The sequence below is a fragment of the Candidatus Thiodictyon syntrophicum genome, assembly GCF_002813775.1.
Lineage (GTDB): Bacteria > Pseudomonadota > Gammaproteobacteria > Chromatiales > Chromatiaceae > Thiodictyon > Thiodictyon syntrophicum.
Window position 1 is genome coordinate 6,587,971 of the sequence record NZ_CP020370.1, and the last position, 113,628, is coordinate 6,701,598.

Here is a 113,628-nt window from a genome sequence, read left to right on the forward strand (position 1 = left end):
ACTGCCCGGCGGTCTGCAACTCGAAGTCCACCCCGTGGCGCTCCAGGAGGCGGTGGAAGTTGGGCAGCTCGGCCAGCACACCGATGGAGCCCAGCACGGCGAAGGGGGCGGCCACGATCCGGTCCGCCACACAGGCCATCAGATAGCCCCCGCTGGCGGCGATCTTGTCCACCGCAACCGTCAGATGCACCCCGCGCGCCCGCAGGCGGGCCAGTTGGGAGGCGGCCAGGCCGTGCTCGTGGACGGTGCCGCCGGCGTTCTCGACCCGCACCAGGACTGCGTCGCCCGCCTTCGCATCAAGCAGGATGGTGGTGACCAGGACGCGCAGCGCGGCCACCTCGGTGGCCCGGATGTCACCGCTGAAGTCGATGACGAACAGCCGCTTGCGCTCCTCCGTCTGGGCCTTCGCGCGCGCCTTCTCGCGTTTGTGCTCGGCCTTGACATAGGCCCGGAAGTCCTTTTTGGTCAGGCAGGTCTCCTTGAGCGCCCGCGCGAGGCTGCGGTAGCGCTCATTGAGATCCAGGATCTCCAGACGCTCGCCGTCGTCAGACCCGCCCCCCGCGTGGCGGGCGCGCATGGCGAAGACCACCGCCAGCACCGTGGCCACCAGCACCGTGAGGGTCTTGGCCAGGAACAGGGCATAGTCGAGCAGCAGGTCCATCATGGGGTCGCCTCCGGGGCAGCCCGGCCATCACACCGCGATGGGGGCACGGATGACCGGGTGGGGCTCGTAGCCCAGAACCGTGAGGTCCTCGAAGCGGTAGTCGAACAGGCTGGGCGGGCGCCGGGCGAGTGCGAGCCGGGGGAGCGGCCGGGGGTTGCGGGCCAGTTGGGCAAAGACGATGTCATCGGTTAAGTGGTTCCGGTAGAGGTGGAGATCGCCGAAGCTGTGCACGAACTCGCCCACCCCCAGGTCACACTGCTGCGCGACCAGGTGGGTGAGGAGCGCATAGCTCGCAATGTTGAAGGGGACGCCGAGAAAGAGGTCGGCGCTGCGTTGATAGAGTTGGCAGGACAGGCACCCATCCGCTACATAGAACTGGAAGAGACAATGGCAGGGGGCGAGCGCCATGCGCCCGGCCGCCGCGTTGACCTGGGGACTGCGGGTCTCGTCCGGCAGGTCCGCCGGGTTCCAGGCGGACACCACCAGGCGGCGGGAGTCCGGGCGGGCGCGGATGGTCGCGATCAACTCCGCAAGCTGATCGATGGTACGCCCGTCCGGGCAGCGCCAACTGCGCCACTGGGCACCGTAGATCGGCCCCAGGTCGCCGGACGGCGCCGCCCACTCGTCCCAGATGCCGACCCCGCGGGCCTTCAGTTCGTTGTTATCGGTGGAACCGGACAGAAACCACAGCAACTCCTCGACCACACTCTTGAAGTGTACGCGCTTGGTGGTCAGCAGCGGAAACCCCGCGCGCAGGTCGAAGCGCACCTGGCGCCCGAACACCGAGCGGGTGCCCACGCCGGTGCGGTCCGGCTTGTCGCTGCCGTGGTCGACCACGTCTTGCAGCAGATCCAGGTATTGGCGCATCGGGGCTCCGGCGGGGGTTCAGGCAGCGGTCATCCGCGTTATCCTGCAAGCTGAGGATCAAGGAGGCAAGATTTGATCGGCCGCAGGTCGGCCTTCCGGCCAACCCGCGGAGAACGGGCTTAGACCGTCGCCGGCCCCAGCAGCAGCGAGTGCCCCTGCATCTGCTTGGGGATCGGCAGTCCCATGAGCTGCAGCACCGTCGGCGCTATGGCGTCCAGGCCGCCGCCGGTGGACAGACGCCACTGGGTCTCGTCGGCGACCAGGCAGGGGACCGGGTAGACGGTGTGCTGGGTATGCGGCTCACCGCTCGCCGGATCGATCATCTCGTCGCAGTTGCCGTGGTCGGCGGTGAGGATGATGGAATAGCCCGCCGCCCGCGCCGCGTCCATGACCCGCCCGGCCTCACGGTCGAGCACCCGCACCGCCTCGATCACCGCCTCGCGTACCGCGGTGTGACCCACCATGTCGCCGTTGGCGAAGTTGACCACGATGAAGGGGAAGTTCCCGCTCGCCAGTGCGGCGATGGTCGTATCGGCCACCGCGGGGGCGCTCATCTCCGGCTGCAGGTCATAGGTGGCGACCTTGGGCGAGGGGATCAGACCGCGCTCCTCACCGGGGAAGGGGTCGCCCCGCCCGCCGTTGAAGAAGAAGGTGACGTGGGCGTATTTCTCAGTCTCGGCGCAGTGGAACTGGGGGATGCCGGCGTCGCTCAAGACCTGGCCCAGGGTGATGCGGGGGATGTCGTGGTCGAAGGCGAAGGGCAGGCCGTAGGTGTCGTCGTATTCCATGATGCAGGTGACCTTCACCCCGGTGACGCCGTTGCGGTGGAAGGGCTTGAAGTCGGGCTGGAAGAAGGCCTCCACCATCTGGCGCGGGCGGTCCTTGCGGAAGTTGAAATGGATGACCTGATCGCCGTCGCGGATCAGCTCGCCGCCGGCGATGATGGTGGGGCGGATGAACTCGTCATCCTCACCCGCCGCGTAGGCCTCATCGATCCCGGCGCGGGCGTCGGCGGCGTGGCGCCCCGCCCCCTCCACCAGACCGCGCCAGGCGATCTCGGTGCGCTCCCAACGCTGGTCGCGGTCCATGGCGTAATAGCGCCCGGTGACGGTGGCGATGGCCCCGTCGGCCGCCGCCAGGGCCTCCTCGACCGGGGCGAGGAAGGCCTTGGCGGAGCGCGGCGGGGTGTCGCGCCCGTCGGTAAAGACGTGGACCATGGGCCGCGCGCCCTCACGTCGGCACAGATCGATCAGGGCCACGAGTTGGTTCACATGGCTGTGCACGCCCCCATCCGAGACCAGTCCCATCAGGTGGACCGGCCGGCCCGCGGCGGCGGCGGCGCGGGCGGCGGCGGTCAGGACCGGGTTCTCGAAGAAGCTGCCGTCGGCGATGGCCGCGTCGATCAGGACGAGATCCTGCTTGACCACACAGCCGGAGCCCAGGCTCATGTGTCCGACCTCCGAGTTGCCCATCTGCCCGTCCGGCAGGCCCACGGCGAGCCCCGAGGCCTGCAGGGCGCAGTGGGGGAAGTGCGAAAAATAGTCATCGAGCTTGGGCGTCTGCGCGATGGCGATGGCGTTGTTGGCCTTGCTCGGGTTGAGGCCGAAGCCGTCGAGGATGATCAGGATCACCGGTCGGCGCGGGGCTTGGGTCATGGGGATGCTCATGGTGTCGCTCGTAGAATGGTTGATCCATCGGTCAGGGTGACCGCCGGTGCGCGGAATTCTCGGCGGCGCGGCCCGCGGGCCGGGCGGGCAGGCGCCGGGGCTTCCAGTTTAGTGGGTTGGGATGGTGCGGTGGCGCAAAGTTTCGCCCCTGCCTTGGGCGACGATATGGGACTGTCGACGGCCGCCTTCCAGCCGTGCCCGGCACCCGCACCTGGGCGGGCGCGCCCGGCGCCGCTCGGCGGCCGGTCGGGACCGCGGGAAACTTGGCCGGTTCTGCCGTAACATGCAGGCCTGATCACGGCGGGGGCGCGGCGGCGGCACGGTCGCGGCCCCGGGCAGGTCCGGTCCGCGGACGACGGCGGCCGGGCAGTGGGCGGCATCACCAAACGAGCCCGGAGCACGGGCATCTGGAGGAGCTATGAAGACTGTTCGCAGCAACACCGATCGTATCATTGCCTTTGTCATGGCCGGCGGCCAGGGGGCGCGACTGCAACCCCTGACGGCGGCGCGCTCCAAGCCCTCGGTGCCCTTCGGCTCGCGCTACCGCATCGTCGACTTCGTCCTCAGCAATCTGGTCAACTCCCAAATCCAGACCATCTATCTGCTGGTCCAGTACAAGTCCCAATCCTTGATCGAGCATGTGCGCAAGGCCTGGACCATCTCACCCCTGCTGCAGAACCAGTACGTGACCGTGGTGCCGCCCCAACAGCGCCACGGCGAGCATTGGTTTCAGGGGACCGCCGATGCCATCCACCAGAACATCAACCTGATCGAGGAGCATCGCCCGGACCTGGTGGTGATCTTCGGCGCCGATCACATCTACCGCATGGACATCCGCCAGATGGTCGACTTCCACCGGGAGAGCGAGGCGGACGTGACCATCGCCGCCCTGCCGGTGCCGCTGAAGGACGCCCAGGACTTCGGGGTCATCGTCGCCGAGGCGAACGGACGCATCCAGGCCTTCGAGGAAAAGTCGCCCAACCCGACCCCCATGGCCGCGGACCCGACCAAGGCCTTTGCCTCCATGGGCAACTATGTTTTCAACACCGAGGTCTTGCTCAAGGCCCTGCGCGATACCAAAGACGCCGGAGAGACCGATTTCGGCCACCATGTGCTGCCGCGCCTGCTGCACACCCACCGGCTGTTCGCCTACGATTTCGCCACCAATGCGATCCCGCGTATCCAGCCCTATGAGGACCCGGTCTATTGGCGCGACCTGGGGACCATCGATGCCTATTTCGAGGCCCATCAGGACGTGCTCGGTCTGGAACCGGTCTTCGATATGTTCAACCCCGAGTGGCCCATCTACTCCAGCAATTACCAGGGCCCGGTCGCGCGCATCCAGGGCGGTGAGATCAGCAACAGCCTGCTCGGGGCGGCCTCGGTAGTCTATGACGGGGCGCGCATCAGCAACTCCATCATCCGGCGCGAGACGGTGATCGAGCAGGACGTGGTGTTGGAGAATTGCGTGGTCATGGATTATTGCCGGGTTTCGCGCGGGACCCGCCTGCGCAACGTCATCGTGGATCGTCACAATCTCATCGCGGCCGGGGAGGCGATCGGCTTCGATCCGGAGAAGGACCGCCTGCGCTTCACCGTCACCCCCGGCGGCGTCACCGTCATCCCGGCCGGGCGCGTGAGCTACTTTGCCCGGGATGTGCACGGCTCCCGCCGTGGGGGGTATGGGGAGTAGGAACAGCGCTCAGCATCGCGCGTTGCCGAGCGCCGTGACTGGGCGTCGGCATGGTAGGTTGGGCTGAGGAACGAAGCCCAACGCGCAGCCTGAGGTTAAGACGCACACGTGTTGGGGTTCGTTTCTGACCCCAACCGACCCTAGGGCTCCCGTAGGGTCCGCTGTGCGGACCACAGACCCCGCCGCTGGCGGCTGGGCCGGGACTATATGAACAAGGTCTGCGCCCCCCTTCGATCCGGCGCGCCTAGCCCCTCCCCCGGGGTGCGATCAGAACCGATGCGGTGACCGAGATCCCGGGTACGTTGTCGTTGTCGTTGTCGTAATCGAATAATCCGACCACGATTACGACAACGACAACGACAACGACCCCCGGTCCGTGAGAACGTCGGGTAGCTGTAGGGTACGCATCGCGTACACAGCTCAGGCGGTCTTGGCAGCTTGGCGGGCACACGATGCGTACCCTACGGCATGTGCGTACACATCAGTTCTGATCGCACCCCCTCCCCCGCTCCGAGTTGACAAATGACCCGCAGTCATTTATATTTCGCATCAAATGACCCTGAGTCAGTTATAGCGCGAGCCACGGGAGTGAGTCGACATGGCCATACGCCAGCGTGCCATCCAGGCCGAAGACAAGCAGGAGCGCCGCGACGCCATCCTTGACGCGGCCGAACAGGTGCTCGCGGATGCGCCCGAGCGCGTCGCGAGCGTCGCCGAGGTCGCCAGCCGCGCGGGGCTGGCGAAGGGGACCGTGTACCTGTATTTCCCGGGCAAGGAGGAACTCCTGCTCGCCGTACACGAGCGCTGGGTCGATGGCTTTTTTCACGACCTGATCGCGCTGGTGGAGTCGGAACCGGGCGTCGATTTCGACGCGGTATTCGCCCTCGCGCGCACCCATCTGATCGATCCGCCGCTGTTCATGCCGCTCGCCGCGCGCTGTTTCGGGCTGATGGCACATAGCCTTGCACCCGCGTCCGTGCTGGCCTTCAAGCAGCGGATGGCAGCGCGCATGGAGCGCGCCGGCACCGGCGTGGAGCGTCATTTTCCCGCGCCGGGCGAGGCACCGGGGCTGGAGCCCGGCCGCGGGGTGGCCATGTTGCGGCGCAGCTACGCGCTGACCCTCGGGCTGTGGCAGATGTCGGCCGCGGTCGGCGGCGGGGCCTGGTGCACCATGGCCGGGCCCCAGTTGCCAGCCGCGTTCGCCTGGCACTACCCCACCGAGTTGGAAGCTGCGCTGCGGGCACTGTGGCGCGGCATGATCGGCAGCGCGGCAAGCGAGGTCACCCCCACATGAACAGTCCACGAGCGAGCCTGCTGAGCGCGCTGATCCTGACGGCCGTGGTCCTTGGCACCAACGGCTGCACCAAACCGGCGCCGGTCGCCGAGGCGGTCCACCCCGTGCTGCTCAGCCAGGTGGTGCCGGGGAGCGGCACCGAGACCGCCGTGTTCGCCGGCGAGGTGAAGCCCCGCTACGAGTCCGATCTCGCCTTTCGCATCGGCGGCAAGATCGTCGCCCGGGCGGTCGATGCCGGGGCACGGGTGCACAAGGGCGCCTTGCTGGCGCGGCTCGATCCCGCGGATGTCGCCCTGCAGGCCGAGTCCGCGCAGGCCCAGGTCGCGGCGGCGCAGGTCGATGCCGAGTTCGCCCGGGCCGAGTTCGACCGCTACGAGAACCTCTTGAAGCAGAACTTCATCAGCGCCTCGGCGCTGGACGCCAAGCGCAATGCTATGAAGGCGAGTCAGGCCAAGCTCGAGCAGGCCCAGGCGAATCTGGCCGTGACCCGGAACCAGGCGACCTATGCCAGGCTGGTCGCGCCACAGGACGGCGTGATCACGGCCGTGAGTGCGGAGGCCGGCCAGGTGGTCGCGGCCGGACAGGTGGTGATGCGCTATGCCCGCGAGGACGAGCGCGAGGTCGAGATCGCGGTCCCGGAGGCGCGGATCGATGAACTCAAGCACGCCGAGCAAATCCGGGTGGTCCTGGTGGCCGACCCCGGGACCGGCTACCGCGGGCAGGTCCGCGAGGTCTCGCCGGCGCTCGATCCGGTCACCCGGACCTTCACCGTGCGCGTCTCCGTCATCGACCCGGCGCCGGCCATGCAATGGGGGATGACCGCGAACGTCCTCCTCACCGGGCCCGCGACCGGCACGGCCAGCCTGCTGCCCGCGACCTCGCTCTACCAGACCAGCGAGGGGCGGCCGGCGATCTGGGTCTACGACCCCACCATCGGCCGGGTCTCGCTGCGTACGGTCGTCATCGCGCAATACCGGGAAGACGGCGTGGTGGTCGCCGCCGGGCTCGCGGCCGGCGAGTGGATCGTCGCCACCGGCGCCAACAAACTCCACGAGGGCCAGCAGGTCCGGCCCTACGAGGAGGCGGGGCGTCCCGCCCCGCCGCCCCGCCCGGTGGCGGCGACGGCGCGCGCGGACTGACCAGGCATGACAACGAAAGCTCCCGGCAACGCCCCGCGCGCCGCCTTCAACCTGTCCGAGTGGGCCCTGCGCCATCGCTCGCTGGTGCTTTATTTCATTGTCATTCTGGCCCTGTCCGGCATCTACGCCTATGGCCAGTTGGGGCAGTCCGAAGACCCGCCGTTCACCTTCAAGGTCATGGTCATCAAGACCAACTGGCCGGGGGCCTCGGCGCGCGAGGTCGAGCAGCAGGTCACCGACCGCATCGAGCATAAGCTGCAGGAACTGCCGCTGCTCTTCGTGCGCAGCTATTCGCGGCCCGGCGAATCGCTGATCTTCGTGTCATTCCAGGACGCGCTGCCCCCCACCGCCATCCCTGACCTCCAGTACCAGGCGCGCAAGAAGGTCGGCGATATCCGCCAGAGCCTGCCGCCCGGCATCCAGGGGCCCTTCTTCAACGACGAGTTCGGCGACACCTATACCAATCTCTACGCCATCACCGGCGAGGGCTACAGCTATCACGACCTCAAGGACTTCGGCGACCGCATCCGGGCCGAGCTGCTGCTGGTGCCGGGGGTATCCAAGGTCGACTTCATCGGTGAGCAGGACGAGAAGATCTATATCGAGCTCGCGAATGCGCGGCTGGCGCTGCTCGGGATCACCCCCGTGCAGATCGCGCAGACCCTCGCGGCGCAGAATGCCGTGACGGCCGCCGGCGCCTTCGAGACCGCGGCCGAGCGCATCTATCTGCGCCCGAGCGGCGCCTTCGACTCGCTGGAGGAGGTCCGCGACATCGCCTTGCGGGTCAACGACCGCCTGTTTCGGCTGGGCGACATCGCGGAGATCCGGCGCGGCTATGTGGACCCGCCGCAACAGCAGATGCGCTGGCAGGGGCGCGCGGCGCTGGGGATCGGCGTCACCATGGCGGCCGGCGGCAACGTGATCGCGCTGGGGCAGGCGCTCGATCGGCAACTCGCCGCGCTGCGGGCCGAACTGCCGCTCGGGATGGAGATCGGACAGGTCGCGAGCATGCCGCGGGCGGTGGAGCAGTCGGTGAGCGAATTCGTCCGCTCACTCGCCGAGGCGGTGCTGATCGTCCTGGCCGTGTCCCTGATCAGTCTGGGCCTGCGCACCGGGCTCGTGGTGGCCCTGTCCATTCCGCTCGTGTTGGCTACGACCTTCCTCTGTATGTGGATGTTCGGCATCGGCCTGCACAAGATCTCGCTCGGCGCCCTGATTCTCTCACTCGGTCTCCTGGTCGACGACGCGATCATCGCCGTCGAGATGATGGCCATCAAGCTGGAGCAGGGGTTCGACCGCTTCAGTGCCGCGAGCTTCGCCTATTCCAGCACCGCCTTCCCGATGCTCTCCGGCACCCTCATCACCGTCGCCGGCTTCCTGCCGATTGCCATGGCCAAGAGCACGACCGGGGAATATACGCGCTCGCTGTTTCAGGTCTCGGCGATCGCGCTCATCGTGTCCTGGTTTGCCGCCGTCATTGTGATCCCGTACCTGGGCTATCGGCTGCTGCCGGATCTGCGCCAACCACGGCGGGCCGCGCTCGCGGCGCGGCTCCTGGCGCGGCTGCGCGGGCGGATGGAGCCGCCCGCGCGGGGCGGTGCCCACGACGATCCCGACCAGGTCTATGACACCCCCTTCTATCGCCGCTTCCGCGCCCTGGTCGCCTGGAGCGTGCTGCACCGCTGGATCGTGATCGGCGCGACGCTGGTCGTCTTCGTCGGCGCCCTGTTCGCCTTCCGGTTCGTCCCCCAGCAGTTCTTTGCCTCCTCGGCGCGCCCCGAGCTGATCGTCGACCTGCGCCTGCCCGAGGGCAGTTCATTCGCCGCCACGCTCAGTGAGGTGCTGCGGATGGAACAGGTCCTCGACGCTGAACCAGGAGTCGCAAGCTACGTCGGCTATGTCGGCGTGGGCAGCCCGCGCTTCTACCTGCCGCTCGATCAGCAGTTGCCGAGCGTCAACTTCGCCCAGTTCGTGCTGGTGGCGCAGGACGTGGCGGAACGCGAACGGCTGCGCGCCCGCCTGGTGAAGGTCTTCGACGAGGACTTCCCCGGCCTGCGCGGGCGGGTGACGCGCCTGGAGAATGGTCCGCCCGTGGGGTTCCCGGTGCAATTTCGGGTCTCCGGCGCCGATCTCACCCGGGTGCGGGCATTTTCCCAGGAGGTTATGGCCCTGGTACGCATCGATCCCCAGATCACCAACGCCCAGTTCGACTCGGACGAGCCGACCAAGGTGATCCGGCTCAAGGTCGACCAGAACCGGGCGCGGGTGCTGGGCTTCTCCTCTCAGGAACTGGCCGCCTTCCTGAGCAGCACCCTCTCCGGACTCACCGTCACCTATGTGCGCGAGGGCGACAAGCAGATCGAGGTGGTGCTGCGCGGTCAGGACGCCGAGCGCGCGCAACTCTCCTCGCTCAAGGACCTGTCACTGCCCACGCGCAATGGGCGGGCGGTCTCCATCACCCAGATCGCGGAGTTGCGTTATGAGCAGGAGGACGGCATCATCTGGCGCCGCGCGCGGCTGCCGACCGTCACGGTGCGCGCCGATGTGCTGGGCCAGGCCCAGGGACCGGACGTCGCCCGGCGCATCGACCGGCAACTCGATGCGCTGCGCGCCCGCCTGCCGCTCGGCTACCGCATCGAGATCGGCGGGGCGGTCGAGGAGTCGGCGCGCGGTCAGAAGTCGATCGGTGCCGGCGTGCCGGTGATGCTGGCGGTGGTACTCACCCTGCTGATGATCCAGCTCCAGAGCTTCTCACGCACCCTGATGGTGCTCCTGACCGCACCGCTCGGGCTGATCGGCGTCACCGCCGGCCTGCTGATGTTCGGACTGCCGTTCGGCTTCGTCGCCATGCTCGGGACCATTGCACTCTCCGGCATCATCATGCGCAACTCCATCATCCTGGTCGACCAGATCGAACAGGACCGGGCGGCCGGCGCATCCCCGCGCGACGCCATCATCGGGGCCACGACCCGGCGTTTCCGCCCCATCGTCCTGACCGCCGCCGCCGCCGTGCTCGGCATGATCCCGCTCGCCCACAGCGCCTTCTTCGGTCCCATGGCGGTCGCCATGATGGGCGGCATCCTGGTCGCCACCGCCCTGACGCTCGGATTTCTGCCGGCCCTTTATGCCGCCTGGTTCCGGGTGCCGCGGGCGGCGGCCGACCCCGCCGCGCACTAGCCATCAGCTCTGATCGCACCCACCAACGGGGACATGGCCCCGGGGCGCCCCCGCGCCTGTATGATGCGCCCTCAGAATCCTTTAACCGGTTGGCAAGTGAGCACATGAAAGCCAGTGAGATCAAGAAGGGAAGCGTCATCGAGGTCGACGGCGCGGTCGTCTATATCACGGAACTCCAGGTCCAGACCGCGTCGTCGCGCAGCGGCAACACGCTCTACAAGGTGCGGGGGCGCAACGTCGTCAACCGCCAGAAGTTTCAGGGCAGTTTCAAGGGCGACGAGCAGGTGCAGACGGTCGACTTCGAGCGGCGCGCCGTGCAGTTCCTGTACCGTGAGAGCGACGGTTGTACCTTCATGGACCGCGACACCTTCGAGCAGCACGGCTTCGACCTGGAGGCCCTGGAGTCCGAACTGCCCTACCTGACCGAGGGCCTGGAGGGGATCTTCGCCCTGGTGGTCGACGGGGTGGCGGTCGGCATCGAGTTGCCCGCCACGGTGATCCTTGAGGTCATGGACTGTGCCCCCGCCATCAAGGGCGCCTCGGCCTCCGCCCGCAACAAGCCGGCGACCCTGAGCACGGGGCTGGTGGTGCAGGTACCCGAGTACCTGGCGGCGGGTGAGGTCATCAAGGTCAATACGGTGTCCGGCGAGTTCATGTCGCGGGCCTGAGACGCGGGCCAGATTGTCGCATCCTTATTGTATTTCTTGGTGTCTTGGCGCGAGCAACTGCCGGATTTGGATGAAGCCTGACACCTGCACCGCCATGCGCCGCCTGATCGCGCAGATCCGGGCAGCGATCCCCTTCGAGGATCCGCGCTCGCGGGCCTGCACTGGTGCCTGCGACGGGTGCTCGCGCAAGCTCCTGGACTTTCTGGAGGGGGAACTGGACGACTGGGAGCGACGACTGGCCGCTGGTGAGAGCCCCAATCTGGGCGAGGTGTCGCGGCTCGCGCGGACCAGCCGGAAGGTTTACGGGGTCTTGGAACGTAACGGTCTGGTTTGATGGACGGTTGGGCTTGCGTTGCTTTGCGGCCCAAGCCCCACCTGCGATCACTCAGCTCGGCGGCGCCGGGAGCCGCAGCCCGCCCGCGGCCAGGGTGTCGGCGATGAAGCCCAGGCGCTGCCAGGCATCGCCAGGGCCTAAGCCCTTGATCGACCGATCGGCCAGGGCGCATTGACGTACCAATGCACGCAGCAGCGTCGGTGACAGGCGGCGCAGGGCGCCCTCGACGGACTCCAGGCGCTGGCGCGGGATGCGGTGCTGCGCCAAGACCTGGGAGGCCGAGCCCTGCTGCGCCTTGGCCCAGGCGGCCTGGGCCAGCATCCGCAGATCCCGCGCCAGGACCCACAGTACCAGGGTCGCCGCGACCCCCTCCGCCCGCAGGACCGCCAGCACCCGCTGCACGCGTGCCCGATCCCCGGCCACCGCCGCGTCGGTCAGGGCGTAGAGGTCGAAGCGGGCGCTGTCCGCCAGGGTCCCCAGCAGGTCCTCCACGGCCAGGGCGCCCGGGTCACGCAGCAATTTGAGCTTTTCGATCTCCTGGACCGCGGCCAGTTGATTGCCCTCGACCCGCTCCGCCAGCAGCTCCGCCACCCCGCGCCCCGGTGCGAATCCGGCCGCCCTAAGGCGCAGACCCAGCCACTGGAGCAGCTCCCGCTCCTTGAGCGGCCACACCTGCACGATGGTGCCGACCGCCTCCACCGCCCGCGCCCACTGGGTCTCCAACTCCTTGCGGTCCAGCCCGGGGGCCGTCATCAACAGCAGGTTGTCGGGGCAGGGCCGCGCGCAGTAGGCGCGCACCGCGGCGCCGCCGTCGCGGCCGAGCTTGGCGGTGCCGATGCGCAGATCGATGAGCTTACGCGCGCAGAACAGCGACATGGCGTCGGCACTGGCCCCCAGGGCGCCCCAGTCGAAGGCGCCGTCCTGGTCCAGGACCTCACGCTCGTCGAAGCCGGCCGTGCGCGCCCGCGCGCGGATCAGGCGGGCGGCCTCACCGAGTTGGTAGGGCTCGTCGCCGCAGATCAGATAGACCGGGGACAGGCCCGCGGCGAGTTGGTCCGGGAGTTGGGTGAAGCGCAGACGCATGTTGCTGGTTCCAGGATGACCGGGGTCGCCGTCGCCAAACCTCAGCGCAGCAGGGTGGTCCGCAACCGCATCAGGATGCGATCGGCGGCATCGACGGCGAACTCCTGGTAGATCTGCGCCTCTTCGAGCTGCTTGCCCAGGACCTCCACGTCCGGGTTGTCGAAGGTCCGCACCAGGTCCAGTTTTTGTTTCGGTATCCGCACCTTGCCGTCGGCCGTCACGGCCTCGTAGGTGACCAGGTAATGCAGCTCATAGGCCAATACCTTGCCGGCGTCATTGGTCGCGACGACGCGCGAGGAGCGTCCCTCCGCCGTGATGCGCAGGATCAGCTTCGCCTTGTCCGGGCTGGAGGCGAGGGGGACGGTCCCGCCGGCGAGCTGCTCCCGGACGGCCAGCATGACCGGCGAGCCGGTCTCGGGTTGGAGGTAGATGGGCGCCAGGTCGGCCGGGATCTCCAGGGCGCCGCGCAGGTGAAAGCCGCAGCCAGCGAGCGCCGCCACGGGCAGCGCCTGGAGCAGGCTGCGCAGTACCGCCCGTCGGCTCTTCAGTGCCCTAATTGACAACAACATTCACCAGTTTGCCGGGGACCACGATCACCTTGCGGACCCGGACCTCGCTGATTTGCGGGGTAACGCAGCGCGCGTCATCGGTACCCGGCACCCCGACCTGGGTATAGCGGCGCACGCAGTCCGCGGCGAGCGCAGCGGCCTCGACGGCGGCGCGGTCCGCGTCGGCCGCGACCGTCACCTTGCCGCGCAGCTTGCCGTTGACCTGCAGGACATACTCGATGCTGTCCTGGCGCAGCGCCGCCTCGTCCACCGCGGGCCAGGGGGCGTCCAGGATATCCGCGCCGAAACCGAGTTCCTGCCACAGGTGGTGGGTGACGTGGGGGGCGATGGGCGCGAGCAGGCGCAGGCAGATGCTGACCCCTTCGCGCAGCACCGCCTGGGCACCGGGGGAGTCATCCAGTCGGTAGAGCGCGTTGACCATCGTCATGCAACCGGAAACCACGGTGTTGTACTGCTGGCGCTCGTAGTCGAAGAGTGACTTCTTGAGCGCGGCCTGGACCTCCCGGCGGGCGGCGGCGGTCGCGCCGTCCAGGTCCGCGGCCAGGTCCGCGACCGCGGGGGCCGCGCCGATCGGTTGCGCCTTGGCGCTCGCGAGGGTCCAGAGGCGCTTCAGGAACCGGTAGGCCCCCTCCACCCCGTCGTCGTTCCACTCCAGTGACTGGTCCGGCGGCGAGGTGAACATGGTGTAGAGACGCACCGTATCGGCCCCGTAACGCGCGATCAGTGACTCCGGGTCCACCCCGTTGTTCTTCGACTTGGACATCTTCTCGATGCCGCCGAAGAGGACCGGCTGCCCGTCGGCCTTGAGCACCGCATGGAGCATCTTGCCCTTGTCGTCGCGGGTGACCTCCACGTCGGCGGGGTTGAACCACTCCTTGCGCCCGTCCGCGCCGCCCCGGTACCAGGTCTCGGCCACCACCATGCCCTGGGTGAGGAGCCGCGTAAAGGGCTCGTCGCAGTCGACCAGGCCCTCGTCGCGCATCAGCTTGTGGAAGAAGCGGGCGTAGAGCAGGTGCAGCACCGCGTGTTCGATACCGCCGACATACTGGTCCACCGGCAGCCAATAGCGCGCGCGCTCATCGAGCATGGCGGTGGTGCAGTCGCTGGAGCAGAAGCGGGCGTAGTACCAGGACGACTCGAAGAAGGTATCGAAGGTATCGGTTTCTCTGAATTCCCCGTTGGGGAGTTCAGAGAATGAAGGCATTCTTTTCAAGGGGGAACCAGAGCCATCGACGACGACGTCCTCCGGCAGAAGGACCGGGAGATTGGTCTCTGGGCGGACGCCGCCGTCGGGGGTGCGGACCACCGGGATGGGGCAGCCCCAGTAGCGTTGGCGGGAGACGCCCCAATCGCGCAGCCGGAAGTTGACACGTTTCTCGCCCTTTCCCCGCTCTTGAAGCCAGGTCGCGATGGCGTCGCAGGCCTGCGCCGAGGTCAGGCCATCGAAGGGACCCGAGTCCCGCAGTACGCCCTTCTCCACGTAGGCGCAGGCCTCGATCCCGCAGGGGCTGCCGTCAGGCGAGTGGATCACCTGGCGCTTGGGGACGCCGTACTTTTCGGCGAACTCCCAGTCCCGCTGGTCGTGGGCCGGCACCGCCATGACGGCGCCCGTGCCGTAGCCCATGAGGACGAAGTTGGCGGCGAAGATCGGCACCGTCTCATTGGTCACGGGATGGATCGCGTTGAGTCCCAGGGGATAACCGCGCTTCTCCATGGTCTCGATCTCGGCCTCCGAGACCCCGCCCCGGCGACACTCCTCAATGAAGGCGGCGAGCCCCGGGTCGGTCTCGGCGGCCCGTCGCGCCAAGGGGTGCTCGGCGGCGACCGCCATATAGGTCACGCCCATGACGGTGTCCGGGCGGGTGGTATAGATCCCCAGGACCTCAGCGGAACCGGCGAGCCCGAACTCCATGTAGACGCCCTCGGAGCGCCCGATCCAGTTGCGCTGCATGGTGCGCACCTGCTCCGGCCAGCCGGTCAGGCCGTCCAAGGCGTCCAGCAACTCCTGGGCATAGTCGGTGATACGCACCGACCACTGCTCGATCTCGCGCTTTTGGACCGGGGCGCCGGAGCGCCAACCGCGGCCGTCGATCACCTGCTCGTTGGCGAGCACCGTCTGATCGATGGGGTCCCAGTTGACCACGGCGGTGGCGCGGTAGGCCAGCCCCTTCGCCATCAGCCGGGTGAACAGCCACTGCTCCCAGCGGTAGTAGTCCGGGTCGCAGGTGGCCAGTTCCCGGTCCCAGTCGTAGCCGAAGCCTAAGCTGCGCAACTGGCCCTTCATGTAGGCGACATTGGAGCGCGTCCACTGCGACGGCGGGATCCCGTTCTTGATCGCCGCGTTCTCCGCCGGCAGGCCGAAGGCGTCCCAGCCCATCGGCTGGAGGACGTTCTTGCCCTGCATCCGCTGGTAGCGGGCGATCACGTCGCCGATGGTGTAGTTGCGCACATGCCCCATGTGCAGCCGCCCGGAGGGGTAGGGGAACATGGCGAGGCAGTAGAACTTCTCCCGGGCGGGGTCCTCCACCGCCTTGAAGCTCTGGTGTTCGTCCCAAAAAGCCTGGGCCGCGGTCTCGATGCCGCGCGGGTCATAGTCGTGTTGCATGGGTTGGATTCGGGTGGACGCACAGGGGATCGGATGGAATCGGAAGAGCGGCGACAGCATACCGCGCCGGGACGGCCAGGGCGACCCGCGCCCGTGTCAGAACCGGCCGGATCTGCTACCTTTTGCAGCAACCCAAGCCCCAGCCCCGAAGCCACCCATGCAGCCGCGCGAGCGCGGGGGACCTCGGCGCAGCCATCCAACGCGTGCGGGTCACGCTGCCGCTGACCGAGACCCAGGCCCGACCTATGCCCGCCACTCCCCTCGATCGCCGCCTCAGCGTCGCCCCCATGCTGGACTGGACTGACCGGCACTGCCGGTATTTCCTGCGGCTGATCACCAGGCGCACCCTGCTCTACACGGAGATGGTCACCACCGGGGCCCTGATCCACGGCGACCTGGACCGGCACCTGCGCTTCGACCCGGCCGAGCACCCGCTGGCACTGCAACTCGGCGGCTCGGACCCGGGCGAACTGGCCCGGTGCGCCGGCCTGGGGCAGGAGTGGGGCTATGACGAGATCAACCTCAACTGCGGCTGTCCCTCCGACCGGGTCCGGCACGGGCGCTTCGGGGCCTGCCTGATGGCCGAGCCGGCCCTGGTGGCGGACTGCGTAGCGGCCATGAAGGCGGCGGTCGCCATCCCGGTGACGGTCAAGTCACGCATCGGGATCGACGAGCGCGACAGCTATGAAGAACTGGCGGCCTTCGTCGCCGCGCTGGCGGGGGCCGGTTGCGACGCGCTCATCGTGCACGCCCGCAAGGCCTGGCTCCAGGGCTTGAGCCCGCGTGAGAACCGTGAGGTGCCGCCCCTGCGCTACGACCTCGTCGCCCGTCTGAAGGCGGACTTCCCGGGGCTGACCATCGCCATCAACGGCGGCGTGCGGACCCTGGACGTCGCCGCGGGCCTGCTCGGCCGGTTGGACGGCGTCATGATCGGGCGCGCCGCCTATGAGGACCCCTGGGTGCTGGCCGGCGCCGACCGCCTGATCTACGGTGAGACGACGCCGCACCCGACCCGCCACCGGGTGCTGGAGGCCTATCTCCCCTATGTGGAGCGCGAACTGGCCGACGGCGTCCCCCTGGGCGCCATGAGCCGGCACATCCTCGGCCTCTTCCACGGCCAGCCCGGGGCGCGTGCCTGGCGCCGCTACATCAGCGAGCGCGCCCATCGCCCCGACGCGGGGCCGCGGGTCCTCACCCGGGCCCTGCCGCCGGAACGGGAGGCGCGCGCCGAGGCGGCGGGTGCCGCTTGAACCGAAGGCCGATAAATGGGATCACGGCTGGCCTGATCCGTGCGTAGGTCACTCCACATCACCCTCGAGCAGATCCTCTGCGGGCAGCAGTCGATGACCCTCGAAGACGGTGAGCACTTCGACGTGATCCTCACGCAGCCGATAGACGACGCGGTAGTTGCCAACGATGATCTCCCGCAGTTCGGCCCCCGGCAATTCGGGCAGTGGGCGGCCGCAGTAGGGCTGGTCGGCGAGGGCTTCCCCCCGCTCGATGATGCGCTCGCCCATGCGCGCCGCGGCCTTGGGGTTGTCCCGAGCGATAAAGTCCTCGATCTCCGCCAGCCGCAGATAGGCTTGGTCCGTCCACCGCACCTTCACGGCTGGTCGACCCCGGAGTCGACGCGGCGCGTCGCCAGACGCCCGCGCAAGGTATCGGCATCCATCAGTCGTCCCCGGTCAGCATCGGCGATACCGGCAGCGATCGACTCGAGGAGCCGCTCCCGGGAGCACAGCCGGTCATACTCCGTGGGCGACAAGAGCACCCCCGCAGGCCGACCATTCTGGGTGATGACCAAGGGTCTTGCGGTCTGGGAGACCTGGCGCAGGAGGCGGGATGCCTGGGTCTTGAACTCGCCGATGGGAATGATGTCCTCGGCGACTGAGAGGTTGGCCATGATCTGAATTCCGGGTCGAATATTGGTCGCAATCCTGACCCGGAACCATGGACAAGTCAACACCGCAAGGGTGGGTTCGGAGCGGGAGGGGTCAAGAACGATGCACCGTATCGTTTCCCGACGTGAGGCAACATTTGCATAAGCCGCCGACAAGGGTATAACTCGACATAAAATGTCAGAGAACGTTCATATTCTCAGTGCAACGGCCGCGGACGCACCGGAGATTACCGCCATGGTTGGTGAGCTGCTCACTGAAATCGTCAGCGCCGGCGGCATCCCGGCATTCAATTTCATCGGTCGCGGGGCTGGACGCGGCTTGAGGTAACGACCCCGCCGCTGCCGCCGTTTGAGAAAACGCTTGCCTTCTACGAGCGTGAGGGCTTCGCCATCGCCGGTGGCCGCAAATTGAAGGTGGTGCTGTAACGCGCCGGTCGCCTTGCGGCCGGAACGACGATCAAGCCCGGCCGGCGCCCCGCGGGTGGCCGCCAGGCCGGATTGGGGTCTGGTTCAGAAGGCGCTGCCGGGCCTCAGGCCCCACTTTTTCAGGATCGCCGCCAGCGGGCAGAAGCCGGTGAAGGCCGACTGGAGCAGGTTGGCGCCGACGAAGGCGGTGAACCAGAGCCAGTGGATGTTGACGTACACTGCCAACAGGAGAGACAGCAGGATGACGCTGCCGGCAAAGGCCAGCACAAAACGCTCGATGGACATGCAAGACCCCGGGATAGACTGCTTGGTGGTTGCACTATATTAACAAGCCCTAATATTCTGCTCAACCCTAACCGCGCACGGACCCCCATGGACGCCGAAGCCTTTCCCCGCCTGATCCAAGGACTGCTCAGATCCGACGCCTGGCCCCCGGCCGCGGGGGCGGCCGCCGCGCCGATCGGGCACATCGAGACCCACATCTCCCACGTCCTTCTCGCCGGCGACTTCGCCTACAAACTCAAGAAGCCGCTGGACCTGGGCTTTCTGGACTTCTCCACCCTGGAGCTGCGCCGCCACTGCTGCGAGGAGGAACTCAGGCTCAATCGCCGCCTCGCCCCCGCACTCTATATCGGCGTGGTGCCGATCACCGGGACCCCGGAGCGGCCCCGAGTCGGCGGCAGCGGTCCGGTGCTCGAATATGCCGTGCAGATGCACCGTTTTCCCCAGGAGGCCCGACTCGATCGCTGCCCCCTGACCCCCGACCTGGTGGACCGGATCGCCACCCGGCTGGCCGCCTTCCATGCCGAGATCCCGTCGGCGGACCCGGCGGGCCCCTTCGGCACCCCCGCCGCCGTCCTCGCCCCCATGCTCGAGAACCTCAGCCAAATCCGCGCCCGGGTCGACACGCCCGACTGTCAGGCCCGGCTGGACCGGTTGCGGGACTGGACCCTGGAGCGTTGGCGCGCCCTGACCCCGGTGATCGAACGGCGGCGCGCGCAGGGCCGGGTGCGCGAGTGTCACGGCGACCTGCACCGTGGCAATATCGCCCTGGTGGACGGGGAGCCCCTGTTCTTCGACGCGCTGGAATTCAACCCGGGGCTGCGCTGGATCGATACCGCCAGCGAGTTGGCCTTTCTGCTCATGGACCTGGACGCGGCCGGGGCCCAGGGCCCGGCGCGGCGCCTGCTCAACCGCTATCTGGAACTGGGCGGCGACCACGATGCGCTCGAGATCCTGGCCTTCTACCAGGTCTACCGCGCCATGGTGCGCGCCAAGGTCCTGGCCATCCGCTTGGGCCAATGCGCCCCCCCGGGGGAGGAGTCCGAGGCGCAACGGCGCAACTGCGAGCGCTACCTGGACCTGGCCGCGACCTATACCCGCCGCCGCCGCCCCCGGCTGCTGCTCATCTGCGGCCTCTCCGGGTCCGGCAAGAGCCGCCTCGCGTGCGCCCTGCGCGAGGTCCTGCCCGTCATCCACCTGCGTTCGGACGCCGAGCGCAAGCGCCTCTTCGGCCTGGCCCCCGAGGCGCGCTCCGAGGTCGGGATCGGGGTCGATACCGGGATCTACTTTCAGCAGGCGACTGAATGGACCTACCAGCGCCTGCACTCCCTGACCGCCGCAATCCTGGCCTGCGGCTACGACGTGCTGGTGGACGCCACCTTCCTGACCCGCGCCCGCCGGGCGGTCTTCGCGGACCTGGCCCGCGCTCAGGGCGCGGGCTTCGCCGTCCTGGCCCTGGTCGCTCCCATGGCGGTCCTGCGCGGGCGGGTCGCGCGCCGGCTCGCCGAGGGCTGCGACGCCTCCGAGGCCTCGGTCGCCGTCCTGGAGCGCCAGGCCGCCGCCTGCGAACGGCTCAGCCGCTTTGAGCGCCGCACGGCCATCACCATCAACAGCACCGACCCGCCGTCCATGGAGCAAATCCTGGGGCGCCTCGCCGCCTTGACCGGGATACCGCTGGGGGAGTGACGAAAACTAACGTCGAAACGCAGCCGGTATCGATGCGGCCATCTGTCGCGCCCTTTCAGGGCTAAGAGTATCTTTCTGCACCACCCAGGGCGTTGCCCTGGGCTGGTATGTGCGACCCCGTTGGGGTCAATCCTCGCGCCCGCACGCGCTAGTCTCACGCGGGGGGATTACCTACCATCGCTGGGGCCGGCCTCGATCATCATTCCGGCCACTTGCTCACCGCGAGGCCGTTGGTCCGCACAGCGGACCCTACGGAGCGCGGGCTTACCGTAGGGTCCGCTGTGCGGACCAATCGCCGCGGGCCGGAGTTACGATCAAGGCCGCTGCGGCCCTCAAGCCCCGAAGGGGCGTGACATACCAGCCCAGGGCAACGCCCTGGGTGGTCTGTTGTTAAGGATCCCAGCCCTGAAAGGGCGTGACATCGGCAGAGCGTAGTAGCTGGCTATGTTTCGACGCTAATCACCAAGCAGAATCAACGCCACCCCCGCCACCATCAGCCCGCCGGCCGGCAGGCGCCGCAGCAGCCCCCGCTCCCTGAACCACAGGACGCCATAAAGGATGCCGAACAGCAGGCTGGTGCGCTTGACCGCGATCATATAGGCCACCTGGACCTGTTGGATGGCCAGGAAGTGGGTATAGGCCGAGATGCCGGTGAGGAGTCCCACCGCCGCCACCGCCAGCGGCCGGGAGGCCAACTTGCGCAGGAGCGCCGGCCGCGGCACGGCAAAGACCAGGATGACCGCCAGGCCCAGCACCCCATAATAGAAGGCCCCAAAGTGCTCCGCCCCCAGGTGACGCATGGCCCCCTTGCCCAAGGTCGAGGTCAGGGCATAGATGACGGCCACCGCGAGCATCAGCCGCGAACCCGGCCCCCGCCAGATCGCCCGCCAGGGCGCCATCCAGGTGCGCCAATCAGTGCGGCGCACCTGGTCGCTGTTGAGCAGCCAGGCCCCGGCGACCACCAGCAGCACCCCGGCGGCGCCCGCCGCCGTGACCCGCTCCCCGAGCAGGACCCAGGCGACGCCCATTCCGAACACCGGGGTAAAGGCGAGATAGGGCAGGGTGAGCGAAAGGGGGTGGTCGCGGATCGCCGCCAGGTACAGCAGGATCGCCAGAATCTCCAAGGGCACCAGCACCGCCAGGGTCCACCAGAACGGCGGCGGCAGGGCGCTCAGCGGCGGCAGCCCCGCAAGCAGCGGCGTCAGCAGCAGCCCGGCCATACCAAAGCGCACCACCGCCAGTTCCGCGGCCGAAAACCCCTGCAACCAGGCCTTGGTCGCCGCGTCCGCGCTCGCCAGGGTGAAGGCGCAGATCAGCGCCAGCGGCAGCCAGTGCATCACCGTGCCCGCGGGAAAAAACCGGATCCTACCGGCGCAACGGGGGCGAAAGACCGCAATGGCTCATCTCGTGTCATCAACAGCTACCGCCGCGAGCCTTGGCGCGGCAAGGCCCCCGGGTTATGGTAAGCGCTCTGTCCGTCAAGGTAGAACCGGCGCCGGAAAGATCGAACCATGTGCAGTATCGCAAATTGGCAACGCACCAGCGCCGCGGCACTGCCGCGCCCGCCGGGCAGCGGCGTGACCCCGTGACACCACCCCTGAACGGCGAGCGGCCGCCCGCCGGGCGCCGGCCGACACGGCGACGCCCCGGTGCGCACCTGCTCGGCGGCTTGGCCCTGGTCGCGACCCTGGCCTGGCTGGGCCAGCGCCAGTTCGCCGCCCCCTGGGCCATGGGCCAGACCGCGGGACGCACCTGCACGGTGGTACGGATACGCGACGGGGACTCCCTGGACCTGCGGTGCGGCGGCGAGACCGTCGAAGTCCGCCTGCACTGCATCGACGCCCCCGAGTGGGAACAGGGCGCCTGGGCCAAGCAATCCCTGCGGCACCTGCGCAGGATCACCCCGCGGCGGGTCCTGCTCGAGAAGGTCGACACCGACCGCTTCGGTCGCACCGTGGCAAACCTCTACGCCACCGGCGCGCAGCCTCGGTTACTCAATCTGGAACAGGTGACGAGCGGTCAGGCCGCGGTTTACCGGCACTATTGCGACGACCCGCGCTTCGAGCGCGCCGAGCAGACGGCCCGGGCGGCGGGCCTGGGGATCTGGTCGCGGCCGGGCGCGCAGCAGACACCCTGGGAATTCCGGCACCGGCAAGGGCGTTGAGCCGAGTGACGTCCGCACACCGCGCGGCCATCGCTGGTCGAACTGAACGTCGCGCAGCGACACTGTGCTGGAGCGCTTCCGTGACCCCACAGACCCAGTCAAGATCCTGATCGTAATCGCCAAGCTGCTGACCTTTGGACGGCGGCCCGGGAGTCTGAGCAGTGACGAAGGGTAAGCCACCGAAAAACATCGCCCGCCGGGCGCTCGGCATCGCCCTGAGCGCGACGCCGATCCTGCTCGCGCTCGCCTGCGCACTCTGGCCGCGGGCACCCTCGCCCGCGCGCGAGGCGGCCGGCTTGGTCTTGACCATCGGCGCCACGCTGCTGGGGCTCTGGAACCTCTATCTGGGCTATGTCCGCCCCTGGCGCTATCGCCGTCGGCATGGCTCGCCCACGGGCTACCACCTGGTCTCGGGCCTGCCGTTGGTCGGCACCCTGTTGCTGGTAGGCGGCTGCGTCATTGCCTTCGGCAGCCCGCTGGTCGGGTGTTGCGGGCTGCTGGCCGCGCTAGTCGACCCCGACGGCCTGCCCTGGATTCCGGTCCATACCTGGGAGGATGGGTCCTTGTGGGACGGGTGAGCCATGCGGCCCGTTCTGGTTAGTAACGAGTCAAGAACAAGCTAAACACAAACACGTTCGTTGTCGTTGTCGTTGTCGTAATCGAGGTTATCGTAGCGCCCCGGATTCTCTCGCACCCCAAAGTGCATCGCTTCTCCGATTTCGATTACGACAACGACAACGACAACGAAAATGGCGCTATAGGCAGTCCCTAATCGAATCGTTTAGCTTATTAGTCAACCGTTCCGAAGCGCCAGCTTGGTAACGCTCAGACGACCTTCACCTCGATCCGCTCCCCGGTCGAGGGATCGGCCAGGTGCACCGCGCAGGCGATGCAGGGGTCGAACGAGTGAATGGTGCGCAGGATCTCCAGCGGCTGTTTGACGTCGGCCAGTTGGTGATTGTCCGCCAGCGCGGCCTCATAGGCGCCGGGCTGGTTGCTGGGGTCGCGGGGGCCGGCGTTCCAGGTCGAGGGGACCACCGCCTGGTAGTTGTCGATGCGCCCGTCCTTAATGACGATCCAGTGGCCCAGGGCGCCGCGCGGGGCCTCCATGAAGCCGGCGCCGCGCGCCTCCCGCGGCCAGGTGGCGGGGTCCCACAGGGTTTCATTGAAGGTCCGGCCGTCGCCTGACTTGATATTGGCGACGAGTGCGTCGTACCAGCCCTGCATGGCGTCGACCACGATCTTGCTCTCCAGGGTGCGGGCGGCGGTGCGGCCCAGGGTGGAGAAGAGTGCGCGCGGTTCGAGCTTGAGCGTCGATAAAGTCGAATCGACCAGCTCCTTGGTCTGGGCATGGCCCTGGGCATAGAGCATGAGAACGCGCGCCAATGGGCCGACCTCGACCGCGTGACCCTTCCAGCGCGGTGCCTTGAGCCAGGTATAGCCGTCGGTGACATCGAGCTGTTGGTAGGGCGGCTTGACGCCGCCGCGACCGTCGTAGTCGAGCCTGGTCTCACCCTGGTATGGGTGAAGGCCGGTGTCCTTGCCGCCCTTATAGTCGTACCAGGCGTGGGAGACGAATTCCTGGATCTGGGTGTCGTCGTGCAGGTCGACCTCATGGATGGTCGTCAGATCACGATCGAGGATGACCCCGCGCGGGAACAGAAAGGTGGCGGGATCGGCACTGCCGGTGGCGGGCAGGTCCCCAAAGCACATGAAGTTGCCGAGCCCCTCGCCGCGCTGGAACCAGTCCGGATAGAAGCCGGCGATGGCGAGCGTATCCGGGACATAAACCTGGTCGACGAACTGGCGCATGGCGGCGATGACGGACTGCACCTCCGCGAGCTTCTTCGCGTTGATGGCCGAGTCTGAATTCAGGTCGATGGGGCAGGCGACACCGCCCACCACGAAGTTGGGGTGGGGGTTCTTGCCGCCGAAGATGGCCTGCAGCCGTGCCGCGTCGCGCTGCCAGGCCAGTGCCTCCAGATAGTGGGCGACGGCCATCAGGTTGGCCTCGGGCGGCAGTTTGTAGGCCGGGTGGCCCCAATAACCGTTGGCGAAGATGCCGAGCTGACCGGACTCCACAAAGCCCTTGAGCCGCTTTTGGGTGTCGGCGAAATAGCCCGGCGAGGATTTGGACCAACCGCTGATGGATTGGGCAAGGGCGGAGGTCGCCTTGGGGTCGGCGCCGAGCGCGCTCACCAGGTCCACCCAATCGAGCGCGTGCAGGTGATAGAAGTGCATGACGTGGTCATGCACATACTGGGCGCCGATCATCAGGTTGCGGATCAATTGGGCGTTGGTCGGCAGGTCGATCTTGAGCGCATCCTCCACCGAGCGCACCGCGGCCAGGCCATGCACCAGGGTGCAGACGCCGCAGATGCGCTGGGCGAAGGCCCAGGCGTCGCGCGGGTCGCGCCCTTGCAGGATGGTCTCGATGCCGCGCACCATGGTGCCCGAGGACCAGGCCTGCGCGATATTCGCGCCGTCCATCTGGGCCTCGATGCGCAGGTGGCCCTCGATGCGGGTGATGGGGTCGACGACGATACGTTCGCTCATGTTGCGCCCTCTGCTTGTTCGGCCGGCTCGCGCTCAACCAGGTGCTCGGCGATCAGCTCGGTGAGACCCACCACCGGGATGTCCATGTTGAAGTGCTCCAGGCCCTCCTCCAATTGGGTCCGGCAGGTGGCGCACATGGTCACCATCCGCTCGGGCTCCACCTCCTCGATCTGGGCCTTCTTCATCTTGAACGCGGCGAGCTTGAGCGGCTCCGCACGCTCATTGGAGCTGACCCCGCCGCCGGCGCCGCAGCACCATTGGAACCTGCCGTGCTCCTTCAACTCGATGAAGTTCTCGGCCACCAGGTCCATCAGGTTGCGCTGCTGCTGGATGACGCCGCTCTTGCGGGCGAGGTTGCAGGGGTCGTGCAGGGACAGCCGGTCAGTCTCCATCCCCTCGGTCTTGATGCGGCCCGCAGCGCGCAGTTGGTCCAGTACCTCGATGATGTGGAAGGCGTGGAATGGGTAGGGCCGGCCGATCAGGTTCGGCCCCTCCCAGCGGATGGCCGTATAGGCATGACCGCACTCGGGACTGATGACGTTCTTTACCCCAAGGGCCACCGCCGCGTCCACCACCCGCTGCACCAGGAGCGCTGCCACGTCCTTGTTGCCGATCTGGATGCCGGCATTGGTCGCCTCGAAGCACTGGGTACTGAGCGTCCAACTGACCCCGGCGTGGTCGAAGATGCGGGTGATGGCCTCCAGGTATTCGGGGAAGTTGATGACCTCCATGGAGGAGAGCATCACCAGATAGTCCACCCCCGCCTGATCCACCGGCACCGTGAGTCCCGTGCTGGTCTCGATATGATTGATCTGGACCTGGAGCGTCTTCCATTGGAGCCCCATGGGGCTGCCGGTCTGCACCGCCCGGACCGAGGCACCGATCAGCCCCTCCGGTGCATGGCCGGAGGCGACCATGCCCTCGCGTGTCTTGCGCACCATGGCCTGGATGTCGTTGCCCACCGGGCACACCAGCGAGCAGCGGCCACACATGGAACAGGAGTCATAGATCAACTCTTCCCATTCGGACAACATCTCGTCCGTGACCTGCTTATTGAGACCCAAGAACCCCTTGAGCCGCCCCAGCAGGGTGAACTCCGCCGCCCAGATGAGGCGCAGGGGCTCGAGCTTCAGGATCGGCGTGTACTTGGGGTCCCCGGTTTCCAGGTAGAAGGGACAGGACTGGGCACAGACCCCGCAATGCACGCAACTTGAGAAGAAGGCGGCCACGGGCCCGTCGATCTCGGCCCGGAAGGCGGCCAGGCCGCGCTCCAGGGTGAAGGGGCTCGATTCCGGGCTGCCAGTTGAACTCGGCGTTGCGCTCATGACTCGACTCCCCGGCGGCCGAAGCTGGCCCCGTTGTACCAGCGCGCGATGAACGCGGTGAAGATGTGGGTGAGCTTGGTGAAGGGCAGGACGATGAGAAAGACCTCGGCGCTCAGGATGTGCAGCCCTAATGCCAGCGGATAGGGGTTGATGATCCGGTTATAGGCGAGATAGCCGGAGAGGACCACCAGAAAGACCAGGGTCCAGACCAGATAGTCCTCAAGGGTGCTGATGCGCCGCTTCACCGGGTGGGTGCGGCGATGCACCAGGGTCGCCACCAGGGCGACCAGGGTCACGGCGGTCACGAGATCCACCACCGGATTGGGCAGCCCCGGCCAGGAGATGCCGAGCAGGCTCTTGATCAATGCGATGTGGGGGATGAAGAACAGCAGGGTGACGATGAAACCCAGATGCCAGAGCCAGCCCACCACCACATTGAAGGGTGCCCGCTTGAAGGTGCCCGGGTCCGGCACGGAGCGGGTGAGAACGGTGCGCAGCCCCGGCAGCCATTGGCCGCCGCGCGCCTCGCTGTAGTTCGGCCGCCGCCCGTTGATCAGGATCTCCAGGAGGCGGGCGGCCATTCCCAGGGCGAAGACGGTGATCGCAAGGTCGAACAGCGGGCCCTTGGTGAGCAGCAGAAAGTCCATCGGGTCGCTCATAGCTTCTGCTCCAGTTCTTCGACGGTGACTGGTTGACGAACGGCCGCCTCCGCCTTGACCCGGCCCCGCGCGCTGGTCGCGACGACACCGCCGACGACGGCGCCGAGCGCGCCGGCCGCGAGCAGATAGTCCTGGGCGGGACCGGTGGGCACCGACAGCGGCACATAGAAGCCCCCGGCGTCCCAGAAGCGGGGTTCGGCGCAGCCGAGACATGGGTGCCCGGCCTCGATCGGCCAACTGGTGCCCGAATTCCAGCGCATGGTGGCGCAGGCGTTGTAGGTGCTGGGGCCCTTGCAGCCGAGCCGGTACAGGCACCAGCCCGCGCGCGCGCCCGCGTCGTCGAAGGTCTCGGCGAACAGGCCCTTGTCATAGAAGGGGCGGCGATAGCAGCGGTCGTGGATCGACTGGCCGAAGAAGGCCAGGGGCCGGTGATATTCATCCAACTCGGGCAGGCGCCCGAAGGTCAGGAAATGGGCGAGGACGCCGGTGATGACCATGGGCACCGGCGGGCAGCCGGAGACATTGACGACGGGTCTGTCCTTCACCAGATCCATGACCGAGACCGCCCCGGTCGGGTTGGGGGCGGCGGCCGGCAGACCGCCGAAGGCCGCGCAGGTGCCGACCGCGATCACCGCCGCGGCGCCCTCCACCGCCTCCATCAGCATGGCATAGTTGCTGACCCCGGCGATGGTGGAATAGCCCGGATTGGCGTCCGGACCCGGGAGCGACCCATCGACGATCAACAGATAGTTGCCGTGGTTATCGCGCATGGCCTGCTCGCGGGCGGCCTCGGCCGCCTCCCCGGCCGCGGCCTGGAGGGTGTGGTGATAGTCGAGCGAGATGAGATCCAGGATCAGGTCCTCGACGGTCGGCGCATGGCTGCGCGTCAGGGACTCGGTGCACCCGGTGCACTCCTGGAAGGACAGCCAGATCACGCTGGGGCGCCGCGCCCGCTCCAGGGCCGCGGCAATGGCCGGGATCATGGCGGGCGGCAGGGCCATCATGGAGGCCGTGGCGGCGCAGAACTTCAGGAAGCCGCGGCGCGAGACGCCGTGCTCGCGCAGGCGCTCGGCCAGGCCCTTCTCAAGCGGATTCTTCTCAAAGACCCTCATGGTCGCTCCTGTAAGGATGTCAGGATAGCGGGTGCGAGCCGCCCGGTGTCGCCGTGCTCAGGCGGGTGTCGAGCGTGGCGACGGCGGTGTCGAGTTCCCGGCACTGGGTGCGCAGGATCGCGGGGATACAGGTCACTTCCAGATGCAGGGCCAGGCGTTGGCCCTCGGCATTGCGGTAATCCACGAGCCAAACCCCGGGGATGGCGGTCTCCTGGACGCTGGTCGGACCCAGGGCCTCGATGGTGGCGAGGACCTCCCCGGTGCCGAGCAGGGCGGTGAGCCAGGCCTCGTCCCCCGCGCCGAACGGCAGCGCGTGCAGATCGATCCGGGTCGCCTCGCCGGTACTGATCAGGCGCTCCAGGGCGTGGCGGACCTCATGCAGGATGGCGAGCGCATTGCCATGACAGGCGTCGCCGTCCGCCGCGACGCGCACTGGGATGCTGGACAACCCGGACATGGCTTGTGCCTCTTGACATGGTTGGTTGATTTCGGATGCCGCGACCCGCGGGGGATAAAACGCCGACCAGTAAAGTTAGCAGTTTAGCAAAGGCCGAAATACTCTGTTGCGCGTGTCGGGCCAGCGTTCCAGTCGCCAGCGAGGAACTGGACAGGATTAACAGGATTTTTCAGGATTAACCGGATAATAACAATGCGATTGTAGTCATCGGCACGTCCCGAAACCTTGTTAATCCTGCGCAATCCTGTTGATCTTGTCTATGTGCGACCATCCGATACGGTTGTCGATGCTTGGTTTGTGGCCCGTGACTGGTCGGTCTCAGGCAAAGCCTCGCAATCCTGGGTGTCCCACACCCCGAGCAGTTCCTGCACCCGAGCCATAGCGACCGGGACCGCCGCGGCCACGGCCGGGGTGAGACCGTCGCCCCAGTCGATAACGGCGGGCTCGATACCGATCAGGGCGCGCCGCTCGGGCAGGCGGCCGGTGAGGCGCACCATGTCCATCAGGTCGGCAAGGCTCACCTCGTGCACGCTCTTGGCGGGCAGGCTCACCTGGCGGTCCATCGCCTCACCCTCGAAAACCCGCACGCTCCCCGGGGCCTCCCCCAGGGCCGCGGCGTCCACCACGATCAGGCGCTCACACTCCTCGATCGGCATCGCCAGCGTAAAGCTCAGGGTCCCGCCATCGAGGAACAGCAGGAGCGCGGCCGGGTCAGTCTCGGACTCGAGGCGCCGCACCACGACAGGTCCCACGGCCTCGTCGGTCATGAGGGTGTTGCCGAGGCCGAGGATCAGGGTTTTCCGGGTCATAGGGTGGTCCACTTTTTTTGTCCTCAATCCGGCAGTTGGTCACGCCAAAGCCGTCACTGCCATTAAGTTGAGGCGCACTCGCCGACCGGGTCGCCTCTACCTGGAGTCCAAGGCTTCAGCCTTGGCGCGCTCCAAGGCTGAAGCCTTGGACTCCAGGCGCTTAGGCTGCGGCGCTTGACTTAACGGCAGTGAGGCGAAGCCGTGCGGAGAATTCGCCGACACCTTGCCCCGAGCGGCCCCAAGGCTTAGCCTGTGTCGATCATCCCAGTTTCGGAGTCCGCCTACCGTGTGTCTCGGCATCCCGATGCAGATCCAATCCATCGACGGCTTCGTCGCCCAGTGCACCGCCAAGGGTGCGCAGCGCGAGGCCAATCTCTTCATGCTCCAGCACGAGCCGCCGGCCGTCGGTGACTATGTGGTCATCCATCTGGGCTACGCCGTGAACCGCATCAGCGAGGAGGACGCCGCGGCCGCCTGGGAGGTCTACGACGAGATGCTGGCCGCCGACGATGCGTCCGCGCTACTGCGTCTGCCCGTGTAGGGTCCGCTGTGCGGACCAAGGACCTCGCAGGACGAAATCACTCTGGTTGCCATCGCGTCTTTCGCGGCGCGACGCCCACATCCAGCATCAACCCAGCGCGAAAAACGCGTTAGCGATGGCATACTGACGCTCCGCCTCGCTCACCTGCGCCACCTCCTCGGACTCCATCATCGCGCAGTTGACCGCCATGCGCGCCTGGACCGCGGCCTTCCAGGCCGGATTCTGGCGCTCGGCCAGTTGCGCCTCGGGGGTCAGGGCCGCGGCGACGGCGGCGGCGACGAAGTGATCGGCCTGGGCCAGCCAATCCGTGTCCTTGCCGCAGTCCGTGTAGGTCCGCGTCGCGTAGCCCTTGGCCGCCCGGTAGGCGTCCTCCAGTTCCCCCGGGGCCGCGTCCGCGCGCAGCGCCGTCTCGATGGCCCGCCTGACGCGCTCGTCGCCCAAAAGCGACGCGACACCTTGGGCGAAGCGGGCGCCGAGCAGCCGCTGCCGCTGCGGGTCGAGCGCCTTGACGGCTTCACGCAGTTCCTGATCGTTCTGAATCTTCGGCATGGTGTGCTCCTCGAACCGGCGGGTGACAGATCGGGCTGGGGGACGGCTGGAGACCGCCCCGGATCGTCTCTTAGTATATCAGCAACTGCCGATGCAACCCGCGTTGACCTGGCCTACAACAGCTTGACCAGTGCCGCCAGGGCGCCGACCTGGGCGAACATGAGCGGGATGAGCCACATCAGCAGGGTGTTGCGGCTGCGTTCGATCGCGGTCGTGACCTCACCGCGTAATTGCTCAATCTCTTTGCGCAGTCGCAGTTCCGTCTCGCGCTGTTCGCCGCGCAACTGCTCGATCTGCAAGCTGAGGTCCGCGCGCACTTGCATGATCTCTTGCTGGAGGCGCAACTCGGTCTCGCGCAACTGCTGGTGGGTTACCAAGTCCGGCAAGTGCGGATAGCGCTCTTCCAGACGCTCGAAGGCGGCGGCGATCAGGCGCGCCCGCGCCCGCTCGTCCGGCGCGCTGGCGAGGGCTTCATAAAGTTCGACTACAGAGCCCATGGGGTTGCTCCCTCCGGGGATACGGGGTTGGTCCGGCTACAGTGTACCCCAGACGTCATGGCCGACACGTCGGAGTCCCGGGTCTTGGCCCTGTACATCCAAGGCTGAAGCCTTGGACTCCGGTCCGAGGCGGCCGGAACGATGATCGAGGCCGGGTTCTATTTGCGCAAGACATAGGTCCCGGGCGCGGCGCAGAGCGGGCTTAGCCCCTTCTCCGGCGCGCCCAGCGCGGGCGGCGGCACCTGCTGCGCGGCCGAATACCGCACCAGCCACGCCTCCCAGACCGGCCACCAGGAGCCGCTCTGCCTGGGCGTCGTCGCCTGCCAGGTGTCGGGATCGACATAGCGATCCGCATCGGTACGCGACGCCACCTGGTAACTGCGTCGGGCATGACCCGGCTCGCTGACGATACCAGCGTTGTGACCGCCGCTGGTGAGCAGAAAGGTGACCTCCTCGGCATCGGCCAGCAGGTTGATCTTATAGACGGAACGCCAGGGGGCGACGTGGTCCTTTTCGGTCGCGACCGCGAAGATCGAGGCCTGGATATCGGTGATGGCGATGGGACGGTCATCGACCCGGTAATGGCCGGTCGCCAGTTCGTTGCGCAGGAAGAGCTGACGCAGGTACTGCGAGTGCATCCGAAACGGCAGCCGGGTCGGATCGGCATTCCAGGCCATCAGGTCGTTCTGCGATTGACGCCGGCCCAGCAGATAGTCATGGATCAGCCGCGACCAGATCAGATCATTGGAGCGCAGCAACTGGAAGGCGCCCGCCATCTGGTCGGCGCCCAGATAGCCTTGCTCCGACATCACGTCTTCGAGAAAGGCGACCTGATTCTCATTGATGAACAACAGCAATTCACCGGCCTCGGTGAAATCGGTCTGGGCCGCGAGCAGGGTGACCGTTTTGAGGCGCTGATCGTTGTCGCGGGCCATGGCCGCGGCGGCGATGGTCAGCAGGGTCCCGCCCAGGCAATAGCCGACGGCGTGGACCGCGGTGCCCGGCCGGATTGCTGAGATCGCATCCAGCGCCGCCATCACCCCCTCGCGCCGGTAATCCGCAAGCCCCAGGTCGCGGTCCTCGGCGCCCGGATTCAGCCAGGAGATGGTGAACACCGTGTGCCCCTGCTCCACCAGATAGCGGATCAGCGAGTTGTGCGGCGACAGATCGAGGATATAGTATTTCATGATCCAGGCGGGCACGATAAGGATCGGCTCGGCATAGACCAGCGGCGTGACCGGCTGGTACTGAATCAACTCGATCAGCGCGTTACGGAAGATGACCTGGCCGGGCGTGACCGCTACATCGCGGCCGACCACAAAGGTGTCGCTCGACGCATCGCGCGGTTCAGCGCCACTGCGGCTTTGCATATCGGCCAGGAAATTAGTCCACCCACGGACCAGATTCTGCCCGCCCTCCGCCATGGTCGCCTTGAGTATCTCGGGATTGGTGAGCGGCGAGTTCGACGGCGAAAACATGTCCAGAATCTGCCGGGTCACGAATGACACGATCGCCTCATTGCGCTCATCGACCCCGCGATTATGGGTGGTGGCGTTGTGCCACCACTGTTGGGTCAGCAGGAACGACTGATAGATCAGGTTATAGGGCCACTGCTGCCAACCCTCACCGGCAAACCGATGGTCCTGGGGCAGGGGTGCGATGCAGGGCGCCGCCGCCTGGCCTTGCAGCGACTGACCCGCATACACCGCCAGCCGAACCAGCTTGCGGACCGCCTTTTCGGTCAACAGCGCCTGCTTACCCGGCGCCAGCCCCAGATGCAGCAGCCAATCGGAATAGGCCATGGCCAGCACCGTCGGGGAGATGCCCCCGGTAGCGCGCGCCAGATTGGCGTTGACCATCCGGTCGATGGTTTCGGGGACCTGACTACCGAGCAACGAGCGCGCAATGGCATCGACCCGATAGGCCGCCGACGCTTGGCCGCCCGCCCCTGCTGCCGCCGCAAGCGCCGGCCCGGCAGGACGCGGTACGTGCACCGCCGTGGGTGGCGGGACGACCGGGGCGCCCGTGCCGGGGTTCGTCGGGCGGGGCTCATTGGGGTCTGGCATGAGGGTACACCTGTGGCTGGCGGACGATACTGTTTCCAGGGGCCACGCGAGAGCAGCAGCACCTGGTGGAGACGCTGATCGGGCTTGAACTGCGACGACACCCCAAGCATAGCGCATCTGGGGTCGGCCTCGGCCGCGGTCCCGCTCAAGGGGCGGACCGGCCCTCGCCGCCGAGGTCCAGGGGTAAAGCGCGCCGCAGGCCTTTGCTCTGCGAGAAGTTGCCACCATTGACCCGGGACATGATAATGATCCAATCTTGCCGCCCTTGGGCGGCCACCACAACCCAACCACACCAACAGGAAAAATAACAGCATGAAGATCGGGGTTTCCCTGGAGACTCGGCCGGGAGAGGCGCGTGTCGCCTCCACGCCTGAGGTGGTAAAGAAGTTCGCGGCCAAGGGCTTCGAGGTGCTCGTCGAACGCGGCGCCGGCGTGCGGGCCGGTTACCCGGACACCGAGTACGAGGCGGCCGGTGCCCGCGTGACGGACCGGGCCGGCGCCTACGACACGGACCTGCTGCTCAAGGTGCGCCGCCCGGACGCCGCGGACGTGGCGGACATGCGCGCGGGTGGGATCTATATCGGGCTCATGGAGGGCTGCGGCGAGGACGAGATGGTCGCCGCCATGCGGGCCAAGGGCATCCGGGTGCTGGCCATGGAGCGGATGCCCCGTACCTCGCGCGCCCAGTCGATGGACGTGCTGTCCTCGCAGGCCAATATCGCCGGTTACCGGGCGGTGATCGAGGCGGCCGCCCGCTATGGGCGCTTCTTCCCGATGATGATGACCTCCGCCGGGTCGGCCAAGCCCGCCCGGCTGGTGGTGCTGGGGGCCGGGGTCGCGGGGCTCCAGGCGATCGCGACCGCCCGCCGGCTGGGGGCCGAGGTCTTCGGCTACGACGTGCGCCCCGAGACCCGCGAGCAGATCCTCTCGCTCGGCGCCAAGCCGATCGACCTGGATCTCGGTGAGACCGGCTCAGGCGAAGGCGGCTACGCCAAGGAACTGTCCGCCGAGGCCAAGGCGCGCCAGCAGGCGGCCCTGGCCGATCAGCTCGCCCGCGCCCATGTCATCATCACCACCGCCCAGATCCCCTGTCGGCCGGCGCCGGTGCTGGTCACGGAGGCGGTTGTCCAGCGCCTGCGCCCGGGCTCGGTGATCGTGGACCTGGCGGCGGGCAGCGGCGGCAACTGCCCCCTGACGGTCCCGGACCAGGTGGTCGAGCGCCATGGGGTCGTGATCGTCGGTCACACCAATTACCCGTCCATGGTCGCCGCCGATGCCAGCGCCTTCTATGCCAAGAACCTGGCCAACCTGATCGAGATCATGGTCGACAAGGGCGACGCCGGACCTGTCCTCAAGGACCTGATGCAGGACGACATCACGGCGGCGATGCTGGGCTAGGGTGTGCCGCGCGCACCGCAATCACCTCGAATCCTCAACCCGACGGCGCGCCAGGCGCGCTCTAAGGAAACCACTGCCATGTCTGAATCCTTGCTCGCACTCTATGTCTTTGTCCTGGCCTGTTTCATCGGCTATTACGTGATCTGGGGCGTCACGCCCTCTCTGCATACGCCGCTGGTGGCCCTGACCAATGCCATCTCCGGTATCGTCGTGGTCGGTGCGCTGCTGGTCGCCGGGTTCGAGCAGGCCGGGACCGGCGCCTCGGTGCTCGGCTTCATCGCCGTGCTGCTCGCCTCCATCAACGTCTTCGGCGGCTTCCTGGTGACCCACCGGATGCTCTCGATGTTCAAGAAGAAGCCCCGGTAGGAGCGCCGCTCCCGACGGTATCCACCGCCCTGTTGCCACCCGGCGCTCACCACTGTAAGGAACATCAATGGAACTTTCGGTCAATACCCAGGCCGTGGCCTATCTGGCCTCCGCCATCCTCTTCATCCTTGCCCTCAAGGGCCTGACCCATCCCGCCACGGCCCGCCGCGGCAATTTCTATGGCATCATCGGCATGGTCATCGCCGTGACCGCCACCCTGTTCGGTCACGAGGTCCAGGCCTATGGCCTGATCGCCGCCGGCGTGGCGATCGGGGCGGTGATCGGTGTCATCCTCGCCATGCGCATCCAGATGACCGCCATGCCGCAATTGGTGGCGGCCCTGCACAGCTTCGTCGGTATGGCGGCGGTGCTGGTGGCTATCGGTACCTTCTTCATTACCGGGCACCCGGGCGCGGTGATGATGGGGGAACTGTCGGCCGGCATCATCATCGGCGCCATCACCTGTACCGGCTCGGTGATCGCCTTCGGCAAGCTCCAGGGCCTGCTGAGTGGCGCACCGGTCAAGTTCGCCGGTCAGCACCTCCTGAACGCACTGCTCGGCATCGCCACCCTCGGGCTGGGCGTCTACTTCGCCATGACCGGGTCCGTGTGGGCGCTCGCCATCATGACACTCTTGGCCTTCGTCATCGGCGTCACCCTGATCATCCCCATCGGCGGAGCCGACATGCCGGTCGTCATCTCCATGCTCAACAGCTATTCCGGCTGGGCGGCGGCGGCCACCGGCTTTACCCTGCATAACAACCTGTTGATCATCGTCGGCGCCCTGGTCGGGTTCTCCGGCGCCATCCTCTCCTACATCATGTGCAAGGCCATGAACCGCTCGATCATCAACGTGGTCTTCGGCGGCTTCGGCTCCGGTGACGAGACCGGCGACCCGAGTGCCGGGGCCCTGGCGGCCAGCCGCGGGGTCAAGTCGTCCTCGGTGGAGGACGCGGTCTATTGGATGGAGGACGCGAACAAGGTCATCATCATCCCCGGCTACGGCATGGCCGTGGCGCAGGCGCAGCACTCCTGCAAGGAACTGATGGAACTGCTGGAGGCGCGCGGGGTCGAGGTCAAGTTCGCCATCCACCCGGTGGCGGGCCGGATGCCCGGTCACATGAACGTGCTGCTGGCGGAGGCCGATATCCCCTATGACCGCGTGCTGGAGATGGACGAGATCAATCCGGAGTTCCCGGGCTGCGATGTGGCCCTGGTGGTGGGCGCCAACGACGTGGTGAACCCGGCCGCCAAGGAGGACAAGACGAGCCCCATCTACGGCATGCCGATCCTGGAGGCGGGCAAGGCGCGGCAGGTCTTCTTCCTCAAACGCTCCATGCGTCCGGGTTATTCCGGGGTGGACAATCTGCTCTTTTATAAGGAGAACACCTCGCTCGTCTTCGGCGACGCCAAGGACACCATCGAGGGCATGGCGAATGCGCTGAAGGGTTCTGCCCATTGAACCGGTACGCGCCGCGCGGTCCGGCGCCGGACCCCGCGGCGCCCCGCTACCTGCTGATCGGTCTCCTGATCGGCGCGGGCTTAGGAGGGGTGGGCGGGTTCTTCGCCTACCCCTTCGTGGCCGCGCGCAACTCGGGTCATACGGCGGTCGCCGCCGTCGACCAGGGCGGGGTCCTCAGGGCCGCCGGGCGCTTCACCCAGGCCGACCCCGCCGACCGTATCCACTACGGCGGCGGGGTCGTATCCGTCTATGACAACCGGGTCGAACTGGGCGAGGACTTCGCGGTGGGGCCCGGACCCAAGTATCACCTCTATCTGGTGCCGCAGCGGGGCATCGACCCGGACACCCGGGTAGAAGAGACGATGTTCGTCGACCTGGGCCCACTCAAGTCATTCAGCGGCGCCCAGACCTACGCGGTACCGGCGGGGGTCGCGGTGGGGGATTACGGCTCGGTCGTGGTGTGGTGCGAACAGTTCAATACGCTCATCTCACCGGCGGAGCTATCCGCCAATCAGTAGGAAAATAGATTTAGCCGCAAATGAACGCAAATGGACGCAAATAATCAGAGGCTTGGCTTTTGCTTCATGTTCGCCGTCCGGGTGATGCCCCCGACGATGCCAACCAACAGACTTATTTGCGCTTATTTGCGTTCATTTGCGGCCAAATAATCTTCTCAGGTTTATTCGCGGCTCTCCCCTCCTAAAGCGACGCCTCGGCGATGCGCGCCTCGGCGTCCTTGTCGCGCTCGATCAGGGCATAGGCGGAGTGGTTGTGGATGGACTCGAAGTTCTCCGACTGCACTACATAGGCCGCCACCCGCTCGTCGGCATTGAGCCGCGTGGCCACGTCCCGCACCATATCCTCGACGAACTTCGGATTGTCATAGGCGTGCTCGGTGACATATTTCTCGTCCGGGCGCTTCAACAGCCCGTAAAGCTGCGATGACGCCTCCCGCTCCACCAGCTCGATCAGTTCCTCGATCCAGATGAAACCCCGGGTACGCACCTGCACCGTCACATGCGAGCGCTGGTTGTGGGCGCCGTAGGCGGCGATCTCCTTGGAGCAGGGGCAGAGACTGGTCACCGGCACCACCACCTTGATGTCCAGGGTCGGGTCCCCGTCATGGATCTCGCCGATGAAGGTCACCTCATAGTCCAGCAGGCTCTCCACGCCGGTCACCGGGGCGCGTTTGTTCACGAAGAAGGGGAAGCGCATCTCGATATGACCGGCCGCGGACTCCAACCGGCGGGACATCTCGCGCAGCATCTCCTTGAACGAGTCCACGCTCAGTTCCCGCTCCTGGCTGTTCAGAATCTGCACGAAGCGTGACATGTGCGTACCCTTGAAATTGTGTGGCAGGTACACGTACATGTTGAAGTTGGCCACCGTGTGCTGCTCCAGCCCACCGCGGTCGCGCACCCGCACCGGGTGGCGGATGTCCTTGATGCCCACCTTGTCGATGGCGATGTGACGGGTATCCGCGCTCCCCTGGACGTCGGCGATGCCCGGCGTCACACAGGCCGTGGCACCACAGGTGGATTCGGTCGCTTGCTGCATTGAGCCTTCCTCGACGGGGCCGTTCGGCCCGGGTTATCCGTCAACTTGGTGTCCGGCACGCGCAAGACAACCGCGAAATCGTCCGCCCGTCCGGCGTGAGCCGTCGCGTCGGACAGATCCGACCAAGACAAACCGGCCATTATCGGGGCTCGACCCGGGCGAGGCAAACCGGCGATGGCAGGCAGGGTGCGATCGAAACTGATGTGGGTTGGCTTGAGCGTCGATTGTAGGATGGGCAAAGCGCAGCGTGCCCATCCTCCAGACCTCGACGCGGCCCGGATGGGCACGCCCGAGCGACGCCACGACAGGTTCGGACCATCGCGCGCGGGCTTTGCCCATCCTACGGCGTTCGCGCGACCACATCAGTCTGGATCGCACCCTGGCAGGCTGGCTGGCACGATGATGAGCGTCGGACGGATCAGGCGCAAGCCTGCGGGTGGAGAGCCAGCGGCCTGAATCATCGTTCCGGCCAGCGGCGCCCGGTGCGCACAGCGGACCCTACGGCGTCCACGCCCGTAGGGTCCGCTGCGCGGACCACCGGCCTCGCGACGAACGAGATGGCCGGGACTATCATCAAGGCACTGTCGGCGCGGCCAAGACCAGCCGAAGTCGCCTGTGCGCTTGACGCAGATCGTGCCACTTCGTTACGTCGCAGCCATGATCCTGAGCTTGCGCGACAAGCACAGTAGTGCGCCATTCCACGCTATCTTGCGACCCGTCGAAGCCCCGAAGGGGCGCGATATACCAGCCCAGGGCAACGCCCTGGGTATGAGGTATAACGAAGCCCAGCCCTGAAAGGGCGTGACATAAGACCTGCGTCCCTATGTCACGCCCTTTCAGGGCTAGACCGATTAAACGACACTGTCCCAGGGCGTTGCCCTGGGCTGGTATGTCCGAGCCCGTTGGGGTCGGTACGCACGCCAAGGTGGACCCGGATACGTGGGGATGAATAGGCGCCGAGCACGGCCGCTTGGGGCACTCCTGGCAGGCTCCGAATCATGCGCCTACGTAGACGGTCGGACTCTGATTTCCGCGCTTCAAATACTGATGCACGGCCTTGCCTCGATACTTGTCGCGAATGGACGCTGGCGCAATATCGCCTTCAAATTCAAAGCGGCCAGCGGTATCACGCGCCGAAAGGTCGCGCGTTTCGTAGTGGAGTGTGCGCGCCGGATACCACTGGTGAACGCCGTACACCTCACGCACCAGCCCGTGAAATACCGAGAAGGCATACCGGACGTTGGTGCGACGCTTGCCGAGTCGCCAGATCCCGCGCGTCGCCTCATACAACTCAAGCGCTGACATGTTCTTGCGATAGAGCTTGTTGACGCGCACCAGGAGGACTGGGGCATCAATATTGACTGGCTGCGCCGCATAGAGTTCGGCCAGATCGTCCAGGTTCATCCGCCCCACCTGTAAGCTTCGCCACCCTCTGACCGCATTCGTAAGCGAGCCCAAACCCAGCACGTCAATAACAGCCGCCTCAACCCGGAAGGCGGTTTCCTCATCCTTGAGGCCATGGGCGAGGATCTCAAGCCGAGGAGGAATGCCGCCCGACTTCAGTTCCGCGATCAGACGGGTCTTGGCCGATTCCTTGACGTCGCCAAAGTGCGCCAAGAGGCGTTCTCCGACGCCCTTGCCGACGTAGAACGGCTCGTCCGTACGTGGATCGACGTAGAGATAGACATAGTGACCGAGTGCTTCCGCCACCCCGGGTGGGAGGTGACTCTCGAAGTTCCAGTCCATGCGAGCCTCTTTCAATAAGACGGCGGCTAAGCCGTTCCGCTCTTTTTAGGATGAACAATACGCGCCGAGCGGGTGCCCGGCGCTCCCAGTTCACCCCACCCACACCCGCGCATTCCGAAACAGCCGCATCCAAGGCCCATCCGGCCCCCAATCATCGGGGTGCCAGGAGTGCTGGACGGTGCGGAAGACCCGCTCCGGGTGGGGCATCATGATGGTGACCCGCCCGTCCAGGCTGGTCAGGCCGGCGATGCCGTCCGGGGAGCCGTTGGGGTTGGCCGGGTAGGCGTGGGCGATGCGTCCGTCGTGCTCCAGGTAGCGCACCGCCACCCCGCCGCGGGCCGCGGCCAGGTGCTCGCCGTCGCGGAACTCGGCCCGGCCCTCGCCGTGGGCGACGGCGATGGGCATCCGGGAACCGGCCATGCCGGCCAGGAGGATCGAGGGGGTCGGCAGGACCTCGACCAGCAGGGTGCGCGCCTCGAACTGCTCGGAGCGGTTGCGCACGAAGCGCGGCCAGTGGCCGGTGCCGGGGATCAGCTCGTGGAGATTGGAGAGCATCTGGCAGCCGTTACACACCCCCAGGGTGAAGGTGTCGGACCGCTCGAAGAAGGCTTGGAACTGGTCGCGCGCCCGGGGGTTATAGAGGATAGTCTTGGCCCAGCCCTCGCCGGCGCCCAGGACATCGCCGTAGGAAAAGCCGCCGCAGGCGGCCAGGCCGCGAAAGCGCGCGAGATCCACCCGCCCGGCAATGATGTCGGAGAGGTGCACGTCCACACACTCGAAGCCGGCGGCGTGGAAGGCGGCGGCCATCTCCAGTTGGCCGTTGACGCCCTGATCGCGCAGGATGGCGATGGGCGGACGGACGCCGCGCGCAAGAAACGGGAAGGCGAGGTCGTCCTCCGGGTCGAAGACCAGGCGCGCGCTCAGACCCGGGGCCTCGCTCTCGATGCGCTCATAGGCCTCGGCGGCACAGTCCGGGTGGTCGCGCAGCCCCTGCATCCGGAAGCTGGTCTCGGACCAGATGGACTGGAGCCCGGCGCGGCTGCCGCAATAGAGCACCTCGCTGTGGCGGCGCAGCCGGATGGCCTCGCCCTCGTCCAGGGTGCCGATGACCGGGCTCAGGTCCTCCAGACCGTGCTGGGCGAGGATCAGGAGCACCTCATCGGTGTCGGCATGACAGACCTGGATCACCGCGCCCAGTTCCTCGCTGAACAGGGCGGCCAGGTCCCCCGGCCCCACCGGTGCCAGGTCCAGGTCCACCCCGCAGCGCCCGGCGAAGGCCATCTCACAGAGGGTCGCGAGCAGTCCGCCGTCCGAACGATCGTGATAGGCCAGCAGCAGTCCCTCGGCGTTGAGTTCCTGAATCGCCCCGAAGAAGCGCTTGAGCAGTTCCGGGTCGTCCAGGTCCGGCACCCCATCGACGGCGGGGTCCCCGAGCTGCCCATAGACCTGGGCCAGGCAGGAGCCGCCCAGGCGGTTCTTCCCCTGCCCCAGGTCGATCAGGATCAGGTCCGTGTCCCCCCGATCGGTGCGCAACTGCGGCGTCAGGGTGGCGCGCACGTCCGTCACCGGGGCGAAGGCGGAGACGATCAGCGACAGGGGCGCGGTCATGGCCAGCGGCGCGCCGTCGGGGTCGGCCCAGACGGTCTTCATGCTCATGGAGTCCTTGCCGACCGGTATCGCGATGCCGAGCGCCGGGCACAGTTCCAGGCCGACGGCGCGCACCGCGTCATAGAGTCGGGCGTCCTCACCCGGATGCCCGACGGCGGCCATCCAGTTGGCGGAGAGCCGGACCTCAGGCAGCCCGGTGATGGCCGCCGCCGCGATGTTGGTGAGCGCCTCCCCCACGGCCATGCGCCCGGCCGCCGGGGCGTCCAGCAGCGCCAGCGGGGTACGCTCCCCGAGCGCCATGGCCTCGCCGGTGAAGCCGCGGTAGTCGCTCGCGGTGACCGCGCAGTCGGCGACCGGCACCTGCCAGGGCCCAACCATCTGGTCGCGCGCCACCAGGCCCGTGATGCTGCGGTCCCCGATGGTGATCAGGAATGACTTGTCCGCGACCGTCGGCAGCGCCAGGACCCGGGCGATTGCCTCGTCCAGGCGGATGGCCTTGAGATCGAGCCGCGTGCGCGGCGGGTTCAGACGCGCCGCCTCGCGATGCATCCGCGGCGGCTTGCCGAACAGGAGCTGCAGCGGCAGGTCGATCGGGTCCTCCCCGAGGCGCGCGTCCGTCATGGACAGGTGGGCCGGTTCGAGCGCCTCCCCGACCACGGCATAGGGGCAGCGCTCGCGTTCACAGATCGCCTGGAAGCTCGCCAACTCCGCGGCGGCGATGGCGAGTACATAGCGCTCCTGGGCCTCGTTGCACCAGATCTCCAGGGGCGTCATGCCCGGCTCGGCGCTCGGCACCCGGCGCAGCTCGAAGCGCCCGCCCCGGCCGCCGTCGTGCACCAGTTCGGGCAGGGCGTTGGACAGCCCCCCGGCGCCCACGTCGTGGATGAAGAGGATCGGATTGGCCTCACCGCGCGCCCAGCAACGGTCGATCACCTCCTGGCAGCGGCGCTCCATCTCCGGGTTGGCGCGCTGCACCGAGGCGAAATCGAGATCAGCGGCGGATGCCCCCGAGGTCATGCTGGAGGCCGCCCCGCCGCCCAGCCCGATCAGCATGGCCGGACCGCCGAGCACCACTAGCGGTGTGCCCGCCGGGAAGGGCCTTTTCGCGACGTGTTCGGCGCGGATGTTGCCGATACCGCCCGCCAGCATGATCGGCTTGTGATAGCCGCGCAGTTCCGGGGCCCCGTCCGGGCCCGGGATGGCCTGTTCATAGGTACGGAAATAGCCGGCCAGGTTGGGCCGCCCGAACTCGTTGTTGAAGGCGGCGGCGCCGATGGGGCCCTCCAGCATGATCTCCAGTGCGGAGCAGATGCGCCCGGGCCGTCCATAATCCCGCTCCCAGGGCTGCTCGCCGCCGGGGATGCGCAGGTTGGAGACCGAGAACCCGGTGAGGCCCGCCTTGGGCTTGGCCCCGAGCCCGGTCGCCCCCTCGTCGCGGATCTCCCCGCCCGCACCGGTCGCCGCCCCCGGGTCCGGGGCGATGGCCGTGGGGTGGTTATGGGTCTCCACCTTCATCAGGATATGGATGGGCTCCTCGTGTTCCCCATAGATGCCGGTCACCGGGTCCGGCAGGAAGCGCCGCCCGTCCCAGCCCTCCATCACCGCGGCATTGTCCCGGTAGGCGGAGAGGACCCCGGCCGGGGCGCGCTCGGTGGTGTTGCGGATCATCTGGAACAGTGTCTGCTCCTGCCGCACCCCGTCGATGGTCCAGTTGGCGTTGAAGACCTTGTGCCGACAGTGCTCCGAGTTCGCCTGGGCGAACATCATCAGCTCCACGTCGGTCGGGTCCCGGTCCAGCGCCAGGAAGCTCGCGGCCAGGTAGTCGATCTCATCATCGGACAGGGCCAGTCCCAGCCCGGCGTTGGCCTGCACCAGTGAGGCCCGGCCGCCGACACGCAGCCCCACCCGGGTGAGCGGCCGGGGCTCGGCATGGTCGAAGAGCCGACCCGCGTCCGCGAGGTCCAACAGGACGCCCTGGGTCATGCGATCGTGCAGCAGGTCCGCCGCCCGGTGCAGGTCCGCCGCGGCCAGGGGGGCGCCGGCATCCAGATACCAGGCGGTGCCCCGCTCCAGGCGACGCACCATGGTCAGGCCGCAATTGCGGGCAATCTCGGTCGCCTTGGAGGACCAGGGCGAGATGGTCCCGGCGCGCGGCACCGTCAGGATCAACTGGCCGACCGGCGCCTGGCCGGGCAGGCTGGGGCCGTAGCGCAGCAGGCGGTCGAGGACGGCCTGTTCGGCCTGGTCCAGGTCCCGCTCCAGATCGGCCAGGTGGACGAACTGGGCAGTGAGCCTCACGTCTTGCCCGAGGGCCGCGGCAAGGCGCCCCTGAAGCTTGCGGAGACGGAAATCGGACAGCGCTGGGGCCCCGCGAAGGACGAGCATGATGGGTTCCCGATCGGTGTGAGGGACGGAGGCAATGGCGACGATGATACCCGAAGCGGACGGCAGCGCAGGAGCATCCGCGACCGGCCGTCACTGCTACCCGGGGCTCGGCAAAGAAATATCTCTCACGGAGACACGAAGAAAGAAACACTTAAGGTGAACTCCGGATCACTTTGCACCCGCGCAACAAACCGGAGGTCGAGGCTTCAGCCGGATGCGGCGCCGCGGCCCGCTAAAGCGTCGGCCTCCGGTCGAGCCTTCAGGGTACGAAGTGCTGCGGAGTTCGCCTTAAGGAGCGGCTCTTCTCCGTGTCTTTGTGTCTCTGTGAGAGCATCTTCTTTGAGCGGATCGATGCCGATATGGGCAAGGGGCTCAGGCCGCGGCGAGCAGGCGCCGCTCGGCGAGCGGATAGAGGCTGAGCGCGCCCGTGTAGGCCGCGGGCGGCTCCAGAACCCAACCGTGGTAAGGCTGGTCGTCGCCCGGACGGGCCCGATAGGGCGGGGCGTCTTTACTCGGGTCGAGGCGCAACAGCGCGGACTCACCGACCACCCGCACGTCGCGCCGCAGCACCGCGGCGGCCGCCCAGTCACGCAGCCGCGGGCCGAGCTCCGGCAGGATCCGGGCGGCATCGGTGTAGTCACCGAGTGCGCCCAGCAACAACAGACGCTTATATTCATTGCCCGGATTGAAACGGCGGGGCCCCGCCGCCGCGGTCCCGGCCAGTTCGTCGCGACCATCCAGGTAGACGAACAGGTCGTGCAGCCCCTGCCAGGTCCCGGGTGCCGCGTGCACCTGCGCCCGCACGGCCGCCTCCGCCGCCCGTCCCAAGTCCTTGAGCAGTTGACGCAGGACCCATTCGCGGTAGACCGCAAAACGCGCCTGACCCACGGATCGCGGGTGGCCCAGGTCGCGCAGCAGGTGCTGGAGATTGCCGCACCAGGCGCGGTTCAAACGCTCCTCCTGGCTGGGCGCGGCCGACGGGGCGCGCCACTCCCGATCCGCGGAGCGCCGCGGCGGCAGTGCCGCCTGGATCTGCTCGACCTGATCCTTCAGCGCCCGCAGCATGGCGAGGCGCCGCTCCGGCTCCATGGCGCGATCACGGATCTGCTCCAGTGCCAGCAGGACCCGGGGCAAGACCACCTGCAGGTCAAGGGGACGCGGCCGTTCCAACCGGGTCGTCATGGCGACCCCCAGTGACGGGAACCAGGACGGTGAAGGCCGCTCGGGGGGGTGAGGCCGGGGCCGACCGGGGGCAGGCGGCCGGGAACTGGGCGCCGAATCGATGTCATGGGTTAGGTCCGTCCGTGTCGCCGCTGGGCGGCGCTTATCGGTCAAGGTCAGGTCGGTGCAGGCCGGTGGTCGGCACAGAGGCCGCCCCGGCGCACTGAGTGTGGGCGTATTGGCGCCAGGTCTCAATGACCATTGTCGGAAAATGCGACGGCGTTCACCCAATCGCCCATTCTATCACTCAAATCAGCCCGCCCGCCCCGGGCCCCGGCGCGGCCGGGTGCGATCAGAACTGATGTGTCAACGCATATTTCGTAGGGTACGCATCGCGTCGCCGCCAAGCTGTCACGACCGCCGGAGCCGGGTACGCGATGCGTGGCCTACAGCTACAGCTACCGGACGTTGTCACGGACCGAGCGTCGTTGTCGTTGTCGTTGTCGTTGTCGTTGTCGAATAATCCGACCACGATTACGACAACGACAACGACAGCGTACCCGGGATCTCGGTCACCACATCAGTTCTGACCGCCCCCCAGGCGCGGCCAAGGCACCCGAGCGGCCAACAGCGCGGCCAGCACCGCGGCATAGATCAGCGGTTCGCGCAGATCCGCCTTCACCAGCCAGAGGAAGTGCAGGACGCCCAGGACCGCGATCAGGTAGACGCTGCGATGGAGCAACTGCCAGCGCCGCCCGAGCCGCCGCACCCAGCCGCGGGTGGAGGTCACCGCGAGCGGCACCAGGAGCACGAAGGCGGCAAAGCCGACCATGATATAGGGCCGCTTGCTGAGGTCCGTGACGATCTCCTCCCAGGCCAGGCCACGGTCCAGCACCAGATAGACCGCGACATGCAGCACCACATAGAAGAAGGCAAAGAGCCCGAGCATCCGGCGAAAGCGCAGCAGCCAGCCGCGCCCCGTCAGCCGCCGCAGCGGCGTCACCGCGAGCGTCACCAGGAGCAGGCGCAGGCCCCAGGCCCCCGTGAAGTGCAGCACCGCCTCCACCGGGTTGGCGCCGAGCCGCCCCGCCGTGATCCGCCAGGCCAGGAGCGCCAGCGGCAGCAGGCACAGGAGGAACACCAGCGGCTTGCCGTAGCGCACCGCGGCGCTCTCCTGGCCGCCCGGCCCCGGCCCCGCCATCAGAAGGACTGCCGCAGGTCCATACCCGCGTACAGACTCGCGACCTGATCCGCATAGCCGTTGAACATCAGCGTCTTGCGCTTGGGCGCGAAGAGCCCGTCGCCGATCATCCGGTGCCGCGCCTGGCTCCAGCGCGGGTGATCGACGTCCGGGTTCACGTTGGCATAGAAGCCGTATTCGTCGGGCTGCATCTGGTTCCAGGTATTCACCGGTTGGGTCGCGGTGAAGCTGATCCGCACGATCGACTTGATGCTCTTGAAGCCGTACTTCCAGGGCACGACCAGGCGCAGCGGCGCCCCGTTCTGATTGGGCAGGACCTGCCCATAGAGACCGGTGGCCAGGATGGTCAGCGGGTGCATGGCCTCGTCGATGCGCAGCCCCTCGCGATAGGGCCACTCCAGCACCGCTCGGCGCTGTCCCGGCATCTGTTTGGGGTCGAGCAGGGTCTCGAAGGCGACATAGCGCGCCTGCGAGGTCGGCTTGAAGCGTTTGAGCAGGTCGCCGAGCGGGAAGCCGACCCAGGGCACCACCATGGCCCAGGCCTCCACACAGCGCAGCCGGTAGATGCGCTCCTCCTGGGTGAAGCCGGTCAGAACATCCTCGATCCCGATCTGTCCGGGTGCCTCGCAGGCCCCGTCCACCACCACCGCCCAGGGGCGGGGCTTGAGCGTATGGGCAGTGGCCGCCGGGTCCTCCTTCTCGGTCCCGAACTCGTAGAAGTTGTTGTAGCCTACGATGTCATCGCGGCTGGTCGGGGGCTCATCGGTGCTCTGCGGGCTCGGGCGCACGTTCGCTATCGGCTCCAAGGCGCCGGCCCCCGTCGGGCTCGCCGCCGGCAGGGGCCGCCCCAGCGTCAGCCCGGCGCCGGTCCCGGCCAGGGCCAGCGCGGCCTTCAGTAACTCCCGGCGCCGCGCCCAGACGGCGGGCGGGGTGATCTCCGAGGGGGGAATCGCAGGCGGTTTCAGGATCGGCATGGGACTGGTCTTCCGGGTCGGTGCGAACGCTAGTCCAGTGAGATGCGGCCACCGGCCGCCGGTTCATCCGCGATGGAATAAAGGTTCGGCACCAGGCCGCGGCACCACCCCGGCGAGACTTCAGCGTCGAGCGCCAGGGCCTCGCCGTAGAGGGCCCGGGCGCGCCCGGGGTCGCCGCCGAGTTGCGCCAGTCGGCCCAGCATCATCGGCAGATGAGGGTCCTTGGGGGCTTCCTCGCGCAGGGCGGCGAGTCGGCGCACCGCCCCCTCCTGGTCGAAGGTCGGCGACGAATCGGCCAGGACCCGGGCCTTGGTCTGCCCGTAGCGCGCCGTCTCGTCGGCGCCATTGAGGGCCAGGGCGGCGCGGTAGGCAGCGAGCGCGTCCTCGTAGCGCCCCGTGTCCCTCGCCGCCTCGGCGAGCTTCAGTTGCCGGGCCGATTCCGGGGCCTCCCGGCCCAGCCGCCAGAAGGCCCCCGCGCCTAATCCCAGGAGCAGGACGGCCGGGGCCAGCCACTGAAGGACCGGCCGCGCACGCCGGGCGGGCCCAGCCGCATTCGGTGCGGGCGCCGGCGCGATGGACGCAACCGCCGCGCCCGGCGAAGGCCCCGCCTTCACCGTCGCCGTCGGCGCGCCACCAGGCTCCGCCCAGGGCGCCAGCGCCACCGCGGCCGGCGGCTCCGGCGGCACCACCCCGGGCTGGTGGGTGAGCAGCCGATAGAGCCCCTCGTAACCCGGGTCGGCGCTCGCCAGGCCGAAGCCGCGCAGCCGAAAGTGTGTGTAGGCCTCGAGCGCGCCCGGCACTGACTCGTCCGGCGCCTCGTCGAGCAGCAGCGACACGAAGCGGGCATTGCCCTTGTCGGCATAGATGGCGTTCAAGATCGCCGCCCCCTCCCAGTAGACGCCGCGACCCACCGCCGCACCGGTGCCGACCGGGTCCTCCACCCGCGCCTTGTAGACCGGGGTACAGATCAGCAGCACCCAGTCCGACCGGTCAGGCCGCAACTGCTCCCGGCACCAGCGCGGCCAGTCGATCAACTCCTGCTGGTGGTACTGGTCCAGTTCGGTGGCGATCCCGTCACGGCGCAGTGCATTGGCCAGCGCGAGGACCCGTGCCGAGTGGGCGGGGTCCTCCTGGGCATAGCTGATGAAGACCCGGAGCCGAGGCGGGGTATCGGTGGTCATGGGTGGTCCGGAGGCGGTTAACCTGGAAGCAGCGATTGGTTCACGCAAAGACGCAAAGACGCAAAGTTTTTCAATGCGATACCTCAGTCGCACGGTTGACCTGCCGGGTCACGGGATCAGTGCCCGCAGCAATTCCCGCCGCTAGATTATTTTTCGATACAACAGAGGCTTGGGAATGCCTGAAAAATAGTTTTTCGTAAACTTTCTGCTGCGAATCAGTATACTGCCGCGCACACCTCAGGTTGCGAGGCAGGTATCGATGAGTGCGCCGTTCTCCCGCAAACACCTCAGCGCCGAAGGGCTGCTGCGCGAAGCGCGGCGGGTGTTTGCCCAAATCCCCGACGAGCCCGGCCATGCGATCCCGCTGGTCGATCACCTGATGTCGGGGCTGGCCCTGTTCGGCCTGAAATACCCCTCCCTGCTGCAGTTCGAGCACGACCGCCAGGAGGTCACGACGCGGGCGAACCTCCGGGCGCTCTACGGGGTCGAACGCGCGCCGTGTGACACGCGCTTTCGCGAACGCCTTGATGCGGTCGCACCGAGCGAGCTGTGTCCGCTCTACAAGGCCCTGTTTAGTCAGCTACAGCGCGGCAAGGGGTTGGAGGGGTTTGAGTACCTCGACGGCCACTACCTGCTCTCGCTCGACGGCACCGGCTACTTCTCCTCGCAGAAGGTACACTGCCCGCAGTGTGCAGAGAAGCATCACCGCGACGGCACCACGACCTACTACCATCAAATGCTCGGGGCGGTGCTGGTGCATCCGGATCACCGGGAGGTCTTTCCGCTGGCGCCCGAGCCGATCCTCAAACCCGACGGAGCGACGAAAAACGATTGTGAGCGCAATGCGGCCAAGCGCCTGCTCAGCGAGCTGCGCCGGGTGCATCCGCACCTTAAGCTGATCGTCGTCGAAGACGGGCTGGCCTCCAACGCGCCGCACATCCGTCATCTGCAAGCACTTGATCTGCGATTTATTCTCGGCGCTAAGCAGGGCGACCATACGTTCCTGTTCGACTGGGTCGAGGCCACCGCGCAGACCGCTGAGGCCACGCTCACCGACCGGCAGGGATTCCGCCACCGCTTCCGTTACCTCAACGGCGCGCCCCTCAACGATGCCAACTTCGACCTCGAGGTGAACTTCCTTGAGTACTGGGAGCACGCCCCCGACGGCACCGTGACCCACTTCGCGTGGGTCACGGACATTCGGATCGAGCCGACCAACCTCATGACCCTGATGCGAGGTGCCCGCGCACGCTGGAAGATCGAGAACGAGACCTTCAACACCCTCAAGAACCAAGGCTACCACTTCGAGCACAACTTCGGTCACGGTCAACAGCACCTCAGCACCGTGCTCATGCACCTGATGATGCTGGCGTTTCTGATCGATCAGATCCAGCAACGCTGCTGCCGACTGTTCCAGACTGCGGTGACGGCCGCCAAGAGCAAGACCCGCTTCTGGCGCAAGCTGCGCACCCGCTTCGACCTGTGCCTGATCCCCGACTGGGAAACCCTCTACCGCTCCATTATTACCCCGCCGTCGCTCCCCCTGGGCGCCGACACCTCGTAGGCGCCGGCCGTGACCGCGGGTGCGCGAAGCGCCGTTCTTGAGGGGGATCGTCAGCCAACCGTTTCAACATCGCCGTGCGTCGGTGAGGGGTTGCTGTGCCTGGCTGTGCGCCCTGCCGCCGCGTGCTCGCCCCGGTTGACCTCGCGGCGGCCGAGCGGGAATTGCTGCAGTGCCCGCAACGTTCTTTACTTCTTTGCGTTCTTGGCGTCTTTGCGTGAGCAATTGCCGATTCTCGCGTTTAGGCACCGTCGGGTCCGCTGCGCGGACCGATGCGCCGGCGGCGCCGAAGGGGGGCGGTCCGCACAGCGGACCCTACGGCCGCCGCCGACCCGTGCGAAAACCGGAGGTCGAGGCTTCAGCCGGATGCGGCGCCGCTGCCCGCTAAAGCGTCGGCCTCCGGTCGCGTCGCCCCGGCGGCCTTGGTCATAATCCCGGCCACCCGGCACCGGCGAGAGCACGGGCGGAGCCCGGGTCGAACGCTGGGAGCGCCGCACCCCAGTGCGGCGCGGCCTCGCAGGCGACCGCGACGCTGCGTGCTGTGGGTAGGCCGCGCCGCACTGGGGTGCGGCGCTCCCAGTGGCCGGAGTGATGGTCAAGGCCGCCCCGACCATCGTCGGTCGCGCCTTCGTGGTATGGAGTTCTTCGGAAATCGCCTTATTCGAGCGTGCCGTCGGCCGGTCCAACCAGATAGTCGAAGCCGCCCTCGCCGCACTTGGTCTGCAACTGCGCGAGGATCTGCCGCACCCGGGAGTCGGACTCGTTGGGGCCGCGCATATAGCAGGGCCGGCCCGCGCGGCCATAGGTGAACTCCTCGGTGCACGCCAGGCTGTCGACCGCGCCGAAGATGCCTTTCGCATTCTCATAGTCGCGATGGGGCGCGAACCCCAGCCCCTCGGCATAGGCGACGGCCCCCTGGATCAGCTTGCGGGCGCAGGCGGGCTCTACGGTGCGGAACGACTGACCGTCCGGCACCTCGGTAAGCCCAGGCCTGATCATGTTCTCGTAGGTCCGTTCATTGGCCACGTTGAACAGGGCGTCCTTGACCCCCAGGCAGAACACATCGACCACAAAGGCGGTGATCGCCATCATGCCGTCCGGCATCCGCCGGACCCAGATAATGGTGCCCAGGCCGGTCTCGAACAGTTGCTCCGGGACCAGGCATTCAAACATCGCAAACTTGGAGTATTGCAGCGCCTTGCGCCCGGCGGCCAGACTGGTCGCGGTGCCCTTGGCGACCAGTTTGCGCTTCTTCTTCTTGTCCTGGAGTTGTTTCTGCCGCTGCCGTTCGTTGACTGCCATTGCTCATGCCTCATGGGTATCTGGAGTCCAAGGCTTGCACCTTGGGGGCGGGGGGTAGGGGGTGGGGGCGGGACGGGGTATTCACCCCGTCCCGAACCTTTATTTCACCGTCGATCCCTCGTAGGAGCCCGCGGGTCGGGGGAAAACGTTCCAGACGGGGCGAATGCCCCGTCCGGCCATTGAATCAACGCTTTAGCCGCTCGCAATCAATGGGTTTCGCTGCGCTCTACCCATCCGGCGGGGCGGCGCGAGGCCATCCGCACGACACGCGGGCTATTGTTTCTTACGCAGCGGCGCGAGGCCCGCCTCCCCCGTCGTCGTGGGTTGGCGCCGCTTGCCGATCGCCTTGCGGTCGCGCTCGCGCTCCTTGACCCGCGGCTTGTCGGCGGCGGGGGCGGCCCTGGACTTGGAGGCGGACTTGCGGGGACCCTTGCGCTTGCCGGGGCCGCTGAAGGCGGCCTTGAGCCCGGGGATGGCGCGCGCCTGGAATTCGAGCCCGAGATAGCGCTCGATGCTCTCCATCAGGTTCCATTCCTTGGGACCGACCAAGGCAATCGCCAGGCCCTTCTCCCCCGCCCGGCCGGTGCGCCCGGTGCGGTGCAGATAGTCGTCCCCGCTGCGGGCCAGCTCGAAATTGACCACCAATTGGACCCCGGGGATGTCGAGCCCCCGCGCCGCCACGTCGGTCGCGATCAGGATGCGCACCTGGCCGCCGTGTACCAGGCCCATGACCCGGTTGCGCTCGCGCTGGTCGAGTTCGCCGTGGAGCACCACGCTGCGCTGGCCCTGGCCCACCAGCAAGGGGCCGAGCGCGATGGCCCGCTCCCGCGTGTTGGTGAAGACCAGGACCTTCTCCGCCGGCTCGTTCTGGAGCAGCCACAGCAGTTGGGCCTGCTTGTGTTCGGTGTCGTCGCTCAGGATCACCTGGTGGGCGATGTCCGGGTGGCCCTCGCGCACCGGGTTGATGACCAGCACCCGGGGGTCGCGCAGCAACTGGTCGGTGATGGCGGCCAGGCCCCGATGGTGCAGGGTGGCGGAGAAGAGCAGCGACTGACGCGCCGGGTTGGTGTGGCCGATGATCGCGAGCACGTCCTCGGCGAAGCCCAGATCGAGCATCCGGTCCGCCTCGTCCAGGACCAAGACCTCAAGGTCGCGCAGGTCCGCGGCACCGCTCTGGATGGACTCCAGCAGCCGGCCCGGGGTCGCCACCAGGATCTCGGGGTTGCGCCGCAGTGCGGCGAGCTGGCGGTCGTGCCGCTCCCCGCCGATGATGACGGCCGCGGTGAGCCGGGTGAGGCTCGCCAGGCGCATGAAATGGATATAGATCTGCCGCGCCAGCTCGCGGGTGGGCACCAGGATCAGGGCGCGGGTGGCGCTGCGCGGCGCACGCACGCTGAGCAGGCGCTGCATGATCGGCAGCAGGAAGGCGGCGGTCTTACCGGACCCCGTGGCGGCGGAGACCAGCAGATCCAGCCCGTCCTGGGCGAGCGGAATGACCTGCGCCTGCACCGGGGTGGGCGTCTCGAAGCCAGCCTTCTCCAGGCCGCGCACGAGCGCCTCCGGGAGCATGAATTGGGAAAATTGTGGGTTCATCGGCGGCACCATACCAGGAAACGGCGGCGGCGGGGGACTGTCGGACGGCGCGGATCGGCTGAAGTGGAGCAGAAAATTGTCCGCAAATGAACGCAAATAAGAAAGGCGCGTGAACGGGGGGCGCGACGAGGGTGCCCACTGTCACCCGACCGTGCCCCGGGCGGGGACCGACCAGTCTCCAATTTCTTTCTTCTTTGCGTTTATTTGCGTTTATTTGCGGACAAATCCTTCTTCTCGACGCAAGGCAGCGACTAGCCTAGCCCAGGGTCCCGAGCCGCTGCCCCAGCCGCACCGCCTGGCCCGGGGCCAGGGCCGGGTCCCAGGCCAGGACCCCCGGGGGAAAGAGCAGGACGATGGTCGAGCCCAGATTGAAGCGGCCCATCTCCTCCCCGCGCCCCAGGTGCACCCGCCGGGACTTGCCCGTGTAGTGCCAGCGTTGGCAGCGCAGCCCGGACAGGGCGGGGGCGACCTCGCCCTCCCAGACCGTCTCGATCCCGCCGACGAAGATCGCCCCCACCAGCACCAGGGCCATGGGGCCCGCATCGGTGCCGAACAGACACAGCACCCGCTCGTTGCGCGCGAAGAGCCCGGGCACCCGCTGCGCCGTCATGCGGTTGACGCTGAACAGTCGGCCCCCAAGATAGGTCATCTCCGCCAGGTCCCCGGCGAGCGGCATGTGGACGCGGTGATAGTCGCGCGGTGACAGATAGATAGTCGCGAAGCGGCCCCCATCGAACAGGTGGTGGGCGTCGGTAGCGCCGCCCAGGAGGTCGCTCACCGAATAGTCGTGGCCCTTGGCCTGGATGATGCGCCCATCGACGATGGTCCCGATCTGGCTGATGGTCCCGTCCGCCGGCGAGAGCACCGCCGCCGGGTCCGGGTCCAGCGGGCGGGCGTCCGGGCGCAGGGCACGGGTGAAGAAGGCGGCGAGGTGCGGGTAGGCGGCAAGATTGGGCTCTGCCGCCAGGCTCAGATCGACGCCCACCAGGCGCGCATAGGTGCGGATCATCCAGCCCTTCAACGGCGCCGCCTCGACCCGCGCGAGCCGGTACATCAGGAGCGAAAGCCCGTGTTGCGGCAGCAGATACTGGAGACCCACGAAGAGGCGCGCGCCCCAACGTGACACCCGGCGTGAGTCCCGGCTCGATTGCGTAGCGTTCATTGCCCCTCCGGCAAACGTGAATTCCAGATGCGGTCAGCCGCCGCTGGTCGGCCAAGGCGCGCGGCGGCCCTGTTCGGTCGAGCCTGGGCCTTATCTGGATCTTACGGACCGCATCCCCGGGCGTCGAGTGCCCCGGACGGCCGACTGGACCCCGGGCCGGACGGGGCTTGCGCCCAATGCCGTTAAGTCAAGCGGTGTTGGCTCCCACGCTCCTGCGTAGCGGGCCGGACGGGGCATTCGCCCCGTCCGCAATGTTATCTCCGAACCCGCGCCCCCATGAGAATTTGCGGCGACGGAATATTAAGGTTCAGGACGGGGTGAATACCCCGTCCCGCGCAAGGTACCCCGTCCCGCGCAAATCTCTTGGCGTCCTTGGCGCCCCGGCGTGACAAATCCGAACCACGAGGTCCTCTCATGAGCGACAACAGCGACAAGATCGACAAGACCGAAGCGCAGTGGCGTGCAGAACTCACGCCCGAGCAGTACCGCGTGGCCCGCGAGCGGGGCACCGAGCCCGCCTTCACCGGCCGCTACTATGACACCAAAGAGCCCGGCCTCTACCGCTGCGGCGCCTGCGGAGCCGAGCTGTTCGACTCGGCGCAAAAATACGACTCCGGCAGCGGCTGGCCCAGCTTCTGGCAACCGGCCAACCCCGCGGCCATCGGCACCGACACCGACAAGACCCACGGGATGCACCGCACCGAGGTCCACTGCAACCGCTGCGGCGCCCACCTGGGCCACGTCTTCCCCGACGGCCCCCGCCCCACCGGGCTGCGCTACTGCATCAACTCGGTGTCGCTGGACTTCGCGCCCAAGGCCACAGGAGCAGGGGCGTCCCGCCCCTGCGAATCAGAGGACACCTGAACCACCCGAGCCCTTGGACTCCAGTTGGAGAAACGCCTGGACAAGCGCAGCGCAGTCCACCAGCGACAGCGCGAGCCGCGGTGGACTGCGCTGCGCTTGTCCACCCTACGGCCTGGGTTTAGGACGTTTCGCCCGCGGGGCGGCTCGCCGGGGATGTACTCGCCGCCGCCCTGGCGGCGCCCGAAATGGCCGTTCGACAGGACCAGGACGGCGACCGCTGCACGGTCCATCCCGATCTCTCGGGCTCATAAAGCCCGGACAAAAAAACGGGGCCAACTGGCCCCGTTTTCACACATCCCTGTGCGCCCTAAGGCGCGTTCTCAGCCTATCAGAAGCTGTGGTTCATGCCGATCGAGAAGCCGCTCCAGTCGGCATCTTCGATCTTGTCCGAGACCTTGGTATAGAGCAGGAAGGCCGCGGTACGCTTGCTGAAGTTGTAGTCGTACCCGATGGCCCAGGAGTTCTTCTGCTTGTTGTTGACCAGGATTTCGCTGGCGAAATACTGCCCGAGCGCGCTCGCCTCGCAGGTGTAGCGGAAGCCAACGCCGTTCGGATCGGCGCAGTTGTCCAGATCGGCACGGCCCCACATGGCCTTGATCATGTTGTTGCCGAAGGCGTAGCCGGCCTGCACCTGGAAGAAGTTGCCGTTCGATTGCGTGGGCGCACCCAGGATGTTCTGACGCTGCTCGTAGATACCCGTCAGGCTGAAGCCGTTCCAGTCCAGCAGCCCCAAGCCGACGCGCACCCTGGTGTCGCTCTTGGCGGTACGGTCCTGGTACAGCACGGCATAGTCGGCGTTCTGGGTCTCCCAGTTGCTCTTGTCCAGGGACTCGTAGGCGACGGACCCGTAGAAGGGGCCGTTCTTGTAGATAGCCGCCAGGGAGTAGGCACCGGTGATGGAATCGGCATTCTGGTCGAGCGCGCCCAGCAGGGTACCGCCATTTTGGGGGGTCATGGCCGCGATAAACTGGAAGCCGTTCCAGTTCGGGGACATATAGGCAACCACGTTGTCGAGCCGCGCGTAGGCGAAGCCGATGGTGGCGTTGTTGTCAGCCAGGGTGTCGTAGAAGAGGTCCAGCTTGCCCGTGGACATCGTCAGCGGGCTGTCGTAACGACCCAACATGAAGGTACCCCAATCGCCCGCCAACCCGACGAAGCTATTGCGGATGTTGACGCCGGAGTTGGTGACCAAGGTCCCACGGTTGCCGTTGGCCAGGACCGTATCGCGGTTGGCATTGGTGATGTCGACACCGATTTCGATCTGGTAGACCGCCTTGAGGCCATTGCCCAGGTCCTCGGAGCCCTTCACACCCAGTTTGTTGGCGGGACCGACGACGGCGGCGTTGCTGGTGTCCATGCCCCAGCCCTTATAGGACCGGCCGCGCTGATAGGCACCGCTGACCGCCGCCGCGTAGGCGAGGTTCTGCAACTGGTTCAATCGCGCCGTCGCATTGTTGTAATACGCTTGGGTGACGTTGCCGATCTGCAGATCGCTCGTCAGCTTCGCATGCTGACCCGCGAAATAGGCGTCCATGCTGTAGGCGCCGGCTTGCGGCGCCACGGTTGCGACCGCCATGTTCTGCGCTGCGGCAAAGTTCGCCTGATAGCTGTTCCAGGCGCCTCCGGCAACCTTATCATAGGCGTCGGCCGCCGCAACACTCGCCTGCGCCGCGGTGGCGCCCTGGGCAAGCCGGGCGTTGTAGGCAGCCACACCGGCCTGGTCGGCCGTTGTGATGACCTGAGCCGGGCTGTAATTGTAGCCGTTGGCCAGGGCGGTCGCGCCGGCAAGCTGGGCCCAGTTCTGGGCATTGAGCGGGTAGGCCGACTTCAAGGAGATCGCCGCAGCCTGGTAATAGGCTGCTTGTGCCTGGGGGTTCAGGAACCGAGTGACCTGCGATCCCTGCGAGGCGGTTGGCATAAAGGCGGTACTGGCGGCGGAGCCGGGCACCGGCTGCCCACGCCAACGGTTGTAGTTCAGCGCATTGTTGGGATCACCGCTGAAGCCAGTGCCGGTACCCATAACAGTCACAGGCCAGCGCTGGGCGGGGTAGGTCCCCAGGGCGCCCAGGGTGTCGTAGTTAGCCGCGCTGCCGTTCTTGAATCTGGCGAAGTCGAACTGCGGGCGCAGGGCTTCCTGACCAGGACGGTGGAAGGTGGCGTTCTGTTCGACGTCGATGTAGTCGAGGGAGACATTGACTTTGCCGTACAGGATGGCCTCGGCCGAGGCGACTGCCGGCACGGCCAGGGCGGCGGCGACCGCCAGGGTGAGAAGGTTCTTGTTCATCATGATCTCCGCTGTTGTGGATTCAGCAACAAGGACTGCATAAAGTTTCACGCAATCGTGCTTTGCGGGTTGAACTATAGACGACCCGGGAGACGCTTGCAACAGTGTCGAGAAAAAAAAGAGACACCGGAGACATGTGTTGCTTTTTTGACGCAACAGCGGGCCGGGCGTCGTTGTCGTTGTCGTTGTCGTGGTCGGATTATTCGACAACGACAACGACAACGACAACGAGAGCGTACCCGGGATCTCGGTCACCACATCAGTTCTGGTCGCACCCGGGCGCCTAGCCGCGCGAGGCCGACAGGGCAGATAAGGTACACGGCGCCGCATCCACCAGCCGCACCACGGAACTGAAAAATAGAACGCAAAGATAGTTTGCAGCCAAACCCGAACGACTGGTTACAACCTTTACGGCACAACCCCTTGGCAGACCGCAAGCCGAAGCGCAAGCCACTGATTCGACTAAATACCCACCTTGGCCCGGCACTTGCTGCGAGCTTTCCTATACCAAGACGCGACCCCCAAGCCGGGCCGCCCACCCCAGGGGAGTAGACGATGCCGACCACCGAGACCTTCTATGAGGTCATGCGGCGCCAGGGGATCACCCGCCGCAGCTTTCTCAAATTTTGCAGCCTCACCGCCACGGCCCTGGGGCTGGGGCCGGCCTACACCGCGCAGCTCGCGCACGCCATGGAGACCAAACCGCGCATCCCGGTGCTGTGGCTCCACGGGCTGGAGTGCACCTGTTGCTCGGAGTCCTTCATCCGCTCGGCCCACCCCCTGGTCAAGGACGTGATCCTGTCCATGATCTCGCTCGACTACGACGACACCATCATGGCCGCCTCCGGGCACCAGGCCGAGGCGATCGTCGCGGAGATCCGGGAAAAGTACAAAGGCAACTATATCCTGGCGGTGGAGGGCAACCCGCCGCTCAACCAGGACGGCATGTCCTGCATCATCGCCGGGCGGCCCTTTCTTGAGCAGTTGAAAGAGGCGGCGGCGGACTGCAAGGCGATCATCTCCTGGGGCTCCTGCGCCTCCTGGGGCTGTGTCCAGGCGGCCCACCCCAACCCGACCCACGCGGTCCCGATCCACCAGGTCATCCATGACAAGCCCATCATCAAGGTCCCGGGTTGTCCGCCGATCGCCGAGGTCATGACCGCGGTCGTGACCTTCATGCTGACCTTCGATCGCATCCCTGAACTGGACCGCCAGGGCCGGCCCAAGATGTTCTACGGCCAGCGGATCCATGACAAGTGCTACCGCCGGGGCCACTTCGACGCTGGCCAGTTTGTCGAGACTTGGGACGACGAGGGCGCACGCCGCGGCTACTGCCTCTATAAGATGGGCTGCAAGGGGCCGACCACCTACAACGCCTGCTCCACTACCCGCTGGAACAACGGTGTCTCCTTCCCCATCCAGTCCGGCCACGGGTGCATCGGCTGCTCCGAGGACGGCTTCTGGGACAAGGGTAGCTTCTACGACCATGTGACCGACACCCGGGTCTTCGGCGTCGAGCTCAACGCGGACCGGGTGGGCTTTGCCGCCGCCGGGACCGTAGGTGCGGCCGTGGTGGCCCACGCGGCGGCGTCCGCCATCAAGCGCATCCGCAAGCCGGCGGAGTTCGGCGATCAGGAGCCTGGGAAGACTCAGGCCGACGCGGGTAACGATCAGACAGGTGAGCGTTCATGAGCATCGAGACCCCCAACGGCTTCACCCTGGACAATGCCGGCACCCGGGTCGTGGTGGACCCGGTGACCCGCATCGAGGGTCACATGCGCTGCGAGGTGAATCTCGACGCGAACAACGTGATCCGCAACGCGGTGTCCACCGGCACCATGTGGCGCGGGCTGGAGGTGATCCTCAAGGGCCGCGACCCGCGCGACGCCTGGGCCTTCACCGAGCGGATCTGCGGTGTCTGCACCGGCACCCATGCCCTGACCAGCGTGCGGGCGGTGGAGGACGCGCTCGGGATCCAGATCCCGGAGAACGCCAACACCATCCGCAACATCATGCAGTTGACGCTCCAGTCGCACGACCACCTGGTGCATTTCTACCACCTGCACGCGCTCGACTGGGTGGACGTGGTCTCGGCGCTCAAGGCCGATCCCAAGGCGACCTCCACCCTCGCCCAGTCCATCTCCAACTGGCCGCAGTCGTCCCCGGGCTGGTTCCGCGACGTGCAAAACCGGCTCAAGCGCTTCGTGGAGTCCGGACAGCTTGGCCCCTTCATGAACGGCTACTGGGGCAACCCGGCCTACCAGTTGCCGCCCGAGGCCAACCTGATGGCGGTCGCCCACTATCTGGAGGCGCTCGACTTCCAGCGCGAGATCGTCAAAATCCACACCGTCTACGGCGGCAAGAACCCCCACCCCAACTGGCTGGTGGGCGGCGTCGCCTGCGCCATCAACCTCGACGACACCGGGGCCGTGGGCGCGGTCAACATGGAGCGGCTGAACCTGGTCTCCTCCATCATCGACCGCACCATCGACTTCATCGACCAGGTCTACGTCCCGGACCTGCTGGCAATCGCGTCCTACTATAAGGAGTGGACCTACGGCGGCGGGCTCTCCAGCCGCTCGGTCATGTCCTACGGCGACATCCCGGAACGGGCCAATGACAACAGCGCCGCCAACCAGCTCCTGCCCCGGGGCGCCATCATCAACGGCAACCTCGACGAGGTCCACGACGTGGACCTGCGCGATCCGGCGCAGGTCCAGGAGTTCGTCGCCCACTCCTGGTACCGCTACCCGGATGAGCGCAAGGGCCTGCACCCCTGGGACGGGGTGACCGAGCCCAACTTCGTCCTGGGTCCGAACACGGTCGGCACCAAGACCAACATCCAGGCCATCGACGAGGGCGCCAAGTACTCCTGGATCAAGGCCCCGCGCTGGCGCGGCCACGCCATGGAGGTCGGCCCCCTGGCGCGCTGGGTGATCGGCTATGCCAAGGGCATCCCGGAGTTCAAGGAGCCGGTAGAGAAGGTCCTGACGGATCTGAATCTCCCGGTCACGGCGCTGTTCTCGACCCTGGGCCGCACCGCCGCCCGCGGTCTGGAGGCCTCCTGGGCGGTACACAAGCTGCGCTATTTCCAGGACAAGCTGGTGGCCAACCTCAAGGCCGGGGACAGCGCTACCGCCAACACCGACAAGTGGGACCCGGACACCTGGCCCAGCGAGGCCAGGGGCGTGGGCACCACCGAGGCCCCGCGCGGGGCGCTCGGGCACTGGATCGTCATCAAGAAGGGGCGGATCGAGAACTATCAGGCCGTGGTCCCCACCACCTGGAACGGCTCGCCGCGGGACCCGGCGGGCAACATCGGCGCCTTCGAGGCGGCCCTGCTGAACACCCCGGTAGCGGTGCCCGATCAGCCGCTGGAGATCCTGCGCACCCTGCACAGCTTCGACCCTTGTCTCGCCTGCTCGACCCATGTCATGAGCCCGGAGGGGGAGGAGCTGACGCGGGTCAAGGTGCGGTAGGCCAAGAAAATTTTGCCGCAAATGAACGCCAATAAACGCAAATGATCATGACCTCGACAGTCCCGGCCGGATTACCTGTCCAGGCATCGCGTTTACCGGCGCCAACGCGAAGGACATTCGCGTTTATTTGCGTTCATTTGCGGCTAATCCTCTTTTCCGGCTCATTGATTCGCCGCGGAGATCTGCACCCATGAGCACCGCCGTCCCCACCGTCAAACGCACCGCGGTCTATGTCTACGAGGCCCCGCTGCGCGCCTGGCATTGGACCAATGCCCTGTCCATCACCATCCTGGCCGTCACCGGGTATCTGATCGCCAACCCCTTGCCGACCCTGCCCGGGGCGGCGAGCGATCATTACCTGATGGGCTATCTGCGCTTCGCCCACTTCGCCGCCGCCTATGTCTTTGCCGTCGGCTTCATCTTCCGGCTCTATTGGGCCATGGTCGGCAACCGCTGGTCGCGCCAACTCTTCGCCCTGCCCTTCTGGCGGCGGCGCTTCTGGAGCGAACTGTGGCACGAGGTGCGCTGGTACGCCTTCCTGGAGCCGGAGCCGCGCAAGTACATCGGCCATAACCCCTTGGCCCACCTGTTCATGGTCGTCATCATCACCGTGGGCGGCATCGTCATGATGTTCACCGGCTTTGCCCTCTATTCGGAGCAGACGGGCTTGGGCAGTTGGCAGGACCGCTGGTTCGGCTGGGTCATCCCCTTCGTCGGCCAGAGTCAGGACGTGCGGATGTGGCACCACTGGGGGATGTGGGTTATCTCGATCTTCGTCATGCTCCACGTCTATACCGCCATCCGCGAAGACATCCTGTCGCGCCAAAGCCTGATCAGTACCATGATCAGCGGGTGGCGGATGTTCAAGGACGACCGCCCATAGGCCGTAGGATGGGTAGAGCACAGCGAAACCCATCATTCACTTTCCCGGTAACCGTTTAGCCCCCCCTGGGTGCTGGGTGCCAAGGAGTCCCGGCGGGTCGCGGCGGCCTTGATCATAAATCCGGCCATCAGCCCTTGCGGCGGCCCGTCGCGGCCGGGAACCGCTCCGACGCCGTAGGAGCGACCCCGGCTGCGACGCGTGCCAGCCGCGGCCGGGCCGCAATTATGATCACGGCCGGTCGCGGCGATCGGTCAGATGGCAGGTAAGGGCAACGGCGGGGCCTGAAGCCCTTGGCGGCGCTGGCGGACTACCTCGGCCAGATACGGCCAGGGCGAGACGGCGCGTTTGCGACAGGTCTCGATGACGCTGGCCAGGTGGGCGAAGGCGCGGGTGCCCTGCGCGGTGCGGGTCCCCATGCCGATGCGGCGGGCGATGACCCAGTGGCGCAGGGCGCGCTCGGCTTCGTTGTTGGTCAACGGCAACTCCGGATGGTCGAGTACCACCCAGAAGGTGTCCCAGTCGTTGAACAACTCGCGCGCCAGCGCGCGCATCTTCTCATGCGGCGCATCGACCTGACGCAGGCACTCGTCGAGCAGGGCGTTGAGCATCCGCGCATGCCGTGCGCGCAACACCCCGACGGGGGGCGGGGCGCCGCGGGCGTCGTAAACGGCGGCCATCACCGTCGCGATGACCGTCAGGATCTCGCTGCCAAAGCGCTGGGCCGCCGGTTCCAAGCCATCTTCCAGCGCCTGGGCCTTGCGGATCAGGTGGGCCAGGCAGCGCAGCCGTTGGTCCAGGTCGCGATAGGCCCAGAAGCCGTCGCTCATCAACCAGCCGTTGAAGGTCTCGCCGAGCACCTGGCGCACGACCTCCACCGAGCGCTTGCCAACGACGAACAGCGTGGCGGTGGCACAGGTGAACACCCACAGCCACCGCAGCCGACCATGCTCCTTCCAACTGGTTTCATCGGCATAGCGCAGTTCGACATTGCGCACCGCCGCGTAGAGTTCCGCCTCGACCACCGGGGCCACCGCCCGTCCGGCTTCGTGAAGGCACTGGTTGATGGTCGCGCTCGACAACTCCAGACCCAGCCAATCGGACAGAAACTCACGGACCCGCGCCCGCGACAACCGCATGCGCTGGCTCAAGGCGCAGATGAAGGACACTAGCAACGGTCCGGCCAAATGCCACTCGGTCAGGGCCACCGTCCACTCGACCTCGCCCGCCGCGCGCCCCGGCTGCGCCTGCGTCCAGTGGCCGCAATCGCAGCAGCATTCAAAATAGATGTGCTTGGTCTGGCGCAGGAGCAGTCCGGTCGCGCCGGCACCGGGCTGGATCAGCTCGATTTCGTAGCGGGCGTTGTGTGCCCGCGCCACATGAGCATCCGTCAACGCCTGGCCGCACCCCGCACAGCAGGTTGGCCGGTGAGGCTGCTCGGCGTCCACCGGCAGGTGCTGGGTGCGGCTGTGCCCCGGGCTGCCCGGGCGCCGACCGGGGGGCTGGCCGGTGACCGTCCGGTGCGAGCCCTGACGGCGCGGCCGGGGCGCCGCCGGCCCCGCCGGCTCAGCGTCGCCGGGGGTGTCTGCCGCAGCGGCCCCGTCCTGCGACCCCGCGGGGACGTCGGGCTGGCCAGCGGGCGTGTCCTGACCGCCCGTGCCCTCCCACGGCAGCCGCGTGCTCGGTGGCCGCGAACTGTTGGAGGGGTTCTGCCCCAGCCGCTCGCGCGCCGCCTTCAGGTCCGCCAGCGCCTTGCCCAACAGCACCCGCGCCTGCGCCGACGTGAGCGTCTGCAGGTAGGCGTCGTCGAATTGTCTGAGGTCGTGATCGCTCAGGTGCATGGCGGGGGCGTGGCGGCGCTGGCGCACTCTCGTATAGAAGCTTGGGCCATAGTTTGCCAGGACCGTCGAGCTTTGTCGCGTAGGCTTATGATCGTCGGCGAGGCATTCATCCGACTCCCGGCCATCCCGCTGGCCGCGCGGTCGCTGGTCCGCACAGCGGACCCTACGGGCGCGCAGCCTCCCCGTAGGGTCCGCTGTGCGGACCGGGCGTGGCTGGCCGAAACTACGTCACGCCGTCCGCGAGGGGGCTAAGAACAGGGGGGGCTAAACGGTTACCTTTCCCGCGGGACCGACGCGTTCGCAAGCTGCCAGTCTCCAATCCAGTCTTCACCGCACTGGTTACAGACCAGGGCCGGCACATGGCGCACCACGACGACACCGAACCCGAGGTCAGCGGTAAAGGTGGTCAGCCCCTGGGTTCGGGTGCCGCCACACAGTGGGCATACGGGGTTCATCCGCGAAACCCAAGAGACACGAAAAGAAAACACCCGTTGGGATCAATGTGAGTCACCCACCTGGTAGCCAACGCCCCAGGATCGCAGTAAGTTGCGGCAACCGGTATCGAAGGCTTCCTGAAAATCGATCATGCCATTGCTGTGCCCCCAGAATATTGGTTTCGCTGTACCAGACAGGAATGCCATGGCGGCGCAATTCGGCTGTCAGGCTGGCTGCGAAGTCGCGATCGACGCTCGAATGCGACAGGAATACCTCTTTTGGAATCATGCTGTTGAAGACCAAGCGAGATGCGCTAAGCAGCTTCTTTGAGCAATTGCGAGATCTCTCTGAGCCCTTTTTCGTCGCGCTCCGGGTCCGCCAGGTAGATCGTGTTGAGTCGTGAAAAAACCCACGGAATCTCTTCTCGGGGGACCTCGTCAGGAGAGCCGGCAATAACGGCAATCAGCTTGTTCTTGTCAACGGCGTAGGCCATTACCGCCGGTAGGTCGTGCGATAAGGCGCCGCTCCCGCGGGCGCGGGAGCGGCGTCCGGCTAGCCGAAGTCGTAGCGGATGATCTCCTGCACCCGGCGGCAGATCTCGCGGCCGTAGTCGGTCCATTCGCCCTGGCCCCAGTAGCGGAAGCAACTGGTTTGGGAGGCCATCAGGTGGAACAGGGCGTTGCGGTAGTGGGGGTCGTCGGTGGCGACGCCGGCCTTAAGGACCTTTTCATAGAAGAGGGCGCTCGCCTCTTCCATGGGGCCGAGCACGTTGTCATAGCCCTGGACCCAGGAGAGGTTGCTGGTCCAACTGCCGCCTTCCATGTGGAAGCGGCCGTCTTCCTGCTTCAGTTTGGCAATCACCTTGGCCAGGACCTCGGGGCCGTCGCCGGGCTTCATGCGCGCCCAGATGCGGTCGTGGAAGAGGGGCTGGACGGCGGGGAAGTCGGTCTCCTCGAGCCCCATGCCGAAATGCAGATGCTCCAGGTATTCGCTGGCGTTCATCATGGGCACATCGGTGTGGCTGGCAGTGCGTGCCACTTCCATGAACTTGCCGGGGAACTCGTTCATCATGACGCCGCCGTTCTCGCCGTCGGCGATCTGGGTGACGAGCGGCGGGATCGAGTGGCCGGCCAGCTCGACCCGTTGGAGCCCTTGGGCCTCGTACCAGGGCTGCATCTGGGCGACCAGCTTGGTATCGGACCCCTGGGTCTTGATGATGGCGGTGATGCTGGCGGTCTCGCCCCGGGAGTTGGTGCAGACCAGCCGGTGGGGGATGTGGGGACGCTCCAGGTTGCGGCCGTTGCTGACCTGCTGGACCGTGTGTTCCTGAATCAATACCCATTGGAAGCCGCAGTCGACCAGGGTCTTGACGAATGAATAGGCGAGATCCGGGTGGTTGGGCAGGGCCATCTCCGAGGGGGAGAAGCCGCGCACCCGCTCCAGGGCCTCCCAGCCGAAGATGGCGGCGAAGTGGTGCTGGAAGGCGCGTACATGCAGCCGGAAGTCCTGCTCCGGGGTGGAGGGCGCGACCGCGTGGCCCCAGGGCATGCCCAGCCATTCGACGGTCCAACTGTAGTCCGGGTTGCAGGTGATGTTCTTGAGCGCGTCGATGACGTGGTGTTCGCCCATCTTGCGCAGGCCGTGGAGCAGGGTGCCGGAGTATTCCAGCATGACGCGGGGGGACTTGCCCTCGCCGACCAGTTGGGGAATGAACTCGCCCATTCGCCGGTAGCACCAGATGAAGGCCGGGGCGTTGTAGTTGTCGCCGATCCCCTGGTTCTCCATCATGTATTGCAGGTTGCTGATCAGGGCCGCGGTGTGCAGGTCGCCGCCGCCCGCCGGGATCAGGGGCTGGTGCTGATGCAGCGCGATGGCGGCGGCGGCCCTGATGTTCGCGAGATCCAGGCCCCCGCGCGGGGCGTACAGCGGCTTGGCCCGGCCGGCGGCGACGACCTCGGCGACCTTGGCCTCCTGGCCGCTGATGTTGGGCACTTCCCCCATATATTCAGGCAATGGATTCAACAAGGTAATCTCCTGTGGGTGACCCCGAAGCGATGGGGCGCGGTGAACGGGTGAAGCGGTGCTTGGCAGGTTGCGCGCCGCTGGTGGTAAGTAAGGATTCAAAAGCAAGCTAAACACAACATAATCGTTGTCGTTGTCGTTGTCGTTGTCGTAATCGTAATCGGAGAAGCCATGCAATTTGGCGTGCGAGAGAATCCGAGGCGCTACGATAACCTCGATTACGACAACGACAACGACAACGACTCTATTTATCGTCAGTCTGTCGCAACGCTGCTTGGGGCTCTGGTGCGGCTTCTGCAACCGGGACTGAACTTGACTCAGCGACGGCGATGTCCACCGCCGCCGCGGGTTCGGGAGTCGACTCGGGTGTTGGGTCCGGCGTCACTGTGGCATCGTCCTCCGCCACGGCCGGCGGCACCTCGAGGTCGATCCGCGCCAGGGTGTCCCGGACGGCCGCGAGGTCCTCGTCGGCCCGCGGCACCCAGTCCTCGCCCCAGTAAAGGTTGCAACTGGTCTCGGCGCGCAGCAGGTGCCACAGGGCCTCGTCGAGGGCCGCCACCCGCGGACCCTCCGTGATCCCCTGTTCCCCGTTGAACCAGCGGGCGTCGTGGATGACCTTGCTGGTGCGCGCGTAGGCGGCGAGGGTGTCCTGTTGCGCCTGGGAGCCGGTCCACTGGGTGAAGTCCCGGCCGTGGTGCCAGCCGGTGTTCCAGGCCCCGGTGCGGACCCTGACCTCACCGTGGACGCCGTGGACGTTGAGGTAATCGGAGATGAAGGTGGGGGAGATGCCGGCGGTGCCGGCCCGCACCCGCGCGAGCAGCGGCAGGTAGAAGGCGGTCCAGAAATTGGCCCCTTCGGTCACGTTGCGGAACCAGCCCCCGTTCTCGCCGTCGGTACAGGTGGTCACGAGCGGCGGGAAGTCGCACCACTTGGTCCGCTCGGCCACCTCGGCGAGGAACCAGTCCAGTTCCATGCCGGACTCCTGGGCGTCCGAGAGGTCCCGGTCGCGGACGATGACGGTGATGCTGTCGTCCCCATAGCGCGCCAGGTGCGGGCGGTAGCGCAACTCCTGCCAGCTCATGTCGGTCACCGGCTCGACGTGTTCGCTGTCCACCAGCACATAGCGGTAGCCGCAGGCGCGCAGCAGCGGGATCAATTCCATCGAGAAGCCCATCTCCGGGGGCCAGAATCCCTGAAAGCGCGGGCGCCACAGGAGGTGATGGGCGATGCCGAGCCAGCGGTTGAGGTGCTCCTTGCGGTCGGCTTCGGGGATCAGGGGCAGGACCGGGTGGTAATAGCCGGTCCCCAGGACCTCGAACAGGTCCTGGTTCTGGAAGTGCCAGAGGAGCGCCCCGCAGTCCACGATGCCGTAGACCTGTTCCTGGAAGGCGGCGTCCGAGAGGGTCTCCAGCAGGGTGCCGGAGAGCGACAGATGGACCCGGGCCAGCGCCTCATGGCCCCACAGCACGCGCGGGATGCGGTCCATGGCGAACAGGATCTCCTTGGCCTCCCAATGCTGGTGCTCCAGCAGGTGCTGGAGGTTACCGGGCGGCTGGTGGAGATTGAGCACGAGCGCATGGTGGGCAATCATCGAAGGACCCCGGGAGGCTTGAGTTGGGCCGCAAGGATAGCAAAGCGGGCGGGTGACACACAGGGAAAAGCCGACCGGACTCGCCCCGCCCGGTCCCGCGGGGGTCGCCGGCCAGTTCCGACCAAAACGACAGGAGATTGGCCTTTAGGCCAAAAGTTTGTGTATTCTACGGACCTGGCGGCGAATAGCTTGAATCAATCCCTACCGATCCCGCCCCCGCAGGGGTCTTGATCGGCCACCACCGGCGGTCACGCCAAGCAACTTCAAAGAGGCGAGCGACATGGCTGACAACAAGAGTGTAACCAAGAAGACGGCGGTCAAGCCGTCCGCCCCTCCCGATCCGAGACCCGCCGCCGCCCCCGTCACCAAGAAGACCGTGGCAAAGAAGGCGGTCGCGGAGTCCGTCAATCCGGCCCCATCGGCGCCCGCGCACCAGAGTGCCCATCCGGCCGCGCCGACGATGACCAAGGCCGCCGCCGCCGCTGCTGCCGCCAAGGCCACGACGGCCCTGGACCAACCGGCCGCGGCGCCGGCACCGGTGAAGGCCGCCAAGAAGGAGGTGGCGAAGACGGGGGGGCCCGCGAAGGCCCCCGCCGCCAAGCCCAATCCGCAGCCGCCGCTCGAAGAAAAGCCGGTGAGTCTCCAGCACCTGGCCCAAGTGACGCCGGAGCAGCGCCAGGACATGGTCCGGGAGGCCGCCTACTACAAGGCCGAGAAGCGCGACTTCACCGGCGGAAGCGACGCCCAGGACTGGGCCGACGCCGAGCGCGAGATCGACGAGTTGCTGGCCAAGGCGCGGGAGATCTTCGGCGGCTGATCCTTATCAGGAGAGGAGCGGGGGCGTCCCGCCCCCGTGCCCCCGGCGGCGCGGTGGAACCCCGGGCCGGGAGCGGCGTGCTCTCGTCGCTCGTTCCCACGCGCGAACAGGGGAATGCAGTGCGGGCGCTCCGCGTCCGGTCTTGGCATTGACCGGTAGCCGGTCCCGCACCCGTTTGCCGATGCGTTTGGGGGGTTTTCAGTACACAAGCGGCCTGGGGCGGCTCACCCGCCGGGGGATCTGGGGGCCGTCATCATCCGCTTGCCCGGCGCTGAGGGTCTCGCACAGCGAAGCAGTCTGGGTCCACCCGTTGAACGCACAGTGGGGGCCGGACAGGGGCAGAAAGATCTCCGGCCCCAGCGGCGGCAGGCCCAGCAGGTTCAGTGTCACGGCATCCAGCACACCATCGGTTTTCCGCAGGCCGTTGCGCAGTTGGAAGCTGTTCAGCGCCGTGATCGTCGTCTTGTCCGCCTTGCCGGCGAAGGCGATGGTCTTGTATTCGACATGGGTCCGGCGCTTCTTGTCCCGCCGGACCACTTTCTGGGTCGGCGCCGTCAGTAGCCCCTGCGCGGCCAGCGCGGTCTGCACCGCGGCAATCTGGGGCGCCGCCCACCGCTGCGGCCCGGCCGGCATTTTGCGGATGCGGGTAAGGTCAGGGGCCGCGGCGCGGGAGGCCAACTGGCCGGACTGCAATTGGTCATAATGGCTGAGTCGCTGGTCATAGATCTCCAGCGCAATCCGCTCGGCCGGCATCAGCAGGTTCCGATGCGCCGGATCATCCGGCTCGGCCTTGCCGGCCTGCTTGCGGAAATCGTGCAGGGCCTTCTGCACCTGGGGGTGGCTGGTGCTGACCTCCTGCAGGTTTGGGGGCAAGACCCGCAGGTGCTGCAACGCCGCGCGCGCCGACGGCGGCAGCGTAGCCAGCGGTTGGTCCTCACCCTGGCTCACCAGGGCGGCGAGGCGCTGCCGATACTGCCGTGTTTCGTCGGCGCCCAGTGGACCCGTAACCAGCGCCTCGGGTAGCACGACGGTGCGGCCGTTGTCATGGCGAAACTCCGTCGGCTCCGACACCTGCTGCGGATTGAAGGCCCGCTCCGGCAGATCGCCCCCCTTGAGCCCGAACCCGACCCCATACTTGGCCCGCACCAGCGCCGGTTGGTCTTTGGCGCGAACGCGCCGTGCCAGATTCTCCAGGAACCCGGCCCAGGTATAGGGCTGGGCCTGCCCTTTGCCGTCGCGATAGAACATCCCCAGGTTACCCGTCACCGTCGCAGAGTTGGCGGGCAGGCCCCACTGCGACGAGACCGGCGGCGGTGTCGGCGGGAGTTGCGGAAACGCCGGCGCGGGTTCGGCGGCGAAGGCACGCATGGCCCGCAGGGCGGCCTCGGCCCTCATCATGGCCGCGGCGCTGTCGCTTGCCGCCGGGTCCGGTCTGGTTTGACTCCAGGTCAAGGGATCGACCCTGATCATCGGGTCGGGCAATACCCTGGGGGCACGGGTTGGATCGGCCTGCCGCCTGGGGGTGCGGGCGTCCCGCCCGCCCATCCGGGAACCGGCGGGCGAAAGACCCGCGCGCCCAGGGATGAGGACCGCGCGGGTCCTGGTCGTAGACCTGGCCAAGGTCGACGCGCCCGGCGGCGCTGCCGAAGGCGCAATCCGGGACCCAAACGCGGGTTCCGCGGCCGCCGGGGGCAGGGTCAGTCGTGCGGCCTCGGCCCTCATCGTTGCCAACAGGTCGTCCGGCGCCAACAAGTCCGGCTGTTCCTCCAGGGTGGGCGTCGGCACCTCGACCGGCTTGACACACAGGGTATCGCGCGCCGCTCCCCGGGCCAGTGCCAGCACCCGTCGGCCCTGTCCGGCGCCGAGAAAGTGGTAGAGATAGTCCTCTTCCGGGGTGGTCGCGCCGGTGTCGAGGCTCAGATAGTGTTTGGCAAAGGCCAGCACGGCGAAGTTGTGACGCAGGAGCTGGAGTTCCTCATCCTCCGCTCCCCGCTTGCCGTCCGCCGTTTCCGCGATGATGCCGCGCACCTGTGCGTCCGCGAAGGGACCATCCCCCAGGTCCATGCGTTCACGGCCCGTCAGCGCATCGGCCTCGCTCGCGGCCAGCAGTTGCGCCCCGAATTTCTTGATGATGCCGTGGAAGGTTGCGGGCAGGAACTGCCAGACCCCGGTCGCCGACCCCAGACTGCCGTTCTTGAGGGTGGGGCGGACGTGGTCGTTCCAGGTATAGGCGCTTTCCATCTCCCCGGTGGCGATGGCCTGCCCGAGACTGGCCTGCGCGCGCTCGGCGACATCCAGCAGAATGAGCAACTGGCGGGGTGACACGTCCTGCGCCCGGTCATAATTGCGCGACTGGCGCTCCGACAGGGCGCGATAGTCCGCCAGCGCGATCTGCGCCGGACTCCCGTTCGCCGCATCCACGGCGGAGGGCGCCGACGGTTCGGCCGCCGAGGCTGATGACAGCGCGAGTGCGGCAGCAGCCACCGGGCCGCGGAACCTTTGGTGTCTTATCGGAGTGTACCTAACATTACTAAACTATATCAGCGCTTTGCAGTATAAGCCCGCCAGCGAAGAAAACAAGTCACGGCGCTCTTGACGTGCTTCAGGCGACACCTTAAGAAGGGGCGCACAGGGGCACTGCCATTAGGTCAAGGCGCACTCGCCGACCGCGTCGCCTCTGCCTGGAGTCCAAGGCTTCAGCCTTGGCGCGTTCCAAGGCTGAAGCCTTGGACTCCAGGCTGGTGCATCGCACGGTTGCCTGACGGAAAATACGGCCACCTTGTCCCGGTCTCCCCGAGGCCGTCGTCGTCCAGTCCCAACCCCGACCGCCGCCCAGGAGCGCCGCCATGCACCCCATCGTGGACCCATCACACTTGGACCCCTTCATGATCTCGCTCGGCTTCGCGGGCGAGGTCACGGCCCCGGGGGAGGCGCGGATGCGGGTGCAACTGCGCCCCGAGCACCTGAACAACTGGGGCTCGGCCCACGGCGGCCTGCTGTTTACCCTGGCAGACGCGGCCTTTGCGCTGGCCTCCAACTCGCACGGGCCGCTGGCCGTCTCCCTGAGCGCACACATGGAATATTTCAAGCCGACCCGGGTAGGCGACACGGTGGAGGCGGTGGCGCGGGAGGTCAGCCTGACCCGGCGCACCGGGGTCTATCAGGTCGAGGTGCTCTGCGCCGGGGTCTTGGTCGGGCTCTTTACCGGGACCGTGTACCGCAAGGGGTGAGTCGCTCGGCCCTGACGGGGGTGCGATCAGAACTGATGTGGTGACCGAGATCCCGGGGATGCCGTCGTTGTCGTTGTCGTTGTCGTAATCGAACAGTCCGACCACGAGCACGACAACGACAACGACAACGACGCCCGGTCCGCGGGAACGTCCGGTTGCTGTAGGGTAGGCATCGCGTACCCGGCTCCGGCGGTCGCCGCAGTTGGGCGAGTACGCGATGCGTACCCTACGATGCGTGCGTTGATACATCAGTTCTGATCGCACCCTCCCCACGGCGTCCATGCACACGAAGTGATGGTGGTGTTCGGCTCGCATTACCTTAAGAACTCGTTGGAGTTTGCCCGCCGCGTCACAAATCCGAAAAAATATTCGCTTTAACTGCGCCAGGTCTAAAAAACGACCGATAAACCTGAGTTATCCTGCCGCCCGGCGGCCCCGCGTGGGCCAAACATCATCTTGGTGCAGAAATACAACAGGGGGGCTGGCGTGGCTGGACATTCCGCGGTGGGTTGGGTCGATATCGTCGTCATCGTCGGCTACTTGCTGACCACCGGCTATCTGGGCTGGCTGGGTTATCGGGGGACGCGCACGGCGGCGGACTTTCTGGTCGGGGGGCGCAGTGCCCACCCGCTCATCATGGCGGTCTCCTACGGGGCGACCTTCATCTCCACCGCGGCCATCGTGGGCTTCGGCGGGGTCGCCGGCATGTTCGGCATGAGCCTGCTGTGGCTCACCTTTCTCAATATCGGGGTGGGCATCCTCCTGGCCTTCACCGTGCTCGGGGAGCCGACCCGGCGCCTGGGGCACCACCTGGGCGCCCACACCTTCCCGGAACTGTTGGGGGCGCGCTATCAGAGCAAGGGCATCCAGGTCCTGGCCGGGCTCCTGATCTTCATCTTCATGCCGCTCTACGCGGCAGCGGTGATGACCGGCGGCGCGGTCTTTGCCGCGACCGAGTTCGGGGTGGACTTCGAGGTGGCGCTCCTGGTTTTCGCCTTGATCACCGCCGCCTACGTGATCCCGGGCGGGCTCAAGGCGGTGATGTATACCGACACCTTCCAGGGTATCGTGATGATCGTGGCCATGATCTACCTGCTCTGGTTCACCTACGCCTCCCTGGGCGGGGTGAGCGAGGCGCATCAGTACTTAACCGGCATGGCCGACCTGGTCCCGGCGCCCCTGCAGGCCATGGGCCATCAGGGCTGGACCACCATGCCCAAGTTCGGCTGGGGTGCGCCGGACTATGACCTGTGGTGGACCGTGATCACGGCCATCATCCTGGGGGTCGGCATCGGCGTCCTGGCCCAGCCCCAGTTGGCCGTGCGCTTCATGACGGTGCGCAGCCGCCGGGAACTGGATCGGGCGGTGCCGATCGGTGCCGTCTTCATCCTCCTGATGACCGGCACGCCGTTTGCTGTCGGCAGCCTGTCCAACGCCTGGTTCGCCCAGCACGGGCCCATCCTCAAGGGCCAGGTGGTAAAAGAGATCGACCCCGCCAAGTCCCACGCCCTGGTCGGCCTGATGAAGGAGTCCAGCCCGGGTCGCTGGGAGCCGGTCATCAACCCCAAGACCAAGCAGCCGGCGATGGCGCCCATGGTGGTGTCCGGGCATGAGAGCGCCCAGGACGCCCAGGGCGCGCCCCTGGACCTGGTCAGCGGGCGCGCGCCTTCGGTGGTCTATGCCAAGGGTGAGGTCGACCAGATCATCCCGGCCTTCATCACTACGGCCTTACCGCGCTGGTTCGGGCTGGTCTTCTTCCTGTGTCTGCTGGCGGCGGCCATGAGTACCCTGTCGAGCCAGTTCCACACCATCGGCACCGCCGCCGGGCGTGACCTCTATGAGCGTATTACCGGCCGGCACGGCAGCGAGCCGAGCGTGCTGGTGATGCGTATCGCCATCATGCTCGGGCTCCTGATGTCCGTCACCATCAGCTACAACGTGCGCGAGGAATACGTGATCGCCCGCTTCACCGCGATCTTCTTCGGGCTCTGTGCCGCGACCTTCCTGCCGGCCTTCGTCGGCGGGCTCTATTCGCGGCGGGTGACCCGCGTCGGGGCCCTGGCCTCGATGATCGTCGGGCTGGGGGTCTCGCTCTTCTGGCTGTTGCTGGTCAAGTCCAAGGAGGCCGCGGCCATCGGGCTGGTGCAGCAGGTTACCGGGGGCAAGACCAGCATCCTCATCGACTATCCCAATTGGCCGATGGTCGATCCGGTCGTCGTGGCCCTGCCGCTGGCGCTCCTGACGCTGATCCTGGTCAGCGCCTTCACCAAGCCGGCGGACGCCGGACACCTGGACCGGTGCTTTCCCCGCACGCCGGACCTTTGACCCTGAATCGGTATAGATCTGTCAATGAACGCGAATCTGACCTGGATCGATAGCATCGTCATTCTCGGCTACCTGCTAGCCACCGGCTATCTGGGTTGGCTGGGGTACCGGGGGACGCGCACGGCGGCCGATTTTCTGGTCGGCGGGCGCAGTGCCCACCCGGTGGTGATGGCCGTCTCCTACGGGGCGACCTTCATCTCGACCGCGGCCATCGTGGGCTTCGGCGGGGTCGCCGGGATGTTCGGCATGAGCCTGCTGTGGCTCACCTTCGTCAACATCCTGGTCGGGATCCTGCTGGCCTTCACCCTGCTGGGTGAGCCGACGCGGCGCCTGGGCCACCACCTGGGCGCCCATACCTTCCCCGAGCTGCTCGGCGCCCGTTATCAGAGCAAGGGCGTCCAGGTCTTCGCCGGGGCCCTGATCTTCCTCTTCATGCCGCTGTATTCGGCGGCGGTGATGACCGGGGGGACGGTCTTCGTCGTCGCCCAGTTCGGGGTGGACTTCGAGGTGGCACTGCTGCTCTTCGCCCTGATCACCGCCGCCTATGTGATACCCGGGGGGCTCAAGGCGGTGATGTATACCGACACCTTTCAGGGCCTGGTCATGATCCTGGCCATGGTGTATCTGCTGTGGTTCACCTATTCCAGCCTGGGCGGGGTCACACCGGCCCATCAGTATCTCACCGACATGGCCGACCTGGTGCCGCCGACGCTCAAGGCCATGGGGCACCAGGGCTGGACCGCCATGCCCGTGTTCGGCTGGGGTGCGCCGGGCTATGACCTGTGGTGGACGGTGATCACGGCCATCATCCTGGGGGTGGGCATCGGCGTCCTGGCGCAACCCCAGTTGGTGGTCCGCTTCATGACCGTGCGCAGCCGTCGGGAACTGGACCGCGCCGTCCCCATCGGTGCCGTCTTCATCCTGCTGATGGTCGGGACACCCTATCTGGTGGGCAGCCTGTCCAATGCCTGGTTCGCCCAGCATGGACCCCTGCTCAAGGGCCAGGTAGTCACGCAGATCGACGCCGCCAAGGGCCATGCCCTGGTGGGGCTCATGAAGGAGTCGAGCCCCGGCCGCTGGGAGCCGGTCATCAATCCCAAGACCAGCAAACCGACCGTGGCGCCCATGGTCGTCGCCAGGCGAGAGGCGGCGCAGGACGCGGCGGGCCTGCCCCTGGAACTGGTCAGCGGGCGTTCGCCCGCCGTGGTCTATGCCAAGGGCGAGCCGGACCGGATCATCCCGACCTTCATCACCACCGCCCTGCCGCGCTGGTTCGGGCTGGTCTTCTTCCTGTGCCTGCTGGCGGCGGCCATGAGTACCCTGTCGAGCCAGTTCCACACCATCGGCACCGCCGTCGGGCGCGACCTCTATGAGCGACTGACCGGTAAGCCGGGGCGGGAGCCGAGCGTGCTGGTGATGCGCATCGCCATCGTGATCGGGCTCCTGATGTCCGTCACCATCAGCTACAACGTGCGCGAGGAATACGTGATTGCCCGCTTCACGGCCATCTTCTTCGGCCTGTGCGCCGCCACCTTCCTGCCCGCCTACGTCGGCGGGCTCTTCTGGCGGCGGGCGACCCGCGCTGGGGCCCTGGCCTCGATGACGGTCGGCCTCAGCGTCTCGCTCTCATGGCTGCTGCTGATCAAGGCCAAGGAGGCGAGTGCCATCGGCCTGGTGCAGTGGGTCACGGGCGGCAAGACCAGCCTGCTGGCCGACTATCCCAATTGGCCGGTGGTCGACCCGATCATCATCGCGCTGCCGCTCGCGATCCTGACCCTGGTCCTGGTCAGCGTCCTGACGAGACCGGCGGATACGCGGCACCTGAATCTGTGCTTTCCCAAGACTTAAAGCGTGCAGAGCCCGCACCGCAGTGGGGTGCGGTGCTCCCAGTCAATCCACCCGAACGCAATCGGAGACAACAATGCTCGGTATCCCAGACCCCATGGTCCTGGCCGCCTTTCTGGGCTGTATCGCGGTGGCCGCGATCAGCGTCATCTATGGCTTGGTGCGGCGTAATGCCGCGGTCGATGAGGTGACCCGCGAGGATCGCGCCTGGGCCATCGAAGAGAAGAAGGTGGAAGATGAACTGTAACCACTTCCGCAGCGCCGCGGCGGTCCTGTCCCTGGCGTTGGGCGCACTTGGCACCCTGGCTTCCCAAAGCGCGGCGGCCGATCAGACCTACGGCAAATTCAGCTTCGGTGCGGACACCCGCCTGCGCGAGGAGTACATCGGCAACCTCGGGCTCAACGAGATGACCCTGACGCCCAGGGGCGCCTCTACCGGGCTCGCGAACCCCACTGCGAACCGCGTCTTTCAGCGCTATCGGTTCCGCGGGTGGGGCCAATGGGCCCCCAGCGAGCACTTCGCGCTGGCCGCCCGCCTGATGTGGGAGGGCCGTCACTATACCCTGCCCCCGAAGAGCGCCTTCACCCCGGCGTCCTTTCCGCCGGGGATCGCATTCGAGCCCTGGTATGTCGGCGGGGTCCTGTTCGATGTCCTGACGCTCGATTTCAAGAAGATCGCCAACACCGGCCTGTCACTTAAGGTCGGCCGCCAGGATGTCATCCTGGGCGACGGCTGGCTGGTCTTGGACGGCACCCCCATCGACGGCTCGCGTACCATCTATATGGACGCCGCCCGCGCCACCTGGGCGGTGGACTCGCTCAAGACCACCTTCGACCTGATCTACATCAACAATCCCGCCAATACGGATAACTTCCCCAAGCCCTTGAACGGCGATATCGAGGACCAGACCGAGCAATACGAGCAGGGCACCATCCTCTATGCCCGCAACAAGTCGCTGATCAAGGACACGAATCTCGACCTGTACGCCATCTACAAGGGCAACCGGCCGAATTACACCCCCCGCAACATGCGCGTGAACAACGGCTATCCCTTCTCCTCCCCGCCGGACGACGGACAGGTCTATGCCGTGGGTCTGCGCATCAACTCCAAGCTCTCGCCACACTGGAACCTGAGGGCCGAGGCCGCGGGTGAGTGGGGTGCCAACCGGGTCAATTTCGACGCCGTCAATCAGGACATCTCCGCCTTAGGCTTCAACGGCCGCCTGACCTACGCCTTCAACGACAAGCTGGCCAACCGCGTGCACGTCGACCTGGAGTACCTCTCCGGCGACGACCCGAACACCAAGAACAACGAGGCCTTCGACCCACTCTGGGGGCGCTGGCCCCAGTGGAGCGAGTTGATGATCTACCAGTGGCCCCTGGACAGCCGGGTCGGCCAGGCCACCAACCTGATCCGCGCCAACCTGGGCTGGATCGCCAAGGTCCACCCGACCACCGAGGTCCTGCTCGACTACCACGCCCTGTGGGCCGACCAGCAGAGCGTGCGCACCCTGAGCCAGTTCTACAACATCAGCCACGACGGCAACTTCCGCGGCCATCTCTTCACCGGGTGGGTCAAGACCAAGTTCAACAAGAACCTCTCCGGCCACCTGGTCGCCGAGTACCTGGCCCCGGGCGACTTCTACGCCGTCAACCGTCAGGACGGCTCCTACTTCCTGCGGGCGGAGATCGTCTTGGCGTTCTGAGTACCTCCGGCGGTGACCGCTGCGGCCGCTGCCCCACCCGATCGGCACCCAGTGGCGTGGTTGAGAAAATCAACCACGCCAAGCCCTTAGTCAGATACTCGTCAAAGCGGGTCAGCACCCGCGCCTGATAGTCTAAATCGCGCAGCGGCATGGCGGGCTAAGTCTCCGTATCGCCGAGAAAAGCGGCCACATGCTCCAGCAGGGCCGTCACCTCGGCGACGGCGGCCGGGCGGTCGAGCACTTCGTCCGCAGGGCAATCGCATCACGCTACACTAATATTCGGAGAATCTGATACACGTGTTTTTGGCTTGGCATCCGGTGCTTCAAAAAGCAGCTTCGTCAAGTAGCGTTCATCCCAACCGGCCTTCAAGCGTTTGTTCTTGATGCCGAGCTTGGTGTTGTCGTTCTTCAGCCGCGTCAGCGCGATGTGGCGCAGTACGGCCAGGTTCTCGCGGGCGCCCGGTTCGCGCACGCGGCAGTCATCCTCGCGGAAGGCCACATCGAGACTCCAATGCAGATCGTTCTCCACGCCCCAGTGATCACGCACGGCACGGGCGAAGCGGGCCACGTCGGTGGCGATACTGCCGATGTAGAAGCGAGTTTCGCGGGTGATCTTGCCAGCGACTTCGCGCTGCGACTCGACCATGCCGATCATGTTCATGCCCTTCCACAGGGCGCTGCGCGGTACGCCGGAGAGATCACCCAAGGTCCGGTAGCGGCGGGTCTCCACCCGTCCATGGCCATGCTCGTGGGTTTCGTGCATCTGCGTGTCGACCCCCGCGTAATCCCGCGCGTCGGCATCGATAAACGCCTCCTCGACTTCGGTGGCCAGCGTGCCCTGGTTGCCCTTGAGCGCCAGCACGTAGTCGGCCCCCTGCTCGATGATCTGCTCGGCGATCTTGGTCTGACAGCCCATTGCATCAATGGTGACGATGCAGCCTTGGAGACGCAGCAACGCCAGCAACTGCGGGATCGCCGTGATCTCGTTGGACTTCGCGTCGGTGGCGACTTGCCCAAGGACGACGCGGTTGGCCGTCGCCCACGCGCTGACCACGTGCAGCGCGGCCAGACCCTTGGCCCGATCGTGGGAGCGGCGCAGCGTCTTGCCGTCGATGGCGATGATCTCGCCGGGGATCACTTCACGAATCGACGCCACCCAAGCGCGAAAGCACGTCTCGAATGCTTCCGGCGCCAGCAACCCGAACACCCGCCCGAACGTGTCGTGGGCCGGGATGCCCTTGGGCAACTCCAGAAACTGCGCAAACCACGGCCGTTTCGTGCGTCCGAACTGCGCGATGGCCACCCAGCCGTCCGCGCCGCAGAGCGTTGCCGCAATGGCGATGACGATCATGTCGATCAGGTTGTGGTGGCGCTTGATCGGGCAGCGCGGGTCTTCCAGCGCGGAAAAATGCCCGGCCAGCGACCGATCCAGGGTTGTTTCGCACATCGTCGCCACTCCACAAGACAGAAAAGTCAGTGGATTGTCACGTGATCCTCGTGTTTCGTCTAACAGTAATTGCTAATTATCTGATGCGATTGCCCTGACTTCGTCCGCGTCTGGATCGCCTTCCTCGTAGCGGGCCTGGAGAGATCCCGCCTCGCCAGCCGCAACATAGAGGCCGCGTGCTCAGTCTGTGCCATACAGCACCCGACCTTCGCGCAACGCCCGCGCAACCACGTGGTTCAACGACCCGCGCCAACGCTCCGCCTCGGCGCGGGTGTACAGCAGCAGGTCCTTGGACACCGGCATATCGCCGAGCGCCTGATACAGGCGCGCCGCCTCCCCTATCCGGCTGCGGCCCAGGCCGAAGGGCTCGCGCTCGATGATGAGCAGGTCCACATCGGAACCCACGCCGGCCTCGCCGCGGGCCCGCGAGCCGAACAGGATAATGGCCTCCGGGTCGGCCTCGCGAACGATGATGTCAACCATCTGGCGCAGAACCTCGGCCTCGTTGAACTCGGGCTCTGCCGGTAACGGCAACGGCGCAGCGGCGGCGTGTGGTGTGCTCATTGGGGCCTCTCCACGCGGTACAGGGCGAAAGGTAAGGGCGCAAAGGCCACCTCGCAGGGGAGTTTGGCATCCTCCAAGACCCGCTGGGAGACGAACCGGGCCGGGGCATAGACCAGGTGCGGCTTGTCCGGCTTGGCCTCGGCGATGGCCTTGGCGCGCGAGAGTGTCAGGGCCGCGTCACGGGACTTGAGGAGATGGTCTTGCGCGTCCGCGCCGGGCACGGGCGCGCTGCGCTCGTCCCCTCACTGGGTGTCGGTCAGTTCCAGCCGCCGCTCTACGCGGTTCATGCGCCGCTTCAAATCGTCAACGTCGGACTTGCTCGCGTAGACCGCCGCAGTCAGCCCTGCCAGTTGTTGGCCCACGGCGGATAACTGCACGCTGTTGCCGGTGACCTCCCGCTTGAGGTCCGCAAGGTCCGACCGGATCGCGCGCAGATGCTCAAGAACCAGGCTTTCAATTTCCGCGGTCATGGCGTCCTCCCCTTGTGCAATTGGTGGCGGCGCGGGCCTGCCGCTGCGTGGACCGACGAACGGGCGTACCAGCCCCGAACAGGGCCTGACGGGTGCGGTTGGTTACCCCCAGCGTTACCCCGGCGGGGCTTTCGGACAGTCAAAAAGATCGGCGCTGCGCCTGACCACTTGTTTTTATTGGAGCCGGCACACGGATTCGAACCGTGGACCTGCTGATTACAAATCAGCTGCTCTACCAACTGAGCTACGCCGGCGGGTGACAGGGACCCGCGCCGGGAGTGGGTCCCGGAGTAGGCAGGTCTGGGGGGCAGTTTACCGCGATCGGCTAGCCAGGCGAAGGGGATTGAAGTATGCCCTTCCCGGGCGGGGACTCCTGCCTGGCACCTGGGGGTTCACCGACAAGCAATGGAGCTTTACCTACTGCGTGAGTAAGGTCGTCAGGGTGGGCTGCGGTATCCAGACGGCCTCCGCCTTCACGCCCACCTTCTCCAGTTTGGATCGGTCTCGGTGGTGCCGCCTTGATCATTGGTCCGGCCGCCGACCCTCGCGGCGCAATGCGCCTCACACAGGCGATGCGGACCCGCCCGGCCGAGCGGGGGCGGGACGCGACACGTATCAACGCACTAATGCACCAAGTCCGCAGCGATCCGCGCGAAGGCGGTGCTGGTGACTTCGCGCAAGCCCCGATCCTCGCGGACGATGAAGTAGGCGGCGAGTCCCTGGGACTCGGCCAGGGCCAGCCCCCGCTCCTCCCCCATGACGATCAGGGCCGTCGCCAGGCCGTCGGCGCGTCGGGCGCTGTCCCCGCCGCCTGGGGCCACGACACTCACCGAGGCGAGGCGCTGCTCGACCGGGTTCCCGGTCCGGGGGTCGATGTGGTGTGAGTAACGCTTGCCCGCCGCCTTGAAGAAGTTGCGGTAGTCGCCGGAGGTGGAGACGGCACTGTCGGTGAGCGGCAGGATGCGCTGCACCGCGCGGTCACTCGGGTCCGGCACCTCGATGGCGATCCCCCAGGCAAGACGCTTGGCATTGTTGCCGCGCACCCGCATGGTGCCCGCGACCGCCGCCATATAGTCGGTCGCCCCGAGTGATTCCAGATAGGCGGCCATCCGATCCGCCCCCTCGCCCTCCCCCAGGGCCGAGACGTCGATATAGATATCGCCGCGCTGTCTGCGGATGGCGGGCGGGTCGGCGCGCAGCTCGAGCTTGTCGTAACCCACGCGCTCACGGGCCGCCGCGATCGCTTCCGCGCTGGGAACCGCGTCCGCTTTGGGCTGGGGTCCGAAGCCCCAGAGGTTGATCAGCGGACCCACGGTGATGTCGAAGGCCCCGTCGGACAGTCGGCTGAGACGCTGGCCCTCGGCGAGGACTGCATAGAGTTCGCTCGAGATCGGCACCCAGTCGGTGCTGGGGTTGCGGTTCAGGCGGGACAGCTCGGACTGCGGGTCATAGGTCGAGATCGCGTCGATCACGCCCTTCAACACCAACTCCACCCCGGCCTGCAGGGTCTGTGCGTCGAGACCGGCCGGCGGCCGGGCCACCTTGACCGCATAGTAGGTCCCCATGGTGGGACCCGTGACCTCGACCTGGGGGTCGGTCGGCGCGCCGCAGGCGGCCAGCAGGGCGCCGACGGCCAGGGCCAGCCAACCGACAAACCTGCGGCGAGACCATGTCGTCTGTGCCCCTCGGAGGTACGGCGAAACCTGGTCGACAGCCCCCGCAATATCGCCGATTACACGATAATGAAGCATGTTCACAAGTGATTAGGAATTAGACAGGATCAACAGGATTTTGCAGGATTAACAGGATAAATAAAGCTGGATATCCAGCACAGGCGATATCCTGTAAATCCTGAGAAATCCTGTTAATCCTGTCCATTTCCCAAGCTCACGGTGATGCGCGAATGGTATCGGGCTTTGGGCTTTGCGGCACTAAGGCCGCGCATCCACGCCCGGGCCTTCCTTGGGCGGCGGCAGCAGGTCCGCGCGGCTGATCCCCAGCAATACCACCGAGCTGCTCGCCACATAGATGGACGAGTAGGTGCCGGTGACGATGCCGACGAGGAAGGCCAGCGCAAACCCATGAATGACCTGGCCGCCCAGGAAGAACAGGGCAAGCACCGCCAACATGGTGACGCCGTGGGTGATGATGGTCCGCGACAGGGTCTCGTTGATGGACAGGTCGACCACATCGATGACCGTGCCCTTGCGCACCTTGCGGAAGTTCTCCCGAATCCGGTCGTAGATCACGACCGTGTCATTGAGCGAATAGCCGATGATCGCCAGCACCGCGGCCAAGGCGGTCAGGTCGAACTCGATGTGGAAGATGGAGAAGACGGCCAGTACCACGATGACGTCATGGACTGTGGCGATGACCGCACCCACCGCAAAGCGCCATTCAAAGCGGATGGCCACATAGATCAGGATGCCGATCAGGGTGTAGAGGATGGCGAGCCCCCCTTGCTCGACCAACTCCCCGCCGACCTGCGAGCCGACGAACTCGACCCGGCGCAGTTGCACCTTGCCCACCTCGGGGTCGGTGCTGAGCGCGGCGATGACCCGGTCGCCCAGCGTGGAACCGGTGCCCTCGGCGACCGGGGGCAGCCGGATCAGGACCTCGCGGGTACTGCCGAAGTGCTGTACGCCGGCCTCCTTGAAACCGCCCTCGGCGAGTGCCGAGCGCACCTGGACCAGGTTCGCGGGCTGCGCGTAGCCGACCTCGACCACGGTACCGCCGGTGAAGTCGAGCCCGAAGTTGAACCCGAGAAAGATGAACGAGGCGATACCGATCAGGTTTATCAGCGAGGACAGCCAGATGGCCGGCCAGCGGATATACATGAAATCGATATTGGTGCGCTTGAAGAGTTCCATGACTCGGCTCCCGGTTAGTCAGGCAGGTTCAGATAGGCAGGCTGGTGAGGCGCCGGTGGCCGTACATCAGATTGACGATGGCGCGGCTGCCGATCACGGCGGTGAACATGGAGGTCAGGATGCCGAAGAAGAGCGTGATCGCGAATCCCTTGACCGGCCCGGTACCGAAGCTGAACAGCACCACGGCCGCGATCATGGTCGTGACGTTGGAGTCGATGATGGTCGCCATGGCCTTGTCATAGCCGGTATAGATCGCCGCCTGGACCGAGTTGCCGTTGCGCAACTCCTCGCGGATACGTTCATAGATCAGCACGTTGGCGTCCACCGCCATGCCCACGGTAAGCAGGATACCGGCGATGCCGGGGAGCGTCAGGGTCGCCTGAATGGCCGACAGGATGGCGACCAGCAGGACCACGTTGGCGAGCAGCACCAGGTTGGCGATCATCCCAAACACCCGGTAATAGACGCCCATGAAGGCGCACACCAGTAGGAAGCCGACCACTACCGAGCGCACCCCCTTGTCGATATTGTCCTGACCCAGGCTCGGGCCCACGGTGCGCTCCTCGACGATCTGGATGGGGGCGGCGAGTGCCCCGGAGCGCAGCAGCAGGGCGAGATTGTGGGCCTCGTCGGCACTGTCCAGCCCGGTGGTCTGGAAGCGCCGCCCGAAGGGCTCGCGAATGGTGGCGACGCTGATCACCTCCTCCACCTTCTCGGTACGCTTCACCGGCTTGCCGTCCACCTGCTTGGTGGTGGTGCGGTTCTCGATGAAGACCACGGCCATGGGCTTGCCCACGTTCTCGGTGGTCATCTCGCGCATCCGCCGGCCGCCCGGTGCGTCCAGACTCACGCTGACCATCGGGGTGCCGCTCTGCGAGTCGAAGCCCGAGGAGGCATCCGTGATCTGGTCGCCGGTGGCGATCACCCGGCGCTTGAGCAGCACCGGCTGACCCTCGCGGGTCTTGTAGAGCCGACTGCCCACCGCCGCCCGGCCGGCCTCCGCGTCGGCGGCACTGTGTTCGGTATCCACCAGCCGGTATTCCAGGGTGGCCGTGGCCCCCAGGATCTCCTTGAGGCGGCCCGGGTCCTGGGCGCCGGGCAGTTGCACCACGATCCGCCGGTCCCCCTGGCGGGCGATGATGGGTTCTGCTACGCCGAGGGCGTTGACGCGGTTGCGCAGGGTGGTGATGTTCTGCTGGAGCGCGAAGTCCTGTATCTGCTTCTGCTGGGCCGGGGTCTGGGACACCGTCACCAGGAATTCACCGTCTTGCTCCAGGGTCTGCATCTTCAGATCCCGGAACTCCTTGGCGATGACCTTCTCTCCGGCGTCCCGCGACGCGACCTCCGCGAACTTGACCACGACGCGCCCCTTCTCGCGGCCGACTGTGACATAGCGCACCTTGGCGTCACGCAATTGGGTGCGGATGTCCTCCACATAGCGCTCCAGCGACTGGTCCAGGGCGGCGTCCATGTCCACGTCGATCAGCACATAGATGCCACCGCGCAGGTCCAGCCCCAGATTCATCGGCCGCAGGCCCAGCGCGCGCACCCAGCGGGGCAGGTCGGCGGACAGGGTCAGGGCGCTGCGGTAGCGGTCGGAGAGGGTGTTCTCGATCGCCTCCTCGGCGTGCAACTGGTCCCCGGAACTGGCGAACCGCAGCAGGAGTTTGCCGCCGGCCAGGGTATCGATGCGCTTGACCGGGACCTGGGCGGCCTCCAGGGCGGCGCGGATCTCCCCGGCCGTGGCCTCGGTCACATGGCCCCCACGGACGGCCGCGACCTCGATGGAGGGGTCCTGAGAGAAGATGTTCGGCAAGGCCAGCACCAGGCCGGTCAGGACGATGCCCAGGATCAGCAGGTTTTTCCACAGGGGATATTGGTTCATCGCACTTCCAATCGCTCAGGCGGCAGACAGGGTCGCGGGGAGTCGGGGGGCGGCCACCGGCGGCCCCGACCTGAAATCAGGGGATCGACCCGCTCAGAGGTCCTTCAGGGAACCCTTGGGCAGCACGGCATCGACGGCCGCACGGCGAACCTTGACCTGGGTGCCCTCGGCGATCTCCACCAGCACGAAGTTGTCGCCCAAGTCGGTGACACGCCCGGCGATACCGCCCAGGGTGAGCACCTCGTCACCCTTGGTCAGCCCGTCGACCATCCGCTTGTGCTCCTTCTGGCGCTTGGACTGGGGGCGGATCAGCAGGAAATAGAAGACGACCGCGAACAGCACCAAGGGCAGCAGGGTGAACAAGGGGTCCGACATGGACCCGGCGCCGGCGGCCGCGGCCTGGGCGTTTGCATCGGAAATCAAGAAGCTCATGGGGGTTTCCTGGTGGTTACCGGATGTTTGTAAGAGGCCGGGCCGGCACGCGACCGGCCGCAACCCGGGCAAAAACAGCCCCGCATTATAGCGCACTCACCCCGGGGCCGCTGCTCGCGGCGCACGCAGGTCCCGAAACTCGGCGATAAACCCCTCGAGCGTCCCCGCCGCGATGGCGTCGCGCAGCCCCCGCATCAGGGCCTGATAATAGTGCAAGTTATGAATGGTATTGAGCCGGGCGCCCAGGATTTCGTGACATTTATCCAAGTGATAGAGATAGGCACGGCTGTAGTTGCGGCAGGTGGTGCAGTCGCAGCGGGGGTCGAGCGGGCCCTCGTCGGTGCGGTGGACGGCGTTGCGGATCTTGACCGTGCCCTGGTGGGTGAAGAGCCAGCCGTTGCGGGCATGGCGGGTCGGCATGACGCAATCGAACATGTCGATGCCGCGGCAGACCGCGGCCACGATGTCCTCGGGGGTGCCGACCCCCATCAGGTAACGGGGTCGATCCGCCGGCAACCGATCCGCCAGGAAATCCAGCACCCGCAGCCGGTCCGCCTCCGGCTCGCCCACCGAGAGCCCGCCGATCGCGTAGCCGTCGAAGCCGATCTCCACGAGCCCGGCGAGCGAGCGCTCGCGCAGCGACTCGTGCATCCCGCCCTGGACGATGCCGAACAGGGCCGCGGGGTTGTCGGCGTGCGCCGCGCGCGAGCGGGCGGCCCAGCGCAGCGACAGTTCCATGGAGGCGCCGGCCGTGTCGAAATCGGCCGGGTAGGGCGTGCACTCGTCGAAGATCATGACGATATCCGAGCCCAGGGCGCGCTGAACGGCCATGGACTCCTCCGGCCCCAGGAACACCGGGCTGCCGTCCACCGGGGAGCGGAAGCGCACCCCCGCCTCGGTGATCTTGCGCAGTTCACCCAGGCTGAAGACCTGGAAACCGCCGGAGTCGGTGAGGATCGGCCCCTCCCAATGCATGAAGCGGTGCAGGTCCCCGCAGCGGCGGATCACCTCCACCCCGGGGCGCAGCATCAGATGAAAGGTGTTGCCCAGCACGATCTGCGCCCCCAGGGCGATCAGCTCCTCCGGGGTCATGGCCTTCACCGTGCCGTAGGTGCCGACCGGCATGAAGGCGGGGGTCTCCACCACTCCGCGCGGGAAGGACAGGCGGGCGCGGCGGGCCAGATCCTGAGTGGCGAGCAGGTCAAATTCCATTGTGTTTCTTCGCCTTCATTTGCGGACTCATGCCCTCTTTAGGAACCAATGCGTCGTGATCAGCGTCGTGCCTGAGCAACCGCGCCCAGGCTCGGAATGCGCCGCCAGAGCCCGAAGGGGCCTGACATACCAGCCCAGGGCAACGCCCTGGGTGGTGCGCGAGAGAGTGTCCAGCCCTGAAAGGGCGTGACATAAGGCCGCCCCGCCGAGTGCTCGGCTCACCTTAAGCGTCATCCGCGGACGGCCTACCGCCTCCCGAGATGTCGAGCCAAGCGGCGAGTTGGTGCAAATCGGTAATGGTCAGGGTCGGCGGGGCCAGGTCGTCCGGCCAAGTGCGCCCCAGGCGGTTGATCCAGATCGCCTCGATCCCGATGCAGCGCGCCGCCTCCACGTCCAGGTAGGGCTCGTCACCGACGTGCAGGCACTCCCCGGGGCCGGTACCGGTAAGACGCAGGGCGAGATCGAAGACGATCGGGTCCGGCTTGGCCGCCCCGGCCCGGGCGGCGGTGATGTGGTGGTGGAAGAGACCGGCGAGCGGGGTGAGTTCCGGGTCCGCGTTGCCGTTGGTGATGGACACCAACTGGTAGTCCGCCGCCAGGCGCCGCAGCACCGGCGCCGCGTCCGGGAAGGGCTCGATGCGGTTGCGGTGCGCCATGAAGACCGCCAGGGCCTGCTCGCCCAACCGCCCCGCCAGGTCCGGCGGGTAGCCCAGCCCCTCCAGCAGGGACACGATCGACAACTGCCGGGCCAAACCCAGATCGTGGGCGATCCCCGGGCGCTCCGCCATCAGCCGGGAGCGGTGCTCGCGCAGTGACTGGCGGTCATGGAGCGCGGCCAGGCGCGGCGCGTGCCGGGCGAGCCAGTCCAGCAACGCCTCCTCGGCGGCGCGGATCACCGGCTCGCAGGGCCAGACGGTGTCGTCGAGATCCAGGGTAATCAGACGAAAGCGGGGTTGGAGCATCGGATGGAATCGCGCGGTGGGGGCGCCCATTGTGCCAGTCGGCGGCGGGGTGCGGCCAGCCGTCGGTTGAATTCGGTGCGCCGCACCGGCACCTGACGCTCAACTGCAAGACAACGAGGACACGACGATGGCGAGCGAGACCGCAACCCTGGGCGGCGGCTGTTTCTGGTGCGTCGAGGCCGCCTTTCTGGATCTCAAGGGCGTCACCGCGGTCGTCTCCGGCTACGCCGGCGGACCCCAGCCCAACCCCACCTATAAGCAGGTCTGCACCGGCAGCACCGGCCACGCGGAGGTCGTCCAGGTGACCTTCGACAACGCAGCGATCGACTACCGGACCATCCTGGAGGTCTTCTTCACCGTCCACGACCCCACCACGCTCAACGCCCAAGGGGCCGACGTGGGGACCCAATACCGCTCCGTCATCTATTGGCACACGGATGCGCAGCGCGAGACCGCCCTCGCGGTCATTGCCCAACTGACCCGCGACGGCGTCTGGCCCAATCCGATCGTCACCGAGGTCGCCCCGCTCCCGACCTTCTATCCGGCCGAGGACTATCACCAGGACTATTACCGCCGCAACCCCTACCAGGGGTATTGCCAGGCGGTCATCTCACCCAAGCTTGGCAAGCTGCGGCAGAAACATCGGGAATTGCTGGTGGCCTGAAGCCCCAGGAGTCCAAGGCTTCAGCCTTGGCGGGGCTCGGAGATGGATCGGGTGCTGTCCCGGTTCTCCCGCAGCGAGGCAAGAAACCCAGGCAGTGCCGCAGCCCCGTTCGGCAGGATCGTCTTACACGGTTGCGGGACCCTGTAGCTGCGTCACAGCAGCGGGCCGCGAGACGAGCAAGGAACGACGATCTCACGCATACTTGCCCCTATGTTCCTCGTAAAGGAGATGACGCCATGATCAAACACGCCAGACTGGAGGCCAGGGTTACCCCGGAAACGCACACCCTACTGAAACGGGCGGCCGAGATTCAAGGGCAGACGGTCTCCGACTTCGTCGTCGCGGCGGCCCGTGAGGCGGCGATGCAGGCGATCGAGCGGGAGGAGATCATCCAACTCTCCGCGGAAGGTCAGCGGCGTTTCGCCGCCGCGCTGATCGAGCCGCCGCCCCTTGCGCCGGCACTGGAACGTGCCATCGTGCGGCATGCCGACCTGGTGGGTCCGCTTGAGTAAGCCGCCGGTCTGCATCGAGCCGCTGGGTCGTCAGGATCGCAGCGGCTTTGATTGCGGTGCCAAGCCGCTCGATCTGTATTTCCGTACCCAAGTCTCCCAAGATATCCGCCGCCGCCTCACAGCATGTTATGTGGCCATCGCGCAGGACAGCGGCCGGGTCGCCGGCTTCTATACCCTTTCCGCCGGCCAGGTCCCGCTCCCCAGTCTGCCTCCCGACTTGCGGAAAAAGCTGCCGCGTTATCCCGCCGTCCCGGTCGTGCGGCTGGGGCGTTTGGCGGTGGACAGAGACTTCACCGGGCGCGGATTCGGCGCCGCACTCCTTGTCGATGCCATCAAGCGGGTCTTGAGTTCCGACATTGCAGCCTTCGCGATCCTGGTCGACGCCAAGGATGCACCGGCTTGTGCCTTCTATCGACATCACGGGTTCATCGACCTGGTCGAACCAGACAGCACCCTGGTCATGCCGCTGGCGGGGGTCGCGCGGCGACTTGACCTTTCCTTGGGCTAAACGGCGGCGTCAGTTCCGTTCATGGACCTGGGGCACCTCCGGCGAGACAAGATGCTCAATTAAATTATTTTCCGACGCCGGACTTAATCGAGCCGGAGAGTAAGCCGGGTTCTCATCGCGGGTTAGACAGACGTTGGTGTTCTCTGTTGCCGCCTGGTTTCCCGGCGGTGCCACAATATCTCTGCCATACAACGATTCGTTCCCGGCTCCTCGCAGAACCGGACTTGGAGTGTTACACCATCCGGCTCCCAGTTTGAGTCTTCCACCAAGGGATGGGATATAGGTCATGTAGAATCCTGGCTTTGGGGAACAGGGGGCGGATGTACGCAGTAAAATGCTTCCATGTCAGCGACCGACGCTGGCTGCGCCGATTGAGCCATTTGAACAACAGGCCCGCGGCCGCGTAAAGATAGGCCCCCAGACCTCGGCTATTACCGCTGACGCCATAGTACTGAATGTGACCGCGCGTATGCCGGACAAAGAATGCCAGCATGGCCTTGCCGCCTTCCGCGCGTAAACGCCGCAGATGCTCATTCAGCAACTTGAGCTTTTTGTGCATCCGTTTGGCATCGGTTTTGCGCCCGACCACGAAACGCCCCCGCCGACTCCGCCCAACGTAGTGGGTAAAGCCGAGGAAGCTGAAGGTCCGTTCTCCGTGTGGCCTGACAACGGCTTCGCCCAGGCACTGGCTACCGAAGCGCAACAGCGCGGTCTTGGTCGGCTCGATTTCCAAGTCGAACTCGGCGAGCCGTTCGGTCATCGCCCCGAGGAAGGCCCGAGCGTCGGCTTCTTGCTCGAAACAGGCGACGTAGTCGTCCGCGTAGCGGATCAGGTAGGCGTTGCCCGCGCAGTTCACTGCAAACCGTTTCTCGAACCAGAGGTCGAGCACATAGTGCAGGTAGATGTTGCTCAGCACGGGCGAGACCAGCCCCCCCTGTGGGGCGCCTGCATCACTCGCCGTAAACGCCCCGTCTTCCATGATGCCGGCCTTCAGAAAGCGCCGCACGATCCGCAGGAAGTTGGGATCGGCGATGCGATGTTCCAGGAAGCGCATTAAGTGGGTGTGCGAGAGGTGGTCGAAGAAGCCTTTGATATCGGCCTCAACCACCCACTGCGTTCGCCCGTTGGTGATGACGTCCGCCATCCGCCGCAGCGCATCGTGCGCGCTGCGCTCCGGGCGAAAGCCATACGAGCAGTCGCAGAACTCGGGTTCCCAGATCGCCTGCAAGATTTGGCTGAGCCGATCTTGGACCAGGCGGTCCTCGAAGCTCGGCACCCCGAGCGGGCGATACCGCCCGTCCCCCTTAGGGATGTAGGTGCGCCGTACTGGCAGTGGCTGGTAGCCCAGTTGGCGTATCCGTGCCGACAGGTCCGTCAGTCGCGCCCCCACGTCCTGTGCGTAGTCGTCTTTCCTTATCCCATCGACTCCAGGCGCCTTGCGTCCGTCTTGTCGCCCGAAGCTCGCGCTCAGTCCCGCGGGGTCAAACAGCAACCCCATCAGGGAGGTGAACCGCGTGTGCGGTTCTTCGAGCGCCATCAGTGTGAAACGCTCAAGTTTGGTTGTCACGGTCAGAATCCTCTCGGCGTAGGGCCGTGTATCACTCTTGCGTTATCTCAAACCGCTACCCCTTCGCTCCGCCCGCATTACCGGGAATCAACGCTACTATAGATAGCTCCGACTTCCGCGCACCGCCGCCCGCGTCCTCGCTGTTTAGACTTGTTCGCGGGTGCCCGCCTCCGGCGAGCCGATACTCGGATCTCCTCGGTTACCGCGTACTCTCAATGTCAGGCTCGACATGGCCTAGGACCCCGGGGAGTACCCGTATCGCTGGCCGTGGCGCAATACGGATTGTTGCCTGCGAGCGGGCCAAAACCCTCGGCACTCTCCGACCAAAATTTTCGGGGCTCAACACCTTCAAGGTCGGCTCCACCCGTTACCTTTACACCTCGCCTGCTTTCGTGCCTACACATCGACACGCCCGTTACCGTGCGTGCCGCAAGGCTCGATACTGGGCTCGCGGCTCACGATTACCCAGGTGGGATTTGCACCCACTAGATTACGCGACATTGCCAAGCCGCACTGGCCCCCTTTCGCCGCTTGTAGTAAGCTGTCCGTCTGTCGCTTCGACCATCGCAGGCATGACAGCGTGCTGATTTATCTCGACATCTGCTGCTTCAACCGGCCCTTCGACCAGCAGACTCAAACGCTGGTGCGGTTGCAGACGGAGGCAAAATTGGCGGTGCAGCGCGGCGTGCGGGACGGTCAACTGGAACTCGCGTGGTCGGCTGTGCTGGACCTGGAAAATGCCGGCAACCCCGACGCCGAGCGGGCCGGGGCAATCGCGCTCTGGCGCGATCTTGCGGGGGTCGATGTTCCCACGACCCCGGAGGTCGAAGCCCTTGCCGAAGCCATCGCCGCACGCGGCGTTAAGGCGATGGACGCACTGCATGTGGCGAGCGCTATCAAGTCTGGCGCGACTTGGCTGTTGACAACTGATCTAAAGCTGATCCGCAAGATGCAAGGCGACGATCGCATCGTCGTTGCGGATCCGATCGACTTTATCCGACACTGGCGAGAGGATAACGATGAAAACCGAGTCTGAGCTGAAACTGGCCGGGGTCCGGGCGCTGATCGCCGCGCTCGGCCCGGTGGATGCCGAACGCTTTATCGCAGCCATGCATCGGGAACCATTCGATTACACCCGCTGGAGAGGCGACCAATGGCAGGATGCGACCGTCGCTGGGCTGGCGGAGCAGGCGCGGGCGCTGCGGGCGCGGGTCGCGACACCGGACTGAGGTTCGTTCGGTGTCCGCGCCCGGAACTCGCTATAATGGACAGACTTCCTGTCCAATTCACCCCGGGCTCGCCATGATCGAAACCACCTACAGCCAGGCGCGCGAGCAACTGAAGACGCTGATGGATCGCGCGGTCGACGACCGCGAGGTGATTGTGGTCCGACGCCGCAGCGGCGATGCCGTCGCCATCATCGCGGCCGACGAGTTGGAGAGCCTGACGGAGACGGCGCACCTGCTGCGCTCGCCGAGGAATGCCGAGCGCCTGCTCGCCGCGCTGGCCAGTGCCCGCCAGGGCGCAGGCGAGCCCATGTCGGTCGAGGCGCTCGCTCAGACGGTGGGCCTTGAAGACTGAGCCGCCGCGGCTCGCCGTCTTTCAGCCGGGTTTCATCGAGGATTTGCACTACTGGGTCGCCACAGACCGCCGCACGGCAAAGCGCCTGCTTGAGCTGGTGCAGGCCGCGTTACGAGAGCCCTTCGCGGGTATCGGCAAACCGGAGCCGCTGAACAATCTGGGCGGGGATGTCTGGTCGCGCCGCATCACCGCGGAGCACCGCTGCGCCTACCTGGTCAAGCATGACCGCGTCGAGTTTCTTCAAGGGCGATTCCACTACTGACGGCCTGGGAGCGGCGAGTTGAGAGATAAGGGGCCTAGCTCTATTAAATTCGGGCCGAATCAAAGTCGCCTGCGTCCGATGGATTTAATTGAGCTTGGCAGCTTTTCGTGCGCACCTTTTCGTGCTAGTCACCCGCACGGTGTAGATTTGAAATGCTCCGCAGTTGCCGAAAAGGCAGAAAACTCTTCGCCTTACGGGCTGTTAGGAGCGCCGCAACTGCCGAATCTAGGCTAACGCGTTCCGGCATGGCGCAGTAACTGCGCCATCGCTTCGCTACCAGACTGCTCTGCCATCATCAGCGCTGTGGTGCCGTCACTAGTTTCCGCGTTCACGTCGGCCTTTGCGGCGAGCAGCGCCTGCACGACTGTCAGGTCATCGTTACGCACTGCCGCCAGCCGCGCGATATCCAGGTCGTAGTACCTACGCGCTGCTGCTAAACCCCGCCTAGCATGGGATGCGTAGTTTTTCCTCTTCCGGATCGAGGCTCGTTCGGGTCCAAAGCCGGTCGGCGATCGCAAACGGCTCGAGGTTGATCGTCTTCGCAAAGTCGCGCACGCGCGTGATCAGTTCCTCGGCGGTGGCGTGACAGTGATGATAGGTGACATCCTCGCGCAACCAGCGCCACAGGGCTTCGACCGGCATGAAATCAGGGCTATAACTGGGTAGCGGCAGCAGCGTGATGGCCAGTTCCGCGGCCAGCGCCACCACGGCGCCAGCGCGGTGATAAGACGCCCCATCCCAGCTCAGGACGATCTCGCGGGTCGGCTCGCATTCACGCAGCCGGTGCAAGACCGTCAGCGTGTGATCGGTGTTGCCGCGGGGGAAATCCCAGATCGCCACCTGGCCGTGGTTGTAGAAATACAGGCCGTAGAAGCTCACCTTGGCCGACAGGCCAGGGGTGTGGGAGCCGACCCACAGACGCTCCCCGACCGGCGCCCAGCCATACCCCAGATCGGCTTCTTGATGGATGTGGGCTTCATCCACATAGACGATTAACGGCGGTTCGTCCTTCAGGGTGCGTGCCAACAGCGCTTGCAGTTGCACGACGAAAGCCTCGCGCGCGGCGGTCGTGGCACGGTTGAGCAGCGCCTTGGCCTTTTTCCAGGAAAATCCGAGGCGTTTGAGCGCCTGGCGGAGCGTTTCCCGACTGATTTGATGCCCAAACTGCGTCCCGATCCACGTCACCAGTCGCTTGAGGGTCCAGCGCGGCGGCGCCGTGTGTTGATCAAGCGCGCGGCTTGGTGCCAGTCGCCCGGTCTCCAGGTCCTTGTCCACCGTGGGCGCGGCGGCGGCGGCGAGCCCCGCCCGGAGCAGCGCGTCAAGCGCCTGCTCTTTCACCTGGCAAAAAAAGGGGGTGAGACCACCCGTGTGTTGAAAGACCAGCCCTTCGGGACCGGCGTCGTTATACCAGTGCACCCAACGCATCAGCGTTTGCGCATGGTGCGTCGTGCCCCGCGCAACTGCCGTGATGCCATGTCCCTGCTGGGTCAGTTCGTACAAGGCCAGGAACCGTTCACGGGTGCGCGCATGGGCCGCCATCAACGCTTCAACCCGCAGGTCCTCAGGGGTTTGATTCCACTTGGCGAGATCCAATTTCAGCATACACTTAACGCCTGGCTTTGTAGGTGGCCTCACCGCCTGACGAAATTCCGGGTGCGGGGCTCAACCTTAGCACAAAAACTACACGTTCCGCTCTGGACGCGGTTTAGTACTAGCGCCGTTGCCCCATTATTGGCTCTTGCGTTCACATCAGCATCTGCGGCGAGCAGCGCACGTACCGCCTCCGGGTGGCCATTTTCCGCTGCCAACATTAGCGCCGTTGCACCATTATTCGCCTTTGCATTCACCCCAGCTTGCGCGGCGAGCAGCGCCCGTAGCGCGTCCGCGTTGCCAGTTTCCGCCGCCAGCATCAGAGCCGTTGCACCATTATTGGCTCTTGCGTTCACGTCAGCATCTGCGGCGAGCAGGGCATGTGCCGCCTCCGGGTGGCCATTTTCCGCTGCCAGCATTAGCGCCGTTGCACCATTATTGGCCTTTGCGTTCACCGCAGCTTGCGCGGCGAGCAGCGCCCGTAGCGCGTCCGCGTTGCCACTTTCCGCCGCCAGCATCAGAGCCGTTGCACCACTGTTCGCCTTGGCGTTCACGTCAGCTTGCGCGGCCAGCAGCGCCTGAACTGTTTCCAGGTGACCGCTTTTAGCAGCAAACATCAATGATGTGACGCCCCCCATCGTCTCGTTGACCATCGTCGCGTTTACATCGGCGGCCGCGGTGATTAGCGCATGCACGACTCCCACGTGGCGATTCTGGGCGGCCATCATCAATGCTGTTCCACCATTATTGGTACGCGCGTTTACTTCGGCCCTCGCAGCGAGCAGTGCCGATACCGCATCCAAGCTGCCTTCCTGCGAAGCCATCATCAACGCTGTTCCGCCATTCTTGGCGTGTGCGTTCACTTCGGCCTTCGCGGCGATCAGCGCCTTTACCACCGCTAGGTGGCCTTTCTGAGCCGCCAACATTAGAGCTGTCGCGCCATTATTGGCGCTGGTATTCACGTCGGCCTGTGCCGCGAGCAGCTCCCATACCGTCTCCAGGTGGCCTTCGTGGGAAGCCAGCATTAACGCTGCGACGCCATTAGTCGTTTGGACGTTCACCAGAGCCTTTGCGGCAAGCAGTGCCCGTATCGTATTCAGGTTGCCTTTCTGCGCCGCCACCATCAACGCTGTGAAGCCAAGCGTCGTCTGGACGTTCACCGCGGCTTTCGCGGCGAGTAGCGAACGAACTGCTTCGAGGAGGTCATTTTGCGCCGCCAACATCAACGCTGTTAATCCGTTATTGGCCTCAGCGTTCACATCGGCCTTCGCGGCGAGTAGCGTACGCACCGTCTCCAGATGGCCGTTGCCCACAGCCAACATCAGTGCGGTGATGCCGTCGTCCGTTTTGGCGTTCACCGCAGCCTTCGCGGAGAGCAATGTTTGCACCGTCTCCAAGTAACCATTCTGCGCCGCCAGCATCAGTGGGGTGATACCGTCGTCCATCTTGGTGTTCACCGCAGCCTTCGCGGCGAGTAGCGCTTTCACCGCAGCGGCGTTGCCACTCTCCGCCGCCAGCAGCAACGCCGTGACGCCAGCGGGCGTCGTCATTTCAACTCCGGCTCTCGCGTTGAGCAGAGCCTGTACGACTTCTAGACGGCCATTCTGCGCCGACAGCATTAGCGCTGTCCCATCGTCATTCGCCATCCTAGCGTTGACGTCGGCCTTCGCGGCGAGCAGTGCTTGTACTGTCTCCAGTTGGCCATTCTGCGCTGCGAGCATCAGAGCAGTGATCTCGTTGTCTGTCTTGGCGTTCGCCTCAGCCTTCGCTGTGAGTAGCGCCTTTAGCGTCGCCAGGTGGCCATTCTGCGCCGCTAGCATCACCGCGGTGACACCTTGGTCCGTCTTGGCGTTCACCTCAGCCTTGGCGGCGATTAGCTCTATTACCGCCTCGAGGTGTCCATTCTTCGACGCTAGCATTAGTGCCGTCACGCCGTCGTAAGTCTTTGCATTCACCTCGGCCTTCGCAGCCAGCAGCTTGTTCACCGCTTCTCGGTTGCCTTCTTGCGCCGCTAGCATCAACGGCGTGATGCCGCTGTCAGTCTCGAATTTCGCGACTACATCGGCCTCCGCAACGAATACTATCTCGATCCGTGGAAGATTACCGTCGAAATCTGCTTCCAAGACGAGTTCCTCTTCTGGCGCGCTGGACGCTATACTTGGCAAAGTGCAAACCAGAAGCGCCGACATTGCAATAATTAGCAGGGATTTCGCAAAAAATGTCACCGTCGTTCTCCTGGTCGTTGATGGTGTTCGTTTGGGTGAGTTCCGGGGACAATGTAACTAATTCGTGGGATAAGGGGCCGGATAAGGCGGACAAGGGCGGATAAGGGGCCAGGCTCGAATGGCACTGACTTAAGCTGCGGCATCGACAAATCAGCGACTTACAGGCGAATCGACAAGCAGTCGCTTGAGTGGAAATGGCATTTTCAGGGCTGCTTCCTGGTTCCTGCCTGGTCCGCAACGGTTTTTCGCTCTCTTTATCACATCGTAACCGATTGTTTATGCGATGCTTGTGACTAAGTCAGTGCCATTCGGGCCAGGCTCAATTAATTCTTGAGGGCGAAAGAGAATTTAATCGCGCCTGGTCCATTATCTTCTTTCACAACCTCTCAGACCACTTGCTCGCTCAGTCGAGCACCTGCGCAATGCTGTCCGCCGTCAGGATGCGCTCCGACCAGATCCGCAGGTCGTCGCTGCCGGAGGTCTCCACCCGGCCGCGACAGCGCTGCGCGACGTCCGCGCCGAACCTTTTCTCGATCAGCCACAGGAGCAATGCGGCCTCGCCTTGCCGGACCCCCTGCTGAACCCCCTGCTGGCGCCCCCGCTGGAGCCCCCGCCGAAGGCCCTTCTTGATTCCCGCACGTTCGACAGTCGTGATATAGGGCATCTGCTTGCTCGTCTCAAAGTCGTAGAGGTCTTTGCGAAAGGCGGCCTCGGCCTCCGCGGGTAGCCGGATCATCCAGTCGATGACCCGAAACAGCTCCAGGACCGTGCCGCGGTCGTAGCCGCGATCATACATCAGCCGGATCAAGCCGATGGTTGTAGACGAACATGCGCTGGGCGTTGCGCCGCCTCCGGCTCGCCCTGCACCTCCACATGCACCAGGACCCAAGCGGGACTGCCGTCGCGGCGCGCGACCGCGACCAGCTTGTCCGCGTAGCGCCGGCCGGTCTCGGCATCGCGCACGATGCGCTGCAGCTCCTTGTCCAGAAAGCTATGCCCGCGCGTCCAGTCGATCTCGGCATGGATGTGCGGGAACAAGAGCGCCAGGAAGTCGGGGAAATAGCGCTCCAGCGCCTCCTTCCAGGGGCTGTCGTGGTCGCTGGATGCTGCGGCCTGGTTGCGGTCGGTCATCGGCGGCTCGGGGTCCGATCTGTCTGGGCGGCAGTCTAGCAGTCTGTCGGACTTAACCCGAGAGAAACAGGGAACGTACCACCAAAAGCCGCCCGACGGTCCTCCCCCAGTTCCATCGCTCGCTCAAGCCACGCCGCCAAATACTTCCTCCAAGCTCCCGCACTCCAGCACCCGATCCGCCCAAGCCTCAAGCTCGGCCTCGTCGGCTTGCTCCAGGCGTTGCTCGACCCACGCGGGGAGCGGACCGAAGCGGCGGTTCAGCATCCGACGTAAGAATTTGGTCTCCCCTTTCTGCACGCCTTGCGCCATCCATTGCTCGGTCCAGGTCATGACTCGCTCGGCTAGCATGTCGTTGATCTCCTGCAATTCATTAAGGTTCGGGATCTCAATCCCGGGCAGCCGGGCCGGGAGCAGCACGCGCTTGAGCCAGACGACGAAGGCGCGGCGTAAGCCGTCGTTCTCTGGTCCGGCCAGCCATTCGACCAGACAACCGACGACCCGTTGGATATTCTCGGGGGCGCGGGCGTTCTCCAGCCGGAACAGGGCGGCGGCGGCATTGGGCAGACGCGCCAAGTCGGCCTCGCGGTAGCGGCGCTCTTCCAGCAGAAGATAGCGCATCTGGGGCTGCCAGCGCACCAGTTGCGGGGGCAGGCTGGGGTCGAGCATATCCGCCAGGTCGGTCTTGGCGGTCCAGGGATCGGAACCGTTGTAGATAACCACGGGCAACACGGGCGGCAGTGGATCGCCGGGGCCGATTTCGCCGGACTTGAGCAGGTCCTCGTAGAGCAGACCGATGTAGGTCAGGAGCCGCACGGCCATGGCGCGGTCGACCGTGCACGAAGGCGCGGGTCAGGTCGGCGACCATCTTGCGATGGGAGATCGGGAGCTTGTAGGAGGCATCGTGCATAAGACGCTGGCGCCGCATCACCCGACCAACTCCCGCAGGACCTCCGGGTGGCGCTCAGCCACCTTGAACAAGGTCTTGGCGGCCCCGCTGGGTTGGCGCCGACCCTGTTCCCACTCTTGGAGGGTGCGCACTGAAACCCCCAGCAAGGAGGCAAATTGGGATTGCGACAGGCCGACAGTCCGGCGTGCGGTGCAGGCCGGCGAGTACACCACGGTGCCCAGGCCAGCCTTCATCTGGCGGACGGACGCCAGCAGCTTTTCCCCCAATTCCTCGCCCGTCATCGCTTGCTAGTCATTTTCCAGTGTCTCCGCAATGGCCTTGAGCAGGTGCGCCGGGATGTTGCCGCGCACTGCTTTGGCGTAGATTACCAACAGGTAAATTACGCCGTGGTTCAGCCGGTTGAAATAAATCACCCGCACCTCGCCGCGTTTGCCCAGACCGGCGCGCGCCCAGCGCACCTTGCGGCAGCCCCCAGACCCGGGGACCACCGCTCCAGCGAGCGGGTAGTCTGCGATCCAGGCGCAGAATGCTCCGCGTTCATCTTCTGACCACAGGTCGTGCGCGTCCGCTGTGAAGATTGGCGTCTCGATGACGGCGTGCATGACGTTTAGCATACGACATTGACGTATAACCGCCAAGTACGCCCGGATGGCAATGCTCGGGCCTTTGGTAAAAGCGTGTACCGGTAGGGTGCGCCGCGCGCACCGGGGCGCTCGCCCAGGCGCAGGACGTTTCGTTCAACCGAAACCTTGGAAGGTGCGCACGGCGCACCCTACGCCAATGGTCTGACGACTTGCGCGGCGCAGTACTAGGGTGCCGCCCTTTCGCTGGCCGCCGCTGCCATCGACGGTTTTCGACGCTTTGGCAAGGCGCCGCGGGTCGTCGTCCCGGCAACAAACCCGTTGCGGGCGCCTATCTGGTGGCACCCGCTCGGTGTATCGGCGGCGGCAGGCTACCCGGGACCTGGGAACTGCGCCCCGGTGATGCCGCGCAGTCACTCAGCGCGCCTTGAGTGGCCTTGCGGGCGGGACCGCTATGGTCTATATGTTAAGTGGGTTCCGCCTTCCTTGCTTATGCGTCTGGCGGGACTGCCGCGCCATGGTCGCAAGAATTCTCCCGTGGCCAATAGCGACAACGCCATCGCCGATCAGATTATCTGCGGTTCTGTACCGGGGTCCCGCCAATGTCAAAATCATTCCTTGTTCATTACATAGACGGCAAGTGTAGAGATACAATATTTGAAGATGTCTCCGCCGGTGGCGGTGGTCTCTCCATTTCTGCGTCTGTTGGAGTAAGTGGCGTCAATCGCCCGGAGGATGTAACAACAATTCAGAAGGCGGTTAACCAGGTCCCAACGACCAGTGGCGGCCCACTGACACCGCTGGTGCTTGACGGCATTTGCGGCAGCAAGACGAAAAAGGCAATTCAGGATTTTCAACTCAAGCACTTTGGCTGGAAGGGTGCCGATGGGCGGGTCGACCCGGGGCAGCAGACCATTCTGAAGCTGCAGGAGTTTCAGTCGGGTGGCGGCGTCCTGGAAGCGCCCGGGCAAGGGGGCCAAGGGCGTCTCAGCGCAAATCCCGGCGGCAGCGATCTGGACAGCAATCCTTATGTACTGATGCTGATGCATGACCGGGTGGCGGAGGCCTACAATTGGGTATTGTCGGCGAAAAGAACATTGAACGCTGCCCAAGACCTGCTGGCTGGGAACCTGACGATAACCAGCGATTGGTCACAGCCGCAGCTCGATTTGGTGAAGAAATATTTTCACCTCAAGGATGAGCCGAGAGCTCATGCCCGGGATATCATCAGGCGGATTTATAGAATCTTCAGCACGATGGAGATGGCGATCGGGCATCGTTCTGCAATTGGCGGAATGAGTTTTGGTGGCGGCGGTTGTCTCTGGCCTGACCCGACTGTAAACAATGTCGCAGGAGGCAAGCTTTTTGCTTACACATTTTATGGCGGATGGAGCCGGCGTAACGAGCGGACGGGGTTGCCGCGGATGTCAAAAGAAGATAACTATCAAGGGCCTAATCTTCGTGAGGACACGATTTTCATTGCGACCAATAATTTCGGGGGTCGCTCGCAAGAAATGTATGCGACGACGCTGGTGCATGAGCTGGCGCATTTTGTCGGTCCCGACCTGTATAGCCTGACTATTAACCATATCTCCCATCCCCGACGCCGCGCTGGGCCTCCATCGCCAGCACGAAGTCGGCCGCGCGCTGGAGTCCGATCCAGAGGGTTTGCGGGCCGGGGAAACCGTCGGACTTGCGGTTGAGGAAGCCGCCGAGGCCGGCGATCATGCGCACCATTCGATCCAGCGTGGGTGGGGTGTCGGGCGGGGGCTTGCGCTCGGTGACGATGTAGACGGCGTGCCACTCGGCGGTCTCGAAGACCACGTCGCAAGGCATGTCGGGGCATTCACGTCCGAGCATCGTGAGGAACAGTACTCGCCAGGCGACGATCATGTAGCAGGCGAGCGCCGGTTCCAGACGTTCGCGTTTTTCCAGTTGCAGCTTCTCGATCCGGCAGCCGCTCTTCAGGATGCGGAAATAGACCTCGATTTGCCACCGGCACAGGTACCATTGCAGCTTCTCCAGGGCCTGCGCGGGGGTATCCACGGGCAGGTTGGTGAGCAACAGCCACACCACCGGCTCCTCGCCCGTCGGCGGCGCCGGCTCGCTGGCCAGGAGCGCGGTGATTTCCACCGCGGGCAGGGTGCGATCGGGGCGGCGCGGGGCCGGGAGCGTGATCCGCACAGCCCGCAGTTCTTGATGGACCGTGCGGGCCGTGCACCCATGGCTGGCGGGTCGCTCGAAGGTGGTTGCGGCCAGCACCGGCGCTTCGGCCACCTGTTGACGCAGGGTCTTGCCATCGGCCAGTACCCGGTCGTGCTGGCCGCGGACCAGCCAGTCGGCGGCGGTGTCGGGACAGGGGGCCTCGACAAACAGGTCATAGATGTCGGCCTCACGGTCGGCCACATAGGTCAGGCGGGTGTTCGGAAGTTGCTCGGCCAGTTCGTCGATCTGCCGGTAACCGTCCACCCAGCGCACACTTTCCTTCTCTTCCAGGGCGCGCTTGGGATCTTTGTCCTGCCCCAGGCTGCCGGGCTCACGGACCCACCGGTGGACATTGAGCAGCCCGAGGCACAGCCGCTCGGGAGTCACCGCCAACGTCGGATGCAGATACAGGCCCTGGCGGGTCTCCAGGTTGAGCGGCCCCAGGCCCTGCATGGAAGGTCTGCCGGTATAGTCGAGCTCGCTGGTGTCCTCGATACATAGCACCCGCGGGTGCGCGCCCATCCGCGCGACGGTGCAGGCGATGTGCGGGGCGAGTACGGCCTCGGCGGTGACCGCATCATGGTCGAACAGGCGATAGGCCGCGCGGGTTTCGCGCCAGCCACCGCAGGCGGCGGGAATGCTCACCGTGGGTTTCTCCCCGAGCTTGGCCAACACCCGGCGCGCGCGCCGGTTCAGACGTTGATCGCCCAAGTCGATGCCGTCGAGCTCGGCGGCCAGGGCGCTCATGCGACCCCCAGCAGGGCGCGGAAATCCGCCGCCAGCGGATAGACATAGAGCGCCTTGCGCGGCAGCGCCGCCTGGTGGGTGCGGTCGCATTTGCCGCGCCCCGCGGTCTCGCCAAGATAGCGCCAGTTGGCCGCGCGGTAGCAGGTACCACGAAACCGGGGCGTCTCCACAAAGGTCTCCAACAGGACCGGGCGCTCGCCATAGCGCGCGGCGAAGTCCTCGCCGACCCGCGCGGCGGCCAGTGCCAAGACCTTGGAGGCGAGGTTCTTCACCTGCACCCAGGGCAGGATGAGAAAGCGGGCGTTGTTGAGCACGCGTCCCAGATGGGCCTCACGGGCGGGGCGCTCCCAGCCGATCCAGCGGTCGCGCGCCGCGACCTTCCAGGCCGCCGCCCCGAAGCCGAGCGCACCCAAGAGCCCGTGATCCGACTGGATCAGATAGCGCAGTTGCGCACCGGGCAGCGGCGTGTAGCCCAGGTAGTGCCAGCGCTCGATCAGCCCGTTCCACAGCCGCGAGGCGCTCCGATCGGCGACCGGCGCCAGGCGCAGACCGCTCAGTTGCCCGACCGATCCCGCCAGCGGCTGCTCGCTCGGCCAGGCACTCGGTTGCTTCACCAGGCCGCGACCGTTACCGTTGCCGTTGCGCGCCGCCGGCAGTTCGATCAGCCCCGCACGGTGCAGGCGCAGCAGTCCCACCCGGCAACTCATCAGCTTCGGGCGGCCCAGGGTGTCATGCCACCCCAGCGCCGCACAGACCCGTCGCGCCACCTCGGCGCGCAACGGCGGGGCGGCGGCGTCGATGGCCCGCCGAATCGTCTCCAGGTCCGCCGCACTCAGCGGCCGTCCGCACAGCTTGCCAACACGTGCCTCGGTCATCTACCTTTGCCCCATCGCTCGCGATGGGAACGAATTTCACCAGCTTTGCTGCTCTGTGTCCAGCACCGGCGCCGCGCGCCGGCCAGCCGAGATGTGGGTAATAGTCAGCTGTATAGCCCCGATAGAATCGGTGACCATGGCTATCGCGCCGAGTTGCGGTTTAATCAGCTGACCGAGTACTTGGCGGTTCGCAATGCCGAGAGTTATGCCTATTTTGCGGGAGAGGCGAACCTCAGGCGAGAACCCCGGTAGTTGCGGCAGTTCGTCCGGGGCCAAGCCGCCGGCTTGAGTGCATGCGGCCAACTTGGGGGACGGCAAGGTCTTCGATAGAGCGCCGACCCGTGCGGGGCTGGCGTATAACCCGATGCGTCCCCTCGGCCCTGGTCTCTGGCTGCGTCCGCCAAGGCTGAAGCCTTGGACTCCAGGAAAGAGGCCGCGCATCCCTGCGCGGCTGGTTCCGCCTAGACCCGCAGCAACAACCGCGCCGGCTCCTCCAGTGATTCCTTGATGGTCACCAGAAACTGCACCGCATCACGCCCGTCGATGATGCGATGATCGTAGGTGAGCGCCAGATACATCATGGGCGCGATGACGACCTGCCCCTTCTCGGCGATCGGCCGCTCCTGGGTCTTGTGCATCCCCAGGATGGCACTCTGGGGCGGGTTGAGGATAGGGGTGGACAGCAGTGAACCGAAGATGCCGCCGTTGGTGATGGAGAAGGTGCCGCCGGTCAGGTCCTCGAAGCTCAATGACCCGTCCTTGGCCTTGCGCCCGAAGTCGGTGATGCCCTGCTCGATGTCGGCCATGCTGAGCTGGTCGCAGTTGCGCAGGATCGGCACCACCAGGCCGCGCGGGGAGGACACGGCGATGCCGATGTCGTAGTAGCCGTGGTAGAGGATGTCGTTGCCGTCGACCGAGGCGTTGAGGACCGGGAAGCGCTGCAGGGCCTCGACGGCGGCCTTGACGAAGAAGGACATGAAGCCCAAGCGCACCCCGTGGGCCTTCTCGAACTGGTCCTTGTAGCGGTTGCGCAGTTCGATGACGGACGTCAGGTTCACCTCGTTGAAGGTGGTGAGCATGGCGGCGTTGGCTTGCGCCTGGAGCAGCCGCTCGGCCACCCGTGCGCGCAGCCGGGTCATGGGCACGCGCTGCTCGGGGCGGCCGGCCTCGCCGCTCAGGCCCGGGGCGCTGAGGGCGGGGGTCGGGACGGTGTCGGGGTCGCGCTCCGGCACGGCCTGGTCACGGTCGTCCAGGAAGGCGACGACGTCGGCCTTCTGGACCCGACCGTCCCGGCCGCTGCCGGCGATCTGGGCCGGGTCCAGGTTCATCTCCTTGACCAGGCGGCGGGCGGCGGGGGCCAGCACGTCGTCGGCCTTGGGGGCGGCGCCGACCTCGCCGCCGGTCGCCGTGGGTGTCGGCGCGGCGGGCGCGATGGCAGTCGCGGCGGCGACCGCGGCGACCGCGGCGGCATCGGTCTCGATGACCGCCAGCACGGTGGCGGCGGTGACCAGGGTGCCGACCGGAGCCGCGATGGGGCCGAGCACGCCGTCGGCCGGGGCCGGGACCTCCAGCACCACCTTGTCGGTCTCCAGGTCGACCAGGTTCTCGTTTTTCTTGACCGCCTGCCCCGGTTCCTTGTGCCAGGCCAGGACGGTGGCGTCGGCGACGGACTCGGGGAGGGCGGGGACTCTGACTTCACTACTCATTTGGTGGGGGATCCTGCGCTTCAAGCTCGGGTTGGAAGGCCGGCCAAGGCCTCGTCGATCAGGCGGTCGAACTGCTGTTCATGGGCGGCGTGGTGGCCCACGGCGGGCGCGGCGGAGGCGGGGCGACCCACATACCGGGGCCAGCGCCCCTCCGGCAGCAGTTCATGGAGACGGTGTTTGAGTTGGTCCCAGGCGCCCTGGTTCTTGGCCTCCTCCTGGCACCAGACGGTTTCGGCGGCGACCGGATAGGTGGCCAGGGCGGCGGTGAACTGCTCCTTGGGGAAGGGATAGAGTTGTTCGATGCGGATCAGGGCGCAGTGGGTTAAGGCCCGCGCGCGCCGCGCCTCCAGGAGGTCATAGTAGACCTTGCCGGCGCAGAAGATCACCCGCGTCACCCCGGCCGGGTCGATGGCCTCGGTTTCCGGGATCAGGGTCCGGAACTGGCCGGTGACGAGTTCGTCCAGGCCGGAAACTGCCAGGCGATGCCGCAGCAGGCTCTTGGGTGTCATGACGATCAGCGGCTTGCGGTAGTCACGGACCATCTGGCGGCGCAGCAGGTGGAACATCTGGGCCGGGGTGGTGGGGACGCAGACCTGGATGTTGTGTTCCGCGCAGAGTTGGAGATAGCGCTCCAGCCGGGCGGATGAGTGCTCCGCCCCCTGCCCCTCCAGGCCGTGGGGCAGCAGCATGGTCAGGCCGCAGGCGAGCCCCCACTTGGTCCCGGCGGAGGTGATGAACTGGTCGATGACTACTTGGGCGCCGTTGGCGAAGTCGCCGAACTGGGCCTCCCACAGGGTGAGTCCGTGGGGCTCGGCGGTGGCGAAGCCGTACTCGAAGCCCAGCACCGCCTCCTCGGAGAGGATGGAATCGATGGCGATGAAAGCGCCCTGGTGGGGTCCGATGTGCTGGAGCGGGGTGTAGGACTCGCCGCTCGCCTGGTCGTGGACCTTGGCGTGGCGATGCACGAAGGTCCCGCGCCCGCAGTCCTGACCGGACAGGCGCACCGGCGTCCCGGCGTCGAGCAGGGTGGCGTAGGCCAGGTTCTCGGCCATGCCCCAGTTGAGCCGTTGCTCCCCGGCGGCCATCTTGGCGCGCTCCTCCCACAGCTTCGCCACCCGCGGGTGCAACTCGAAGCCCGGCGGCACCCGCAGCATCACCTGCGCCAGGGCCTGGAGCTTGGGCAGCGGCACCCCGGTGTCGATGGCCTGGTCCCAGTCCTCGCTCTGGCAGTCCGACCAGTTGACCCGATAGGCATTGTCGAGGCCGCACAGCACCGGCCGGGCCACCACCACGCCCTGCTCGATGGAGCGACGATAGTCCTCCACCAGGGCCGCGGACTCCTCCCGGGACATCACGGAGGCGGCGGCGAGTCGCTCCGCATAGAGGGCCCGGGCGGTGGGGCGGGCGGCGATCTTGCGGTACATCATGGGCTGGGTCACGGCCGGTTCGTCGGCCTCGTTGTGACCCAGGCGGCGGTAGCAGAGCAGGTCGATGACGATGTCCTTGTGGAACTCGTTGCGGTAGTCGAGCGCCATGCGGGTGACGAAGATCACTGCCTCCGGGTCGTCCCCGTTGACATGGAAGACCGGGGCCTGCACCAGCTTGGCGATATCCGTGCAGTAGGGGCTGGAGCGGGCGTCCAGCGGGTGGCTGGTGGTGAAGCCGATCTGGTTGTTGATGATGATGTGCACGGTCCCGCCGGTGGAGTAACTGCGAGTCTGGGACAGTTGCAGGGTCTCCATCACCACGCCCTGGCCGGCGAAGGCGGCGTCGCCGTGGATCAGCACCGGCAACACCTGGTCGCCGGTCTGGTCATGGCGGCGGCGTTGGCGGGCGCGCACCGAGCCCTCGATCACCGGGTTGATGATCTCCAGGTGCGAGGGGTTGAAGCCGAGCGCCAGGTGCACGGCCCCGCCGGGGGTGTCCACGTCGGTGGAGAAGCCCAGGTGATATTTCACGTCGCCCGCCATCTTGTGCGCGTCCATCGGCATCCGCCCCTCGAACTCGTCGAACATGGCCTGGGGCGGCTTGCCGAAGATGTTGGTCAGCACATTGAGCCGGCCGCGGTGGGCCATGCCGATCACGACCTCCTTTTGGCCCTTGCGCCCGGCGCGCTGGATCAACTCGTCCAGGAGCGGGATCAGGGCCTCCCCGCCTTCGAGCGAGAAGCGCTTCTGGCCGACATAGCGCTGGTGCAGGTATTTCTCGATCCCCTCGGCGGCGGTCAGCAGGAAGAGGATCCAGCGCCGGTCGGCGGTCTCCAGTTCCGGGGTCGCCCGGTAGGTCTCCAGGCGCTTCTGAATCCAGCGCTTTTCCGTGGTGCTGGTGATATACATGTACTCGGAGCCGACCGGCCCGCAGTAGATGCGCTGCACCAGGGCGATGATCTCGCGCAGCTTCATGCGGTCCGGGGCGCAGAGGGAGCCGGTGTAGAAGACCAGATCCAGGTCCTCGCCGCCCAGGTGGTGATACTCTGGGTCCAGGTCCTGGATGCGGGGCTTCGCGCGCAGATTGATGGGGTCGGTGTCGGCTACCTGGTGACCGCGGCTGCGGTAGGCGTTGATCAGGCGCAGGACCGCCGCCTGCTTCTCGGCGGCCGCCGGCTCCAGGTGCGTGGTGGTCGGCCGGTGCGCCCGCACGCGGCTCTCCTGGGCCAGGCGTACGAAGTTCTCGCGCACCGGGCCGTGGGCGATCTCGGCCGGGATCGGGGTCGGGGCCGGGCGGGCGCCTGGCCGGGCGGCACCCGCGAAGGACTGCGCCTCGTTGGCCGCCGCCTGGCGCATCGCGTCGAAGCGGACCCGCCAGGCGCGGTCCACCGCCTCGGGGTCGCGCAGATAGCGCTCGTAGAGGTCTTCGATGAAGGCCGCGTTGCCCCCATACAGGGCACCGGAGGAACGGAACAATTCAAGGATTGCGCTCATACTGGGTGGCGATCGGCCCGGTTGCTGGTCTTGAGGATCGGATATCCGTGGTTTATAGCACAGGCCATCTTGGCGTCGCTTGAGTTGTTTGGCGCGCCCCGAAACACGACAATGGCCCGGCATCTTGCCCGGCACCGGGCCCCGCAGCGGCAGCACTCGCAACACGAAAGAACATGGTTAATCCGGAGTCCGTGGTCAACCAGGAGCGTCAGCGCCATCGGGTTCGTCTGGCGCGGCTGGAGGCGGATATTGCCTATTTTCAGGCCCGCCTGGAGATGATCGGGGAGCCGACGAGCACCAATCAGATCGCCCAGCGCAAGGTCTTCAAACTCCTGCACAAATTTACCGGTGGCAAGGTCCTGCAGGCCAAGCGCGAATACTCGGAGTTGGCCTGAGTGTGCACCCTTATCATCCTGCGGCGCCCGGGTCACCCCTGGCCGGTCCTGATCGCCGCCAATCGCGACGAACTGGGCCGGCGCGCCGCGGTGCCGCCCGCCCGGCACTGGCCCGACCGCCCGGGGGTGGTTGCCGGCCTGGATGTCGCGGCCGGCGGAAGTTGGCTCGGCCTCAACGACGACGGCCTGGTCGCCGCCGTCATGAACCGCACCGGCACCCTGGGGCCCGCGGCTGGCAAGCGCAGCCGCGGTGAGTTGGTGCTGGAGGCCCTGGACCACGCGGAGGCCGACGCGGCCGCCGGGGCCCTGGCCGATCTGAATCCGGCCGCCTACCGGCCATTCAACCTGGTGCTGGCCGACCCCGGCCGCGCCTATTGGGTGCGCCACGACGGCGCGGGGCCCATCCGTGTCCACCCCATCCCGCCCGGCCTGCATCTCTTGAGCGCCACCGAACTGGATGACCCCGAGCACCCGCGCATTGCCCTGCATCGCCCGCGCTTTCTCGCCGCCGCGCTCCCGCGGCCGGAGTCCGGCGACTGGGCCGCCTGGCGCGCGCTGCTCGCCGACCCCGACTATCCCGAGTCCCTGGGACCGGAGGCGGCCATGGTGCAGGAGCGTCCGGACGGGTTCGGCACCCGCTCCAGCGCCCTGATCGCGCTGCCGGCCTATCCGCGCCGCAACGCCCCGCCGCGCTGGCTCCACGCCGAGGGCCGACCGGATCGCACGCCGTTCTTGCCTGTCACGCTGGAGGATGCGCAGTGGCGAGGCTTGGCCGCGGAGTGAGGACCCAGCGGCCAAGCACCCAGCGCCGAAGCCCGTGCGTGCCGGTTTCAAATAGACAGGATTAAAAGGATTTACAGGATGTATCGTCGATGCACATCGCGCCCTAGGTAATCCTGTTAATCCTGCAAAATCCTGTTAATCCTGTCTAATTTTTTGGCTCTCGCTCGACCGTCAGACCGGTATGGGGAATTGCGCCCAGTGGGACCGGCCCCGGGCGTCACTCCAACCGGTAGCGGTCCTTCATGTCCAGATAGACCAGATTGGAGACGGCGCGGATGGCGTTGCTGCGCCGGGTGATCCAGGTCGCGTAGTTCTTGGCGCTGTCGGGCCGCTCGATGATGCCGACGAAGACATAGGGGACACGCTGGCCGCGCAGGTTGCGCGCCTCGATGATGCCCATGTCGCCGCACAACTGGGAGGTGGAGCCGGTCTTGTCATAGACCCGCACCGAGTCCGGCATGGCATCGACCCCGTGGCAGATACGGTCGCGGTTGGGCAGGCCCATCAGGTACTTCAGTTCCTCGCTGTAGGGGAGGCGACCCTGCCAGAGCGAGATCAGGAAGCGGGTATAGTCGTTGGCGGAGGCGAGGTTGCGGAAGGTTCGGCCGTTGGCGGGGATCTTCTCGACCACGCGGGTCTGCTGAAAAACCGTGGGGGCGTTGCTCTTGAGGACGACCTCGACGTCGCGCGGCCCGCGCCCGGACGAGTGGGTGCTCACCAGGTCGATAAGACGGTTGGTGGCGCCGTTGTTGCTGTGCTGGATCGAGCGCGCCATGGTCGCGCGCACGTCCTCGGTATAGCGCACCCGCCTCGGTGCGTTCTTGGCCTCGAAGAAATAGGCCTGGGCAACGAAGGGCTTGATCATGCTCGCCGCCTGCCGCGGCGCGTCCTCGTTGATCGCGACCAGCTTTTTGCCCGTGGTGAAATCGTAGACCGACCAGGCGGTGCGCTCGTTCGCCCCGATCAGACCGCCGGCCTTCATCCGGCCCAGCAGTTCGGCGACCTGGCGCTGAAGGCCGGAACTGGCGGCGTAGTCGGCCCGGGCGAAGCTTGGTGCCCCACACAGCGCTCCGGCCGCGGTGGCGACCAGGGCCGCGAGAAATCCTCGTCGATTGAGAAAAAACTGCTGATTGAACAGGTTCGGATGATCGCTGTCAGGCGTTTGCTCGTACATCCTCGATGCTCCCCCAAAGTGGTCGAAAACGCCGCCGCAGTGCCGACGGGCCGGGTCAGCGATCGGCACGGGAATCCGCGGCCGCTGCAAGGCGCCCGTCGCGCGGCGGCAATCGCTTCAAAGCATAGGCGGATGTCCTGCTGATAGCAAGGACACCGGATGCAAGAAATGCATTACAAGTCAGAGGTATCTAGCGGCTACTTCAAGCAGCGCCGCAGGCCGCGGAGGACCGCTTTACTGCCGCAGCAAATAGCCGGCGGCCGCGGCCAGGACACCGATCAGGGCCGCCCCCAGGATCGCGAGGTAGACGAAGGTCAGGCTGGCGCGGACCTGCCGCAGCGTCTGCTCGGCAATCCGCCGGGCGCGCACGACGGCGCCCTCCGCGACCTCGCTCGCCTCGCGCCTGGCCACCTCTCTGGCCTTGGCGGCGATGGCGGCGTCGAGCCCGGCCAGGCGCTCTTCGGCCCGGTCCCCGGTGGCCGTACCCTGGGCCGTGGCTTCACGCAGGTATTGATCGACCAGACCCAGGACCTGGGCGCGCTCCACCTCGACCTCGACCCTGACCAGATCGGGCAGGGCCTCCTGCACCAGATGGTCGGCGACGGCGCGGAGCTCGGGGCTGAGACGCCCGGTGTGCGTCTGCACGTCGGCCTCGCGCTCAGCGGCCAAGCGTGCCTCCAGCCCTTCCAGCAGTTCGGCAAGCCGCGACTCGATGAGTTGCCGGGAGGCGGCCAGCAGGCGTTCGGAGAGGCCAATCTCCAGGTCCCGCAGCAGCGGCTCGATCAGCCCGACCACCCGCGACTCGATGCGTTCGTCGATGAGTCCGCCCGCCGCCTTCTCGATCAGTCGCGCCAGTTCCGGGTCCTGGTCCGAGGCGGGTGTGGGAACGCGCGCGAGGACGGGCGGACGCGTCGGCACGGGGTCCTGGCCGGGCGGGGATGGGTACCGGTCGCTCCCGGTGCGCAGCCGCTCGAGCAGGTCCGGGAGTTTCTCCTGGGCCGCCGACTTCGGTAGAATCGCCACCGCACCCCGTCGGCGGGCCGCCGCGGCAAAGTCGGCGTCCTCATGGGAGGTGCACATGACCACCGGGATCGCCGCGGTACGGGGGTCCGCGCGGATGACCTCGAGCGCCTCGAAGCCGTTGAGCCCGGGCATCATGTGATCCATCAGGATGGCGTCCGGCAGCTCGCCCCTCAGCAGTTCGAAGGCGGCCTCCGCGGAGGCCGCGGTTTCGACCTCCACGCCACAGCGTTGAAGCTGGAGGCGCAAGGCGTAGCGGGCGGACTTCGAATCATCGACCAACAGAATTTTCATTGGATCCCTGGCTGGCAAGTGAGGCTCGGCGGCGGCGAGACCGGCCCGCAAAATGCCCGGGAGTGTAAAGAAGGCCGGAGCAAAGCGCCATGTCAGAGGGTCCCGTCGACTTCGAGATGCTCGCCGACGCGCCACAGGTCGCCGCCCGGGCGGCGGATGTTATCCTGTCGGCCGCGGAGCTTGCCATCCGCGGGCACGGGCGTTTCCACCTGGTGCTGGCGGGCGGGCGCACGCCGCTCGCCGCCTACGCACGACTCGTCGGCGCGGCGGCCGACTGGTCCCGCTGGCATATCTTCTTCGGCGACGAGCGCTGCCTGCCGGCCGCTGATCCGGGTCGCAACAGTCTGGCCGCCGCGCAGTGCTTTCTGGACCGGGTGCCGATCCCGGCAGAGAATGTGCATCTGATCCCGGCCGAGCGCGGCTCCACGGCCGCGGCCGCGGCCTATCAGGCGATCCTGGAGCCGCGGCTCCCGTTTGATCTGGTCCTGCTCGGCATGGGGGAGGACGGACATACCGCCAGCCTCTTCCCCGGCCATGCGGTCCCCTCAGGCCCCTTGGTCATCCCGGTCGCAGACGCGCCCAAGCCCCCGCCGCGGCGGGTCTCGTTGACGCCGCGGGCATTGGCCGCCACCCGCGCACTGCTGATCCTGGTGACGGGGGCGGACAAGGCCCCGGCCCTGGCCGCCTGGCGCGCCGGCGCCGAGCTTCCGGTGGCGCGGGTCGCGGCCCTGGGCAGGGCCCGGGTCCTGGTCGATCGTGACGCGCTCGGCACCGCCACCCCCGCTGTGCCCATACCAAACCCCTGACTGCTGTTGGTCTACCAAGATGAAAAGAGTGCAGTGATGAATCTCAACGCCGCAATCCCCCTCGCCCTGCACGAACTGGCCAGCACCGTTTGGGTCGGCGGCATGTTCTTCGCCATCTTCGCCGTCCGGCCCACCCTGAAAGGCGTGGCGGACCCGGCACAGCGCGTCAGGTTGGCCATCGGGATCTTCCGGCGCTTCTTCCCCTGGGTCTGGGTCGCGATCGCGACCCTCTGGGTCAGCGGCTTGTGGATCGCCGTCGCCGCCTACGGCAAGCAGGTCGGCCTGCATGTGCACATCATGATGGGCATCGCGCTCGTCATGACCCTGATCTTCGCCTGGATCTTCGCCTTCCCCCATCGCCAGATGATTCGCATCGCCGACGGTTACGAGAACTGGGGCTGGGCCGCGGCCAAGCTCAGTGTCGTGCGTAAATTGATGGCCGTGAACCTGGCACTCGGCATGCTCAACGTGGTCGTGGGCGCCGTCGGACCGGCGCTGGAACCGGCGGTCCGAGCCCTGTTCAAGGGCTGAAAGACTACGCCGATCATTCCATCGTGTTGACCGGCGCCGCCGACCGGGCTTGGACGGACAGCGACACCGGAGCCGCGACATGACCGCCACCATCCTGCTGGTCGAAGACGACCTGTCCATCGCCGAGAACGTGATCCTGGCCCTGGCCCGCGACGGCCTTGACTGCCGACACGTCGCCCTCGCCGGGGAGGGCCTGGCACAGTTGCGGGCCGGCGGCCTGGACCTGGTCATCCTGGACGTGGGGCTGCCGGACGGCAACGGGTTCGACCTGTGCCGGACGCTGCGCGGGTTCTCGGACCTCCCCGTCATCTTCCTCACCGCCCGCACCGACGAGATCGACCGCGTGGTCGGCCTGGAGATCGGCGCCGACGACTATGTGCCGAAGCCCTTCAGCCCCCGCGAGCTCGCCGCCCGGGTGAAGAGCATCCTGCGCCGCAGCCGCCGGTCTGCCGACCCGCCGCCACCCGCACCCTGCGCGCCGCCGCCGCGTCTGATCGCGGTCGACGAGGAACGGGCGCTCATCTGCTGTCGCGGCGTGCCGCTGGAGCTGAGCCGCGCCGAGTATCTGATGCTCAAGACCCTGGCGGCCCGACCGGAGCGGGTCTTCAGCCGCGGCGAACTGATGGACGCGGCGGGGCTCGCCGAGGCCAGCCTGGCGCGGTCGGTCGACACCCACATCAAGGCCCTGCGCGCCAAGCTGGCCCTGCTTGCGCCGGACCTGGAGCCCATTCGCACCCATCGTGGTCTGGGCTACAGCCTGATTCGGGAGGCCCCGATGCGAGAAGGGATCGGCGACGGGACCGGAGATGCAGGTTGAACTTCTTCGTCCGGTTCTTCGCCGGCTATGTCATCGTGACGGCCGTGGCCGTATTGCTGGCGATGAAGCTGTTCACCGATGAACTGGTGCCCGGCGTGCGCCAGTCAGTGGAGGAGACCCTGGTGCAGACCGCAAACCTCCTGGCCGAGTTGGCCGGCCGGGACATGGCGGGCGACCGCCTCGACACGGCGGGCATCGACGCCATCGCCGGCGCCTACCGGCAGCGCCGCTTTCAGGCCCGTATCTACGGGGTCCTGAAGGAGGACCCGAACCTGCGGATCTATGTCACCGATGCCACTGGACTGGTGGTCTTCGACAGTTCCGGCGCAGACCTGGGGCGGGACTACTCGCGTTGGCAGGACGTGGCCCGCACCCTGAGGGGCGAGTACGGCGCCCGCACCACCCGGCAGGACCCGGCCGACGAGGTCAGCTCCGTCATGTATGTGGCCGCACCGATCGCGCGCGACGGGCGGCTGGTGGGCGTCCTGTCGGTGGGCAAGCCGGCCCGTTCCTTCCAGAGCTTCATCGACCTGGCCGGGTCGCAGGCCTGGGAGTCCGCGCTCTGGCTGTTCCTGCTGGCGCTGCTGCTGGCGCTCGGCTTTTCCTACTGGATGACCCGCGACCTGCGGCGTCTGGTGGGCTATGCGAACGAGGTGGCCGAGGGCCGGCGCGACCGCATCCCCATCGTGGGGCGCAGCGAGCTGCGCCGCCTGGCCCAGGCCCTGGAGCGCCTGCGCTGCGAACTGGACGGCAAGGCCCATGTCGAGAAGGTCTCCCAACTGCTCGCCCACGAACTCAAGAGCCCCATCGCCGGCATCCGGGGTGCGGTCGAATTGCTGGCGGACGAGACCGACCCGGCCCGCCGCAGCCGACTGGAAACCAACATCGCGGCCGAGACCGAGCGCCTGCGCCGCATCGTCGAGGGCGTACTCGACCTGGCGCGGGCCGAGAGTCGGGGCCGCCTGGAGGAGGTGGAGGAGGTCGCCCTGGGGGATCTGGTCCAGGAGGTGCTGGCGGCCCGCGCCCACTGGCTGGCCGCCAAGTCGCTGGCCATCGACGCCGGGCTGGCCCAGGTGCGGGTCCGGGGCAGCCGCTTCCTGTTGCGTCAGGCACTCGGCAACCTGCTGGACAACGCCATCGACTTCAGCCCCGCCGGGGGACGCATCGCCATCGTGCTCGACGGCGATGGCGAGCGGGCCTGCGTGCGCGTCCGCGACCAG

Annotated in this window: 100 protein-coding genes, 1 tRNA gene and 2 pseudogenes (2 of these 103 cut by a window edge); 40 read left to right on the plus strand and 63 right to left on the minus strand. The window is 66.5% G+C overall.

Translation table 11 applies throughout. From position 1 onward, the window contains the following. From sohB to gpmI, 3 genes are all read right to left on the minus strand, one after another. Positions 1 to 664: the 5' portion of a protease SohB gene (sohB, locus tag THSYN_RS28200; RefSeq protein ID WP_100922055.1), read on the minus strand. 365 nt of this gene lie to the left of the window's left edge; 664 of the gene's 1,029 nt are visible here — the first part of the coding sequence; it begins with the start codon at positions 662 to 664; the stop codon falls past the left edge of the window. Between the two features lie 27 nt (positions 665 to 691). Further along, positions 692 to 1,531: a thymidylate synthase gene (locus THSYN_RS28205; RefSeq protein WP_100922056.1), complete on the minus strand. Its 840-nt coding sequence runs from the start codon at positions 1,529 to 1,531 to the stop codon at positions 692 to 694. A gap of 119 nt (positions 1,532 to 1,650) precedes the next feature. Then, positions 1,651 to 3,198: a 2,3-bisphosphoglycerate-independent phosphoglycerate mutase gene (gpmI, locus tag THSYN_RS28210; RefSeq protein ID WP_172965351.1), complete on the minus strand. Its 1,548-nt coding sequence runs from the start codon at positions 3,196 to 3,198 to the stop codon at positions 1,651 to 1,653. A gap of 418 nt (positions 3,199 to 3,616) precedes the next feature. On the opposite strand from gpmI, the gene THSYN_RS28215 reads away from it, so the two are divergent. The 6 genes from THSYN_RS28215 (at position 3,617) to THSYN_RS28240 (ending at position 11,503) form a co-directional block, all read left to right on the plus strand. After that, entirely contained in the window at positions 3,617 to 4,891 is a 1,275-nt protein-coding gene (locus THSYN_RS28215) for a glucose-1-phosphate adenylyltransferase (protein ID WP_100922058.1), read from the plus strand. Positions 4,892 to 5,489: 598 nt separating this feature from the next. Continuing rightward, positions 5,490 to 6,185, plus strand: coding sequence for a TetR/AcrR family transcriptional regulator (locus THSYN_RS28220; RefSeq protein ID WP_100922059.1), 696 nt, complete (start codon positions 5,490 to 5,492; stop codon positions 6,183 to 6,185). After that, positions 6,182 to 7,324, plus strand: coding sequence for an efflux RND transporter periplasmic adaptor subunit (locus THSYN_RS28225; protein WP_100922060.1), 1,143 nt, complete (start codon positions 6,182 to 6,184; stop codon positions 7,322 to 7,324). The genes THSYN_RS28220 and THSYN_RS28225 overlap by 4 nt, the downstream gene beginning before the upstream one ends. Before the next feature lie 6 nt (positions 7,325 to 7,330). Beyond that, positions 7,331 to 10,501, plus strand: a complete 3,171-nt coding sequence (locus THSYN_RS28230) for an efflux RND transporter permease subunit (protein ID WP_100922061.1) — start codon at positions 7,331 to 7,333, stop codon at positions 10,499 to 10,501. Between the two features lie 104 nt (positions 10,502 to 10,605). After that, complete coding sequence (efpL, locus tag THSYN_RS28235; protein WP_100922062.1) at positions 10,606 to 11,169, plus strand: elongation factor P-like protein EfpL; 564 nt, start codon at positions 10,606 to 10,608, stop codon at positions 11,167 to 11,169. A 70-nt stretch (positions 11,170 to 11,239) separates the two neighbouring features. Then, positions 11,240 to 11,503 carry a hypothetical protein gene (locus THSYN_RS28240; protein WP_100922063.1) on the plus strand — a complete coding sequence of 88 codons (264 nt, stop codon included), beginning with the start codon at positions 11,240 to 11,242 and terminating at the stop codon, positions 11,501 to 11,503. A 51-nt stretch (positions 11,504 to 11,554) separates the two neighbouring features. On the opposite strand, the gene holA is transcribed toward THSYN_RS28240, so the two are convergent. From holA to leuS, 3 genes are read right to left on the minus strand one after another with little or no spacing between them, the layout of a single operon-like run. Continuing rightward, positions 11,555 to 12,586 carry a DNA polymerase III subunit delta gene (holA, locus tag THSYN_RS28245; RefSeq protein ID WP_100922064.1) on the minus strand — a complete coding sequence of 344 codons (1,032 nt, stop codon included), beginning with the start codon at positions 12,584 to 12,586 and terminating at the stop codon, positions 11,555 to 11,557. Positions 12,587 to 12,627: 41 nt separating this feature from the next. Next, positions 12,628 to 13,155 (minus strand): LPS-assembly lipoprotein LptE, encoded by a 528-nt coding sequence (locus THSYN_RS28250; protein WP_100922065.1) that lies wholly within the window; start codon positions 13,153 to 13,155, stop codon positions 12,628 to 12,630. Next, positions 13,139 to 15,760: a leucine--tRNA ligase gene (gene leuS, locus THSYN_RS28255; RefSeq protein WP_100922066.1), complete on the minus strand. Its 2,622-nt coding sequence runs from the start codon at positions 15,758 to 15,760 to the stop codon at positions 13,139 to 13,141. Before leuS ends, THSYN_RS28250 begins: the two co-directional genes overlap by 17 nt. Before the next feature lie 245 nt (positions 15,761 to 16,005). On the opposite strand from leuS, the gene dusA reads away from it, so the two are divergent. Then, the gene (gene dusA, locus THSYN_RS28260) at positions 16,006 to 17,010 is read left to right on the plus strand and encodes a tRNA dihydrouridine(20/20a) synthase DusA (protein ID WP_100922641.1); all 1,005 of its coding nucleotides are present in this window, start codon (positions 16,006 to 16,008) and stop codon (positions 17,008 to 17,010) included. A 48-nt stretch (positions 17,011 to 17,058) separates the two neighbouring features. Here dusA and THSYN_RS28265 read toward each other — a convergent pair whose 3' ends face one another. The 3 genes from THSYN_RS28265 to THSYN_RS28280 form a co-directional block, all read right to left on the minus strand. Beyond that, a complete protein-coding gene (locus THSYN_RS28265) occupies positions 17,059 to 17,367 on the minus strand; it encodes a type II toxin-antitoxin system RelE/ParE family toxin (protein ID WP_100922067.1) in 309 nt (102 codons plus the stop codon). Continuing rightward, complete coding sequence (locus THSYN_RS28270) at positions 17,364 to 17,663, minus strand: type II toxin-antitoxin system Phd/YefM family antitoxin (protein WP_100922068.1); 300 nt, start codon at positions 17,661 to 17,663, stop codon at positions 17,364 to 17,366. Before THSYN_RS28270 ends, THSYN_RS28265 begins: the two co-directional genes overlap by 4 nt. Before the next feature lie 507 nt (positions 17,664 to 18,170). Continuing rightward, complete coding sequence (locus tag THSYN_RS28280) at positions 18,171 to 18,371, minus strand: YgaP family membrane protein (protein ID WP_100922069.1); 201 nt, start codon at positions 18,369 to 18,371, stop codon at positions 18,171 to 18,173. Positions 18,372 to 18,458: 87 nt separating this feature from the next. Between THSYN_RS28280 and THSYN_RS28285 the strand changes: the two genes are divergently transcribed. After that, positions 18,459 to 20,054: a bifunctional aminoglycoside phosphotransferase/ATP-binding protein gene (locus THSYN_RS28285; RefSeq protein ID WP_100922070.1), complete on the plus strand. Its 1,596-nt coding sequence runs from the start codon at positions 18,459 to 18,461 to the stop codon at positions 20,052 to 20,054. A 455-nt stretch (positions 20,055 to 20,509) separates the two neighbouring features. Here the strand turns inward: THSYN_RS28285 and THSYN_RS28290 are convergent, their stop codons facing one another. After that, positions 20,510 to 21,391 (minus strand): DMT family transporter, encoded by an 882-nt coding sequence (locus THSYN_RS28290; protein ID WP_100922071.1) that lies wholly within the window; start codon positions 21,389 to 21,391, stop codon positions 20,510 to 20,512. A gap of 248 nt (positions 21,392 to 21,639) precedes the next feature. On the opposite strand from THSYN_RS28290, the gene THSYN_RS28295 reads away from it, so the two are divergent. After that, positions 21,640 to 22,218, plus strand: a complete 579-nt coding sequence (locus THSYN_RS28295; RefSeq protein ID WP_236848732.1) for a thermonuclease family protein — start codon at positions 21,640 to 21,642, stop codon at positions 22,216 to 22,218. A 161-nt stretch (positions 22,219 to 22,379) separates the two neighbouring features. Next, a complete protein-coding gene (locus tag THSYN_RS28300; RefSeq protein ID WP_100922072.1) occupies positions 22,380 to 22,796 on the plus strand; it encodes a hypothetical protein in 417 nt (138 codons plus the stop codon). A gap of 247 nt (positions 22,797 to 23,043) precedes the next feature. On the opposite strand, the gene THSYN_RS28305 is transcribed toward THSYN_RS28300, so the two are convergent. From THSYN_RS28305 to THSYN_RS28330, 6 genes are all read right to left on the minus strand, one after another. Continuing rightward, entirely contained in the window at positions 23,044 to 24,774 is a 1,731-nt protein-coding gene (locus THSYN_RS28305) for a nickel-dependent hydrogenase large subunit (RefSeq protein ID WP_100922073.1), read from the minus strand. Next, positions 24,771 to 26,099, minus strand: a complete 1,329-nt coding sequence (locus tag THSYN_RS28310; RefSeq protein WP_100922074.1) for a (Fe-S)-binding protein — start codon at positions 26,097 to 26,099, stop codon at positions 24,771 to 24,773. Before THSYN_RS28310 ends, THSYN_RS28305 begins: the two co-directional genes overlap by 4 nt. Beyond that, entirely contained in the window at positions 26,096 to 26,758 is a 663-nt protein-coding gene (locus THSYN_RS28315; protein WP_100922075.1) for a hypothetical protein, read from the minus strand. Before THSYN_RS28315 ends, THSYN_RS28310 begins: the two co-directional genes overlap by 4 nt. Further along, complete coding sequence (locus THSYN_RS28320) at positions 26,755 to 27,870, minus strand: hydrogenase small subunit (RefSeq protein WP_100922076.1); 1,116 nt, start codon at positions 27,868 to 27,870, stop codon at positions 26,755 to 26,757. Before THSYN_RS28320 ends, THSYN_RS28315 begins: the two co-directional genes overlap by 4 nt. 19 nt (positions 27,871 to 27,889) lie before the next feature. After that, positions 27,890 to 28,327 carry a hydrogenase expression/formation C-terminal domain-containing protein gene (locus THSYN_RS28325; RefSeq protein WP_100922077.1) on the minus strand — a complete coding sequence of 146 codons (438 nt, stop codon included), beginning with the start codon at positions 28,325 to 28,327 and terminating at the stop codon, positions 27,890 to 27,892. A 257-nt stretch (positions 28,328 to 28,584) separates the two neighbouring features. Next, entirely contained in the window at positions 28,585 to 29,136 is a 552-nt protein-coding gene (locus THSYN_RS28330) for a HyaD/HybD family hydrogenase maturation endopeptidase (RefSeq protein ID WP_100922078.1), read from the minus strand. 286 nt (positions 29,137 to 29,422) lie between these two features. On the opposite strand from THSYN_RS28330, the gene THSYN_RS28335 reads away from it, so the two are divergent. Next, positions 29,423 to 29,677 carry a HypC/HybG/HupF family hydrogenase formation chaperone gene (locus THSYN_RS28335; protein WP_100922079.1) on the plus strand — a complete coding sequence of 85 codons (255 nt, stop codon included), beginning with the start codon at positions 29,423 to 29,425 and terminating at the stop codon, positions 29,675 to 29,677. 87 nt (positions 29,678 to 29,764) lie between these two features. Here the strand turns inward: THSYN_RS28335 and THSYN_RS28340 are convergent, their stop codons facing one another. The 3 genes from THSYN_RS28340 to THSYN_RS28350 form a co-directional block, all read right to left on the minus strand. Further along, the gene (locus tag THSYN_RS28340) at positions 29,765 to 30,226 is read right to left on the minus strand and encodes a hypothetical protein (RefSeq protein WP_100922080.1); all 462 of its coding nucleotides are present in this window, start codon (positions 30,224 to 30,226) and stop codon (positions 29,765 to 29,767) included. 113 nt (positions 30,227 to 30,339) lie between these two features. Continuing rightward, on the minus strand, positions 30,340 to 30,723 hold the full coding sequence (locus THSYN_RS28345) for a DUF1640 domain-containing protein (RefSeq protein ID WP_100922081.1): 384 nt from the start codon (positions 30,721 to 30,723) through the stop codon (positions 30,340 to 30,342). A gap of 158 nt (positions 30,724 to 30,881) precedes the next feature. Beyond that, positions 30,882 to 32,789, minus strand: a complete 1,908-nt coding sequence (locus THSYN_RS28350) for a PHA/PHB synthase family protein (RefSeq protein WP_100922082.1) — start codon at positions 32,787 to 32,789, stop codon at positions 30,882 to 30,884. A gap of 312 nt (positions 32,790 to 33,101) precedes the next feature. Between THSYN_RS28350 and THSYN_RS28355 the strand changes: the two genes are divergently transcribed. From THSYN_RS28355 to THSYN_RS28370, 4 genes are all read left to right on the plus strand, one after another. Continuing rightward, positions 33,102 to 34,187, plus strand: a complete 1,086-nt coding sequence (locus tag THSYN_RS28355; RefSeq protein ID WP_100922083.1) for a Re/Si-specific NAD(P)(+) transhydrogenase subunit alpha — start codon at positions 33,102 to 33,104, stop codon at positions 34,185 to 34,187. A gap of 78 nt (positions 34,188 to 34,265) precedes the next feature. After that, positions 34,266 to 34,553 carry a proton-translocating transhydrogenase family protein gene (locus tag THSYN_RS28360; protein WP_100922084.1) on the plus strand — a complete coding sequence of 96 codons (288 nt, stop codon included), beginning with the start codon at positions 34,266 to 34,268 and terminating at the stop codon, positions 34,551 to 34,553. 67 nt (positions 34,554 to 34,620) lie between these two features. Then, the gene (locus THSYN_RS28365) at positions 34,621 to 36,015 is read left to right on the plus strand and encodes an NAD(P)(+) transhydrogenase (Re/Si-specific) subunit beta (protein ID WP_100922085.1); all 1,395 of its coding nucleotides are present in this window, start codon (positions 34,621 to 34,623) and stop codon (positions 36,013 to 36,015) included. Beyond that, on the plus strand, positions 36,012 to 36,533 hold the full coding sequence (locus THSYN_RS28370; protein WP_100922086.1) for a DM13 domain-containing protein: 522 nt from the start codon (positions 36,012 to 36,014) through the stop codon (positions 36,531 to 36,533). The genes THSYN_RS28365 and THSYN_RS28370 overlap by 4 nt, the downstream gene beginning before the upstream one ends. A gap of 181 nt (positions 36,534 to 36,714) precedes the next feature. Here the strand turns inward: THSYN_RS28370 and folE2 are convergent, their stop codons facing one another. From folE2 to THSYN_RS28405, 7 genes are all read right to left on the minus strand, one after another. Further along, complete coding sequence (gene folE2, locus THSYN_RS28375; protein WP_100922087.1) at positions 36,715 to 37,572, minus strand: GTP cyclohydrolase FolE2; 858 nt, start codon at positions 37,570 to 37,572, stop codon at positions 36,715 to 36,717. Positions 37,573 to 38,568: 996 nt separating this feature from the next. After that, positions 38,569 to 39,318, minus strand: a complete 750-nt coding sequence (locus THSYN_RS28380; RefSeq protein ID WP_100922088.1) for an LEM-3-like GIY-YIG domain-containing protein — start codon at positions 39,316 to 39,318, stop codon at positions 38,569 to 38,571. A gap of 90 nt (positions 39,319 to 39,408) precedes the next feature. After that, complete coding sequence (gene purL, locus THSYN_RS28385; protein ID WP_100922089.1) at positions 39,409 to 43,311, minus strand: phosphoribosylformylglycinamidine synthase; 3,903 nt, start codon at positions 43,309 to 43,311, stop codon at positions 39,409 to 39,411. A gap of 372 nt (positions 43,312 to 43,683) precedes the next feature. Beyond that, the gene (locus tag THSYN_RS28390) at positions 43,684 to 44,493 is read right to left on the minus strand and encodes a hypothetical protein (protein WP_157817991.1); all 810 of its coding nucleotides are present in this window, start codon (positions 44,491 to 44,493) and stop codon (positions 43,684 to 43,686) included. 559 nt (positions 44,494 to 45,052) lie between these two features. Then, positions 45,053 to 45,673, minus strand: a complete 621-nt coding sequence (locus THSYN_RS28395) for a protein-methionine-sulfoxide reductase heme-binding subunit MsrQ (protein ID WP_100922091.1) — start codon at positions 45,671 to 45,673, stop codon at positions 45,053 to 45,055. Continuing rightward, positions 45,673 to 46,647: a protein-methionine-sulfoxide reductase catalytic subunit MsrP gene (gene msrP / locus THSYN_RS28400; RefSeq protein WP_100922092.1), complete on the minus strand. Its 975-nt coding sequence runs from the start codon at positions 46,645 to 46,647 to the stop codon at positions 45,673 to 45,675. The genes THSYN_RS28395 and msrP overlap by 1 nt, the downstream gene beginning before the upstream one ends. 29 nt (positions 46,648 to 46,676) lie before the next feature. After that, the gene (locus THSYN_RS28405; RefSeq protein WP_100922093.1) at positions 46,677 to 47,828 is read right to left on the minus strand and encodes an SEFIR domain-containing protein; all 1,152 of its coding nucleotides are present in this window, start codon (positions 47,826 to 47,828) and stop codon (positions 46,677 to 46,679) included. 259 nt (positions 47,829 to 48,087) lie between these two features. Here THSYN_RS28405 and THSYN_RS28410 point away from each other — a divergent pair, with 259 nt between their 5' ends. Further along, on the plus strand, positions 48,088 to 49,392 hold the full coding sequence (locus tag THSYN_RS28410; protein ID WP_100919380.1) for a transposase: 1,305 nt from the start codon (positions 48,088 to 48,090) through the stop codon (positions 49,390 to 49,392). A gap of 654 nt (positions 49,393 to 50,046) precedes the next feature. On the opposite strand, the gene THSYN_RS28415 is transcribed toward THSYN_RS28410, so the two are convergent. The 3 genes from THSYN_RS28415 to asd form a co-directional block, all read right to left on the minus strand. Next, positions 50,047 to 50,691 carry a hypothetical protein gene (locus THSYN_RS28415; protein WP_100922094.1) on the minus strand — a complete coding sequence of 215 codons (645 nt, stop codon included), beginning with the start codon at positions 50,689 to 50,691 and terminating at the stop codon, positions 50,047 to 50,049. Between the two features lie 273 nt (positions 50,692 to 50,964). Further along, positions 50,965 to 52,284, minus strand: a complete 1,320-nt coding sequence (locus tag THSYN_RS28420) for a DEAD/DEAH box helicase (RefSeq protein WP_100922095.1) — start codon at positions 52,282 to 52,284, stop codon at positions 50,965 to 50,967. Positions 52,285 to 52,540: 256 nt separating this feature from the next. After that, complete coding sequence (asd, locus tag THSYN_RS28425) at positions 52,541 to 53,446, minus strand: archaetidylserine decarboxylase (RefSeq protein ID WP_100922096.1); 906 nt, start codon at positions 53,444 to 53,446, stop codon at positions 52,541 to 52,543. Between the two features lie 414 nt (positions 53,447 to 53,860). On the opposite strand from asd, the gene msrB reads away from it, so the two are divergent. Beyond that, positions 53,861 to 54,310, plus strand: a complete 450-nt coding sequence (msrB, locus tag THSYN_RS28430; protein WP_100922097.1) for a peptide-methionine (R)-S-oxide reductase MsrB — start codon at positions 53,861 to 53,863, stop codon at positions 54,308 to 54,310. Between the two features lie 328 nt (positions 54,311 to 54,638). Here the strand turns inward: msrB and THSYN_RS28435 are convergent, their stop codons facing one another. Continuing rightward, positions 54,639 to 56,849 carry a porin gene (locus THSYN_RS28435; protein WP_236848733.1) on the minus strand — a complete coding sequence of 737 codons (2,211 nt, stop codon included), beginning with the start codon at positions 56,847 to 56,849 and terminating at the stop codon, positions 54,639 to 54,641. Between the two features lie 300 nt (positions 56,850 to 57,149). Between THSYN_RS28435 and THSYN_RS28445 the strand changes: the two genes are divergently transcribed. The 3 genes from THSYN_RS28445 (at position 57,150) to cybH (ending at position 60,956) form a co-directional block, all read left to right on the plus strand. Further along, complete coding sequence (locus tag THSYN_RS28445) at positions 57,150 to 58,286, plus strand: hydrogenase small subunit (RefSeq protein WP_100922098.1); 1,137 nt, start codon at positions 57,150 to 57,152, stop codon at positions 58,284 to 58,286. Continuing rightward, entirely contained in the window at positions 58,283 to 60,073 is a 1,791-nt protein-coding gene (locus THSYN_RS28450; RefSeq protein ID WP_100922099.1) for a nickel-dependent hydrogenase large subunit, read from the plus strand. The genes THSYN_RS28445 and THSYN_RS28450 overlap by 4 nt, the downstream gene beginning before the upstream one ends. 190 nt (positions 60,074 to 60,263) lie before the next feature. Beyond that, positions 60,264 to 60,956 (plus strand): Ni/Fe-hydrogenase, b-type cytochrome subunit, encoded by a 693-nt coding sequence (cybH, locus tag THSYN_RS28455; RefSeq protein ID WP_100922100.1) that lies wholly within the window; start codon positions 60,264 to 60,266, stop codon positions 60,954 to 60,956. A 251-nt stretch (positions 60,957 to 61,207) separates the two neighbouring features. Here the strand turns inward: cybH and tnpC are convergent, their stop codons facing one another. The 6 genes from tnpC to THSYN_RS28485 form a co-directional block, all read right to left on the minus strand. After that, entirely contained in the window at positions 61,208 to 62,794 is a 1,587-nt protein-coding gene (gene tnpC / locus THSYN_RS28460) for an IS66 family transposase (protein ID WP_100918359.1), read from the minus strand. A 272-nt stretch (positions 62,795 to 63,066) separates the two neighbouring features. Beyond that, positions 63,067 to 63,249: a type II toxin-antitoxin system MqsA family antitoxin gene (locus THSYN_RS37525; protein WP_100922101.1), complete on the minus strand. Its 183-nt coding sequence runs from the start codon at positions 63,247 to 63,249 to the stop codon at positions 63,067 to 63,069. Positions 63,250 to 63,301: 52 nt separating this feature from the next. Then, positions 63,302 to 63,517, minus strand: a complete 216-nt coding sequence (locus THSYN_RS28470; protein ID WP_157817992.1) for a toll/interleukin-1 receptor domain-containing protein — start codon at positions 63,515 to 63,517, stop codon at positions 63,302 to 63,304. Between the two features lie 25 nt (positions 63,518 to 63,542). Then, a complete protein-coding gene (locus tag THSYN_RS28475) occupies positions 63,543 to 63,722 on the minus strand; it encodes a hypothetical protein (RefSeq protein WP_100922102.1) in 180 nt (59 codons plus the stop codon). Positions 63,723 to 63,781: 59 nt separating this feature from the next. Then, complete coding sequence (locus THSYN_RS28480) at positions 63,782 to 65,251, minus strand: polysaccharide deacetylase family protein (protein WP_100922103.1); 1,470 nt, start codon at positions 65,249 to 65,251, stop codon at positions 63,782 to 63,784. Positions 65,252 to 65,495: 244 nt separating this feature from the next. Beyond that, the gene (locus tag THSYN_RS28485) at positions 65,496 to 66,842 is read right to left on the minus strand and encodes a polysaccharide deacetylase family protein (protein ID WP_100922104.1); all 1,347 of its coding nucleotides are present in this window, start codon (positions 66,840 to 66,842) and stop codon (positions 65,496 to 65,498) included. 280 nt (positions 66,843 to 67,122) lie between these two features. Between THSYN_RS28485 and THSYN_RS36355 the strand changes: the two genes are divergently transcribed. Next, the gene (locus tag THSYN_RS36355) at positions 67,123 to 67,659 is read left to right on the plus strand and encodes a DUF2934 domain-containing protein (RefSeq protein ID WP_100922105.1); all 537 of its coding nucleotides are present in this window, start codon (positions 67,123 to 67,125) and stop codon (positions 67,657 to 67,659) included. Between the two features lie 198 nt (positions 67,660 to 67,857). Here the strand turns inward: THSYN_RS36355 and THSYN_RS36360 are convergent, their stop codons facing one another. Continuing rightward, the gene (locus tag THSYN_RS36360; protein ID WP_236848734.1) at positions 67,858 to 70,080 is read right to left on the minus strand and encodes a peptidoglycan-binding protein; all 2,223 of its coding nucleotides are present in this window, start codon (positions 70,078 to 70,080) and stop codon (positions 67,858 to 67,860) included. 425 nt (positions 70,081 to 70,505) lie between these two features. On the opposite strand from THSYN_RS36360, the gene THSYN_RS28500 reads away from it, so the two are divergent. The 5 genes from THSYN_RS28500 (at position 70,506) to THSYN_RS28515 (ending at position 76,765) form a co-directional block, all read left to right on the plus strand. Continuing rightward, positions 70,506 to 70,889, plus strand: coding sequence for a hotdog fold thioesterase (locus THSYN_RS28500; protein WP_100922106.1), 384 nt, complete (start codon positions 70,506 to 70,508; stop codon positions 70,887 to 70,889). A gap of 486 nt (positions 70,890 to 71,375) precedes the next feature. Further along, positions 71,376 to 73,214: a sodium:solute symporter family protein gene (locus THSYN_RS28505; RefSeq protein WP_100922107.1), complete on the plus strand. Its 1,839-nt coding sequence runs from the start codon at positions 71,376 to 71,378 to the stop codon at positions 73,212 to 73,214. Positions 73,215 to 73,238: 24 nt separating this feature from the next. Then, on the plus strand, positions 73,239 to 75,062 hold the full coding sequence (locus tag THSYN_RS28510; RefSeq protein ID WP_418219899.1) for a sodium:solute symporter family protein: 1,824 nt from the start codon (positions 73,239 to 73,241) through the stop codon (positions 75,060 to 75,062). A 73-nt stretch (positions 75,063 to 75,135) separates the two neighbouring features. Beyond that, positions 75,136 to 75,306: a symporter small accessory protein gene (locus THSYN_RS35040; RefSeq protein ID WP_172965352.1), complete on the plus strand. Its 171-nt coding sequence runs from the start codon at positions 75,136 to 75,138 to the stop codon at positions 75,304 to 75,306. Then, complete coding sequence (locus THSYN_RS28515) at positions 75,296 to 76,765, plus strand: alginate export family protein (protein ID WP_172965353.1); 1,470 nt, start codon at positions 75,296 to 75,298, stop codon at positions 76,763 to 76,765. Before THSYN_RS35040 ends, THSYN_RS28515 begins: the two co-directional genes overlap by 11 nt. A gap of 262 nt (positions 76,766 to 77,027) precedes the next feature. On the opposite strand, the gene THSYN_RS28520 is transcribed toward THSYN_RS28515, so the two are convergent. The 11 genes from THSYN_RS28520 to THSYN_RS28570 form a co-directional block, all read right to left on the minus strand. Then, positions 77,028 to 78,212, minus strand: a complete 1,185-nt coding sequence (locus THSYN_RS28520) for an ISAs1 family transposase (protein ID WP_100917659.1) — start codon at positions 78,210 to 78,212, stop codon at positions 77,028 to 77,030. Between the two features lie 180 nt (positions 78,213 to 78,392). Then, positions 78,393 to 78,776 (minus strand): nucleotidyltransferase domain-containing protein, encoded by a 384-nt coding sequence (locus tag THSYN_RS28525; protein ID WP_100922109.1) that lies wholly within the window; start codon positions 78,774 to 78,776, stop codon positions 78,393 to 78,395. Further along, on the minus strand, positions 78,773 to 78,997 hold the full coding sequence (locus tag THSYN_RS28530) for a hypothetical protein (RefSeq protein WP_216644642.1): 225 nt from the start codon (positions 78,995 to 78,997) through the stop codon (positions 78,773 to 78,775). The genes THSYN_RS28525 and THSYN_RS28530 overlap by 4 nt, the downstream gene beginning before the upstream one ends. A gap of 21 nt (positions 78,998 to 79,018) precedes the next feature. Beyond that, the gene (locus THSYN_RS28535; RefSeq protein WP_100922110.1) at positions 79,019 to 79,246 is read right to left on the minus strand and encodes a hypothetical protein; all 228 of its coding nucleotides are present in this window, start codon (positions 79,244 to 79,246) and stop codon (positions 79,019 to 79,021) included. A gap of 178 nt (positions 79,247 to 79,424) precedes the next feature. After that, positions 79,425 to 79,500, minus strand: a tRNA-Thr gene (locus THSYN_RS28540). A 369-nt stretch (positions 79,501 to 79,869) separates the two neighbouring features. Continuing rightward, a complete protein-coding gene (locus THSYN_RS28545) occupies positions 79,870 to 80,997 on the minus strand; it encodes an FAD:protein FMN transferase (protein ID WP_100922111.1) in 1,128 nt (375 codons plus the stop codon). 180 nt (positions 80,998 to 81,177) lie between these two features. Continuing rightward, positions 81,178 to 82,116, minus strand: a complete 939-nt coding sequence (gene secF / locus THSYN_RS28550) for a protein translocase subunit SecF (RefSeq protein ID WP_100922112.1) — start codon at positions 82,114 to 82,116, stop codon at positions 81,178 to 81,180. Positions 82,117 to 82,144: 28 nt separating this feature from the next. Beyond that, positions 82,145 to 84,001: a protein translocase subunit SecD gene (gene secD / locus THSYN_RS28555; protein ID WP_100922113.1), complete on the minus strand. Its 1,857-nt coding sequence runs from the start codon at positions 83,999 to 84,001 to the stop codon at positions 82,145 to 82,147. Between the two features lie 93 nt (positions 84,002 to 84,094). After that, positions 84,095 to 84,433 carry a preprotein translocase subunit YajC gene (gene yajC, locus THSYN_RS28560; RefSeq protein WP_100922114.1) on the minus strand — a complete coding sequence of 113 codons (339 nt, stop codon included), beginning with the start codon at positions 84,431 to 84,433 and terminating at the stop codon, positions 84,095 to 84,097. 96 nt (positions 84,434 to 84,529) lie between these two features. After that, positions 84,530 to 85,645, minus strand: coding sequence for a tRNA guanosine(34) transglycosylase Tgt (gene tgt, locus THSYN_RS28565; protein WP_100922115.1), 1,116 nt, complete (start codon positions 85,643 to 85,645; stop codon positions 84,530 to 84,532). A gap of 223 nt (positions 85,646 to 85,868) precedes the next feature. Further along, complete coding sequence (locus tag THSYN_RS28570) at positions 85,869 to 86,606, minus strand: HAD family hydrolase (protein ID WP_100922116.1); 738 nt, start codon at positions 86,604 to 86,606, stop codon at positions 85,869 to 85,871. A 127-nt stretch (positions 86,607 to 86,733) separates the two neighbouring features. On the opposite strand from THSYN_RS28570, the gene msrA reads away from it, so the two are divergent. The 3 genes from msrA (at position 86,734) to THSYN_RS28585 (ending at position 88,290) form a co-directional block, all read left to right on the plus strand. Then, positions 86,734 to 87,270: a peptide-methionine (S)-S-oxide reductase MsrA gene (msrA, locus tag THSYN_RS28575; protein ID WP_100922117.1), complete on the plus strand. Its 537-nt coding sequence runs from the start codon at positions 86,734 to 86,736 to the stop codon at positions 87,268 to 87,270. A gap of 236 nt (positions 87,271 to 87,506) precedes the next feature. Further along, a complete protein-coding gene (locus THSYN_RS28580; RefSeq protein WP_100922118.1) occupies positions 87,507 to 87,782 on the plus strand; it encodes a type II toxin-antitoxin system TacA family antitoxin in 276 nt (91 codons plus the stop codon). Continuing rightward, the gene (locus THSYN_RS28585; protein WP_236848735.1) at positions 87,775 to 88,290 is read left to right on the plus strand and encodes a GNAT family N-acetyltransferase; all 516 of its coding nucleotides are present in this window, start codon (positions 87,775 to 87,777) and stop codon (positions 88,288 to 88,290) included. Before THSYN_RS28580 ends, THSYN_RS28585 begins: the two co-directional genes overlap by 8 nt. Positions 88,291 to 88,522: 232 nt before the next feature. On the opposite strand, the gene ltrA is transcribed toward THSYN_RS28585, so the two are convergent. Next, entirely contained in the window at positions 88,523 to 89,857 is a 1,335-nt protein-coding gene (gene ltrA / locus THSYN_RS28590) for a group II intron reverse transcriptase/maturase (RefSeq protein ID WP_100922120.1), read from the minus strand. 580 nt (positions 89,858 to 90,437) lie between these two features. Between ltrA and THSYN_RS34455 the strand changes: the two genes are divergently transcribed. From THSYN_RS34455 to THSYN_RS36365, 4 genes are all read left to right on the plus strand, one after another. Next, positions 90,438 to 90,893 carry a PIN domain-containing protein gene (locus tag THSYN_RS34455; protein ID WP_157817993.1) on the plus strand — a complete coding sequence of 152 codons (456 nt, stop codon included), beginning with the start codon at positions 90,438 to 90,440 and terminating at the stop codon, positions 90,891 to 90,893. Continuing rightward, positions 90,877 to 91,086: a hypothetical protein gene (locus THSYN_RS28600; RefSeq protein ID WP_100922121.1), complete on the plus strand. Its 210-nt coding sequence runs from the start codon at positions 90,877 to 90,879 to the stop codon at positions 91,084 to 91,086. Before THSYN_RS34455 ends, THSYN_RS28600 begins: the two co-directional genes overlap by 17 nt. Before the next feature lie 73 nt (positions 91,087 to 91,159). After that, positions 91,160 to 91,438, plus strand: a complete 279-nt coding sequence (locus THSYN_RS28605; protein ID WP_100922122.1) for a type II toxin-antitoxin system Phd/YefM family antitoxin — start codon at positions 91,160 to 91,162, stop codon at positions 91,436 to 91,438. Next, positions 91,428 to 91,700, plus strand: a complete 273-nt coding sequence (locus tag THSYN_RS36365; protein WP_257791210.1) for a Txe/YoeB family addiction module toxin — start codon at positions 91,428 to 91,430, stop codon at positions 91,698 to 91,700. The genes THSYN_RS28605 and THSYN_RS36365 overlap by 11 nt, the downstream gene beginning before the upstream one ends. A 230-nt stretch (positions 91,701 to 91,930) precedes the next feature. Here the strand turns inward: THSYN_RS36365 and THSYN_RS34460 are convergent, their stop codons facing one another. From THSYN_RS34460 to THSYN_RS28640, 8 genes are all read right to left on the minus strand, one after another. After that, the gene (locus THSYN_RS34460; RefSeq protein ID WP_172965354.1) at positions 91,931 to 92,086 is read right to left on the minus strand and encodes an ankyrin repeat domain-containing protein; all 156 of its coding nucleotides are present in this window, start codon (positions 92,084 to 92,086) and stop codon (positions 91,931 to 91,933) included. A gap of 58 nt (positions 92,087 to 92,144) precedes the next feature. After that, complete coding sequence (locus tag THSYN_RS28615) at positions 92,145 to 93,302, minus strand: IS630 family transposase (protein ID WP_100918548.1); 1,158 nt, start codon at positions 93,300 to 93,302, stop codon at positions 92,145 to 92,147. Positions 93,303 to 93,331: 29 nt separating this feature from the next. Beyond that, on the minus strand, positions 93,332 to 95,515 hold the full coding sequence (locus THSYN_RS28620) for an ankyrin repeat domain-containing protein (protein WP_100922124.1): 2,184 nt from the start codon (positions 95,513 to 95,515) through the stop codon (positions 93,332 to 93,334). Positions 95,516 to 95,918: 403 nt separating this feature from the next. After that, positions 95,919 to 96,311, minus strand: a complete 393-nt coding sequence (locus THSYN_RS36370; protein WP_236848736.1) for a transposase — start codon at positions 96,309 to 96,311, stop codon at positions 95,919 to 95,921. An 8-nt stretch (positions 96,312 to 96,319) separates the two neighbouring features. Beyond that, positions 96,320 to 96,646 (minus strand): RpnC/YadD family protein, encoded by a 327-nt coding sequence (locus THSYN_RS36375; protein WP_236848737.1) that lies wholly within the window; start codon positions 96,644 to 96,646, stop codon positions 96,320 to 96,322. A gap of 123 nt (positions 96,647 to 96,769) precedes the next feature. Continuing rightward, entirely contained in the window at positions 96,770 to 97,465 is a 696-nt protein-coding gene (locus THSYN_RS28630) for an Rpn family recombination-promoting nuclease/putative transposase (protein ID WP_335582480.1), read from the minus strand. Between the two features lie 105 nt (positions 97,466 to 97,570). After that, the gene (locus THSYN_RS28635; RefSeq protein ID WP_100922125.1) at positions 97,571 to 97,834 is read right to left on the minus strand and encodes a helix-turn-helix domain-containing protein; all 264 of its coding nucleotides are present in this window, start codon (positions 97,832 to 97,834) and stop codon (positions 97,571 to 97,573) included. 6 nt (positions 97,835 to 97,840) lie between these two features. Then, positions 97,841 to 98,155, minus strand: coding sequence for a transcriptional regulator (locus tag THSYN_RS28640; protein WP_100922126.1), 315 nt, complete (start codon positions 98,153 to 98,155; stop codon positions 97,841 to 97,843). 581 nt (positions 98,156 to 98,736) lie between these two features. Between THSYN_RS28640 and THSYN_RS36380 the strand changes: the two are divergent. Then, positions 98,737 to 98,982: pseudogene (locus THSYN_RS36380) on the plus strand (hypothetical protein); the annotation flags it as partial. 733 nt (positions 98,983 to 99,715) lie between these two features. On the opposite strand, the gene THSYN_RS28650 reads toward THSYN_RS36380, so the two are convergent. The 4 genes and pseudogenes from THSYN_RS28650 to THSYN_RS28665 form a co-directional block, all read right to left on the minus strand. Continuing rightward, positions 99,716 to 101,086, minus strand: coding sequence for an IS4 family transposase (locus THSYN_RS28650; protein ID WP_100917815.1), 1,371 nt, complete (start codon positions 101,084 to 101,086; stop codon positions 99,716 to 99,718). After that, on the minus strand, positions 101,083 to 101,961 hold the full coding sequence (locus THSYN_RS28655; RefSeq protein WP_100917814.1) for a DUF4338 domain-containing protein: 879 nt from the start codon (positions 101,959 to 101,961) through the stop codon (positions 101,083 to 101,085). The genes THSYN_RS28650 and THSYN_RS28655 overlap by 4 nt, the downstream gene beginning before the upstream one ends. Positions 101,962 to 102,422: 461 nt before the next feature. After that, entirely contained in the window at positions 102,423 to 103,667 is a 1,245-nt protein-coding gene (odhB, locus tag THSYN_RS28660) for a 2-oxoglutarate dehydrogenase complex dihydrolipoyllysine-residue succinyltransferase (RefSeq protein WP_100922128.1), read from the minus strand. Continuing rightward, positions 103,668 to 106,588: pseudogene (locus tag THSYN_RS28665) on the minus strand (2-oxoglutarate dehydrogenase E1 component); the annotation flags it as partial. A gap of 173 nt (positions 106,589 to 106,761) precedes the next feature. Here THSYN_RS28665 and THSYN_RS28670 point away from each other — a divergent pair. Both THSYN_RS28670 and THSYN_RS28675 read left to right on the plus strand, forming a co-directional pair. Next, positions 106,762 to 106,983, plus strand: coding sequence for a hypothetical protein (locus tag THSYN_RS28670; protein WP_100922130.1), 222 nt, complete (start codon positions 106,762 to 106,764; stop codon positions 106,981 to 106,983). After that, entirely contained in the window at positions 106,984 to 107,766 is a 783-nt protein-coding gene (locus tag THSYN_RS28675) for an NRDE family protein (protein ID WP_100922131.1), read from the plus strand. A 217-nt stretch (positions 107,767 to 107,983) separates the two neighbouring features. On the opposite strand, the gene THSYN_RS28680 is transcribed toward THSYN_RS28675, so the two are convergent. Further along, complete coding sequence (locus THSYN_RS28680) at positions 107,984 to 108,940, minus strand: serine hydrolase (protein ID WP_100922132.1); 957 nt, start codon at positions 108,938 to 108,940, stop codon at positions 107,984 to 107,986. 234 nt (positions 108,941 to 109,174) lie between these two features. Next, positions 109,175 to 110,254 (minus strand): response regulator, encoded by a 1,080-nt coding sequence (locus tag THSYN_RS28685; RefSeq protein ID WP_100922133.1) that lies wholly within the window; start codon positions 110,252 to 110,254, stop codon positions 109,175 to 109,177. Positions 110,255 to 110,343: 89 nt separating this feature from the next. Between THSYN_RS28685 and pgl the strand changes: the two genes are divergently transcribed. The 4 genes from pgl to creC form a co-directional block, all read left to right on the plus strand. Beyond that, positions 110,344 to 111,060, plus strand: coding sequence for a 6-phosphogluconolactonase (gene pgl, locus THSYN_RS28690; RefSeq protein ID WP_100922134.1), 717 nt, complete (start codon positions 110,344 to 110,346; stop codon positions 111,058 to 111,060). 36 nt (positions 111,061 to 111,096) lie between these two features. Then, on the plus strand, positions 111,097 to 111,591 hold the full coding sequence (locus THSYN_RS28695; RefSeq protein WP_100922135.1) for a hypothetical protein: 495 nt from the start codon (positions 111,097 to 111,099) through the stop codon (positions 111,589 to 111,591). A 79-nt stretch (positions 111,592 to 111,670) separates the two neighbouring features. After that, complete coding sequence (gene creB, locus THSYN_RS28700; protein WP_100922136.1) at positions 111,671 to 112,408, plus strand: two-component system response regulator CreB; 738 nt, start codon at positions 111,671 to 111,673, stop codon at positions 112,406 to 112,408. Next, a protein-coding gene (gene creC, locus THSYN_RS28705; RefSeq protein WP_100922137.1) for a two-component system sensor histidine kinase CreC crosses the window boundary here: on the plus strand, positions 112,405 to 113,628 show its 5' portion. Its footprint extends 210 nt past the window's final position; 1,224 of the gene's 1,434 nt are visible here — the first part of the coding sequence; its start codon is at positions 112,405 to 112,407; its stop codon lies off the right edge, out of view. Before creB ends, creC begins: the two co-directional genes overlap by 4 nt.

What these genes read in the sequence shown, in the direction of transcription:
- THSYN_RS36355 (WP_100922105.1), top strand. Translation starts at nt 67,123, where the DNA reads ATGGCTGACAACAAGAGTGTAACCAAGAAGACGGCGGTCAAGCCGTCC.
- asd (WP_100922096.1), bottom strand. Translation starts at nt 53,446, where the DNA reads ATGAACGCTACGCAATCGAGCCGGGACTCACGCCGGGTGTCACGTTGG.
- creB (WP_100922136.1), top strand. Translation starts at nt 111,671, where the DNA reads ATGACCGCCACCATCCTGCTGGTCGAAGACGACCTGTCCATCGCCGAG.
- THSYN_RS28630 (WP_335582480.1), bottom strand. Translation starts at nt 97,465, where the DNA reads ATGGCCGTGCGGCTCCTGACCTACATCGGTCTGCTCTACGAGGACCTG.
- THSYN_RS28225 (WP_100922060.1), top strand. Translation starts at nt 6,182, where the DNA reads ATGAACAGTCCACGAGCGAGCCTGCTGAGCGCGCTGATCCTGACGGCC.
- efpL (WP_100922062.1), top strand. Translation starts at nt 10,606, where the DNA reads ATGAAAGCCAGTGAGATCAAGAAGGGAAGCGTCATCGAGGTCGACGGC.
- THSYN_RS28250 (WP_100922065.1), bottom strand. Translation starts at nt 13,155, where the DNA reads ATGTTGTTGTCAATTAGGGCACTGAAGAGCCGACGGGCGGTACTGCGC.
- gpmI (WP_172965351.1), bottom strand. Translation starts at nt 3,198, where the DNA reads ATGAGCATCCCCATGACCCAAGCCCCGCGCCGACCGGTGATCCTGATC.
- THSYN_RS28615 (WP_100918548.1), bottom strand. Translation starts at nt 93,302, where the DNA reads ATGCTGAAATTGGATCTCGCCAAGTGGAATCAAACCCCTGAGGACCTG.
- THSYN_RS28405 (WP_100922093.1), bottom strand. Translation starts at nt 47,828, where the DNA reads ATGACCACCGATACCCCGCCTCGGCTCCGGGTCTTCATCAGCTATGCC.
- THSYN_RS28680 (WP_100922132.1), bottom strand. Translation starts at nt 108,940, where the DNA reads ATGTACGAGCAAACGCCTGACAGCGATCATCCGAACCTGTTCAATCAG.
- THSYN_RS28670 (WP_100922130.1), top strand. Translation starts at nt 106,762, where the DNA reads ATGGTTAATCCGGAGTCCGTGGTCAACCAGGAGCGTCAGCGCCATCGG.
- THSYN_RS28290 (WP_100922071.1), bottom strand. Translation starts at nt 21,391, where the DNA reads ATGCACTGGCTGCCGCTGGCGCTGATCTGCGCCTTCACCCTGGCGAGC.
- secD (WP_100922113.1), bottom strand. Translation starts at nt 84,001, where the DNA reads ATGAACCAATATCCCCTGTGGAAAAACCTGCTGATCCTGGGCATCGTC.
- THSYN_RS28605 (WP_100922122.1), top strand. Translation starts at nt 91,160, where the DNA reads ATGATCGAAACCACCTACAGCCAGGCGCGCGAGCAACTGAAGACGCTG.
- THSYN_RS28475 (WP_100922102.1), bottom strand. Translation starts at nt 63,722, where the DNA reads ATGGCCTACGCCGTTGACAAGAACAAGCTGATTGCCGTTATTGCCGGC.
- THSYN_RS28500 (WP_100922106.1), top strand. Translation starts at nt 70,506, where the DNA reads ATGCACCCCATCGTGGACCCATCACACTTGGACCCCTTCATGATCTCG.
- THSYN_RS28280 (WP_100922069.1), bottom strand. Translation starts at nt 18,371, where the DNA reads ATGTCCATCGAGCGTTTTGTGCTGGCCTTTGCCGGCAGCGTCATCCTG.
- THSYN_RS28330 (WP_100922078.1), bottom strand. Translation starts at nt 29,136, where the DNA reads ATGACCCGGAAAACCCTGATCCTCGGCCTCGGCAACACCCTCATGACC.
- yajC (WP_100922114.1), bottom strand. Translation starts at nt 84,433, where the DNA reads ATGAGCTTCTTGATTTCCGATGCAAACGCCCAGGCCGCGGCCGCCGGC.
- THSYN_RS36370 (WP_236848736.1), bottom strand. Translation starts at nt 96,311, where the DNA reads ATGTATGATCGCGGCTACGACCGCGGCACGGTCCTGGAGCTGTTTCGG.
- THSYN_RS28415 (WP_100922094.1), bottom strand. Translation starts at nt 50,691, where the DNA reads ATGGCAGTCAACGAACGGCAGCGGCAGAAACAACTCCAGGACAAGAAG.
- msrA (WP_100922117.1), top strand. Translation starts at nt 86,734, where the DNA reads ATGGCGAGCGAGACCGCAACCCTGGGCGGCGGCTGTTTCTGGTGCGTC.
- THSYN_RS35040 (WP_172965352.1), top strand. Translation starts at nt 75,136, where the DNA reads ATGCTCGGTATCCCAGACCCCATGGTCCTGGCCGCCTTTCTGGGCTGT.
- cybH (WP_100922100.1), top strand. Translation starts at nt 60,264, where the DNA reads ATGAGCACCGCCGTCCCCACCGTCAAACGCACCGCGGTCTATGTCTAC.
- THSYN_RS28380 (WP_100922088.1), bottom strand. Translation starts at nt 39,318, where the DNA reads ATGGACTGGAACTTCGAGAGTCACCTCCCACCCGGGGTGGCGGAAGCA.
- THSYN_RS28420 (WP_100922095.1), bottom strand. Translation starts at nt 52,284, where the DNA reads ATGAACCCACAATTTTCCCAATTCATGCTCCCGGAGGCGCTCGTGCGC.
- holA (WP_100922064.1), bottom strand. Translation starts at nt 12,586, where the DNA reads ATGCGTCTGCGCTTCACCCAACTCCCGGACCAACTCGCCGCGGGCCTG.
- THSYN_RS28635 (WP_100922125.1), bottom strand. Translation starts at nt 97,834, where the DNA reads ATGACGGGCGAGGAATTGGGGGAAAAGCTGCTGGCGTCCGTCCGCCAG.
- THSYN_RS28510 (WP_418219899.1), top strand. Translation starts at nt 73,239, where the DNA reads ATGAACGCGAATCTGACCTGGATCGATAGCATCGTCATTCTCGGCTAC.
- THSYN_RS28345 (WP_100922081.1), bottom strand. Translation starts at nt 30,723, where the DNA reads ATGGGCTCTGTAGTCGAACTTTATGAAGCCCTCGCCAGCGCGCCGGAC.
- dusA (WP_100922641.1), top strand. Translation starts at nt 16,006, where the DNA reads ATGCCCGCCACTCCCCTCGATCGCCGCCTCAGCGTCGCCCCCATGCTG.
- THSYN_RS28570 (WP_100922116.1), bottom strand. Translation starts at nt 86,606, where the DNA reads ATGCTCCAACCCCGCTTTCGTCTGATTACCCTGGATCTCGACGACACC.
- secF (WP_100922112.1), bottom strand. Translation starts at nt 82,116, where the DNA reads ATGGAACTCTTCAAGCGCACCAATATCGATTTCATGTATATCCGCTGG.
- THSYN_RS28355 (WP_100922083.1), top strand. Translation starts at nt 33,102, where the DNA reads ATGAAGATCGGGGTTTCCCTGGAGACTCGGCCGGGAGAGGCGCGTGTC.
- THSYN_RS28240 (WP_100922063.1), top strand. Translation starts at nt 11,240, where the DNA reads ATGAAGCCTGACACCTGCACCGCCATGCGCCGCCTGATCGCGCAGATC.
- THSYN_RS28685 (WP_100922133.1), bottom strand. Translation starts at nt 110,254, where the DNA reads ATGAAAATTCTGTTGGTCGATGATTCGAAGTCCGCCCGCTACGCCTTG.
- THSYN_RS28600 (WP_100922121.1), top strand. Translation starts at nt 90,877, where the DNA reads ATGAAAACCGAGTCTGAGCTGAAACTGGCCGGGGTCCGGGCGCTGATC.
- purL (WP_100922089.1), bottom strand. Translation starts at nt 43,311, where the DNA reads ATGCTCGTCCTTCGCGGGGCCCCAGCGCTGTCCGATTTCCGTCTCCGC.
- THSYN_RS28325 (WP_100922077.1), bottom strand. Translation starts at nt 28,327, where the DNA reads ATGTCCGGGTTGTCCAGCATCCCAGTGCGCGTCGCGGCGGACGGCGAC.
- tnpC (WP_100918359.1), bottom strand. Translation starts at nt 62,794, where the DNA reads ATGCACCTGAGCGATCACGACCTCAGACAATTCGACGACGCCTACCTG.
- THSYN_RS28545 (WP_100922111.1), bottom strand. Translation starts at nt 80,997, where the DNA reads ATGCTTCATTATCGTGTAATCGGCGATATTGCGGGGGCTGTCGACCAG.
- THSYN_RS28285 (WP_100922070.1), top strand. Translation starts at nt 18,459, where the DNA reads ATGGACGCCGAAGCCTTTCCCCGCCTGATCCAAGGACTGCTCAGATCC.
- THSYN_RS28395 (WP_100922091.1), bottom strand. Translation starts at nt 45,673, where the DNA reads ATGGCGGGGCCGGGGCCGGGCGGCCAGGAGAGCGCCGCGGTGCGCTAC.
- THSYN_RS28640 (WP_100922126.1), bottom strand. Translation starts at nt 98,155, where the DNA reads ATGCACGCCGTCATCGAGACGCCAATCTTCACAGCGGACGCGCACGAC.
- THSYN_RS28270 (WP_100922068.1), bottom strand. Translation starts at nt 17,663, where the DNA reads ATGGCCAACCTCTCAGTCGCCGAGGACATCATTCCCATCGGCGAGTTC.
- THSYN_RS28205 (WP_100922056.1), bottom strand. Translation starts at nt 1,531, where the DNA reads ATGCGCCAATACCTGGATCTGCTGCAAGACGTGGTCGACCACGGCAGC.
- folE2 (WP_100922087.1), bottom strand. Translation starts at nt 37,572, where the DNA reads ATGCAGCAAGCGACCGAATCCACCTGTGGTGCCACGGCCTGTGTGACG.
- leuS (WP_100922066.1), bottom strand. Translation starts at nt 15,760, where the DNA reads ATGCAACACGACTATGACCCGCGCGGCATCGAGACCGCGGCCCAGGCT.
- odhB (WP_100922128.1), bottom strand. Translation starts at nt 103,667, where the DNA reads ATGAGTAGTGAAGTCAGAGTCCCCGCCCTCCCCGAGTCCGTCGCCGAC.
- THSYN_RS28525 (WP_100922109.1), bottom strand. Translation starts at nt 78,776, where the DNA reads ATGAGCACACCACACGCCGCCGCTGCGCCGTTGCCGTTACCGGCAGAG.
- THSYN_RS28310 (WP_100922074.1), bottom strand. Translation starts at nt 26,099, where the DNA reads ATGAGCGCAACGCCGAGTTCAACTGGCAGCCCGGAATCGAGCCCCTTC.
- THSYN_RS28650 (WP_100917815.1), bottom strand. Translation starts at nt 101,086, where the DNA reads ATGAGCGCCCTGGCCGCCGAGCTCGACGGCATCGACTTGGGCGATCAA.
- THSYN_RS28215 (WP_100922058.1), top strand. Translation starts at nt 3,617, where the DNA reads ATGAAGACTGTTCGCAGCAACACCGATCGTATCATTGCCTTTGTCATG.
- THSYN_RS28320 (WP_100922076.1), bottom strand. Translation starts at nt 27,870, where the DNA reads ATGAGGGTCTTTGAGAAGAATCCGCTTGAGAAGGGCCTGGCCGAGCGC.
- THSYN_RS28220 (WP_100922059.1), top strand. Translation starts at nt 5,490, where the DNA reads ATGGCCATACGCCAGCGTGCCATCCAGGCCGAAGACAAGCAGGAGCGC.
- THSYN_RS28445 (WP_100922098.1), top strand. Translation starts at nt 57,150, where the DNA reads ATGCCGACCACCGAGACCTTCTATGAGGTCATGCGGCGCCAGGGGATC.
- THSYN_RS28360 (WP_100922084.1), top strand. Translation starts at nt 34,266, where the DNA reads ATGTCTGAATCCTTGCTCGCACTCTATGTCTTTGTCCTGGCCTGTTTC.
- THSYN_RS28580 (WP_100922118.1), top strand. Translation starts at nt 87,507, where the DNA reads ATGATCAAACACGCCAGACTGGAGGCCAGGGTTACCCCGGAAACGCAC.
- THSYN_RS28520 (WP_100917659.1), bottom strand. Translation starts at nt 78,212, where the DNA reads ATGTGCGAAACAACCCTGGATCGGTCGCTGGCCGGGCATTTTTCCGCG.
- THSYN_RS37525 (WP_100922101.1), bottom strand. Translation starts at nt 63,249, where the DNA reads ATGAACCCCGTATGCCCACTGTGTGGCGGCACCCGAACCCAGGGGCTG.
- THSYN_RS28340 (WP_100922080.1), bottom strand. Translation starts at nt 30,226, where the DNA reads ATGCCGAAGATTCAGAACGATCAGGAACTGCGTGAAGCCGTCAAGGCG.
- THSYN_RS28390 (WP_157817991.1), bottom strand. Translation starts at nt 44,493, where the DNA reads ATGACGACCCGGTTGGAACGGCCGCGTCCCCTTGACCTGCAGGTGGTC.
- THSYN_RS28535 (WP_100922110.1), bottom strand. Translation starts at nt 79,246, where the DNA reads ATGACCGCGGAAATTGAAAGCCTGGTTCTTGAGCATCTGCGCGCGATC.
- THSYN_RS28470 (WP_157817992.1), bottom strand. Translation starts at nt 63,517, where the DNA reads ATGATTCCAAAAGAGGTATTCCTGTCGCATTCGAGCGTCGATCGCGAC.
- THSYN_RS28515 (WP_172965353.1), top strand. Translation starts at nt 75,296, where the DNA reads ATGAACTGTAACCACTTCCGCAGCGCCGCGGCGGTCCTGTCCCTGGCG.
- THSYN_RS28450 (WP_100922099.1), top strand. Translation starts at nt 58,283, where the DNA reads ATGAGCATCGAGACCCCCAACGGCTTCACCCTGGACAATGCCGGCACC.
- THSYN_RS36375 (WP_236848737.1), bottom strand. Translation starts at nt 96,646, where the DNA reads ATGACCGACCGCAACCAGGCCGCAGCATCCAGCGACCACGACAGCCCC.
- THSYN_RS28230 (WP_100922061.1), top strand. Translation starts at nt 7,331, where the DNA reads ATGACAACGAAAGCTCCCGGCAACGCCCCGCGCGCCGCCTTCAACCTG.
- THSYN_RS28485 (WP_100922104.1), bottom strand. Translation starts at nt 66,842, where the DNA reads ATGATTGCCCACCATGCGCTCGTGCTCAATCTCCACCAGCCGCCCGGT.
- pgl (WP_100922134.1), top strand. Translation starts at nt 110,344, where the DNA reads ATGTCAGAGGGTCCCGTCGACTTCGAGATGCTCGCCGACGCGCCACAG.
- msrB (WP_100922097.1), top strand. Translation starts at nt 53,861, where the DNA reads ATGAGCGACAACAGCGACAAGATCGACAAGACCGAAGCGCAGTGGCGT.
- THSYN_RS28655 (WP_100917814.1), bottom strand. Translation starts at nt 101,961, where the DNA reads ATGACCGAGGCACGTGTTGGCAAGCTGTGCGGACGGCCGCTGAGTGCG.
- THSYN_RS28305 (WP_100922073.1), bottom strand. Translation starts at nt 24,774, where the DNA reads ATGAGCGAACGTATCGTCGTCGACCCCATCACCCGCATCGAGGGCCAC.
- THSYN_RS28350 (WP_100922082.1), bottom strand. Translation starts at nt 32,789, where the DNA reads ATGCCAGACCCCAATGAGCCCCGCCCGACGAACCCCGGCACGGGCGCC.
- THSYN_RS28315 (WP_100922075.1), bottom strand. Translation starts at nt 26,758, where the DNA reads ATGAGCGACCCGATGGACTTTCTGCTGCTCACCAAGGGCCCGCTGTTC.
- tgt (WP_100922115.1), bottom strand. Translation starts at nt 85,645, where the DNA reads ATGGAATTTGACCTGCTCGCCACTCAGGATCTGGCCCGCCGCGCCCGC.
- THSYN_RS28410 (WP_100919380.1), top strand. Translation starts at nt 48,088, where the DNA reads ATGAGTGCGCCGTTCTCCCGCAAACACCTCAGCGCCGAAGGGCTGCTG.
- msrP (WP_100922092.1), bottom strand. Translation starts at nt 46,647, where the DNA reads ATGCCGATCCTGAAACCGCCTGCGATTCCCCCCTCGGAGATCACCCCG.
- THSYN_RS28695 (WP_100922135.1), top strand. Translation starts at nt 111,097, where the DNA reads ATGAATCTCAACGCCGCAATCCCCCTCGCCCTGCACGAACTGGCCAGC.
- THSYN_RS28365 (WP_100922085.1), top strand. Translation starts at nt 34,621, where the DNA reads ATGGAACTTTCGGTCAATACCCAGGCCGTGGCCTATCTGGCCTCCGCC.